At 54.1% G+C, this 91,254-nt stretch carries 97 protein-coding genes and 1 pseudogene; 79 read left to right on the top strand and 19 right to left on the bottom strand.

The window, feature by feature from the left end:
- From H8F22_RS32825 to H8F22_RS32040, 3 genes are all read right to left on the bottom strand, one after another.
- Positions 1-103, bottom strand: a 103-nt coding sequence (locus H8F22_RS32825; RefSeq protein ID WP_442966349.1) for a hypothetical protein, incomplete at its 3' end; no start/stop codon positions are given.
- Positions 104-154: 51 nt separating this feature from the next.
- On the bottom strand, positions 155-430 hold the full coding sequence (locus H8F22_RS32045; RefSeq protein ID WP_016969247.1) for a metal-sensing transcriptional repressor: 276 nt from the start codon (positions 428-430) through the stop codon (positions 155-157).
- A gap of 567 nt (positions 431-997) precedes the next feature.
- The gene (locus H8F22_RS32040) at positions 998-3,271 is read right to left on the bottom strand and encodes an FdhF/YdeP family oxidoreductase (protein WP_016975662.1); all 2,274 of its coding nucleotides are present in this window, start codon (positions 3,269-3,271) and stop codon (positions 998-1,000) included.
- Between the two features lie 329 nt (positions 3,272-3,600).
- Between H8F22_RS32040 and H8F22_RS32035 the strand changes: the two genes are divergently transcribed.
- The 7 genes from H8F22_RS32035 to H8F22_RS33265 all read left to right on the top strand — a co-directional run bounded on the left by H8F22_RS32035 (position 3,601) and on the right by H8F22_RS33265 (position 7,692).
- Entirely contained in the window at positions 3,601-5,007 is a 1,407-nt protein-coding gene (locus H8F22_RS32035) for a cytochrome ubiquinol oxidase subunit I (protein ID WP_050439964.1), read from the top strand.
- Between the two features lie 38 nt (positions 5,008-5,045).
- The gene (cydB, locus tag H8F22_RS32030; protein ID WP_016969245.1) at positions 5,046-6,053 is read left to right on the top strand and encodes a cytochrome d ubiquinol oxidase subunit II; all 1,008 of its coding nucleotides are present in this window, start codon (positions 5,046-5,048) and stop codon (positions 6,051-6,053) included.
- Positions 6,054-6,385: 332 nt separating this feature from the next.
- Entirely contained in the window at positions 6,386-6,664 is a 279-nt protein-coding gene (locus H8F22_RS33000) for a zinc-binding dehydrogenase (RefSeq protein ID WP_025999688.1), read from the top strand.
- On the top strand, positions 6,651-6,932 hold the full coding sequence (locus tag H8F22_RS32815; protein ID WP_025999689.1) for an MDR/zinc-dependent alcohol dehydrogenase-like family protein: 282 nt from the start codon (positions 6,651-6,653) through the stop codon (positions 6,930-6,932). The genes H8F22_RS33000 and H8F22_RS32815 overlap by 14 nt, the downstream gene beginning before the upstream one ends.
- Complete coding sequence (locus H8F22_RS33270; protein ID WP_354668546.1) at positions 6,902-6,982, top strand: hypothetical protein; 81 nt, start codon at positions 6,902-6,904, stop codon at positions 6,980-6,982. Before H8F22_RS32815 ends, H8F22_RS33270 begins: the two co-directional genes overlap by 31 nt.
- Positions 6,979-7,296 carry an SDR family NAD(P)-dependent oxidoreductase gene (locus H8F22_RS32810; RefSeq protein WP_228759039.1) on the top strand — a complete coding sequence of 106 codons (318 nt, stop codon included), beginning with the start codon at positions 6,979-6,981 and terminating at the stop codon, positions 7,294-7,296. Before H8F22_RS33270 ends, H8F22_RS32810 begins: the two co-directional genes overlap by 4 nt.
- 294 nt (positions 7,297-7,590) lie before the next feature.
- A complete protein-coding gene (locus tag H8F22_RS33265; RefSeq protein WP_354668545.1) occupies positions 7,591-7,692 on the top strand; it encodes a hypothetical protein in 102 nt (33 codons plus the stop codon).
- A gap of 161 nt (positions 7,693-7,853) precedes the next feature.
- Here the strand turns inward: H8F22_RS33265 and H8F22_RS32010 are convergent, their stop codons facing one another.
- Both H8F22_RS32010 and H8F22_RS32005 read right to left on the bottom strand, forming a co-directional pair.
- Positions 7,854-8,786, bottom strand: coding sequence for an AraC family transcriptional regulator (locus H8F22_RS32010; protein WP_025999690.1), 933 nt, complete (start codon positions 8,784-8,786; stop codon positions 7,854-7,856).
- Positions 8,787-8,908: 122 nt separating this feature from the next.
- Positions 8,909-9,592, bottom strand: coding sequence for a hypothetical protein (locus H8F22_RS32005; protein ID WP_065761552.1), 684 nt, complete (start codon positions 9,590-9,592; stop codon positions 8,909-8,911).
- Positions 9,593-10,469: 877 nt separating this feature from the next.
- Between H8F22_RS32005 and H8F22_RS32000 the strand changes: the two are divergent.
- Both H8F22_RS32000 and ltrA read left to right on the top strand, forming a co-directional pair.
- Positions 10,470-10,583, top strand: a pseudogene (locus H8F22_RS32000) (IS66 family transposase); the annotation flags it as partial.
- A gap of 576 nt (positions 10,584-11,159) precedes the next feature.
- Entirely contained in the window at positions 11,160-12,833 is a 1,674-nt protein-coding gene (gene ltrA, locus H8F22_RS31995; protein ID WP_194941122.1) for a group II intron reverse transcriptase/maturase, read from the top strand.
- A 137-nt stretch (positions 12,834-12,970) separates the two neighbouring features.
- Here ltrA and H8F22_RS31990 read toward each other — a convergent pair whose 3' ends face one another.
- The 3 genes from H8F22_RS31990 to H8F22_RS31980 all read right to left on the bottom strand — a co-directional run bounded on the left by H8F22_RS31990 (position 12,971) and on the right by H8F22_RS31980 (position 14,751).
- Positions 12,971-13,324: a hypothetical protein gene (locus tag H8F22_RS31990; RefSeq protein ID WP_078466134.1), complete on the bottom strand. Its 354-nt coding sequence runs from the start codon at positions 13,322-13,324 to the stop codon at positions 12,971-12,973.
- Positions 13,325-13,395: 71 nt separating this feature from the next.
- On the bottom strand, positions 13,396-14,247 hold the full coding sequence (locus tag H8F22_RS31985; protein WP_078466133.1) for a glyoxalase superfamily protein: 852 nt from the start codon (positions 14,245-14,247) through the stop codon (positions 13,396-13,398).
- 237 nt (positions 14,248-14,484) lie between these two features.
- The gene (locus tag H8F22_RS31980; protein ID WP_153045998.1) at positions 14,485-14,751 is read right to left on the bottom strand and encodes a hypothetical protein; all 267 of its coding nucleotides are present in this window, start codon (positions 14,749-14,751) and stop codon (positions 14,485-14,487) included.
- A 1,111-nt stretch (positions 14,752-15,862) separates the two neighbouring features.
- Between H8F22_RS31980 and H8F22_RS31975 the strand changes: the two genes are divergently transcribed.
- The 5 genes from H8F22_RS31975 to H8F22_RS31955 all read left to right on the top strand — a co-directional run bounded on the left by H8F22_RS31975 (position 15,863) and on the right by H8F22_RS31955 (position 19,772).
- Positions 15,863-16,525 (top strand): vWA domain-containing protein, encoded by a 663-nt coding sequence (locus H8F22_RS31975; RefSeq protein ID WP_078466131.1) that lies wholly within the window; start codon positions 15,863-15,865, stop codon positions 16,523-16,525.
- Between the two features lie 20 nt (positions 16,526-16,545).
- Positions 16,546-17,280, top strand: a complete 735-nt coding sequence (locus H8F22_RS31970) for a PP2C family serine/threonine-protein phosphatase (RefSeq protein WP_161952153.1) — start codon at positions 16,546-16,548, stop codon at positions 17,278-17,280.
- A gap of 1 nt (position 17,281) precedes the next feature.
- Positions 17,282-18,931 (top strand): helix-hairpin-helix domain-containing protein, encoded by a 1,650-nt coding sequence (locus H8F22_RS31965; RefSeq protein ID WP_194941121.1) that lies wholly within the window; start codon positions 17,282-17,284, stop codon positions 18,929-18,931.
- A complete protein-coding gene (locus H8F22_RS31960) occupies positions 18,871-19,221 on the top strand; it encodes a hypothetical protein (protein ID WP_194941120.1) in 351 nt (116 codons plus the stop codon). The genes H8F22_RS31965 and H8F22_RS31960 overlap by 61 nt, the downstream gene beginning before the upstream one ends.
- Positions 19,222-19,310: 89 nt before the next feature.
- Complete coding sequence (locus tag H8F22_RS31955; protein WP_078466128.1) at positions 19,311-19,772, top strand: hypothetical protein; 462 nt, start codon at positions 19,311-19,313, stop codon at positions 19,770-19,772.
- 242 nt (positions 19,773-20,014) lie between these two features.
- Here H8F22_RS31955 and rnhB read toward each other — a convergent pair whose 3' ends face one another.
- The 4 genes from rnhB to H8F22_RS31935 form a co-directional block, all read right to left on the bottom strand.
- The gene (gene rnhB, locus H8F22_RS31950; RefSeq protein WP_011922979.1) at positions 20,015-20,641 is read right to left on the bottom strand and encodes a ribonuclease HII; all 627 of its coding nucleotides are present in this window, start codon (positions 20,639-20,641) and stop codon (positions 20,015-20,017) included.
- A 26-nt stretch (positions 20,642-20,667) separates the two neighbouring features.
- Complete coding sequence (locus H8F22_RS31945) at positions 20,668-21,324, bottom strand: SMI1/KNR4 family protein (protein ID WP_078466127.1); 657 nt, start codon at positions 21,322-21,324, stop codon at positions 20,668-20,670.
- 688 nt (positions 21,325-22,012) lie between these two features.
- Positions 22,013-22,501 (bottom strand): hypothetical protein, encoded by a 489-nt coding sequence (locus tag H8F22_RS31940; protein ID WP_078466126.1) that lies wholly within the window; start codon positions 22,499-22,501, stop codon positions 22,013-22,015.
- Between the two features lie 177 nt (positions 22,502-22,678).
- On the bottom strand, positions 22,679-23,095 hold the full coding sequence (locus H8F22_RS31935) for a TraR/DksA family transcriptional regulator (RefSeq protein WP_078466125.1): 417 nt from the start codon (positions 23,093-23,095) through the stop codon (positions 22,679-22,681).
- 148 nt (positions 23,096-23,243) lie between these two features.
- On the opposite strand from H8F22_RS31935, the gene H8F22_RS31930 reads away from it, so the two are divergent.
- The 26 genes from H8F22_RS31930 to H8F22_RS31805 all read left to right on the top strand — a co-directional run bounded on the left by H8F22_RS31930 (position 23,244) and on the right by H8F22_RS31805 (position 48,539).
- On the top strand, positions 23,244-23,600 hold the full coding sequence (locus H8F22_RS31930; protein WP_078466124.1) for a hypothetical protein: 357 nt from the start codon (positions 23,244-23,246) through the stop codon (positions 23,598-23,600).
- Between the two features lie 33 nt (positions 23,601-23,633).
- Positions 23,634-23,963: a hypothetical protein gene (locus H8F22_RS31925; RefSeq protein ID WP_011922985.1), complete on the top strand. Its 330-nt coding sequence runs from the start codon at positions 23,634-23,636 to the stop codon at positions 23,961-23,963.
- An 86-nt stretch (positions 23,964-24,049) separates the two neighbouring features.
- Complete coding sequence (locus H8F22_RS31920) at positions 24,050-24,322, top strand: HU family DNA-binding protein (RefSeq protein ID WP_078466164.1); 273 nt, start codon at positions 24,050-24,052, stop codon at positions 24,320-24,322.
- Between the two features lie 1,003 nt (positions 24,323-25,325).
- On the top strand, positions 25,326-25,820 hold the full coding sequence (locus H8F22_RS31915; protein ID WP_078466122.1) for a hypothetical protein: 495 nt from the start codon (positions 25,326-25,328) through the stop codon (positions 25,818-25,820).
- Between the two features lie 2 nt (positions 25,821-25,822).
- Entirely contained in the window at positions 25,823-28,039 is a 2,217-nt protein-coding gene (locus tag H8F22_RS31910) for a helix-hairpin-helix domain-containing protein (protein WP_228759038.1), read from the top strand.
- Positions 28,040-28,139: 100 nt separating this feature from the next.
- A complete protein-coding gene (locus H8F22_RS31905) occupies positions 28,140-29,942 on the top strand; it encodes a type IV secretory system conjugative DNA transfer family protein (RefSeq protein ID WP_078466120.1) in 1,803 nt (600 codons plus the stop codon).
- 39 nt (positions 29,943-29,981) lie between these two features.
- Positions 29,982-30,323, top strand: a complete 342-nt coding sequence (locus H8F22_RS31900; protein ID WP_011922991.1) for a hypothetical protein — start codon at positions 29,982-29,984, stop codon at positions 30,321-30,323.
- A gap of 91 nt (positions 30,324-30,414) precedes the next feature.
- Positions 30,415-30,765 carry a hypothetical protein gene (locus tag H8F22_RS31895; RefSeq protein WP_078466119.1) on the top strand — a complete coding sequence of 117 codons (351 nt, stop codon included), beginning with the start codon at positions 30,415-30,417 and terminating at the stop codon, positions 30,763-30,765.
- 58 nt (positions 30,766-30,823) lie between these two features.
- On the top strand, positions 30,824-31,153 hold the full coding sequence (locus H8F22_RS31890) for a hypothetical protein (protein ID WP_153045996.1): 330 nt from the start codon (positions 30,824-30,826) through the stop codon (positions 31,151-31,153).
- Between the two features lie 401 nt (positions 31,154-31,554).
- On the top strand, positions 31,555-32,187 hold the full coding sequence (locus tag H8F22_RS31885) for a hypothetical protein (RefSeq protein ID WP_011922994.1): 633 nt from the start codon (positions 31,555-31,557) through the stop codon (positions 32,185-32,187).
- Entirely contained in the window at positions 32,184-32,978 is a 795-nt protein-coding gene (locus tag H8F22_RS31880) for a hypothetical protein (protein ID WP_078466116.1), read from the top strand. Before H8F22_RS31885 ends, H8F22_RS31880 begins: the two co-directional genes overlap by 4 nt.
- Positions 32,975-34,555, top strand: coding sequence for a conjugal transfer protein TraB (locus tag H8F22_RS31875; protein ID WP_078466115.1), 1,581 nt, complete (start codon positions 32,975-32,977; stop codon positions 34,553-34,555). Before H8F22_RS31880 ends, H8F22_RS31875 begins: the two co-directional genes overlap by 4 nt.
- 88 nt (positions 34,556-34,643) lie before the next feature.
- Positions 34,644-34,967, top strand: coding sequence for a TraV family lipoprotein (locus H8F22_RS31870; protein ID WP_078466163.1), 324 nt, complete (start codon positions 34,644-34,646; stop codon positions 34,965-34,967).
- Positions 34,955-35,431: a hypothetical protein gene (locus tag H8F22_RS31865; protein WP_078466114.1), complete on the top strand. Its 477-nt coding sequence runs from the start codon at positions 34,955-34,957 to the stop codon at positions 35,429-35,431. Before H8F22_RS31870 ends, H8F22_RS31865 begins: the two co-directional genes overlap by 13 nt.
- A complete protein-coding gene (locus H8F22_RS31860) occupies positions 35,424-38,306 on the top strand; it encodes a VirB4 family type IV secretion system protein (RefSeq protein ID WP_078466113.1) in 2,883 nt (960 codons plus the stop codon). Before H8F22_RS31865 ends, H8F22_RS31860 begins: the two co-directional genes overlap by 8 nt.
- The gene (locus H8F22_RS31855) at positions 38,290-38,667 is read left to right on the top strand and encodes a hypothetical protein (RefSeq protein ID WP_078466112.1); all 378 of its coding nucleotides are present in this window, start codon (positions 38,290-38,292) and stop codon (positions 38,665-38,667) included. Before H8F22_RS31860 ends, H8F22_RS31855 begins: the two co-directional genes overlap by 17 nt.
- On the top strand, positions 38,664-39,986 hold the full coding sequence (locus H8F22_RS31850; RefSeq protein ID WP_153045995.1) for a hypothetical protein: 1,323 nt from the start codon (positions 38,664-38,666) through the stop codon (positions 39,984-39,986). The genes H8F22_RS31855 and H8F22_RS31850 overlap by 4 nt, the downstream gene beginning before the upstream one ends.
- On the top strand, positions 39,967-40,626 hold the full coding sequence (locus tag H8F22_RS31845) for a hypothetical protein (protein ID WP_011923001.1): 660 nt from the start codon (positions 39,967-39,969) through the stop codon (positions 40,624-40,626). The genes H8F22_RS31850 and H8F22_RS31845 overlap by 20 nt, the downstream gene beginning before the upstream one ends.
- Positions 40,623-41,312, top strand: a complete 690-nt coding sequence (locus H8F22_RS31840) for a transglycosylase SLT domain-containing protein (RefSeq protein WP_078466110.1) — start codon at positions 40,623-40,625, stop codon at positions 41,310-41,312. The genes H8F22_RS31845 and H8F22_RS31840 overlap by 4 nt, the downstream gene beginning before the upstream one ends.
- Positions 41,281-42,078 carry an SEL1-like repeat protein gene (locus tag H8F22_RS31835; protein ID WP_078466109.1) on the top strand — a complete coding sequence of 266 codons (798 nt, stop codon included), beginning with the start codon at positions 41,281-41,283 and terminating at the stop codon, positions 42,076-42,078. Before H8F22_RS31840 ends, H8F22_RS31835 begins: the two co-directional genes overlap by 32 nt.
- Positions 42,079-42,085: 7 nt before the next feature.
- Positions 42,086-42,967: a conjugal transfer protein TraF gene (gene traF, locus H8F22_RS31830; RefSeq protein ID WP_078466108.1), complete on the top strand. Its 882-nt coding sequence runs from the start codon at positions 42,086-42,088 to the stop codon at positions 42,965-42,967.
- Positions 42,964-44,367 carry a hypothetical protein gene (locus H8F22_RS31825; protein ID WP_228759037.1) on the top strand — a complete coding sequence of 468 codons (1,404 nt, stop codon included), beginning with the start codon at positions 42,964-42,966 and terminating at the stop codon, positions 44,365-44,367. The genes traF and H8F22_RS31825 overlap by 4 nt, the downstream gene beginning before the upstream one ends.
- A complete protein-coding gene (locus tag H8F22_RS31820) occupies positions 44,367-46,397 on the top strand; it encodes a hypothetical protein (RefSeq protein ID WP_078466106.1) in 2,031 nt (676 codons plus the stop codon). Before H8F22_RS31825 ends, H8F22_RS31820 begins: the two co-directional genes overlap by 1 nt.
- Before the next feature lie 160 nt (positions 46,398-46,557).
- Entirely contained in the window at positions 46,558-47,508 is a 951-nt protein-coding gene (locus tag H8F22_RS31815) for a hypothetical protein (RefSeq protein ID WP_078466105.1), read from the top strand.
- An 8-nt stretch (positions 47,509-47,516) separates the two neighbouring features.
- Positions 47,517-48,053, top strand: a complete 537-nt coding sequence (locus tag H8F22_RS31810; protein ID WP_153045994.1) for a hypothetical protein — start codon at positions 47,517-47,519, stop codon at positions 48,051-48,053.
- 42 nt (positions 48,054-48,095) lie between these two features.
- On the top strand, positions 48,096-48,539 hold the full coding sequence (locus tag H8F22_RS31805; RefSeq protein WP_078466103.1) for a hypothetical protein: 444 nt from the start codon (positions 48,096-48,098) through the stop codon (positions 48,537-48,539).
- Positions 48,540-48,795: 256 nt separating this feature from the next.
- Here H8F22_RS31805 and H8F22_RS31800 read toward each other — a convergent pair whose 3' ends face one another.
- The gene (locus tag H8F22_RS31800; RefSeq protein ID WP_078466101.1) at positions 48,796-49,404 is read right to left on the bottom strand and encodes a hypothetical protein; all 609 of its coding nucleotides are present in this window, start codon (positions 49,402-49,404) and stop codon (positions 48,796-48,798) included.
- Positions 49,397-50,467 carry a ParM/StbA family protein gene (locus tag H8F22_RS31795; RefSeq protein WP_011923011.1) on the bottom strand — a complete coding sequence of 357 codons (1,071 nt, stop codon included), beginning with the start codon at positions 50,465-50,467 and terminating at the stop codon, positions 49,397-49,399. The genes H8F22_RS31800 and H8F22_RS31795 overlap by 8 nt, the downstream gene beginning before the upstream one ends.
- 1,536 nt (positions 50,468-52,003) lie before the next feature.
- Between H8F22_RS31795 and H8F22_RS33260 the strand changes: the two genes are divergently transcribed.
- On the top strand, positions 52,004-52,486 hold the full coding sequence (locus tag H8F22_RS33260; protein ID WP_352231495.1) for a helix-turn-helix domain-containing protein: 483 nt from the start codon (positions 52,004-52,006) through the stop codon (positions 52,484-52,486).
- A 1,022-nt stretch (positions 52,487-53,508) separates the two neighbouring features.
- Here H8F22_RS33260 and H8F22_RS31790 read toward each other — a convergent pair.
- Entirely contained in the window at positions 53,509-53,841 is a 333-nt protein-coding gene (locus tag H8F22_RS31790) for a hypothetical protein (RefSeq protein ID WP_078466099.1), read from the bottom strand.
- A gap of 465 nt (positions 53,842-54,306) precedes the next feature.
- Between H8F22_RS31790 and H8F22_RS31785 the strand changes: the two genes are divergently transcribed.
- From H8F22_RS31785 to H8F22_RS31770, 4 genes are all read left to right on the top strand, one after another.
- A complete protein-coding gene (locus tag H8F22_RS31785; protein WP_011923016.1) occupies positions 54,307-55,038 on the top strand; it encodes a helix-turn-helix domain-containing protein in 732 nt (243 codons plus the stop codon).
- Positions 55,035-56,423, top strand: coding sequence for a hypothetical protein (locus H8F22_RS31780; RefSeq protein ID WP_078466098.1), 1,389 nt, complete (start codon positions 55,035-55,037; stop codon positions 56,421-56,423). Before H8F22_RS31785 ends, H8F22_RS31780 begins: the two co-directional genes overlap by 4 nt.
- A gap of 400 nt (positions 56,424-56,823) precedes the next feature.
- Complete coding sequence (locus H8F22_RS31775) at positions 56,824-57,336, top strand: hypothetical protein (protein ID WP_169904012.1); 513 nt, start codon at positions 56,824-56,826, stop codon at positions 57,334-57,336.
- Between the two features lie 12 nt (positions 57,337-57,348).
- Complete coding sequence (locus tag H8F22_RS31770) at positions 57,349-58,581, top strand: hypothetical protein (protein ID WP_078466096.1); 1,233 nt, start codon at positions 57,349-57,351, stop codon at positions 58,579-58,581.
- A gap of 60 nt (positions 58,582-58,641) precedes the next feature.
- Here H8F22_RS31770 and H8F22_RS31765 read toward each other — a convergent pair whose 3' ends face one another.
- Positions 58,642-60,195 (bottom strand): GGDEF domain-containing response regulator, encoded by a 1,554-nt coding sequence (locus H8F22_RS31765; protein WP_078466095.1) that lies wholly within the window; start codon positions 60,193-60,195, stop codon positions 58,642-58,644.
- A gap of 213 nt (positions 60,196-60,408) precedes the next feature.
- Here H8F22_RS31765 and H8F22_RS31760 point away from each other — a divergent pair, with 213 nt between their 5' ends.
- The 9 genes from H8F22_RS31760 (at position 60,409) to H8F22_RS31720 (ending at position 70,854) form a co-directional block, all read left to right on the top strand.
- Positions 60,409-61,548: a hypothetical protein gene (locus H8F22_RS31760; RefSeq protein WP_194941119.1), complete on the top strand. Its 1,140-nt coding sequence runs from the start codon at positions 60,409-60,411 to the stop codon at positions 61,546-61,548.
- Positions 61,549-61,770: 222 nt separating this feature from the next.
- Complete coding sequence (locus H8F22_RS31755) at positions 61,771-62,322, top strand: hypothetical protein (RefSeq protein ID WP_153045993.1); 552 nt, start codon at positions 61,771-61,773, stop codon at positions 62,320-62,322.
- Between the two features lie 93 nt (positions 62,323-62,415).
- On the top strand, positions 62,416-62,949 hold the full coding sequence (locus H8F22_RS31750; RefSeq protein WP_169904013.1) for a hypothetical protein: 534 nt from the start codon (positions 62,416-62,418) through the stop codon (positions 62,947-62,949).
- 102 nt (positions 62,950-63,051) lie between these two features.
- Positions 63,052-63,426 carry a hypothetical protein gene (locus H8F22_RS31745; RefSeq protein ID WP_078466091.1) on the top strand — a complete coding sequence of 125 codons (375 nt, stop codon included), beginning with the start codon at positions 63,052-63,054 and terminating at the stop codon, positions 63,424-63,426.
- A gap of 91 nt (positions 63,427-63,517) precedes the next feature.
- Complete coding sequence (locus H8F22_RS31740) at positions 63,518-64,075, top strand: hypothetical protein (RefSeq protein ID WP_078466090.1); 558 nt, start codon at positions 63,518-63,520, stop codon at positions 64,073-64,075.
- A 195-nt stretch (positions 64,076-64,270) separates the two neighbouring features.
- Positions 64,271-66,151 carry a hypothetical protein gene (locus H8F22_RS31735; RefSeq protein WP_153045992.1) on the top strand — a complete coding sequence of 627 codons (1,881 nt, stop codon included), beginning with the start codon at positions 64,271-64,273 and terminating at the stop codon, positions 66,149-66,151.
- Positions 66,152-66,349: 198 nt separating this feature from the next.
- The gene (locus H8F22_RS31730) at positions 66,350-66,706 is read left to right on the top strand and encodes a hypothetical protein (protein ID WP_194941118.1); all 357 of its coding nucleotides are present in this window, start codon (positions 66,350-66,352) and stop codon (positions 66,704-66,706) included.
- Positions 66,707-66,821: 115 nt separating this feature from the next.
- A complete protein-coding gene (locus H8F22_RS31725) occupies positions 66,822-67,532 on the top strand; it encodes a hypothetical protein (protein WP_194941117.1) in 711 nt (236 codons plus the stop codon).
- Between the two features lie 1,252 nt (positions 67,533-68,784).
- Positions 68,785-70,854: a hypothetical protein gene (locus H8F22_RS31720; RefSeq protein ID WP_194941116.1), complete on the top strand. Its 2,070-nt coding sequence runs from the start codon at positions 68,785-68,787 to the stop codon at positions 70,852-70,854.
- A gap of 493 nt (positions 70,855-71,347) precedes the next feature.
- Here the strand turns inward: H8F22_RS31720 and H8F22_RS31715 are convergent, their stop codons facing one another.
- Positions 71,348-71,791 carry a hypothetical protein gene (locus H8F22_RS31715; protein WP_078466084.1) on the bottom strand — a complete coding sequence of 148 codons (444 nt, stop codon included), beginning with the start codon at positions 71,789-71,791 and terminating at the stop codon, positions 71,348-71,350.
- Positions 71,792-72,027: 236 nt separating this feature from the next.
- On the opposite strand from H8F22_RS31715, the gene H8F22_RS31710 reads away from it, so the two are divergent.
- The 12 genes from H8F22_RS31710 to H8F22_RS31655 all read left to right on the top strand — a co-directional run bounded on the left by H8F22_RS31710 (position 72,028) and on the right by H8F22_RS31655 (position 80,638).
- Positions 72,028-72,516 carry a hypothetical protein gene (locus H8F22_RS31710; RefSeq protein WP_194941115.1) on the top strand — a complete coding sequence of 163 codons (489 nt, stop codon included), beginning with the start codon at positions 72,028-72,030 and terminating at the stop codon, positions 72,514-72,516.
- A 405-nt stretch (positions 72,517-72,921) separates the two neighbouring features.
- Positions 72,922-73,299, top strand: coding sequence for a hypothetical protein (locus H8F22_RS31705; RefSeq protein WP_194941114.1), 378 nt, complete (start codon positions 72,922-72,924; stop codon positions 73,297-73,299).
- Between the two features lie 163 nt (positions 73,300-73,462).
- Positions 73,463-74,629, top strand: a complete 1,167-nt coding sequence (locus tag H8F22_RS31700; RefSeq protein ID WP_194941123.1) for an ATP-binding protein — start codon at positions 73,463-73,465, stop codon at positions 74,627-74,629.
- A 249-nt stretch (positions 74,630-74,878) separates the two neighbouring features.
- Complete coding sequence (locus H8F22_RS31695) at positions 74,879-75,112, top strand: hypothetical protein (RefSeq protein WP_069553527.1); 234 nt, start codon at positions 74,879-74,881, stop codon at positions 75,110-75,112.
- 40 nt (positions 75,113-75,152) lie between these two features.
- Positions 75,153-75,359: a hypothetical protein gene (locus tag H8F22_RS31690; protein WP_078466079.1), complete on the top strand. Its 207-nt coding sequence runs from the start codon at positions 75,153-75,155 to the stop codon at positions 75,357-75,359.
- A gap of 22 nt (positions 75,360-75,381) precedes the next feature.
- Positions 75,382-75,612, top strand: a complete 231-nt coding sequence (locus H8F22_RS31685; RefSeq protein ID WP_078466078.1) for a hypothetical protein — start codon at positions 75,382-75,384, stop codon at positions 75,610-75,612.
- A gap of 78 nt (positions 75,613-75,690) precedes the next feature.
- Entirely contained in the window at positions 75,691-76,872 is a 1,182-nt protein-coding gene (locus H8F22_RS31680) for a hypothetical protein (protein WP_078466077.1), read from the top strand.
- Positions 76,873-77,684: 812 nt separating this feature from the next.
- The gene (locus H8F22_RS31675) at positions 77,685-78,311 is read left to right on the top strand and encodes a hypothetical protein (protein WP_078466075.1); all 627 of its coding nucleotides are present in this window, start codon (positions 77,685-77,687) and stop codon (positions 78,309-78,311) included.
- 203 nt (positions 78,312-78,514) lie between these two features.
- A complete protein-coding gene (locus H8F22_RS31670) occupies positions 78,515-79,048 on the top strand; it encodes an N-acetyltransferase (protein WP_011923042.1) in 534 nt (177 codons plus the stop codon).
- Between the two features lie 365 nt (positions 79,049-79,413).
- Complete coding sequence (locus H8F22_RS31665) at positions 79,414-79,551, top strand: hypothetical protein (RefSeq protein ID WP_169904023.1); 138 nt, start codon at positions 79,414-79,416, stop codon at positions 79,549-79,551.
- A gap of 354 nt (positions 79,552-79,905) precedes the next feature.
- Positions 79,906-80,208: a hypothetical protein gene (locus tag H8F22_RS31660; RefSeq protein ID WP_169904024.1), complete on the top strand. Its 303-nt coding sequence runs from the start codon at positions 79,906-79,908 to the stop codon at positions 80,206-80,208.
- A gap of 55 nt (positions 80,209-80,263) precedes the next feature.
- Complete coding sequence (locus H8F22_RS31655) at positions 80,264-80,638, top strand: hypothetical protein (RefSeq protein WP_169904025.1); 375 nt, start codon at positions 80,264-80,266, stop codon at positions 80,636-80,638.
- A gap of 57 nt (positions 80,639-80,695) precedes the next feature.
- Here the strand turns inward: H8F22_RS31655 and H8F22_RS31650 are convergent, their stop codons facing one another.
- On the bottom strand, positions 80,696-81,379 hold the full coding sequence (locus tag H8F22_RS31650) for a hypothetical protein (protein ID WP_169904026.1): 684 nt from the start codon (positions 81,377-81,379) through the stop codon (positions 80,696-80,698).
- Positions 81,380-81,633: 254 nt separating this feature from the next.
- Here H8F22_RS31650 and H8F22_RS31645 point away from each other — a divergent pair, with 254 nt between their 5' ends.
- From H8F22_RS31645 to H8F22_RS31615, 7 genes are all read left to right on the top strand, one after another.
- Positions 81,634-82,269, top strand: coding sequence for a hypothetical protein (locus H8F22_RS31645; protein ID WP_194941113.1), 636 nt, complete (start codon positions 81,634-81,636; stop codon positions 82,267-82,269).
- Between the two features lie 206 nt (positions 82,270-82,475).
- Positions 82,476-82,880, top strand: coding sequence for a hypothetical protein (locus H8F22_RS31640; RefSeq protein WP_169904028.1), 405 nt, complete (start codon positions 82,476-82,478; stop codon positions 82,878-82,880).
- 72 nt (positions 82,881-82,952) lie between these two features.
- The gene (locus H8F22_RS31635) at positions 82,953-83,540 is read left to right on the top strand and encodes a DUF262 domain-containing protein (protein WP_194941112.1); all 588 of its coding nucleotides are present in this window, start codon (positions 82,953-82,955) and stop codon (positions 83,538-83,540) included.
- Between the two features lie 110 nt (positions 83,541-83,650).
- Positions 83,651-84,142: a phage protein NinX family protein gene (locus tag H8F22_RS31630; protein WP_169904030.1), complete on the top strand. Its 492-nt coding sequence runs from the start codon at positions 83,651-83,653 to the stop codon at positions 84,140-84,142.
- A gap of 97 nt (positions 84,143-84,239) precedes the next feature.
- The gene (locus tag H8F22_RS31625) at positions 84,240-84,683 is read left to right on the top strand and encodes a hypothetical protein (RefSeq protein ID WP_181082269.1); all 444 of its coding nucleotides are present in this window, start codon (positions 84,240-84,242) and stop codon (positions 84,681-84,683) included.
- Positions 84,684-84,886: 203 nt separating this feature from the next.
- Positions 84,887-85,942, top strand: a complete 1,056-nt coding sequence (locus H8F22_RS31620) for a hypothetical protein (protein ID WP_181082270.1) — start codon at positions 84,887-84,889, stop codon at positions 85,940-85,942.
- Between the two features lie 73 nt (positions 85,943-86,015).
- Positions 86,016-86,363: a hypothetical protein gene (locus tag H8F22_RS31615; protein WP_169904034.1), complete on the top strand. Its 348-nt coding sequence runs from the start codon at positions 86,016-86,018 to the stop codon at positions 86,361-86,363.
- 395 nt (positions 86,364-86,758) lie between these two features.
- Here H8F22_RS31615 and H8F22_RS31610 read toward each other — a convergent pair whose 3' ends face one another.
- Positions 86,759-87,316: a hypothetical protein gene (locus H8F22_RS31610; protein ID WP_169904035.1), complete on the bottom strand. Its 558-nt coding sequence runs from the start codon at positions 87,314-87,316 to the stop codon at positions 86,759-86,761.
- Positions 87,317-87,502: 186 nt separating this feature from the next.
- Between H8F22_RS31610 and H8F22_RS31605 the strand changes: the two genes are divergently transcribed.
- The 6 genes from H8F22_RS31605 to H8F22_RS31580 all read left to right on the top strand — a co-directional run bounded on the left by H8F22_RS31605 (position 87,503) and on the right by H8F22_RS31580 (position 91,168).
- A complete protein-coding gene (locus tag H8F22_RS31605) occupies positions 87,503-88,207 on the top strand; it encodes a hypothetical protein (protein WP_169904036.1) in 705 nt (234 codons plus the stop codon).
- Between the two features lie 118 nt (positions 88,208-88,325).
- A complete protein-coding gene (locus H8F22_RS31600; RefSeq protein ID WP_116827117.1) occupies positions 88,326-88,505 on the top strand; it encodes a hypothetical protein in 180 nt (59 codons plus the stop codon).
- A gap of 95 nt (positions 88,506-88,600) precedes the next feature.
- On the top strand, positions 88,601-89,101 hold the full coding sequence (locus H8F22_RS31595) for a hypothetical protein (RefSeq protein ID WP_169904037.1): 501 nt from the start codon (positions 88,601-88,603) through the stop codon (positions 89,099-89,101).
- Between the two features lie 94 nt (positions 89,102-89,195).
- Positions 89,196-89,894, top strand: coding sequence for a hypothetical protein (locus tag H8F22_RS31590; protein WP_169904038.1), 699 nt, complete (start codon positions 89,196-89,198; stop codon positions 89,892-89,894).
- 98 nt (positions 89,895-89,992) lie between these two features.
- Positions 89,993-90,394, top strand: a complete 402-nt coding sequence (locus H8F22_RS31585) for a hypothetical protein (RefSeq protein WP_169904039.1) — start codon at positions 89,993-89,995, stop codon at positions 90,392-90,394.
- 144 nt (positions 90,395-90,538) lie between these two features.
- Entirely contained in the window at positions 90,539-91,168 is a 630-nt protein-coding gene (locus H8F22_RS31580) for a hypothetical protein (protein ID WP_194941111.1), read from the top strand.
- The last annotated feature ends 86 nt before the right edge of the window (positions 91,169-91,254 follow it).

Below are 91,254 nucleotides of genomic sequence, written 5' to 3'. Positions count from 1 at the left end.
TCTTGACGAGCACTTCACCCTTGCGTGGCGGCTCAACGTCGATCTCAACGATTTCCAGCGGTTTACCTGGCCCAAAGGCCACTGCTGCACGTGATTTCATGATGTCACTTCCTTTTTTGAGTTGGTCCCCGTCACCAAAACCACCTGGAATTGGTTACCGGAGATACGACCGAACGATGGAGATGGTTTCGTTAATAGACTGTTGCTGCGAGTCGCTCCTCGCCCCTCCGTCAGGAAACTCCTCCCGTAGATGGCTCTCCAGAACGGCCGCCATCAGGCCGTTGATTGCACCGCGTACTGCTGCCAACTGCTGCAGAACCGCGACACATGTCGGATCAGCCTCCAGGTCATGCTCTAGAGCCGTGACCTGCTCGCTAATACCTCTAGCGTGACCGAGAGCTTTCTCCTTCTCTTTGGGGCACTGGGGCATTGCCATCCTCCCTTGCCGTTGATGTGGTCATACTATACCCCCCCACAGTATAAAACAACAACCAAAATTTTTTTGCCCGGCGCTTTCCCCTCTCGCGGACCCGCTTGATCGATCGCCTGCGACGACGACATCCAGCTATCGGGCGACCTTTCACCTACCGTCTACTCTGAAATTCCGCGATCTGGGAGGGTCGTCCATTTCACTGAAATGACTGAGCAGAACGTCCCATAAGGTTTCGTAGCGAATGAGCCAGGCACGGGAGATGAGTGACGGATGGAGGGTGCCCAAAGCTCGGTTGAACGAGTCGCGGATTCGCCGAGCTGCGATCATCGAAAGGACAGATACCGAGTCAACGTTCCTTGGATCGCCTCAAAATTGACCCAATAGGTCTTTTGGCCCATTGGCCTCTGCCAACGCACTACTGTCCTTGCAGTCTGGATGAGATGTTCGGCACTGGATTACACAATCCTCTTCACAATTGACTAAATGCACGAACGTAATTGCATGAGGCTTGATGCCCATCCCTTCAAATCTCATTTCAGAGGGATGGGCATCTTTCTAATCGAATCAACCTAACTCTGAACGCATCACCCTAACCGGCACCGACTTGTACGACGGCGTTCCGCTGTCCACGTCAATGTAGTCCAGCGGCACCAGCTGGTTGGCCTCGGGATAATAGGCCCCCACCGACCCAGGCGAGATCTTGTACTCGATGGCAGTTATGCGTTCATAGCGCATCTTGCGACCATGGGTGACCGTCTCGATGTCCACCAAGTCGCCGTGGGCTAAGCCGCGCGCCTGCAGGTCGGCAGGGTTCATGAACAGCACGTCGCGGCGGCCGAACACGCCGCGGTAGCGATCGTCCATCGCATAGATGGTGGTGTTGTACTGGTCGTGGCTACGCAGGGTGATCAGGCGCAGTACATCGTCACCCTCGACTTCCTTGTCCTCGTGTAGGCCCGGGAAGACGAAGAACTCGGCCTTGCCCGAGGGGGTCATCCAGATGCGTTCGGTGGCCGGTAGCGGCATGCGAAAACCGCCCGGCACGCGAATGCGCGCATTGAAGTTCTCGAAGCCCGGAAGAGTCTTCTCGATCAGGTCGCGGATTTTGTCGTAGTCGGCCCCCAGTTCCAGCCAAGGCACGGGGCTGTCCGGCATCGTCGCGTTGGCCATGCCTGCAATGATCGCCGGTTCAGAGCGCAAGAACTCCGATGCGGGCAGCAGTTTTCCAGCCGAAGCATGCACCATCGACATCGAGTCCTCGACGGTAATCGACTGCCGCTCTCCGTTCTGCACGTCCAACTCGGTGCGCCCCAGGCAGGGGAACAGGTAGGTTTCCTTGCCCACCAGCAGATGCGTGCGGTTGAGCTTGGTGCCGATGTGCACGCTCAGATCCAGCTTGCCCATGGCCGGGAAGCACTGGGCCGGATCGGGCAACGCCACGGCGAAGTTGCCGCCCAGGCAGATGAGCGCCTTCGACGTACCAGCGATCATTGCCTGCATGGCCTGCACCGAGTCATGCCCGTGTTCGGCCGGCGGCTTGAAGCCCAGTACTTGCTCGATCTTCTGCAGGAAATCGGCGGACGGTTTCTCGGTGATGCCCACGGTGCGGTTGCCCTGCACATTGGAGTGGCCGCGCAGCGGACAGATACCGGCGCCGGGTTTTCCGAGGTTGCCACGCAGCATCAGCAGGTCGCAGATCAGCCGCACGTTCGCGGTGCCCTCGTTGTGCTGGGTGATGCCCATGCCATAGGTGACGATAGTGGCGTTGGACTTAGCGTAGGCTGCAGCAACTTTTTCCATCTCGGCCTTGGTCAGACCACTAGCGTGCTCGATATCGGGCCATGCAGTGGCCAGCAGATCGGCCTTGAGCGCCTCGAAGCCATTGGTGTGCTGGGCGATGAATTCGAAGTCGAGCACCTGGCCGAGCGAGTCCTCCATCTCCAGCAGCGACTTCATCACCCCCTTAATTGCCGCCGCGTCGCCACCGGCCTTGACCTGCAGGTAGGTCGAGGCGATCCGGGTCGAGCCGTAGGTGGCCATCTCGATCATGTCCTGCGGGTCAGCGAATCGTTCCAGCGCCCGCTCGCGCAGTGGGTTCATGACCATGATCGGCACCTTGCGCCGGGATACCTCATGCAGTGTGCCCATCATCCGCGGGTGGTTGGTACCGGGGTTATGGCCGATCGAAATCACCAACTCGCACGATTCGAAATCGTCCAGCGACACCGAGCCCTTGCCCATGCCAATGGAGCGAGGCAGTCCCACGCTGGTGGGTTCATGGCACATGTTCGAGCAGTCGGGGAAATTGTTGGTACCCAATGCCCGCGCGAACAACTGGTACAGGTAGGCTGCCTCATTGGAGGCGCGGCCGGAGGTGTAGAACTCGACCTGGTTGGGTTCCAGTCCACGAAGGATTTCACCGATCCGGGCGAAGGCGTGCTCCCACTCGACCGGTTTGTATGTGTCGCTGCCGTGGTCGTAGACCAGCGGATGGGTCAGCCGCCCGAGGTCTTCCAGCTCGTAATCGCTGCGGTGCAGCAGCGTGGCCACCGGGTGGTTGGCGAAAAACTCAGGTGTGACGCGCTTGTTGGTCGCTTCCCAGGTCACCGCCTTAGCGCCGTTCTCGCAGAACTGAAAGGTCGACTTATGTTCCTTATCGGGCCAGGCGCACCCGGGACAATCGAAACCATCCGGCTGGTTGGTGCGCATCAGCGTAATGGGCGCTTTGAGCGTATCCATCTGCTCTCGCACCGCTGTCGCAGTCGCCTTCAACGCCCCCCAGCCACCAGCTGGGCCATCGTAGTTACGTACACCGGGTACCTTGCGTCGAGTCGTCATGGTCGCTCCTTAAACGCTTTATATTTTTTCGATATAAACCGATAGTTGCGTAATAAACCGCTCTTCTAGCGGACTTGAGGAATTGGGTTTGGTTGTGACAGTTCAGGAGGAAAGCGTACAGCCTTGTCAAATAAAGACAACCAGCAAAGCTGGATCCAACCTACCGGTGATCTGGAATCAAAAGTTTGGTCGACAAGGGAAAATCGTGTTCTAGAATCAAGCCACACTCTTTCGACATGTCAAGGCAACGAATCGATGAGCTACTCATCTACTTGTTGCGTCTCATTCGCATTGCGGTACTGAAGCCGCGCCCTGTGAGGCCGAGAACCATGGAAACATTCAGCTCTACGGCGCTTGATTTGGCTCGTTTTCAGTTCGCGTTTACAGTGGCCATGCATATTCTTTTTCCGGCAATCACCATAGGCCTCGCGAGTTATCTCGCCGTGCTGGAAGGTCTGTATCTGAAGACCGGTAGGGAGGTGTATCGCGATCTTTACATGTTCTGGATAAAGATCTTCGCGCTTAACTTCGGCATGGGAGTGGTTTCTGGCCTGGTGATGGCATATCAGTTCGGCACTAACTGGTCGCAGTTCTCTTATTTTGCCGGCGGCATTACCGGGCCACTACTGACTTACGAAGTGCTCACGGCATTCTTTCTCGAAGCTGGTTTTCTAGGTGTGATGCTGTTCGGCTGGGATCGGGTAGGCCGAGGCCTGCACATGTTCGCCACCTGCATGGTGGCGTTGGGCACGCTGATCTCGACCTTCTGGATCCTCTCCTCCAACAGCTGGATGCACACGCCCCAGGGCCACGAAATCATCGACGGCCGCGCGGTGCCGGTGGACTGGCTGGCGGTGATCTTCAACCCGTCGTTCCCCTACCGCCTGGCGCACATGGCGATCGCCGCGTTCCTCAGCACCGCGTTCTTCGTTGGCGCCTCGGGGGCCTGGCATTTGTTGCGCCGCCAGCACATCGAGCCGGCCCGCACCATGCTGTCGATGGCCTGCTGGATGGCCCTGGTGGTGGCGCCGATCCAGGCGGTGGTCGGTGATGCCCACGGCCTGAACACCCTGGAGCACCAGCCGGCGAAGATCGCCGCCATCGAAGGGCATTGGGAGAACGTCCCGGGCGAGCCGTCGCCGCTAATCCTGGCCGGCTGGCCGGACATGAAGGCCGAGAAGACCCACTTCGCCATCGAGATTCCCTATCTGGGCAGCCTGATCCTGACTCACAGCCTCGACCGCCAGATTCCGGCGCTGAAGTCATTCCCCCCCGAGGACCGGCCCAACTCCACGGTGATCTTCTGGACCTTCCGGCTCATGGTGTGCATGGGCCTGCTGATGATCCTCGCCGGGGTGTGGAGCCTGTGGCTGCGCCGTGGCGACCGCCTGCACACCACGCCGTTGTTCCTCCGGTTCATGCTGTGCATGGGCCCGGCGGGGCTGATCGCCCTGTTGGCCGGCTGGGTGACCACAGAGATGGGCCGCCAGCCCTGGGTGGTCTACGGGCTGATGCGCACCGAGCATGCGGTATCACCGCTGAGCACCGCGCAGATGAGCGTCAGCCTCGCGGCATTCGTGGTGGTGTACTTCGTGCTGTTCGGCACCGGTATCGCCTACATGCTCAAGCTGGTGCACAAGGGGCCGCAGCGCCACGAAGGCGAGCACCCGATCGAAGGTGGCGCGGGCCAGTCCAAGACCCCCGCGCGCCCCCTGTCCGCAGCGGACGATCACTGACCCTGTCGAAGGCGACGGCAACCTGAGGAGCGATGGCCATGGGCGTGGATATCACTTTGATCTGGGCATTGATCATCATCTTTGGCGTGATGATGTACGTCATCATGGACGGCTTCGACTTGGGCATCGGTATCCTCTTCCTGGCGATCAAGGACAAGGAAGAGCGCGATGTGATGATGAACACCGTCGCCCCGGTGTGGGACGGCAACGAGACCTGGCTGGTGCTGGGCGGCGCCGGCCTGTTCGGCGCCTTCCCGTTGGCCTACTCGGTGATCCTCAGCGCCCTGTACCTGCCACTGGTGCTAATGCTGCTGGGCCTGATCTTCCGCGGCGTGGCCTTCGAGTTCCGCTTCAAGGCCAGCGAGCGCAACCGCCACTGGTGGGACAAGGCGTTCATCGGCGGCTCGATCATCGCCACCTTCACCCAGGGCGTCGCCCTGGGGGCGTTCCTCGATGGCATCCCGGTGGCAAACAACATGTACGCCGGCGGCGCCCTCGACTGGCTGCGTCCGTTCCCGCTGTTCTGTGGCTTCGCACTGCTGCTGGCCTACGCCCAGCTGGGCAGCACCTGGCTGATCATGAAGACCGAGGGGCGTCTGCAGGAAGAGATGTACCGCTACTCCTCGTACTTCATCTGGGGCCTGCTGATCGCCATCGCAGTGATCAGCGTGTGGACGCCGCTGGCCCACCCCGAGATTGCCCAGCGTTGGTTCAGCCTGCCCAACCTGTTCTATTTCCTGCCGGTGCCTCTGCTGCTGCTGTTCTGCTTCTTAGGCACCCTGACCACCCTGGCGCACCGGGCCACCGCCGCACCGTTCCTATTCACCCTGCTGGTAATCTTCCTCGGCTACAGCGGCCTGGGCATAAGCATCTGGCCGAACATCATCCCGCCGTCGGTTACGCTGTGGCAGGCGGCCTCGCCGGTGGCGAGCCAGCTGTTCGCGCTGATCGGCGCGCTGTTCATCCTGCCGTTCATCTTGGTGTACACGGCCTGGAGCTACTACGTGTTCCGCGGCAAAGTTAAGATTGGTGATGGTTATCATTAGCCAGACAATGCTGTTGATCGCCCCCCCAATTGGCAACGCTGACTGATGCATGTAACCGAGGTAGGTATCTACACTCCGGCCGCCGACGAAGTGCTGATCCGGGTCGCCTATACCGGTGTGAACCGCCCGGATGAATTGCAGCGCTCGGGTAGCTATCCGCCGCCAGCCGATGCTTCACTCTACCTCAGCCTCACCCTACCTCGGCCTGGAAGTCTCGGGCGAAGTGGTGGCCGTGGGTGCGGCCGTGCAGGGATTGCAGGTCGGTGCGTAGGTGTGCGCACTCACGCCAGGTGGCGACTACGCTGAATACTGCAGCCGGAAACTAATTCACCGTGTGGACCAATCTATTCGAGCACGACCGCCTGTTACCCGGCGAAACCGTGCTGGTGCATGGCGGGTCTAGCGGAATCGGATTGACCGCCATCCAGCTGGCCAATCAGTTCGGCGCGCGGGTGTTGGCAACGGCAGGCAGCGAGGCCAAGCTGGAGACATGTAGCAGCGCAGGTACCAGCCGGGCCATCAATTACCGAGAAGAAGATTTCGCCGAGGTGGTCTGGGCCGAGACCGAGGGCAAGGGTGTGAACCTGATCCTCAATCATGGTCGGGGGTAGCTACCTGCAGCGCAATATCGACACCCTGCCGGTGGAAGGTAAGTTGGTGCAGATCACCTTTCTCGAAGGCAGTACGGCCGAGTCGAACGTCATGCCGATCATACTCAAGCGCCTGGCCTTTATCAGCTCGACCCTCCGCGCCCGATCCAAAGCGGAAAAAGCCAACATCGCTGCAGCCCTGCAGGCCGATGTCTGGCCGTTGCTTGGCGCAGGTCAATGCCTTCCTGCACTTTCCCGCTGCATGAAGCCTCCCAGGCACATGCACTGATGGAAAGCAGTCGTCACATTGGCAAGATAATGCTGGAGATCAATCCATGATTGCAGGTCGTCACAGTGGTAGGAATGTGCTCGTTTCTGGTGCTGCGAGCGGCATCGGTCCGGCGGTTGCGCAGCGCTATTGCGAAGAAGGCGCTACCGTCGCACTGCTCGACCTCAACCCTCAACCCTCAACCCTCAACCCTCAAGCGCTACAAGCTCAGGGCGAGAGATTGCGCGCCCAAGGCTTCGTGGTTACATGGCACGCTGTGGCCTCCCACTACAGTGCCACCCAAGGCAGCCATCATCGGGTTCACTCGACACCTGCCAGGAAAACTTGGGGCCTATGGCATTACGGCCAATGCCCTGGCCCCTAGGCGCATCGAAACACCCCTGCTGAAACCGTCACGTCGGCGGCCGATGAGACGCTTATCGCCAACACCCCACTGCCCAGGCTAGGCCAGCCCTGGGAGATAGCCGATGCGCCCGCTACCTGCGTGCTCCAGACAGCGCCTCATCACAGGCCAGGTACTCGATGTAGCTTACGTCGTCGTCAGGACAACTTGCAGGCGATTTTGTTTACAGTCTCCTCGTTTATAGTGCGAGAAACCATCCTCGCCCTAGCCATGCCTCTATTCCTGTTCGCCTAGATCACCGATGTCGTCGATGGTTTGATGAGTCGGCATCTGCGCAAATTCGAGGCACGTTGCGAGAGCAGCTTTATATACTATCCCGCGAAACGGACATTGCTGCCATTACTCGAAAGCTCATAGGCAGCCTATCTTTTTCTGCCCAGGCCACTCAAGTCAAACTGGGTGCTGATACCCTGCGTCGTTCTACTTGTTCTCATGATCACTATCATCGCCGCGACTTTCAAGAACCACCTAAGACGTCAAAGAGCTCCTTTCTCTCAGATACTCCATAGAAGATGGACTTAGCCTGACCGACGAAGGCGAGCGCGATCTCGTAAGGGAGAGGTTCCAAAAAGCCGACTATACTCGCGACTGAATTGTGACTGACTCTCATAACCTACTTGAGAGGCTACTGTTGCAATATCGGTTGACTGACTGAGCACTAACCTTCGAGCCTCGTGCAATCGCAGTTGTTTCTGATACTGGAGCGGACTCATAGAAGTAACAGCTTTAAAACGATGATGGAGAGTCGAAACCCCGAGATTTACATATTTTGCTAATTCATCGATCCGCATAGGTTCAGCAAAATTATTATTTAGCCATTCGATTGCTCGCGTTACTCTATATGATTGACTGTCGACCACTGCAATTTCGTAGAGCCTCTGGCCTTGCTGACCTCGCAGCAATCGATAAAATATTTCTCGCAAGGCCATAGGTGCGAGCTGAGAGATATCTTCGGGGCTATCAAGCAAGCTCAGCAAGCGAAACAAAGCATCCAGCAACGGGCCATCAGTACTTCCAAGATACAGCCCTCTTACATCGCCATTACTAGGGACACCGACAGGACTACTATCAGCAATCAATTGACTAATCTGAGCAGGATCAATGTCTAAAAGCGCACCTAAATAGGGCACATCCGGGGATGCCTCAATAACTTTACCCGCGAGCGGAAGAGTAACAGAAATCACCAAATAGTTCAGAGGATCATATACATACCGCTCGCCAAATAGACGAACCTCCTTTCGACCTTGCACCACCAAGCACAGTGTAGGCTTATAAACACTATACAGCGTATCCGTAGGTGTATCGTTTCGAACTAAATTGAGACCCTCAATAGCGGTTTGGTATATTCCGGAACCTGTCGTAAAACGGCGAATAATCGACGAAATTACCGCCCGCTTAAATGAAAGCGGATCGTCAAAGGTTGGGAAGAGTTGCGGACTTGATTCTGACATGTCGAGGCCCCTGAACATCGTCTAATCCTGAGAATAGCGCAAACAGGGACGCGTAAGATACCCCACTAGCTCGGTATGACAAAAGGCCCGGCAAAGCCGGGCCGAGAATTAGTGAAACTATCTTACGACCGTTTAGCTCGTGCTTTCAGTTGATCGGAACCACCTTCAGCTACGCGCTGGAAGCCTGGGGTGCGATCGGAACCACCTTCAGCTACACGCTGGAAACCTAGAGTGCGATCGGAACCACCTTCAGCTACACGCTGGAAACCTGGGGTACGATCGGAACCACCTTCAGCTACACGCTGGGAACCTGGGGTGCGATCGGAACCACCTTCAGCTACACGCTGGGAACCTGGGGTGCGATCGGAACCACCTTCAGCTACACGCTGGGAACCTGGGGTGCGATCGGAACCACCTTCAGCTACACGCTGGAAACCTGGAGTGCGATCGGAACCACCTTCAGCTACTCGCTGGAAACCTGGAGTGCGATCGGAACCACCTTCAGCTACACGCTGGAAGCCTGGGGTACGATCGGAACCACCTTCAGCTACACGCTGGAAGCCTGGGGTACGATCGGAACCACCTTCAGCTACACGCTGGAAGCCTGGGGTACGATCGGAACCACCTTCAGCTACACGCTGGAAACCTGGAGTGCGATCAGAACCGTTTTTCGAGATGGGGGTGATCACAACGCCACTACCCGACTCGCTAATCAGAGTCTGTTCTTTTTGGCTGTAGGCCGCAAAGGTGTTCGCACTGAATGCAACGATAGCGACGCTGATAACTACTGATTTGATGGATTTCATGGCGGCAACTCCAGAGACTATGTGAGTTGTGGGTGCCGCAGCTACGATGTGCTGCCGACCCCGCAGAAGGACCTCCTTGCTGCATGGGGTTAGATTAATTTTTCGTATGAGAAAGCGTTACATGATACGTGCCGCCTTTTTGCCTATTCCTCTCGCAGTATCGAATCCCGCCCCTCACCGCTTACAAGCTGCCGGTCTTTCTCATGCTATCCAGGAGCAAAAGCTCGAATCTAGACGACCAGAACATGGACTCGTGGGAGTCGCCTCCAGTCCTATATCGACCAAACCGTCGTTTCACTATCGAGTTTCGCCCAGTGTGATTACTAACAAGTTGCGGGCGCAGTCGGTCGGCGGCACAGTGTGCCTACCGTGCATCGGAAGCTATTCCTACCCGACTGCAGCTGAAGTCGGTGAAGTCAGGGGACATTATCGTAGTCGACATCAAAGCTCTCGAAAGTAGCAAGTCGCTGGGCTAGTTAGGATTGTTGCCCAGGCGCCGGCATCGAACGTCGAAACAAAGCAGGGGTTAGCACCTGTCGCGTAACCGTACGGCGAGCTCACCGTCCGAACTCCATCATTAAGGGCGATGCTATTCGCGTATTTTTAGGCGAACGCGATCACCCCCGATCGTAAAGATTTCCGTACGCCAACGAAGCTCTTATCCGAAACTGTTCAAAGCCTAGGTCGCTCAGGAATGCCTGCAACCTGGGCAACAGAGTCCAGAGTCGCCATCAGCCACGGCATCGTCATCCGTAAATGGATGCCGCTCTATCGAGACCAGCCCGCACCGACCTCGCTGCCAGCATTTGTCCCGCTGAAGGCTGTACCTAAACGGCCAGCCGAAGCGTCAGTGAAAATCGAGTTGCCCGTGGCTGGGGTGCCGAACGGATCAGCGACGGCCAAAACCCTCGATTACAGCCTGAAATGCTGGGTAGCGCTGAAGCGCTATCTGGACGACGCAGCTGTGCCCATCGACAACAACCAAGTTGAAGTGCGACACGAAGTCGCTTAATGAAGTTGTTCCCCCTTGGTGGGAACCACCCGTGTCACCGGGTGAATCTAGAAGGCTGAATCAAGAGCGCCTTCGACAATGTAACGAGGCACCGCAAGGTGCGGGGTATCAATCGCGAGAGGCGTACCCTTCTGGCAGCCATGGCCGGTCAAGTGCTAGATAGTTGGTATGGTGAACACACGTGAATCTGCGCAACGATCGTTAAGTTGAACGAGCGGAAATGGCTTATACGCTCGAACCAAAAGGTAACGGAGGTGGGAATAGCGTCTTTCGACTACGCGTTCGTGACCCACATGCCTCCCGGTCGATAGCAGGCACCTAACCCGACGTACTTCAGTAAGCGGAACGTGGAAATCCTGTATCGCTCCCATTGGGAAAGCAGTTTGCAAAAACTGCCCATGGCGGTGCGGGCGAAGGAACGAGGAAAAAGCGAACGCCGTCCTGTAATGGGTTGGATAGAGGTTGAAATATCACTTCACGCGAAAGCGGGCAGACGTCCTCATGGTCTCTCTTCACACGAGAGTAGGTAGAACCCTTTCAACGGAAGGAGAGCAAATGAACGCAGCAGTATTGGCGTGTGCACCTTCCGGCACGTCGTGGGACGGCATCGATTGGATCGCCGTACAACGTCGTGTCAGAGGGCTGCAAGCGCGTATTGTGAAGGCTGTACAAGATGGCAGACATAACAAGGTGAAAGCCCTGCAATGGCTGCTGACTCACTCGTTCAGCGGCAAGGCATTTGCCGTGAAACGGGTGTCTGAAAACAAAGGCAAAAATACCCCCGGCGTGGACAAGGTTACTTGGAATACGCCTAGGGCCAAGCTCGGCGCGATAGAGTCGTTGACGCGGCGAGGTTACTCGCCGCTCCCGCTTCGGAGAGTCCTCATTCCGAAGAAAAACGGCAAGACTAGACCTCTCGGAATTCCCGCGATGAAATGCCGGGCCATGCAGGCGCTTCATTTGCTGGCTCTGGAACCAGTAGCGGAAACCACCGCCGATCCGAACTCTTATGGATTCAGGCCGGAACGTTCAACTGCGGATGCCGCCGCACAGTGCTTTGGTGTGCTGTCACGAAAAGCAAACGCGGAGTGGGTGTTAGAGGGCGACATTCAAGGCTGTTTCGACAATATCAGCCATGACTGGTTGATCGCCAACATCCCCATGGATAAGGCGATTTTGCAGAAATGGCTCCGGGCTGGTTATGTCTACCAAAAGCAGCTATTCCCCAGCCACGCCGGAACCCCGCAGGGAGGCATCATATCCCCGGTGTTGGCGAACATGACGCTGGATGGGTTGGAAGCGATGCTGGCGAAGAGATTTCCCAACGCGAAGTGGACAGCCCGAAAAATGCGCGTGGTGCGTTATGCAGATGATTTCATCATCACTGGTTGTTCGAAAGAATGGCTGGAGAATGAAGTCAGGCCCGCCGTGGTTGAATTTCTGGCGGAGCGCGGTCTCGTGCTCTCTCCGGAAAAAACCAAGATAACGCACATAGGGGACGGGTTCGACTTCCTCGGATGGAACTTGCGCAAGTACAACGGCAAGCTCCTGATCAAGCCGTCCAAGGCGAACATCGGGGCTCTCCTTGCCAAGCTGCGAGAGTTGATCAAGACCAACAAAACGATACGACAGGCTAACTTGATAGGTTTGCTCAACCCGGTTCTACGGGGCTGGGCGAACTATCACAGTCATGTCGTCGCCAAGAAGGTCTTCAACCAGGTGGACAGCGCAGTGTGGGAAATGCTCTGGCGATGGGCGGTACGTCGCCACCCTCGCAAGACACGCCGATGGGTGAAGGATCGGTATTTCAAAGTACAAGGGGCGCGCCGTTGGGTGTTCTCGTGTACTGAAAAATCCGCCGATGGTCGGAAGCGTCAGTACACGCTAGTAGACGCCTCAGACACACCGATTGTGCGACATATTAAGATTAAGGCCGCTGCCAACCCTCACGACCCTACATGGGATGAGTACTTCGAATCCCGCTGGGGCAAGAGGATGCTCACTTCCGTAAAAGGTCGAGCCAAGCTGTATCGGATATGGGTGCAACAGGGCGGCAGGTGCTGCGCCTGCTTCAAGCCGGTGACCAAAGACACACCGTGGCACAGTCGCCATATTGTGAAGCTAGGTCATGGCGGGACGGACGCAGCCGCTAATCTTGAGATCTACCACCTGCGCTGCCCTAGGGATGTGCAATTTGCCTATGCCGATGATGTACAACCGGGTGCCTAGGGGTGCCTTAGCAGAGGCTTGAGCCGTGTGCTGGGAAACTCGCATGCACGGTTCTTAGGGGGTTGGACGCGGGCAACCGCGTCTGACTACCCGACAATAATCAAAAAACGAAAACTCACGGCGTTCTTTCCCTTAACTCATCCTTGACCATTGGCACGGCGTATAACCGTCCCGTCACAGAGTGTGATTTGGCCCGTACTTACGAGCGCCAGTCGAGCAGAGCGAGCAACCTTTCGCTCGACCTGCCGTGGCAGAAAAGCGACCTTGCGAGCCTTGCGCTCGGCAGATACAGCCATGGAAGAAATTAGGTTGGCGCTACCCTGACCAGCGACCTCCCAGCTTCCATCTGGCTGGCGAACAGCATCAGCAGTATTGGAGCCCACATCCAACAGCATCTTCGTCGAGTCGAAAGTCGGAATCTGGGAACCGGCGAGATACTTCGTAAGCTTGTCGAAAAACTCAGTTTTACCTTTTGCAATTTCATGTTTCATGGCGATTTCCGTGACCAATTACATATTTAGAAAGGGGAGCGTTAAGCCTTCTCCCCTAATACGTTTAGATCCTAGTTCTGACTAGGCTCACCCTTTGGGAGAATGGCGTCTAAAACAGCCTGCGGCCCCTTATCGACCAAACTCTTGACATTGGACTCATCAAAACCATGCTGACGCAATATCAGCTCATGGCGCTCCCTGTTTGATTGAATCTGCATGGCCACATCAGGCCAAACGAGTTCTTGATCAATCGACAAGATCTGACCTTCGGCAATCAGCCCATCAAGAAACACTTCACCTATCCCAAACTGACGTAAGAGCACGCGAAGACGATCTATCCCCGGTTTCCCATGCAATGTTGCCACAACCTTTACGCCTGCTTTCGCCAGTGCCACAACCTCAAATGCAAGCCGTGCAGAACGAATTTCGTCAACCAACACCAGCCTTTGACCTAAAGGGGAATCAAGACAGGTTTCGCTGCCGAGCCCCACATCGACAATCAATGTGGGGTCGTTTGTGTTGATATTTGCACGCAGTAGGTCGTTGATCACAACATTGGCTGTGGTTGATTTCCCCTGTCCCGTGGCTCCGCAAACAAGAACCAGCGCCCCTCGGTTATCCGATTGATCCAACAAACGATGTAATTCCAGAGGGATCGTTTCGCTTTCTTCAAAGATGGTGGCCATGCTTCGCGTTTGATCGCGACGGGCGTTTACCTTGATATTTTGTGTCGGGTAAAGGGTGCGGGGGGATTGGATTTTGTCCGACTGCCCATAGGACACACACGCGGCGTCCCAAGTGGGAAAATTTTCTGCCTTCGCCACAAGCTCCAGGGCCTGAGAGTGCGTGACCGAAACCTTGAACATTTCGGCGACTGCCGGACGCAGTTGTTTGGCGCGAGCTTTAAGAGTTTCTGAAGTCATTGTCGATGGTTTCCATGTGAGCCAGGTTGACGCATAGCGTTGTCGGAGTCCTCGTTCTCGATGCCTGGTAATGGTTGCCAACAAGCTTCGTCTACTCCCCCATTCACCGTACCGTTTCCGGCGAGGACGACAGGCTGGGGTGGCCTTGTTGAAATGATATTTGGAATGGCATCACCATGCCGAATAGCACTTCTTCCGTCGAAGGCCCCTTGAACGGGGCCAGCATAATTTCCGTGATTACTGGGCGTCTTCTTCGCAGCCGGTAGTTTCAGGTTCTGGATACCAACCGAGGGTGACAGCGGCTGCATTTTGCAGCCCTGGTTCATTGGCATCACCCAACACAACACGCACCGACCATTCTTCTAGTTCGGCGAGGGGTACATCGCAAAGGTCTGCAATCTCCACGATCCAGTTCTGATCGTTGAGGGCTTGAGCCGCGATCATCACTAACCGCGCTAAGCCCGCGTCATCGAGAGCTAGTAGTTGTTCACGTAGCGGTTTCATCTGACTTTTCGTGTCAATCCGGCCTCACTGACTGCTACGAGAGCTTCCAAGCGAAAAACCCGCCCCAGCTCAAAGCCATAACTATTACGAAAAAACGATACGTTCCATGCTACTTCTCCCTATTTACCCTATGCATTTGTTGTAGGTTCGGCGTCTACGGGGTGGCGCGCTACCAGGCCGACAGTTCAGTTTCTTGTATTCAAGATAACCACCGCTCTGCGAATTCCAACTCGTTGGGGAATTCTCCCACAAATCTGGAGAATGCAACCCAAGTCAGGGGGCCTAAAAGTCGTTTAACTCAGTAAAGGGCAAGCTCATAAGCTTTTCGAATGGTGGCCTGATCGACGATTAAGTAGGGGTTGCTGCGATCCAGATTTTGACCCGGGATGGTCTGCACCGTCTCCACCTCACCGGTCGCTGCCAGTAAGTGGCGGACTAGGTTGCGCCGGACACTATGCGAGACATCGTGAAGCTGGCCTCCCGGTAGAGTCGGCAGATCGTTTGCTGGAGCGAATCGCACGCCAATCCAATGCTCGATGGCGGCCAGGCACTTTGGGTTGGTCGGGTAGATGTTGCGAGGCCGGCAGCCCTTGGTACTCTCGGTCTAGGTCTCTGGGCGGATGGCGCTGCCGGGCTAAAGCACGTCGCCAGCCTCGAGCAAAGCCAACTCTTTGACATGGATGCTGGTGGTGTTGGTGAGATACAGCAGCATCACGCCACGCTCGGGCATGCTTCCTGACGGATGCGAAGCGGCTCAGGTGGCTACTTTGGCGTGGACGAAGACATGCTGCGCGCCGGGAGGCTGTGGCTATTGTTTCTCGCTGTCAGGATTGAACGGGGATCGAGGCCGATCCTGAGAGAGCTGGCGCGGACCCTCCTAATCAGCATACCAACAGGCCAGGCCAAGCGCGGTGTACACGGAAAACTTCATTGCTGCGGATTGTGTGGACTCGACGGCCATTGATGCCGATACCCTTTTGAAACGCGCCAGAGAACGACATGTAGATAAGCGCTTGCAGATACTTGAACGGAAAACGACGTATCGTTTTGGGATGTGTTTGGAATATTCCAACAGTAACCTTACGCTCTTCATGACGCCGGACTATTCCCAATGACAGACCAGATCGACTTCGCAGAGGTGGATTCATTCGCCGATAACCCCGAGCCCCGTTGCCCATGCCTACTCCTCCTGGACGTATCGCGGAGCATGGACGGCCCGGCACTCGATGCCCTAAACGATGGACTCGTACAATTCAAAGACGAGCTGGCAGCGGACGCATTGGCTTTACAACGCGTTGAAATCGGTATCGTTACGTTCGGCCCAGTTGAGATCCACACTCCGTTTATTGAAGCTGGCGCATTTATGCCACCTGTCCTCTTAGCTCGTGGGGATACGCCTCTGGGCGAAGCCATCACCACCGGCCTCAAGATGCTTGAAGACCGTAAGGCGATCATCCGGGAGAACGGGGTAGCACTTTTTCGACCGTGGATTCTGGTAATCACTGACGGGGGTCCGACTGATGCTTGGAAGCACGCTGCTGCATTGGTTCGTGATGGCGAGCAGAACAAGCGTTTCGCCCTCTTCACCGTAGGGGTCGAAGGAGCCAATATGGAGGTGCTCTCCCAGATCAGCGTACGCGCTCCATTGAAACTTGATGGACTGAAGTTCCGCGAGTTGTTCCAGTGGCTTTCCGCCTCAATGAAGGCGGTTTCGCAGTCTTCACCAGGAACCGAGGTTCAACTCGCTCCGCCAACCGGGTGGGCAAGTGTGTGATGTGGGAATGCGCTAGCGCGGTGTCGATTGGAACCGCGCACACTGAGCGTGGCGGCCGATGCGAAGATCGCTGTTCCTCTCAGGTTTTTGACCAAGCCGGCTCGCCATGGGTCGCTCTATTTGTTTCCGACGGCGCCGGCAGTGCCGAGTGTGGAGAGCAAGGCGCAGATATTGCCGTGCGTACAGCAAACGAGACCGTCGCACAGCTGATGGAACTAGCCGAGCTACCGCTTGATGAAAGCCTAGCTCTTCAGATCGTAAATGAAATCCGTCAGGCCATCTCGCAAGCTGCTGATCAAAGCCAACTGCCGATCCGAGCGTATTCCTGCACCTTTCTCGGCGCACTCACCTCTTCCGCAGGAACACTAGTATTCCAGATTGGTGACGGCGGAATCGTTCTCGACGGGCAGCATGGACTTGAATTAGCGATTGAGCCCATGAACGGGCACTACGCAAACGAAACTTTATTTATCTGTCAAAAAGACGCAATCGAGAAGTTGGCCGTTCGTGTATACCCAGCGGGCGTAACAGCCCTGGCGCTCTTCTCTGATGGGTTACAGCATCTTGCTCTGGACATGGCCAAGCGCGAACCTCACGGGCCTTTTTTCGAACCAATTTTTCGGAAGATGCAATTCCTCACGGATGTAAGTCGACCACAGATAGGTGCTGCGCTGGAAGGCTTCCTCGGAAGCTCCAGGATCAACGAAAGGACTGATGACGACAAGTCCCTTGCCATTGCCGTATTGAGGGTCTGAGATGGCACGCAGGCTCTATACAGCGGACGGTAACCCGTGTGAACTTGTTGAGGTACTTGGCAAAGGTGGCGAAGGCTCGGTATTCACCCTTCAAGGAACGCGAGATGTTGTAGCCAAGGTGTACCACGCCCCCCTCGATCGAGATAAACAAACCAAGCTCAGTTACATGGTGGGTGTCCACGATGAAAAACTACTGAAGTACGCAGCTTGGCCTCAAGCGACGCTCCATGAATCCCGCGGCGGGCCCGTGGTTGGTTTTACGATGCAAAAGGTCGGCGGGATGAAGCCGATCCAGTCCCTCTATAGCCCGGCACAGCGAAAGCAGGAGTTTCCGCAAAGGGGCTGGGACTTCCTCGTGTACGCTGCTCGAAACACCGCAGCTGCTTTTTCCGTCCTGCACGATCGCGGATTTGTAGCCGGCGATGTAAACCATGGAAATCTCTATGTAGGACAGTCCGCCGTGGTCAAGTTGATTGACTGCGACTCGTACCAGTTAAGCGACGGCGTTAACCAGCACCTCTGCGAAGTCGGCGTCGGGACCTACACACCCCCTGAGCTTCAGGGCAAAAGTTTCCGCGGAGTAGTGCGAACGCCAAACCATGATAACTTCGGTCTTGGTCTGCTCATCTGGCACCTCTTGATGGGCGGTCGGCACCCTTTCGCCGGCGTGCCTCAGAAGGAAGGTGTCGGCGAAACGATTGAAGACAACATCTCAGAATTCAGGTTTGCGTATAGCGCCAGCCAATCCCTTCTACTTCCGCCCCCCAACGCACTACCTCTATCGACGGTGCCAGGCTCAATTGCCGGGATGTTTGAGAATACATTCACGGTGGCAGGCCAACAGGCAGGTCGACCAACTGCCCATCAATGGATGGTCGCACTGGACGAACTCCGGTCCTCGCTCCGGCCATGTGCGAAATCAAAGCTCCACACCTTTCCGTCACATCTGAGCACTTGCCCTTGGTGTTTGATGGATGGCAAGGGTGTCTCCTACTTCACTGTCACACCCATCTACGCACCAGGGGAGGCAAATAACGGTACCCCAGTCAGGATTGGTGAAGTATGGGCAGCGATAACCAAAGTACCAGTTCTTGCCCCAGTGCTAATCCCACAAGCGAGAAATCCTAGCCCGCAGCCAGATCCTTTGCCGCTTGGAGTATTCAGCACAACCGCCAAGCACATCATGAGCTTATCGCTGACGGCTATTACGATCGCGATATGGTCGGCCGTGGGTGGGTATCCGCTCATATACCTAGTGATCGTTGCTATGACCTGGCTGTTCGTGGGGCAATTTGGCACAAAAGCTAAGACGGAAGAGAAGCAGCGTCGAACCCTTGTGAGGGAAGCTGCTCGTAAACGACACGAAGATGCAGTGAAGGAACTGAAGGCAGACTCCGGTGTTGATCAGGTAGCAGCCAAGCGCGAGTTGCTAAACAGGCTCAAGCTTGAGTTTGACACCTTGGCTATCAGGGAGCAGAAAGATCTCGCAGGCCTTCGCAGTAAAGCTGAGCAACGCCAACGCACAGCGTACCTAGAGCGATTTTTCAGAAGGCCGTCCTGCCAGGCGTTGGGCCCGCTAAGCGAGCAGCTTTGCAAGCGTTCGGCATTGAAACCGCCGCAGAGATCAATGCGCGCAAGATCATGCAGATAAGAGGATTTGGAGAGCGAATTATCCAGGTACTGTTGGATTGGCGAGACTCTCATGAGCGCAATTTTCGGTTTAACCCTGCAACCGCCATCACGCCTGCGGACACGCAATTAGTTAAGAGTGCTGTGCGGAAGCGTGCAGTCGAGATTTCTGCTCTGATGGTGCAGGGCCTAAAAGATATCAGGCAGGGTCCGGAGGTGCGCGAAGGGGCGCTACACCGACATCTAAAAACGGTGCAACAGGCTGCTGATGAGCTTGCACAAGCTGAGGCTGATTGCAAAGCACTCAACTGATCAGGTTACCAAAAAACGGAGCCCTATTTTGGCTGGTGAATGGATAGGCGAGGACTGATCATAACTTCTCATTCGCTGGCGAGGTCATTATGCAGTTAACTCAAATTCGAGATTTTCTGTTGCAACACCAGTACGAGTCAAAGCTCGTTTTTGTCTCACGATCTATCCGTACTGTGTTCAAAGTCGCAGTCGTCTACCCTGCGATTCTTTCGGCTTGCATGGTCGCGCTGATAGGGATGCAAGGCCGAGGCTTTGCTGAAATTCCATATATGATGTTGTCGACCATGGAGATGTCCCAGCGGCTCGTAGGAACCAACAAGGTCATCCCGGGGCAGGTGCTCATCGAGAGTTGCGATGACAAGCCAATCGAACCAGCGCGCATGCCGGACCATCTTAAGGTATGCGGGTCTCATTCAGTGGAGTCCGTCAGCATCGATCAACTCGCGGCACACCAGGGGGCACTGATTAAGGTGACGTACTTAATTGTCGTTGGCACCTTTGCTTTCTTTGAGCTGTACCGATCATTCAGGAAGTTCAGGCGTCGAGTTTAATCCATAAGCATCAGCGGTCGGAGGGTGGGCACTACTACTCTCCTGCTTGCCCATCCATATAAAACCTTTGGGCTCTTCAGAAGCAGCACAAACTATTGTCCCAATAGCCCCACAAACTATTCCTAGCAATAAGACAGCGGGCACATCGGCCTTATCAAAGGCCGGCAGCAATAGCACGCCCATCAAGAGCGCCACTACACTGCTGAGAAATTAGAACAAGCCTGCACGGTCAGCCACCTGCCTCAACTAACTGCGCTCCCACCAACATAATTCAGGCTTGCTAGAATCTTTCGCACGGGAGCAAATGTCTTCCGGTGTATCGGGGTTACTCCCAATCGGGTAAGGGCCTCCAAGTGTTCCGGGGATGGATAGCCTTTATGCCCTGCGAGCCCATACCCTGGGTAAAGCAGATCTGCCGATTGCATCTCCCTGTCACGGACGACTTTGGCAAGCACTGATGCAGCTGAGATTTCGGCAATCAGCCCGTCCCCTTTGATGATGGCCTCTGCTCGCATCGGTAGGATTGGGCATCGATTACCATCAATCAGCACCAAAGTAGGAGTAACATTCAGGCCGTAGACAGCTCGCTGCATGGCCAGCATGGTGGCTTGCAATATGTTTAGCTGATCGATTTCTTCAACGCTTGCCCGGCCGATCGACCACGCTAGAGCCTTTTCACAAATTTCGTCGTACAGAAGATCACGTTTCTTCTCACTGAGTTTTTTTGAGTCATTCAATCCTTGGATTGGCCGTGATGGATCTAAAATGACTGCAGCCGTAACCACATCCCCACATAAAGGCCCCCGGCCTACCTCATCAACACCCGCAACGACTTCACTGCCGGCGAACTCAAAACTAAATTGAGACATCGTTCTTTCCTGATATCGGGTTGATTTCAGTCTTCCCACTCCGGGAGTACGTCAAACTCAAGCGGGTTTTCAAAAGCCAGGGATTGGATTAGGGTTTCTGCTTGGTCTTGTCCCAACAGAGAAGGCACTTCGAGCAAAGCGGATCTAGGGCCGGCACGGAATGGGCGGACCACTACATCGGCACTTAACAACCCCAAAAGAAGCTCTAGGTGTTCGGGCAGTAGGATGCGCTCCAAGAGACCTAGCTCGCTCTGCAGGCGCTCGCCCCCATCTGCACCAAAGCATCCAATTTCGGCAAGATTGGTGAACGCTCTTATGTATTCGCTCGCAATCCAGTGCGAAATTGATGGGTACTCAAGCTCTGAGGTCTCTTCATCGTGCTTTACTCGAGCGATGCCTTCGTCACCCTCTTCAAACAGGACGTAGCAATAAGCATCCACTCCGCATGACATCGCAAATGGGAGCAATGTGAATCCTGCACCACGCTGCTTGTCACGGCCAAGCCAGTCACCGAGCAGTCGCTCCACATCACCGCAGTCGATGAGTTCTATATCGTGAAGGCTGGCGAACAGCGTGGGTACTCCGCGCTTGAAAGGCTGGGCGCCTAGTTCGATCAGCTGTGCGAGCGCAGCGGGGATTGTCAGGCCAATCTCCTCTGCGATGTCCTCAAAATCCGCAAGCATTATTGCTTCCTGTATGTGTTCATCACTCAGACAGGTTACGGATTTATTGACCATCACCAAGTGAAAAGCAGGGTGGCAAATTCTGGCGTAGGATTCGCAAAATTCCGCATGCGAAAACAACCAGCCCCCACCCTAGGTTCCGGGAAGAAGGATTTAGCGACCCCGTTTCGGGGTGCGCGCGGATGAGATCTCAGTAAAATTATCGGCAACATAGGTGAAGAAATTCCTAACCGCCATAACGCCGGGCATGGCATCTCTTAGCTGTGATCATATTTAAGAAGGTACGAACATGAAGGTACTTCGTTGGGCAGCATTAACCGCTGCTGTGATGATTGCGTCAGGAACTGTGAGCGCCAGCGAGCCACAAGAACATCGCCCTCCTCCGAAGCTGCCGCCGGATGTGGCGTATCAGGCCTGTGACGGCCTTCAGCCTGGCGAAATCGTAGAGTTTTCCCAAGAAGGTGGAAAAGAGTTCGTCGGGGTTTGCCAGCTACTCGATGGGCGCTTAGTAGCAATCCCCGGCCACCCCCAGGGCCGGCCTGGCGGCGAGGGTGCGCCTCCGCCACGTCCAGATGCACCACGAAGCTAACCGAGCCTTTTGAATCGAAAATGCCGCCCTTCGAGGCCGCGGCATTTCTTTTCAGAAGTTGGAGTCGGTTTGGTTAAGCGCTGCGTTCAGCACGGTTAATTAGCCAGCCCGGAGAGCGGTGATCTGAGCTTCAGCAATCAATGCTTGAACTGCGTTCCGCTGCTGGTGGACATACTGATCCACAAGGTGAGTATCAGAGAGGCAAGAAGCTCCACTACGGCTAGTCCAGAGACCTTCTGGAACTTCTACCTCGACGGATGCCAATCGCCTGAGAGCCTGCCAAGCGGTATCACGCTCAATGGAAGATTTGGATTCTGCTACCGCTCGCATATCAGCTTCTGCGAAGTGGAACCAGGCGCCCTCCTCACTCTCGGCCTTTTGGAAGTAACTCCCAACAGGAAAGGCATCCAAGGGTGTTGGACAGGCGACAACTGGTATATTGAGGATCGACACAGCCACACGAACAATCAGGCTCGAATCAGCACTGACTTCGTAGACCTCGCACTCATGCTTTGCAGACTCGATGGCGCTGTAGAGGGATGAAAGGTAATCGCCACAATCTACGTAAGAAGCACCGGTCTCCAACACACGGCCACCGTGCTCAAAAACAACTTGAGCGGTAGCCTCGCGTAGCCAGACAACAGGCTGTTCAAAGCGTATCCATTGAGATGGGCCAACACCAGATAGACTTCCTAGCCTAGCTAGATCGAGGACCTGTCTACGCACAATCGGAAGAGAGCTGCAAAACGGCGCCGGCCTCATAGCTCACACTGCCTCTGCTCGGACATGCTTGCCCAGACGCTCGAAACGAGTCTGAGCTTCAGTGGTACGAGATGCGGTCGGGTTGTTGAGTAGGCGTTTAAGCCCGATAGGCTCTCCAGAGTCATCGCACCAACCGTAAGCATCTTCTTCGATGCGAACCAGCGCAGCCTTGATAGCCATAGCTTCGGCGCGCTCCCCCTTCAGGATGCGCATCAGAAGCCCGCGGTTCTCTTCGATAGTGCCCGCATCTGATGAGTCAGCGACTTTTTCAGTTACAGAAACCGCTTCCTCATGCCCTACGATCCGCGCGGTCAGCTCGCTTTGTTTCGAAAGCAAAAGCTGCTTGAAGAACTGAAGCTGGACAGCGTCCATGTAGTTGTCGGTGGGCTGGGCTAGCAATGCAGCTGCGTCTATAACCATAAGAGGACTCCAATTGTATCGAATTAAAGGAATATCTCAGGGTAACGCCGGGCAACCGGTTTGCAACCCGGAACGCTAGCAGGAAATTCCTCCCTTGTTAGAACCCTCATCAACGTTATGTTGGCATCCACTACCACAGGAGATCACCATGGCAATTGAATCCCGCAAATCCGGATCGGACCACTTCGATGCCACATACGGAGCTGCTTCACACAACCTCAAAGACAAGATGAGCTTCCTGCTCCAGAGCCGGAGTGGTGCTCAAGTCCAAGGCTGGGATACCACTGTTCACGTTGATGGCTTGGTAAGCCTGCTGCCGATAGCAGCGTCGTGCGATGAGCAAGCGATGCTGGACTTGGTTGATTCGATCAGTGCATTCGCCTCGGCCGCGGAACAGGCTTTTGAGGCATTCTCGGTAGATTGCGACCTGGAGGACGCTGGCGCCCTACCAGCACTCCTTCTCAAGTCAGCTGAGTCAGCCCGCCAGTTGGCAGGATCAATGTAATCTGCTTATCTATGCTGAATCTGGAGGTTTTCCATGGCAAACAACACCAAGAATCCAACCGGCGACATTCAGCTTGGACGATTCAGCTACACACACAATCGGTTCTTGCTCACGCTTGCCAGCCTGGCGCTTGCTGCCTTTATTTTTGCAGACATCATCGGCTCGAATGTAGCCCAGGGCTCCAACTGGCTTGAAAAAATGGCTTCCCCTCAGATGTTATGGGCGCTGTTGCTACTGCCGATTGCAACTTTCGGCAGCCTCATGCTTAAGCGCTCAGGCCACCCTGATACGGCCCTGAAGTGCCTGATAGTTGCTGCAGGATTTATCACTGGAGCAGTCGCCAAGATTATTTTCACCCCATGATTTTGGGATGGTGCTTTTGAATTCGTCATGTGCAAGCCCCTCGTTATACTCGTGCTTTCACTGACAACCCACGCTGGAGAATGAAATTGAATAAAAGTGAATTTGTAGACGCCGTCGCTGAGAAGTCGGGTCTTACCAAAGCTGACACTCAGCGCGCCGTTGACGCAGTCCTGGAAACCATCACTGACACGTTGCGCAAGGGTGACGCCGTATCGTTCGTGGGCTTTGGCAATTTCAGCGTCAAACAGACTGCTGAACGTCAAGGTCGTAACCCGTCGACTGGTGCTCCCATTACAATCGCGGCCGCAAAAAAACCTCACTTCGCTGCCGGCAAATCGCTGAAAGACGCGATTGCCTAAATCGAACCCGATGTGAGCAAACGCCCCGTACCCCACGGGGCGTTTTGCTTTCTCAGCCCCGAAATGTGAAGCGATGAAATGTACACAATAGACACCCTTCGAAATGGGTCTATCGATCCGAACTCGCATCTTGCTGACACCAGCCCTGAGGGCAAAGACTGGATGTTAGGGCAGGCAGCTCTTGCAGCGGAATACATGGAGCAGCAGGGTCTAAAAAGCATCGACTATATAGGGCCTTTCCTTCGGCACCCGGTACCCATACTGGAGAAAGAGGGCCCACTTAGCCTGCTTGTCCTACCTAAGGGATCAATCATCCATCGGGTTGACCTGCGCCCAGTTCGGGGATTTCCAGCGGTACCATTTGCAATGTTCATGGTCACATCAGTTGGTCAAACATTCGAGCTTCAAGCTGATCTCCTGGTCCAGTGCAATGACGTAAGGCCTGGGCGAATCTTTAAGGACGGTTCACCACGTCTGTCTTTGGTCGAGACACGAATTGCAATCGTGAACCCGTCACATGACTACGCCTTCTACGTGTCCCTGGACAGCTGGGCCGAACTCAACGGCGCAGAGCTCAGTGCGCGGCTCCAGGCTGCATGGCGCCGATCAGAAGGCAAGTCCTCATCGCGCAAGATGTCTGTAACAGATGTCATCCTCTCCGCCGGCGTAGACACTGCTGGCTTGGATTACGACGAGAAGGTAGAGGACGCATGTCGCCACCCATTTTTCGGGCCGCCTGATTCCTATAGTCGAGTGGTACACATCAGCGACAAAATCCTAAATGAGTTCCCTGACGAAACCGACCCGACACAGTTTCGAGCGTGCAGCTGTTCGATTACTCGACCTTGCGTGTGCGGGAAGCGAAGTGGGAATTAGCCATAGGAAGAGCTAGTTCAGGCCTCGGAATCGTATGCGTGGCGATTAGATTTAAGATTTTTTGCATTGAAAGGCCGAAAATGGAGCACTCCATTGCCACTATTGGTTTAAGACCTTGAGGCCTTCAATGCAACCAATTCATACCCAAGAAGCTAAATCCCTGATTTCCGAGACGTACCCGGTTGTATACGGCACTCTCAAGCGGGGAACGCTCCGCAAATTTCTCCACGACGGATCGAGCACTGTTTTCTCGTGCAAATCGATTCGACAACGTAAGTCGGCAGCCACACTGTTCACCAGTGGTGTCGATGCCGCCCTCAAGAAAGTACAGGCGATCGCTGATAAATACGCCGGCTTGCCCACTGACGGGCTTTTTGACGGGTATGAACCTGAGCCCGCTTACCCGGACGGGATGATCTACTGGGACGACTTATTGCGAGCAGTCGATCTTGTTGCCCTCTATGACCATCTGGTCGCCCTCACCTATAAATATCCAAGCCATCTCGACGAGTCGCCAAAAGCCATCCGAAAGGCAGCAATGATTGTGACCATGCGGCCCTTATGTCGTGTCCGTCGCGCCTCTCGCATCGCTAACAGCGGCCGGGCTTTCGAACAGGGATGAATATGGAACGTGTACCCGAAGCAGTCGAAGGGCTGGTGCGTGAGCAAGCAATTCTAAGTTCAATTCAATATCGTGACCCACACGGCCCTTGGGGGATCGGTACCTTCCGCAGAGAGGACGGGACGACCTTCCAGGCGACAGGAAGCTTCGGGCAACCCATCCTGTATGAGGAGTTCATCCTCTACGGGAAATGGAGCCCAGACATTCCGGGCGGGGATTTCGATACTGCATCGTTTTCGTCTATGCCACCGAAAGCTCTAGAAACCCTTCCGCGGTACTTGACGAGCCTGACTCAGAACAGGGTTGCTATTGCTGCAACTAACAAGGCTGTTCAGCACTTCGGCGAGAATCTCATCGACATTCTCGAGCGAGCACCCTCTCGGCTGACGGAAGCGGGCGTTTCAGAAAGCGATGCTGAGCTTCTCGGGACGACGTGGGCAACAGAGCGTTCCCATCAGTTAGCTTTGGCGCAGATAGACCTTGAAGGCATTCCTCCAGAGAAGCTGGCCACCCTGCAGCGCCGCCTGGGGTACATGACTGACTTGAACCTTGTGCTGCGTGAAGACCCATACCTCCTGTATGTCCACTTTGACGACATGCTGTTCTCGACAGCCCAATCTCTCGCTAAGCGCTTCCGAGTCACTAACGACACTGTGTCCGCAGTCAAGGGCGCAATCGTTGCCGTGCTTCGCAAGGAAGCTTGGTTGGGCCATAGCTACATCGAGGGCGTCCCCCTAGTCGACGCCGTGTCCAAATTACTCAAGCTCGACCGCGCAGTGCTCTATCCACTAATCAAAGAGGGTGTGACCGAATTGAGGCGGGCAAAGGTAGCTCGCGCAGAAGAACGCAGACTACAGCTGTACAACCTATATGAGATCGAAAAGTCTCTAGTTGAAAAGGCGATCGGCTGGACAAGGCTGACCGCGGCCGAGCTAGAGGATCTGGTTCCGAGCGAGGAAATGGGCATCAAACTGCTCCGCCCTCTGAAACTTGGTGCCCCCGCCACGAAGACTCTTTCAATGGGTCTATGCCACTTGATGGCTGAGCGCTTAGCTCTTGTCCAGTGCGAGACCCTTCACGATCAATTGACCATCGTCCAGGGCATACAGCTATTCCTGAATGCTTTCGGAACAGACGCACTCATCACTGCATCTTCCAAGGAAATGGTGACCGAGCTTCAACTGACTCTGGGGGATGAGGCCCCGGTAGTCAGCTATGCGGAGTTGATTGGGCTCGACCCGGTGACAGGTGTCCCACAACAGAACCGGGCCAGCCCTATACCAACCGACGTGGTCGTAGTGGTTGGCACTGATTCTATGGGGGTAGAAGAAATTCACTATCTGCTCGAAGCCATGCCTGAAGCTGGCCGAGTTTTCATGCTTGGGGCCCCCAAGGATCTCCCGTCGCAAACAATCGGCCAACCCTTTGATGAGATGGCCAAAGTGCCAGAAATTCGAACATTCATCGCCAGTTTCTGGCTGCCGGCCCGTACTGAACAGCGAAAAGCAGCAAAGGACGTGTGGTCGGGATCGATTAAGCCTGATGACAGTTTTGATCCTAGCAAGCCCATCAGTTGGCTCAATACGCCACGAGAGAGCATTCCTGATGTGGTGAATGTGCTGCTCCGTGAGCTGTCTGGCTCATGCCAAATATCCCCATTGCACGACATCAAACCTGTCGTGGCGCGCCAGCACGCAGAGGTCCCAGGTACTGATGCAGTTTCCTGGCTTACTCGTTCGATCGCCCATGAATTCGTTGGTAAGGATGACCCGGTCGACTTTCATGGACGAGCATTGTTTAAGGGCATGCCTGTGTTAGTGCACCAGGCTCTCTCTTTGGAACACCCTGCCTTCTCTATTTTCGAGGCCACTGAACTTTCTGGCGAAAGAATGCTTGCCACGCCCCGCTCGGGAAACTCAGCGGTGATCGACCTCAAGCGGAATCTCAACATCTTTCACGGCGGTGTACTGACACCAAAATTTGCGCGCGGTCGAGTTTACGAGTTTGTAATCCTGATCGTGCTCAAGGAGCACATGGGGCTGTTCAATGCCGAACTTCTCTCGACCCTCCTGAACAGTGCAAAAAGATCATTGATTTTGGTAGGCGAGCTAGACGGTATTGCAGATTCATTTCCTGGCGATGAGCCCACACGGGTGAGGTCATCACTCTCGAAATGGATGGCCACCGATGGCGATCAAATTGACCCGCCGCAGAAGTAATGCGACCTCCTACTGGCCGGGTCCCCTCATGCATGGGGTGAGTACAACTCAGCCTGAGCTCATTCCACAATTCACACTCCAGCACGCGGGATAACAGTACATGGCGATCAGATCTGCACGACTCGAGGCACAGGAACGGGCGAAGCTGAAAACACAGCAGGCCCGCAATGTTGCGTTGAGTCTCCCGCTTGTAGGAGCTGCAATCCCTTTTGTGCCTCTGCCACTCGCAATCGGCATTGCTGTGGGCTGTGCTGTATGGACTCTGTACCTTGATCGGAAGGACAAGGAGGCAGTGACTCCGTTGGTTTGGGACCGTAGCTACACACAGACTGACATACCCGATTGCGACTTCCAGCGCTCAACCTTCTTAGGCAAAACCATGCCATGGGTGGAATGGAAGGAACGTGTAGATGCGGTCTCAAACGCGAAGGGTATCGCAAGCGCCGACGATGTGCGTCAGTCGCTAATCGAGGCATACCCCGGAATGATCCCCTTCATGCTGTCAGACGACATCATGACAAGGCATATGGCGCTGCTCGCCGCGACCGGGACCGGGAAGACCGAACTCATCCTCGCAATCGCCCAACAACAAATCAAAAAAGGGGCAGGCCTACTGCTGGTCGAGGCCAAGGCTGATTCTGATTTGTCGGGTGCAATCTACGCAATGATGGAAGCCGCTGGCAGGCTGGACCAGTTCAAGCTCATATCCTTCGAGTTCCCAGAGATCAGCCACACTTACAACCCATTCTTCGCCGGCGGCGTTCGCGCCACCCTATCGACAGCGATGAAGATGCAAGCCGCGTCAAAAGAGGAGTTCTGGACTGACGTAAACCGCTACTCACTGTCTGCAGCAATCCTATGCATGAAGCTTCAACCTGGTGAGCCTGCATTCCACATTAAGGATCTAATCGCAGTCCTCTCTGATTTCAATATCCTCCTGCGATACGTGAAATCGATTCGAGAGTCTGACTCAGATGCTCACAAGGACGGGAAAGAGTTCCTATTTTCCTACCTCCGCTACTGGTACGACGAAGAAAAACAGGAGTGGAATCGTAAAAGCTTCAAGACCATGCTGCAGGGCGCTATCTCAAAACTTTCTGCCTTCGCGCATTCAGAATACTCACGCATTGTTAACACCTATAGCCCTGATGTTGACCTGAAAGACGCCATCCTCAATGGCGAGGTGGTTGTGCTGTCCATGTCGGCTCTCGCCGACAAAGACGGTGTTGAGCTGATGGGCAAGCTATTCATCTCCGACCTGGCCCGTGCTATCGGTGAGATCCAGCTTCTTAAGCTGAAACCTTTAATGATCTGCCCAGCGATCTTTGACGAATATGGTTCGTTCGCGGAGGAAGGTCAGATCACCCTTTTCCAGCTTGCTCGAAGTGCAAACGTACCAATCATCATTGCTTTCCAGGGTGTCGGCTTCCTTCAGCAAAAATCTGCACCATTCGTGGAGATGGTGCTGGGTAACTGTTGGACTCACGTCTACTGCGACATCAGGGATGCTGAAACAAGAGCCTTCGCTTGCAAACTTGCCGGCACAACCCTCAGGAAATTTGAGCAGGAGACTTCCGCCACTAGCTCCGGTGCCAGCCATAGCACAGAGCAGTCAGGCCTCATCTCAAATGAAAACACGGGAGCGAGTTCCAGTGTAGGTGCTAAGGCGACCCGTGAAGACCTACTTCAGCCTGATGACTTCCAAACCCTCGACCAGGGCGACGGAATTATCATCGCAAAATCTGGTACCTACAGGGTTCGAATGCCAATGGTCCGCAGCAGTTTCCCGAACGTACATTTCCGAGATATGAAACTGACGCGACGACATTCCCGCGGGCGGGCAGGCATCAATGCCTGGAAAGACTTTACCGATTTCAACCGCAGGCTTCTGGGCGACGTCTGACAAAACATTTCGCATGCAGAATCTTTTAAGGGGGTTTCTATGACATGGCTTGAACGGATCAAGAACTGGGACTACAGCCTGGAGGGGATTGTAGAGTGGGTCTTGAACCTTATGGAATTCCACATCCAGCGCGCAGGGATCTGGGGCTACATCGGAATTGTGCTGTTCATTATCGGGCTGGGTCTTGCCTTCCCGGCGACACGAGGAGTGACAAGCCTGGTTGTGAGTGGTGTTTTCCGCATGGTGTTCACCTTTGTACAGAACGTCCTGACGTTGCTCACAGCCGACCTCTTCAAATTCTTCGGCAGACTCCTGCTAGCGATGTTTCACCGTTCTCGCCGCTGGATCATTGCCCTTGCCGGCCGTACACGTCGCGACTGATTGAAAAAACCCGGGCAATCCGGGTTTTTTTTTGGAAAACATCCCGAAATGGGGCACTCCCTTTCCACTATTTAGTGAAAGGAGAACCCTCATGAAAGCCGTCTTTCTAGCCATCTGCATTTCAGTCTCTGCGTTTAACGCTGTGGCTTCTGAGTATGCGAGCGATTCATACGTCATCGACCAGCGCGATCCGAAGTATCAGATCGCAATTGAGCACCTCGCGAGCGCTGCTCAGGCACTGCGCCTTGCTCAAGATGAACTGAAAAAAGCCGAGGCCTCCCACCCCCTTCCTGGACTGGATCTGGTTCGAATGTTGAGCCAGGTCAGGCCCGTGGAAGAAACCATCAACGTTGTCCTGCGCCCGGAGAAGAAACGCCTTCGGTATCAGGAGCTAACACCTGATGGGCAGTTCTTTACTACCCCACCTCGACTCGGAGATTGAGACGATGACCGTCACTGGAATCACCCATAACGTACGCATGGAGGAAATGAGGCGGTTCATGGCCAGCTTGTTTCTGCTGCTCGCTGTTGCTGCTCTATTTCTGATACCTGAGATGGCTCATGCAGCCGACGGTACAGCCTGGAACGGTCAATTTGGCCCAGATGCGTCCCTGACAAAAAACACGAACACCAGCCTTCAAGGCTGGTGGAAATCCGCAGCAGGGTGGGGGCTGTGGCTCTCAATCGGCTGCCTATTGTTCTCCATCTTTTTCCTTGGTGGTAAGTGGTGGTGGATCCCTGTCTGCGTGTTCCTCATTTGCCTATTCGGCGAAAAAGCGATCACCCAAGTAGCTACATGGGCTGGTTTCACCAACTTCGCTACGACCTAGGTAACGAGATAAGCCATGCACCTTAGAACCACAACAGAAAGCGACACTTACGCGTACGCAACTTCCCCGCTGAATTTTGGCGGAGTAGAGAAAGAGGACCTCTTGTTTTGGATGATCCCGATGGCGATCGCGAACAACATCATGGACGACCCCTTTTATGCGTTTGCTGTGGGTTGCTTCTGTTTGTGGCTCTACAAACGGCTTACTGCAAATACACCTCCAGGTCACATGGTTTTGCGACTGAGCATTGTTATGGGTCAACTTGAAAGCGGCGACCTGGCGACGATGTACCCAGCTGTCAGAAAGGTTGCTCGGGCACTCAACAGATTCCTAACCAACCTTTGGTTAGAGGTTGGCCTGCTCCCCTCCCCTACCTATTGCAACCGATACGAGCCTTAAGAATGAGCGACAAATACGGCGTACCGCTTGGATACTTCAACCTGCTCGGTCGGGGTGAGTTGAGGGCAAGCAGAATCAACGTTGCATTCATTGCAGTCACTGTGATCCTGACAGGGGTCATTGTGTACCTTATTAACTGGAACAATCATCTTCAGGATGTGAACGTTGAACTACAGGGCCAGCGGGTCATGTACGGATACCCGAACGCAGAGGGTGTATTCGTAAGCGAAAATGAAGTTCCTGAGCGGCACATCATCGCTTTTACTTCTGTCTTTCTTGACAATTTTTATAACTTCACGCCGGACTCTTCGTTTAGCAATGCAAATGAAGCCTTGCGTCTAATGTCGCCTCGGTTCCGCGCTGTTCAGGAAGAGACTCTTAAGTTGGTTGCAAAGCAATCATCTGAGCAACAGATTACCCAGGTTTTTGTTCGAACTTCGCCGTATAAAATTGAAACTACACCCCAAGGTTATATTGTGACCTTCCAGGCGCTGCGCTACCGCGCGACGCTAAATACTGTCTTCGGCAAGGCCAAGTTCAACGTCCGAATTCTGATGAAACCTGTCAAACAGTCGAAATACTTCGAGTGGGCCATCGTCGCTGACGATCTGCAAACTCAGGAGATTGCTCAGTGAAAAAAACAATTCTGGCTGCGATGGTTGCCGTAGCCTTTGCTTCACCCGTTTTTGCTGATGAGGAATGCAACCGTTCCCCACGTTCAGTTATTTATGAAAATTCACCAATTGATGTTTATATTTCGAACGACAACCAACGGGCCGAGGTAGTTTTTCCCGAAACATATCTTTTGGGTGTGAACCGTGAACAACCTGTTGGCCTTGAGCTGTTCCCAACGCCGATAAAAAACAAATTAGCCTTCAATACTACAGACGGGCAATACGTTGGCCTAGTAACTGTAGATGGTCCTTCTGGTCAATCCTATCAAGTCAATTTGATAGCCCGCCCTGGCTGCGCAGATAGCTTGGTGACGATTTCGCATCAAGCACCAGTTGATCGCTCCCAGCTGGCAAAGGATGGTAAAGGTCGCGTCAAGGGACTAATGAACTACCTGTTCGATGGAACAGTTCCAAATGGGTACCGTAAAAATAACTTTTCAAAGCTCACTAAAGAGCAACGTGTTGTTTTCCGCCAGGGTTCTGTCGAGTTTTCACTCCAATCCCAAGTTATCGGACCAACATATGTCGGCACCACCTACGAGGTGGTTAATCGTGGCCGCACTGCATTCAAGCTTGCAATCGACCAGATCGACTACTCAAACAAGGCAGTGGTGGACTCAATCGGAACGGCTCGCCAGGTAGCGATGCTACCGACTTCTCACATTTTAGGTCCATCCCCCGAATATATATCTGAAGTCTACGGTGATTCACATCGTGGATTGCTCTTCATCGTATCGGAGAAGAGCAAATGAGTGATTCGAATCCGAGACCATCAGGACCTAACAAAAAGCTTCTTTGGATCTTCGCTGCCGTTGGTGGCGCCATGTTCCTCTTCGGCAAGTGGTCGGACAGTTCAAGCACTGCGCCTGTTACTGGTAAGTCGACGCCGGTAGCAATTGAGGCGGGCCCTGCAGGCGTCAATCAAATCACTGCCCAAGACAAAGATGCGGCACTCACACAGTTCCGCAAGCAACTTGAGGCCATGCAAGCCGACGCTAATCGCGGGGAAGCTGAGCGGATCAAAGCGGATAAAGTCCGCGATCAGCAATTGCGTGAGATGCAACAGCAAAACAATGCCCAAACGAGGGCGTTGAGCGAGAAGATCGCCGACCTTCAAAAGAAAGGCGTTGACGACCTGTACGCCGCTATTAATGCAAAGGACAAAACCACAAATACGATTCCTGACATGCCGGGTGTTCAGGGTCTAAAAGTTCCATCGGGTGGCTTATCGTTCGACGGAGACCTTGATTTGGGTCCTGCCGCACTGCCGTCGACAATGACAACACCGGTAACAAGCCAATACGGTCCTAACTACATTCTGCTTGCCCCGCCAGTTCAAACTCAGGCGCAGACTCAATCGAGCTTCCAGGGTAAGAGTGGTGGTGGCCCAGGCACGCAGTCAGAAACATCCCTTTTCAATGACATGTCTGCGCCGACCCCAAGCAACCAAACAGGACAGACCAACAACGAAAACCTGAACGCTCAGTTCAATGACGTATATGGCAAACCCAACACTGCCCAGCAGAACAACCAAGCGTTTCAAAGCTCAGGCCAACCTGCTGCTCAGCCAGCCGGGTTAACTGCGGAAGAGGCTGCCGCGAAGAAGAAAGCTCAAGATACCTACACCGTCGAGGCTTTTTCCTTTGTTGAGGTCACAACTTTGCACGGCGTCAGCTGCCCTATCGGCGCTAACGCCCCGGGCGCTTCAGACTCTTCAAAGATCCCAGCCCGCCCAGTTGTTCTTCCAGTTCACGGGATATTTCACGGACCGAATGGCGTAGAGCGCGACATTGGTACTGCCCACCTTATGGGTCTTTGCTCGGGCCGGAGAACCTCTTCGTCTTCTACTGGCCGAGCACTTATCCGCATTGAGCAATTGAGCTACTGGGATGCTTCGGGCGGAGCGCAGATGGTAGCGGCAACTGGGTACGTCGTAGACATGCGGGACAACGAACAAGACGTGTATGGACGGCTCGACAAAGCTTCAGGTCGAACCCTGGCTCTGCAAGCCGCATCCGCAGCCGCAGCCGCTTATGCAACAACTTTGAGTTCAGCGGAATTCACCAACACCAGCTCTACACAAAACGGCACTTCGAGTGCTACGAGCCAACTGACAGGCGACGCAACAAAAGCAGCAGTTGCCCAGGGTATTGGTTCGATGTTCCAGAAGATCAGCGAGCGATTTGAAGCTGAAGCAGATGCTGCTGTCGACACCATTCAAGTCGAGCCGGGCATCAGACTGCGCTTTGTGACTGACCAGCCAATCCGTGTTGTGAAACCCCTCGAACCATTCGACATCGACGCCTCGATGTACGACACCCTGATCTAAGGCGGCCAGCACTATGACTTCAATCCAAATCCGCCTTCCAACTACACGGCGTGCAAATCTCGTACGTGACAAGAGTGAGCCAAAGACCATGCAGAAGCTGATTCTTCTTTCCTTCTTGGCAATGGCCCTCACCGGCTGCGCAACTGATGAAGAACCGTTCCGGAACAGTGCAACCATGGATCAGATCTACGACACGGTTAACTCCTCTGGTGGCGCTGACACTGTCCGGTTGCTGCGTGAAGGGTTGCGCGCCAGGCCTGAACTTGGTTCAAGCGATCCCTACTATCCAATCCGAAATCCAGATGTCGTTGCACCTGTATGGGTAGTGCCATATGCCGACAAGCGCACAGGCGTGAAGCATGGCGGTCGCTGGGACTACGTGATCATGGAGGAAGCGGGATGGGCAAACTAATCCTGAGCCTACTGTTTTTACTTGCCCCAATTGCTCAAGCCGAAGGGATCACGCAATACCACAAAGATGCCATTCGTGAGTATTACGAGAAGCAGATCCTAGGGAGAGGCCAGGACCTCACCGTTCGCCAACCCGACGTTGATCTTTATCGAAGAATCTTTACGAAACCCAACGAAGTTGACACCCGGCCGCTACCCCCACCGGATCAAATTCCTTGGCCTCAGATCTTCAAAAAACAAAATCTGACTCTAGGTGAAATTCTTAACTTGGCCTCGGCCGCAAGTGGTTATGAAACGGAATTTGACCCGGCGATAAACCAGAACGAAATCGTGCTGATCAACACATCACCGAATTCGCTTCGTGACATTGCTGAATACGTTTCCCGGGTCAGTTCAGCACGCATCACTGTTTACCCCGAATCGCGACTGATTACTGCAACACAGAAGGTATCAACGAATGGCTAAAAAGTCTGATCTGCACCTATACGACTCTGAGCTAGCTGGCCTGGGTCGTCGCAACTATCAAGGCGGCATGCCAATTCAACTGCTGTCCGATGCCTTCCTATACGAGCAGCAAGGTCGCTATTTCCATACGCTGGATGGTCGGTTCGCAAAGATTTGGAAGATTTCCGGTGTGGATGCGTCCATGTTCAACAACGACATGTTGTTTGATGTGACCGGCAGTTTCTCGGACGTTCTGAACAAGTATCCAGCGGGAAGCACCGGGCAGTTTCTGCGACATACACATCGCGACATCCGCCAGATCATGGGGCTCTATCAAGATCAGATTGACCCTGAAGCCGGTGAGTTCGCCGCCGCAATCGCCCACTCCATAATGGACCGGCAGTTTTCGGCTGCGACATCGGCCAATGGATTCTTCGGCGATGCCACTGCGGCCACTCTGAAAAAGATGCAGGACGATGCTCTTGCGGATCTTGAGCAGGACGAGACTGATGAAGATGTCCGGGCAACTGCGTCTGAAGCAATCAAGCGCGAGGTACGGGAAGGCCGCTTCCCCTTCGTAAACGATTTCTACATCGTGTTCATGTGGCAGCCTGAATACATTTTCGGGAAGTTTTTTGACACTACCGTCAAAGCAGCGCTAGCTTCGGTAGGGCTAGCAGACGCAAACAAAATGGCTGAGCGTGCCTATAACGGGCACGCTAAGATTTTTGGTCAGTATTGCACTGAGATCGAACAAGCACTGGCTACCTATGGCTTCCAACCTGAGGTTTTGACTGGTCAAGGCTACATCAACCTTCACTATGGGCTGATGAACCCTGTCCGGAGCTTTGAAATCGAGCCACCGAAGTACAGGGCTGACATACCAATACTTGATGCGCTGGATAATCCAGACATCGTTGAAACCCGGGATAACCTTGCTGCGACAGCTACCTTTGCGCATGTAGAAACGGAGCCTAACGGCTGGACAATTCACGACCGCGGCGTCCCGTACTACATCCGTCCTGTGTCCGTTATGGGCAAGCCGATTCGCAGCGCACCTGGCATGCTCCAGGTAGCCATGGCTGGGATTGAATCCGAAAGTCTAATCACAATGAACTGGAGCGTTCCACGCGCTGTTGTCGTGACCAGCCGGCTAGCTATCCGCGGTCGAATGATCGCGGCTAAGGAGTCGATGCGCGTAGGGGACAAAGAAACCCGTGAACGGCAGCGTAGCGACCTTGATGCTGTAAGGAGCAAGGTGTCCTCAGAGAACGCGAGCAACCGGGAGCAGTTTTTCGACCTGTCTGTTCACATCAATCTGATGGGATTCAACAAAGAGATCATTGACGACCAAGCCATGTCGCTTGAGCGTCGGCTGTGGCGTATCGGTCACAAAGAAGTATTGCGTGGGGATGCTGTGGTCCGTAACAGCATGCCATTTAATTTCCGCCAGACCAGCATGAAACTGCTGAAGCGAAGCATTCCTCACCTGACGGAGAGCGTTTCGCACATGGCCCCAATGTTTGTTGAGTACCAAGGAGTACCCGACCCTGCGATCCTGATGAACAATCGTGCTGGTCAGCCGATCTTCTTGGACCTTTGGGGTAACAGCGTCAACACAGCTCACTCGTTGATCTGCGGGACCACAGGCTCAGGTAAGTCATTTACTTTCAACAATTTGTTGATGGCCCTGAGGGTGAAATACAGACCGAAGGTCTGGATCATTGACAAAGGTGATTCGTACGAAAGCCTTTGTCTGGTGTTGAATGGTAATTACGTCCGCCTCACGACCGAGCGGTTTGTTGAGCCCGTCTCCGGCCGCACAATTGACCCAATCTGTATTAATCCATTTGCCCTCAAGCGTGATGAGAATAATCGCAATGTGAAGCCCGAGCTTGACGAGATTTTCTTCGTCGCACGGATGCTGATCATGATGATGGAGGCCGGGGACGGCTCAGGGTCCACCAAGTCCAATCTAACCAAGGTGACTTCATCTCTCCTATACCAAGCACTTGAGGAGTTTTATCGTGACTGGGTTGAGACGCGGCCTATGGATGAGCCGCGCTTCAGGGACTTCATCCCTCACCTGATCAAGACAAATTTCCATGAGCAGAAAGGTGAGGTTCTCGCACAGAACCTGACGCTGTACTACGGCACTGGTCCGTTCGCCGCCATTTTCGATGGCTACTTGGATGTTGATTGGGAAAACGATTTTACGGTACTTGAAACACAGCGCATGTCGAAGTCCCCTGCGCTTGGCATTGTGACATTGGCTCTATTCCGCCAAATCGACTTGTACTGCAAGTTCAAGCTCGATCGCAGCCGTAAAAAGGTGGTTGCTGTCGATGAGGCCTGGGCAACACTGTCCGATCCGAACGCCGCAAAAGCCTTGTCCAGTTTTTATCGTGAGTTGCGCCGTTATGGTGCTGGTTGCTTGCTGATAAGCCAGACGGTTAAAGACTTTGTGAACCTGATCAAAGCAGAGACGAGCGGTGGTGGCGACTCGCAAGACGGAATTCTCGAGAACACAAGTCATTACTTTTTCCTTGCCTGCTCGGAGTCTGACTACAGAGTTGCCAAAGAAGAACTCGCATTCACCGACGAAGAAATCGATCTGTGGCGCTCTCTAGCCTCGCTGCCTCCGATGTATTCAGAGGTGTTCTACAGGATGCGGACCAGCCAGAGCCTCTATTACTCAGGTGTATTTAGACTCTTTTCAGCCCCGATGACTTTGTGGATTGCAAGCTCGCACCCTGATGATTACCGGATGCGAGAGCTTAGGACTGAAGCAATCGTAAACGAGCAAAGAATTGAATCGTCGGTCGCCCGCCAGCAAGCAATCATCGACCTATCAAAAACTCACCCATACGGAGCACGTTATGGCCAAGTTGTTTAAGGCTGCCGCCCTTCTATGCATCGCCGTCACGGCTGGGTGCACTGATAAATACGAACCTCGCGAAACGATCGTTGACACCGAAACCAAGCCAGTCAAAGAAATGTACGCACCGAATACTGAACTCGAGCGCCGCGCTTACTCCGAAGGAGTGAGCCAGGTACTAACGGACATGAAAGGAAAGATGCGGGCTCGCGAGCGCTTCACTTGGGATGCCCCACTAGTTCAATGCGGAGTGAAAATCCCCGCACGTGTCGTCAATGGGATGTTGTCACCCGAACACGAAGAATGCGTACAAATTGCCCCAGGCCGCTTCTCCGAAGAGGCGCCTACTTACCTTCCCCTGCTCGGATCAGAAAAATGAGTGAACAAAACAAACCAGGCGGTCTCGGCGATCTGATCGGCAAGATCAAAAGCGGTGCAGCAACTATTGCGGCAAGCACGAAGAAGCCTCGACGAGACGCAGGCACCGACGCAGACGCTGATAACGTTGAGGTCATTGAATCTCAGGACGCCCCACGCCCGCACATCGACGATTACAACGATCCGCTCCTCATTGACCCACAGGACCAGGCTGTACCAGCAAAGCCAGATCCAAAGAAGATGTCGTTAAAGAAAAAGCTCGTGCTTGGGGCCGTGGTTGTCGCCCTTGGTGTTATGGCTAAAAACGGTATTTTCACACCGGTTGCGATTCATCAATCACCTCCAGAAACACATCCGTCCACGGCCGATGCGAGTGCGCATGAAGACAAGCCATCGCTGCCACAAATGCATGATGGTGGTTTGACTGCCGGGTTACCTACCGCACTTGGCGAGCAAGCAGTTGTTGATCCGGCGATTGGAAAAACACTGGACGAATTGCAGCTGGACGGACAATTGCAGAAGCCGTTGGTTGCTAGCGGCAAGACTGTTTCAGCGCAAGATTCAGGGTCAATACCTGCTGACGGTTTTGGCTTTCCTGCCCAGCTAGCCAATGAGCCACCACCTCTTGAAATTGGAGCAACAGCCTCACAGCCGAAGGAACAGCTTCCTTTGCCAAGCGGAGCAAACAGCCCATTCGCCGCTGCTCCAGAGGTAGCGCCGGAACCAATCACTGCTGGTTCGGGCTCACCATTTGGTGAGATGCCTGTGGGGGGAGAAACACCCCCTAAACTAGCCTCACTTTCAGCTGAAAAACATGACCCTGTTTTGGGTAGCACTTCACTCCAAAACCCGGATAGTAGTCAGAAACCGAGTCTGCAGAAAGACGCGGCTGATGTGACGAAGATGAAAGCTCAGCTTGCTCAGAAGGACAATGAAATCAAGTCCCTCAAAGATCAATTGGCAAAGAAACCAGGTAGCAACATCAAGCCTGCCCAAGCCAAACCTGCTGTAGCTCACAACCCTAAGCACTCGGCCCGCGTTGCACAACGATCGCCCACCAAGGCTGTACCGCCAGTGGCGAAGGTTGTCTCGAGACCAAAACTCTGCGTGAAAGCAGTAGCACCACCAGCGCGTAATTGCACCACGTGCGTAGCTCATGCGTTCGTAGTCGATGCCGGCGCGGAGAATATGGTGGGCCAAGGCGATTTCCTCGATGGATATCGCGTTGCAATCACCGGTGATCGTCTCGATTTGCAGAACTCGGATGGCCAAGTAGTCCATAAGTTCTGGAGTTCTCCAAATGGGTGCCCGTCGATTTAACATTCATGAGCAGATCAGCAGCGCTGACGAGCTGTTTTTGGCGCGACTAGCTGCTGAGGTCTCAGAGTGTCATTTCCGTGCACCTAACCATGTCCCCGTGCGCTGGGGAATTCCCAGCGCAAGCGAGGCAGACGAACCCAAGCTACATCCAGGCGATCTAACTCAGGCCCAGCTATGTGCCCTGGAGGCCGCAGTAGTTCTGTTCGTAAAGCAGGACTATGTAGCTGCCAAGAGCGCGCTTGAGCCGTTCGTTGCTATAAATCATGAAGAAGCATCCAAGCTCTACATCAAGGTCCTTCAAAAGCTACGTGTAGCTGACTGGGACAAAATTGCCCGACGCATCAACCGCGTTAGCACCGACACTCTGTTCGTACCAGCCGGAAGTACGGAAGTGATTGATGGCCAGAAGGTCATCCTGATTCATCAAGGCTTGAGTAAGTCCTTAGGTCATGATGCCCCCAGGTGCGTTGTCAAATATGTGACCCATCACGAAATGCTCCACGAGCAATTGGGTACAAGCCCTGAAGACCCCCATCCTCCCCTTTTCAGGCGTCTTGATCGAAGCTTTCCGGAGCGCGCCAGAACCATCGCTTGGTTGCAGAAACACAGTTTCCATACCATCGACGGAGTACGGGTGTGATTCGATCCATTGTCGCGCTTGCACTGGCACTTAACGCTGCTAATGCAATCTGCTCACCTTATGACTCGATGATTGATCGTGCAGCTCGAAACCACGGCGTTGATCCAATCGTGCTGCGTGCGATAGCAGCGCATGAGTCAAACAAAAACCCATGGACTTTCAACGCTGATGGAGAACCTTTCCGCTACCAAGATAAAGAAACCGCAGTAAGAGTGCTCTGGTCACTAACCAAAGCACCTTGGATGGTCAAAGCCATCTCCTTGAAAGGAGAGCGGTTCCGCCGGTTCTTCACCTCTCAGGCTAGTGCGAATTCTTATGCGAAAAGCATTCGAGATTCAGGTCGACTGATTTTGCGGGTAGATGACAGCAAAGTGGTCAACAAAGGAGAGGTGCGGGTTCGAGCACTAAGACTAATAAATACAGATATAGGGATTGCTCAAGTTAATTACCGTTGGAACGGTCAAGGAATTGCGACTGTTCAGACATGGTTTGATCCGCATTACAACCTTGAATTCGCAGCGACTCGTATTGCAGAACTTAAAAAGAAGCACAAGAACGAGATCGAGGCCGTTGGCTATTACCACTCAGCAACCCCGGTTTACCGCAAGAAATATCTCGAATATTTCATACCAAAGTACAACGAGGAGAAACGACTTGCGACCGTATCTATGGCTGCTGCTCGCTAGCTTCATTTCAACCAATGTAATGGCCAGCGTTATTGAGCCCACTACCGACCAAAGAGTCGGCGAAGGCATCATGGCTATTCTAAAAGGCGAAAAACAGAAAGCATGGGACATCCTTTTTCCTGAGGCCAAGAAAGGCAACATTATTGCCATGTATCACCTTGGTGATCTAATGCTGAGATCTCCCGAATATCCGAATAATCTGGAGCGAGCAGCTACTTTTTTTAAAGCTGCAGCTGATCGAGGACATAAGGGTAGTGCTGCAATGCTATCTCAGGTCCAGGGAATGCTTGGCCAGCGTGGTCAAACACCAACAATTGGCGGTGCAAGCGGTGTTCCAGTACCGAAAGATATTGAGGGCGCAAAACAAGCATACGCGCGCATGCAGTCACAAATCGGTCGGTTTGTTGGCGACCAACGATTGGTTGAACCGGTTGCAACCATAAAGATGTTCATCACCGAAAATGCAAGCAATGTTGCAGAGTTAGTGAAGATATCAAACGATGCTAAAGCCCGATTTGGGGAAAAGGTTGACTTTCAATATTATGTATTAATTGATCAAGCTAACTGGAATCCTCGACGTGTTTTTACTCCAGCATCGGGAAATCTTCCGTTGACCGGATTCCGACCTGATATGAACGGCTCTGAAGCACTGAAATATGGTGTCCGCTCAACTCCAGCTATCGTGCTAGTCCCTCAAAATGGACAACCAAAAATATTGAGCAATGCTCAGTCTGTAATCACCGAACTGTCTGCTGTTCTTAGGTAAGGAAAGTATGAAAACTTCAATTAAGATCTCTCTCGCCTTTCTGGTTGGATGTTTTGTCTCCAATGCACCTTTCGTACTTTCCGACGCATCAAGTCCAAATGAAGCGTTGTCAAACGCTATCGCAGTAGCGATGGCAAAAGTTGACAAGTACAACGATGATCGTCAGAACGCTGAAATCGACAAGCTTCCAAATATTCTCGACTGCCAGAATATGGACTGGATGAAAAATTGCTCTGAGTTGAACCGGAACGCGAAGAAGAACCCACAAGCGCCTATGCGAATGATTGGCAAAAATGGTGTGGAGTTTAACTTTCAACCGGGAACGCCAAGCGCCGTAATCAACCTTCAGCTCAACCAAACCCCTGAGGCGGCATCAGAGCTTGTCTCTTATATGGATAAAACCTGGGGTGAGTACCACAAGTCCGCCGAACTCTACAAAATGGCAATGTGGCAAAACGGAGACCTGAAAAACATTAAAGGACTTGATGCTGCTACTGAGAAGGCTAAGGAAGTAAAATACATAGATACCGACAACGTGAGTATGTCTGTGTTCGTAGAGTCAACCTGCCCTGTCTGTGAAAAACAGCTACAAATCCTTTCCACTGTCCAACAAAAATATCCAAAGCTTAAAATAAAGATATTTCAACTTGACGGTGATCGTGATGCCTTCACAAAGCATGTAACTCAACGAGGATTGTCTGGACGCGTACTTTCTCGCGAAGAACGTATTAGTTTGCAAAAGCTGGGAGTGACGTCATGGCCAATTTCATGGATCGACAACACTAAGGTCAACAGACGCAAAAGTATTGTCGGTAACAGAACACTTCGCCAGCTTGAAGATCACTTTCAGGCTATGACATATATCCAGCCAGAGAAGAAAGGCGCATGAAAATGAAATCACGCTATATCAAATCGATCCTCGCGCTGACAGTCTCTGCTGTGATGTCAACAAATACTTTCGCAGCGTCAATTGATTTTGGGGCTGACGGGTCGGACTCTCCCTGGACACGCCGCATGGACGACGTTACAGGCCTGTTTGGTGAATCCGTGAAAGGGAGCGCGGTGAACGACGCGAACAAAGGAGGCAGCTTTTCCTTCGATACCTTCACCCCATTCCAAGACCAGCGGACTTCAGTAGTAAATGGCTACGGCGCTACTGAAGTTGGCGTGGGTTGTAATGGGCTCAATCTTAGCACTGTACTAGATGGTCAACTGGGCCAGTACCAGGAGATGGTTGAACAGTTCATCCAAAATGCTCCGGCGCTTGCCATCATGTATTTAGCCTACAGCCAGCCGACCATCAAGTCTGTGATCGACCAGCTTAATAGCGTTGGTCAGTTTGGCTTGGACCTCTCAAACATGACCTGCTCGGGCGTACGGTCTCTGGCCGACAAGGCATATGACGAGAAAAAGCAAACCCTAGCTGAAGCCGACTGTACTGTGGACGAGGGCTATAAAAGCTCAAAATGCATGGCAGGTGAGGGTTTAACCGGATCTCTTCTCAACCAAATGGGGGAGTTCAAGCAGAAAACCTCCGATCGCGCCAACGCAATGATGGGAAAGGTGTCGAGCGCTACTGGCGGGCTGGTTGGTTGGAATTCCTCTGTCTCGGGCGGAACAAATAAAGGCGCTGGCACTGGGTCTGGAACAGGAACCGGCGGCACTGGCTCAGTTAAAGCTTCTGTTAGCGGTAAATCATGCAGCAATGACCCACAAGATGGTAGCGCCGGCCTGGTGCTCGCGGCATCGGAACTTGGTTGTGATGACATCAAGAAATATGGTGGCCTCGTACCTTCGTATGGTTTCAACAATGATGCTGCCTCGGTAACCCCGCGCACTGAAAACATTGAGAACCTTTCGAAAACCCTGACCACTGAATACATGGACCTGTACAAAGCTGTTTACTCTGCAGATGCCGCATCCTTCAAAAATACACAGGCATATAAAGATCTGATCTCTCGAGCTGACATCGTTGTCAGCGAGAACGAACATCAATACATGCGAAACCTTGCCAGATCGAGCCCGGCCATGTTCATTTCAACAGAGCGCCAATTATCAACGCTCGGAATGATGAAAGAGCTGGACGACGTAATTTCCAAGATTGAAATTGGCGTTTCAAGCGGTATCGCCAATCAACCTGATAACGTAATCCTGAGTGATGAGGTTATCAGCCGCACTAAAACCTCTGTTGCGGGCCTTCGCCAACAATACATCGCCCTTCAGGCACGAATCAAACACGATCAAGAACGCAACAAAGTATTCGCGAGTGTCCAACAGGTAACGAACTAATGTCAGACTCGACTGATATTGAAAATTTTGACTACCTACAGATCGTCAATTCCAATTTTGGCGATCTTGTTAGTCATTACATCAACATGTGGCAGGCTTATAACCAGTCCTTCACTGTGGCGGCGATGAACCTCTGTCTGTGGGGAGGACTTGCCTGGGTAAGTATTTTGACCCTGAAAGCACCTGCAGATAAGCTCAAGACAGCTGCGAGCGCTATAGGTGTTGTACTTTTGGTTGCCATGCTCCTACAGCCAGGTAACTATAAAATTGGGCCCGCTGGTGGAAGCGTAGGACTATCGGCGGGTGCTGGCTGGTCAGTTTCAATTATTGGCAATATTTATCAGCTTTTCAAATCAGCTCTGGATAATGTAAATAAAGAAACGGCAATGAGCCTGGCATTTGAAAATGCTTATCATGTGACAAACGAGGGGACACTCAAGAAATTCGCCAATAGCCCTGTAAAGGATATGTACCAAGACTATATAGATAAATGTCAAGGTGCGCTGTCTGCTACGGCTGGTAGCACCCCAGATACCCGGCTCGTAGGACAATCAGTTGGTCTCTACGGTTCAACAATGATAAACCCTGTTGAAGTGAGTCAACTTAGCAAGGAGCAGTATGAAGAAATGGAGGCTGGCAACAAGGTTGGAAGTGCATCGCCGATGAACGTTCTTGGCCTTGGGTTATCAATCAATTCATGGAGAAGGTATTTCGCAGACAGCGAGGTAGCCGATAAGGTGGACGCCGGCAGAACCGCACTACTCAATATACCTGAAGATCAGAATCCGTTCCGAGGCAATAATGTCAAACCCGGGGGCTATCTTTTACCTTCAAAAGAGTATTGGGTAAGACAGTATTTCCCATCCAAAGCAAATGAAGGCGCCTCGGAGTTCGATAAAACTACTGACAATGCCGATAGCTCAATGTATAGCAACCCACAGCTAACTGAGGGCTCATCGGTCGCCGCGGGACAAGAAGTTAGGTTCTACCCTAAAAACTGCCTCCAAATGTATGGCATGGTGACAAAGGCCGTTCAGAATTGGACTGATGCAATCAGAGAAGAGGTTCCAATGGCTCAAAGATCCTCATATATGAGAGATCAGACTGAAGCCCAGACCCTCATGATCAAAAACATAAACAATATGATTGAGCAGCGAGATAAGTTTTCAGATAGTTCGCTTCCTATTATTGGCTCTGAACGCCGTAATGGTCAGGACATGAACTGGGGGATCAGCGATGCAGCTGACAGCATAATGACCAAGATCCAGGACGTCGGCAAAGCATTTAAAGAATGGATGCTTACCTTCAAGGTACCTGCAATGATCAATGGCTGCGCCATGCTCGCAGGGATGATGGTTGTGCTCTTCCCGGTGATATGTGTATTTGCGGTTTTTGTTAATCCGAGCATTCTGATTAGCTTTGTTAAAATTCTTAGCTTTGCTTTCATGATCCCATTCGTCAACAACCTTTGTTTAACAATGGCTGCTACATTGCTTGCAATGAATGGGGAGCTGATGACAGGGCTAACTTCGGGCAACATTTATGAGAACTATCCCCTGCTCATTTCAGCAGGCTCTGCACAATATATTATCTTCATGGCTTTGACTGCTGTAGAGATAGTTATTGCTAAAATGCTGATTTGGGATGATGTCAAAGGTCTTTCAGGATTTAACCCAGCCGGCGCAGCTTCTGGAATGGCCGCAACCGGTGGTGCTGTGATTGGTGCAGCAGTCAAACTCGGCAGTGCTGCATTGAGTCTCGTTGGTGGACCGGCCAAGCTTGCTGGCGCCCTCGGGCGAGTTGTCTCGGGAGCAGGTTCGGCAGCTAACGGTGCAGCAGGCGCAACAACTGGGGCTTACCGAGCTACAAATATTGTCCAATCGCTCCCGAAAGCTTCTGCTGGATCAGCCTCCCAAGCCAGCAAAAGGCTCGCTAAGCCAAGCTCACCGCCTCCAAAACCTAATCTCCCCGCGTTGCCGCCCCCGACCCCACCGGGTCCAGATACTCCAAAGGGGCCAAACAAGCCCTAATCAAAGCCCGCGCGAGCGGGCTTTTCTTTGCCCGAGCCGTTCACGTTTGGTACTGATCAAGGAAGCCCTTCATAATCCCATCCCATTAAACCTGCGCTGAGACTTGGAATCCTGGGCTGACCTGTTAAAACAGTTCGTGTCCAGATCACGGAGATGAATTATGAAAAAATTAATGGTTGTGGCACTGATTGCAGTGGCGATCGCAGGTTGCGGGGACTCATCGAATCCGACCTCCACGAAATGGATCGGCGGAAGCGTCGTCGACCAACCAGAATTCCGGTTGCCAGGCTCGACCTTCGGTTTGAAGAGCGTACAGGATTCCAACGCTCAATCCGGACAAGCTTGGTTTTTCGAGAAAGCCAATTGGAAACCGAAGGGTTGGTCACTGTGGGTCGCTTCCAACGTGTATTCGGACTACAAGGCGCCGAAAAATGATTTGAGCATGCTGCAACATGGGTTTGCTCGAGCAGATTCGGCAGCCGAGCGGTCTAAGAAGGAAAGCTTTTTTATCGGTGGGGTGAGCAAGTGGCTCAAGGAAAATCACGTAGACGTTGAGCTCAACTTCCTGGGCTACGATGGTCTCCCGCAATCCCTGATGCAGAGCAACGATGCATACAGAGGTTTTTGGTTGACCTGGAACAACGAGCCCTGTGAAAAAGCTTTTCGTATGTGCGTGGACAATTACTTTGTCTCGCCTGTATCCCGCCTGTCTGGAGGTGAGCGCTTGGGCTACAAGGACTGGATCAAGCCATACCTGAACCTTGGGGAAGGCGACACGGCTGTAGGCCGCAAGTTTGTGATCGATTCGTGGGGCGGGATGGAAGACGAAAAAAGTCCCTTTTATGACATCTGGCCTACTATGGTCTTCCTAGTGAATCCTGAAGGTGTTGTTACACGTGCCTGGCTTCCTCAAAAAAATGACGCGGCCACGGTTCAGCGCGTTCAGGCTGCCATTGTTGCTGATGTTGGTGGGCCTTACGCCAAGGTGGCCGTCAGTGAGAAAGCGGACTCAGCACGACCACCAACCCAAGGCTACTATGGACAGCACTACATCGAGACCGGCGTGGGCAAGGTCCTAGAAACCTTCCAAGAGATTATGAACTCGAAATGATAGGCGCAGTGATTTTCACGGTTAATGACAATGTGTATCCCTCTTACTGCCTAGACTCACTTGGGAATTTGATTCGCTGTGACGAATCTGGACCAGAGCTGGGTCTGGTCCCATTCGGCGTTCAACTAGTTTCCACCGCTGACGAGTTAGTGAATCCTTTTCCATGGACAATCACAATAGGTGCCGTGCTTGAACGTCTGACCTTTGTAGCGCGCATCCAGGGTGAAGTTAAACGCGCGTACCGAGATTTCGAATTGGTCTCGGCCACAGCCCCCTTCGTACCACACATACCTGTCTCAGAGGGCGAAGATGTTGTGATCCAGGCTATCGACTTGCTGCCAAGTCTTTCAGCTGCTGACGCAGTGGCGGTCCGTGAGCAACTAGCTGCAAACGGGATTTTCGAAATTCCGTTTATCTCGAATTTCGATGCTGGATTCCATGAGGCAGCAGGCGCTGGGCTGAGCGTTCCGCCTATTGAGTATGTGACAGCTGGTTGGATGTCGAGCATGAAGGTATACCGTAAAGCTCTAGTTCGATCTGCCTAATTTGCCCCGATCCAGACCGTGCCACCACCTAGAAATCAAAATATGTTGATCCAGATTCGGAGCAAGAAAGAGATGCAAACCTATAACGTTGATGTCGGCTATCTTCAGGAGGCGGACGCATTCGATGTCAACCATCTGCTGCCTAACTGGCTCCCAAGTGCGAATATCTTTCTCGCGCGCTCGGCTTCACAGGCGAAGGTCGGTGTATTCGGGTCGCTGTCGCAGCTGGACTTCAATCTCTGGCTTTCAGATCTCGCACTGAGCCTTCCCGAGCATACAGGCGTTTCTCTTGATCTCGTTCTGTCCGAATCTCAGGGTGTGGCTCACGTTAACTACAGCCTGGTTGACCGTATCCCCAACATAGACCCCCCTATCGAAGCTGATAATCCAGGCTTTCTCAACTATGCGCTGACCTGGTTCAGATCTCGGCGTCCGAATGTTCGAATCTATGCAACTGAAGGTCTATTTTGGGTGGAAGGGTTTTGATGATGTCTACTGCAGCAGCTCCAATTCACACTATGGTGACCACCCTGCTCAACAACTTTGTAGAGGGCGTGACCGTTTTATCGGTCACCCAGGAGGCGGTCAAGGTTCTCCCCCATACTCAAGCATTACCACCACTTCTCACATGCGACGGTACACCGCGACAGTTGGCCCGTGTTCTTGATTGTTTCGTTCGTTGGGATGGCGAGGTGAGAGTTGCAGCCCTCCTGGACGAAGGGCTGCTGGACGTATGGGTTATCTAGGAGAAATCCATAGGTGGCAAATCAGCCAATGGATCATCCACTTCCACCTGAATTACCAACGCTTCAACCGGTGGCTTCGTTCCAGTTGTGAAGTTGCCCGGAGCAGGTTCAATGCTGGCCTGATCTACGCTGGACACGACCATAGCAACTGGTCTCGCCACAACCTCCCTTTCGATTTCTGCACTTACACCCATCTTCGTGTTGGCCAGGTCGGTCGATGATCCGTCTGTGACCTTTCTACCGAGCAGCGCCTCATTCAGAGCATCGTTAACCTTACCCGGATCAGCTTGCCTAAATAGTTGATGACGGTTCAGTAAGTTGATGATCGCTTGCCCCTTGACCCCCCTCGGAAGTGCCCGATACAACGCATATAACTTCGGATACTTCTCTGCCGACAGTGTAAATTTTACGTTCTGAAATTCACCGCCGTCGGCTACGTTGTAGTCGGCCTCAGAAATGGGGCAAAAGCTCAAGCACGCTTCTGACATAGCCAGCACAACCTGATTACCAGCTTGTCGGGGGTATTTTGCTAGGACCTCGACAAGGGCTTCATGCATCTCTGGATAAAGCCTTTCCCGGATCACAACGCTCTGGGTCTCAGCCACGCTGAGCTACCTTCATCCGGGCCTGCTCCTTGAAGTTCTGCGTTACGTAAAAACGATGATAGCCACGCACGATCGAGTTCTCAGGATCCTTGGCCATGTAGATCACCGTGTTGATATACGTTTGGAGGAGTTTCCTCCCCAGAACAATTGCACCACCACCAGCCACCACCATACCGGCCATGAAGTCAGTCTTCCCCCAGACGGTGTTGATACACCGTACGACCACGTCATCTGCGAACTCTTGCCGTGCAGGTAGGCTGATGGGATCAATATCGATCCTGGATCCGCGCCACGGGATGAAGCCTTTCCTCAGCCAGGTATCCATCGTGTACTCAGTAGTCTGAGCGTCGAGAGAGAAATCCTTAGGCAGTCGGGACTTTGCCGGCAGGATAGTATTTAGTGCATCCACCTGCTTTAGCTGTGTAAACAGTTTCTTGTGGATGTCAGAAACCCCGCTAGATTCACCCCAACGTAGCTTATCGTCAGAACTCACCTTGCCGTCGACGAATTGTCCGGCATCTGTGGTGCCCTGGCCGATATCAATAATTCCAAGTTTCCCCTCCATCACAACACGGGGATCAATGACTTTCCCTTCCGGATCCAACAGTTCAGGGTCGAACCATGGGCCAACGTATTGTGGTAGCACATTGACGCTTGCTGGTTGGTAACCTTCTTCGATAGCCCATTTTTTGAGATCGGAGGCAAACTCGTTGCGGCGAAGCTTGAAAAACTCAGTCGGCAGCCCCGTCACGATGATCGGATTTTTCTGACCAACCTCTTTCAAGACCTTGAGGAACAGAACCTTAATGCTTTCTGAACTGTAATAGCTCGAGTCAGTGCTACGGGGGGCAGCACCATCTTCCCGGCAGTCATCGCCGATGTAGAAAGATCCGAACTTTGTCTTGAAAGACTCACGGGTGAAGCCACCACCCAGGCCTTGGTTCGATTGAGCAGGTGCAACAAGTGACGCAAAAGACCCTCGAATTTCGCCAGCACCTGCGATGTAACTGGTGGTGCCGTTACCAAGGTCGATCGCAATCAGCTGTTCGATAGAATGAGACATTATTTTTCCTTCTACTCAGAGTAGCGCTCGGATAAGGACTCTCAACGAGCCCCACTCTTCCAGAATCGCCACCATATTTTTTTGGTGTCTGTTGATGCTTCCCGAATGCTTGCCTAGATGACAGTGAGAAATCAGCTCGGCTGTCAGCCATGGCGTTGGCTTTCGGCTTGGTCTAGTTGATATGACAGCAGACAAATCGGCCTCAGTTGGAGGGCGACCCAGTGAGAGCGCAAGACGCTCTCGTACCTTCTGCTGGTTTAGCCTTTGCTTGTAGCTGCTGACATCTCGGCTACTTCGCTTACCTGTCCGGCGGTCGAAGTATTCAACCACCCTGTATCGCGGCTCCGCAGGGGACAGCGGATCGAGAGCAGGGCATTCACGCCTGCAAATGATCGACCTGAATCTTACCGGTTGTCGCGCTTCATTGAACTCAAAAGCTAGCTGATTTAATTCACTATCCAACTCAAGGTACTTCTCGATCAAACCGGCAGCCTTAGCGCTTCGGGTCTCGCAGGACACTGCCAATGCCGAGATCCACTCATCTAGCCCGGAAGCCTTTGATTTCGGAACAAGGATCCCGAGATCATTACCAGGAAATGCATTCACCCAACGTACCGCTCGCCTCGCTGCATTGAGGAACAATTCAAGGTCTCTGGAAAACGATTTAGTCCTTTTGGCACCGAGGATCGGAGTCATGTGAGCAAGACGTGCCTCCACTGTCCTCAATGAAACGCGGTGGAAATCGCCATCTTTCTTTGTTCCCTTCGACAGGTACACCTCTACACACGAAACCCGCCCAACCTTCTCGCTTGCTCGCCACATCCACATTAATGACCAGCCATCCTGAGAGCGTCTCTGTGCCCAGCCTCCTTCGTAGGACCTAACCTTGTCAGCAAGTTGCTGAAGTGTAGTTTGGACAAAAGCCATCTGGTCGACGATCCCCATCAAGAGGTGCTCTCGCCTCTCTGTCATCTCGGCGAGCTTTTGAAGGAACGGACCTGCCAGCTCAACATCACGAACATTTCTACGCACAGATCAACCTCAAAACTGTGGTTATTGCTGTTTACGACCAATACGGTGTCTTAGAGAGCACTGCAAAATCCCTTTAGGCACTCGTAGCGCACCTCCAAAGCCCGGCAGCACCTTCTGACACACCTAAGCAACACTACTGACTGCCCACTGATGCCCCAATCACATAGGTATAAGCATTCGAACGCAAACGTCATACGCCCTCGTAACGCCTGACTAAAACCCACTGGCACACGACAATTATCCCCTTATTGCCCAGCAACGCACCTCAAAAGCACCATACGAAATCCATTAGTCAATTCCGGTTGTTTTTGGACTCATTTAGTGTCGGAATGCACATTACGGATATGCCGATGGTGCTCCCGGCCGGCTGCATCCGACAACATAGAGTAGGCGGGAAATTAGTTAAATCCCCGTCTAATGTAATAATACGGGCCCTTCTGCGATTCTGATAAATCCGATTCTATTTCAACGGGTTATCACAAATGTTCGAAAATGAGTTCTTGAATGCCAAAACGCTCTAGCCAAAAGCACCACGCTCCACAACCAACTGATCAGCTGAGGGGGTCTGAGGTCAGCTCAATCCTCGGAATCCACCGCAACACACTCCAACGCATGGTTGCTCTAAAAACTCTTGAACATGACGGAGAGACAGGGGGTGGTCGGCGGTATTGGCTTAGGTCCTCTGTTGATGCTTACCGCCTCGGAACTCTGACGACTGCAACTGTGTGGTACATCCAAAGCAGTCTTCTACAGGAGCTCGTGGTTAAGGTTCAGGCAGGTCACCGAATCCTCGGTCAGACGGCAGCTAGCATTCCGCTTGCCGCGACGAGCCGAGCTGGATGCCTATCTCTGCTTCTTACGTTCATTGAGAAGAGCGAACCTCATGCCATTGCGCTTCCCGCAAATGCTGCCGGCCTACCAACTGCAGCAGTAATCACTGAGATATGTCGCACTCACGGCGTGCCCGTCATTTTGTTCCCTTGTTAGGCGGCAGCACTTCGATTGCAAGCAAGAGGTTTGGAGAACAACGATCCCATAAGAGGCGGGGGGCGCACTCAAGGGGTCTTAACTGATTGGGTCGATGGGGTGCACATCATTGCTACTGGTGGTTACAGCCCTGCTTTTCTCGCTGGAGAGCCCGTGATCATTGCTAAGGGCTGTAACGGTAAAGACATGAGCATCGTGCATTGCCTGAACTCCCTGAAGACAGGGGAGGCAAAACGCTTTCTTTGCCGCCAGGGTAGGGCCGGGCGTTGGAATACCCTTGAGCGCGTTTACGACCTTACGTACCAAGGTAGACCCAGCCGGCCTGCGGCACTCCTCCGTTCCCAGCAGACAAAAGATGTCAGTGATGCTCTACACGATGGAAAATCGCATCAGCCAAGAATGACCTTAGCTCGCCAACCGACACCTCATAGAGTCAGTACCAGACAGCCAGGTTTCATCATCACAACGCTCACACTAGGTGATGCATGGGTCTTTAGCTTTTAGCTCGCGCTCGGCGAAAGAAGGCCCATTTCACGAATGACCTAATAGGGCAACCTGTTCAGCGGCTGTGACCATCTACCGATCACTCAGTATCAGCCACCATAAGATTTGGCTCATGGCATAGGCTGCGCCGTAGGGCTCGAGCCCTCCCCCATAACTAGATCGGTCTGCGACCCCTCAAAGAAGGCAGGCTGCGGCGCGCACTCAGTTGGTGTTAGGAATATTCGGGATTCGTCAGATCCGATTAGTGACAACCGTGACCTGCAAGAAAGATCCAGCAGCCCGTGACAAGCTCCAAACCCTCAAGCTGAGATCCCTGGCTATCCAGGTAGGCTATTAAGTTCGGAAATCGGAACACACTAGAGAGGCAACTCAAGCACCTTGAGCCGATACGGCCACTCTCGGACTACTCGCACCCACCAAATGGCCAGAGACAGCCGAGCCGGTGTCGGTATAAGTCCCCGCAGCCCACGTCACTTGTTTGCGCTGTGGAATCAGGCCGCCGGCTGATATCGGAGCCGCTAGTGAAGAACGGCACCTTTGGGACATGGCTTCATCGGGAGGAGCGTATCGCTGTCACCACTTGCCCGATAAACATCAATCAACATTTGAACGAGTTCGCTCCCAGCACCAGCCTGGCCATTGAGGTGATGCGCTACCAGGTCCATCGAGTCGCGCGGATCGGGCCCACTCCAAACAATCTGAGCACTGACCTGGCCGCCTTCGATATAGAAGAAGCTAACGAGAACAGTATCAATGCCCTCTTTGATAGCTGCCCAGCCATGCAGTCGATTCTGCAAAGCAAATCCCGCTTGACGAGCCGAGCTAATGGCTTGGTGATACGCGTTGATCATGGTTACTCCTACAGGTGATGAGCGCACCTTAACGTCACGTTCGTGAATTCCAAGAGCAGCGACGAACGGTAGTACATTGCCACCATTGAGCATCTTGTGGCCATTGGTGTGCCATCAACGCCGGGTTTCAGGCGTCAACTTCCTTACGGGACAGGGTCTGTAGCGATTTACAAGCTGAACGTCATTGCACACAGTTGGGTACCTGATGTCTCACTTTGCCTCCAGCTCAACGCTTTTGACTGAAAAATCACGCCCTTTTTAGAGTTGCCTGTCCCATCCGCGCCCAATAGAATCGCGCTCAATTACTTCGGTACACACCTACGGGGCGTCCGAGGAGCCAAGCGGTTGAGCATTGCTCACCGTATGTAGAAGGGGGTCGGTGGCTGTCGTGGCTACCGGACAAAGCAAATTCCAGGGGACTGGATTTGCGCTTAGGAGCCGATCGTATGATCGGAGGAGGGAGGCATGCGCCTCGTTAGGAGCAACTGGCTCGCCGGGCTTACCAGCGACCAGTTCTTAAGTCTTGACCCGTGGGAGTTCGTCATTCATGTCGAATCCCAACAACAGTGGGTAGCTGAAATCCGCTCGAAGCTTTCTGTTCGTCTAACGGACGAGGAGCTTCTTCAGATTCTGTACCCGGGCATCTATGACGCCACAAAGAGCGCCATCAGAAACTACGCTGCCGGCTCCCCTGACGGACGCGGGTTGTGCTTGATCGGCTACGCCCTCTCTTACATACGTAAGTACGGTTATGCCCGCGTCATCGATGAGGTTCCAGGTTCTGGCGCATTCAACTTTGCGGATCTCGACGGCTTAGACTATGCGCCGCGCGCTCATGGTCTAGAACCTGATTACCTCAACACTGCGTCCAACTACACTGACAGCCTGTCGGCACTACCCCAGTTCCTGTCCGACGGCATCGTGCTCAGTGATGAAGGACTGCAGAAGCGCCATGCTCACGTTGAGACGCTGCGCAGGTTTCTGACACATCGTGAACACCAGATCCTCCGCCTGGCTGTTCTTGAGCAACATTGCTCCGTAGACATGAGCTCGATGCTTGGGCTTAGTGAAAAGCAGGTATGGAAGGTACGTCGCCAACTCAAGGTCAAACTCGGTGAAATTGCGATTGACCAGGGCATCTGCCCTCGCGTCGTCGCAAGCCTGAGAGGGAAAGAGACGGCGGCGGCCGGCGAATGAAGCAATCAATCACAGACTTCATCAAAGACGCCGTATACCCGAAGCTAGATGCAGTGGATCGTGGCCTTCTTAATCACCTGCACCCCAAAAAGCTATCAGCCAATGGCTCCTATGTCCTCGACTGTCCAGCCTGTGGTAAAGACCGCGCTTTCTACTACCCATTCAGGTCCGGGATTCAGTGCAATCGTAAGGACAACTGCCCAAGCCCATACACGCCTTTGTGGGACGCCCTCGCCCAGAACGGCATGAGCAACGGCGATATCGTCAAAACCCTTTGTGAGTCCGCAGGTGTTGAACCCCCTGACAACCGGGACAACGAAGCCAAGCAGCAGTCACGCGCAGCCAATGGTGGTCGCCCTCCCCTCACGACGGGCCAGGCAATCATTCTGGTGACTCAGCAACTGGCTCAACGCAACAAGGGGATTCTTGACGAATTCCAGCAATCCCGAGGGTATACAAACGAGGTCATGGCTACGCTGCGCCTCGGCGTATTCACTAACAATGATGAAGTGCTTTCGCTTCTTCAGGCTCACGGTGTTACCCGGGAGCAAGCCCGTTCTATTGGGATCGTCAGCTTTGAGGATGAAACCCCTTCATCTGTCTGGTCGGGGATGGAAGGTCGAGTTATCGGTTACTGGCCTCACCCAGACGGCGAGGCCCGTATCTGGGGCAGGATCCCATCAGGACAAGGTGAAGCCAGGTCTAATCCGAAATACCGTTTTTCACCAAAATCGTCCAAAGATATCCCTTACCTTTTCAAGCAGCGGCAGAAGTCCATCCTGGTTTGCGTGGAAGGGACGTTGGATGCTTGGGCTCTGCAGCTCATCAAGGTTTGGGGATGCGCCATTGGGCAAGCATCAATTAACTCAGCCCAGGCCGCATACCTAGCCAGCCAAGGAATTACAGAGGCCGCTCATATGGTCGATGGCGATCATGCCGGCTATGAAGGTGCACTATCGTCGATCCGTGAGGCTGAAGCCGTTGGCATAACCTTGAGCATCATAGCGCTTGGCCGTGGCATGGATGATGCCGATGCCATGCGAACAGCTGGTCGTGAAGACGCACTCAAAGCCCTGATCAACTCAAGGATGAATGCAGGTGAGTATATGGCCAGATATTGTGCCTCTTTACTCGACCAGCCCCTTCCTGACCTACGGCGCGTAGCCAAGATACGAGCCATTGCCAATGGGCTTACCACTGCCTCCAAGCGTAAATGGCTGGATTTCAGCCAGAGCCTAGGCATCGCCGCCGATGAAGAATCTGATGCCCTACGGGCACTGAGCCATCTGGTCTCGGGTGGTCTCACTTTTGAAGAAGCCTCTGGTGTTATTCGCCGCAGGACCGGATACCAAATCACCATCACCAAGGATGCCGCTCATGGCTGAGTCGAGCTCACAGGGGTCGTCATCCGGCCCGATAGTGAAATCTCTCAAGATCGTGCTCTTTGTCTTTCTCGTTATCTTCGTTGCGAAGATATACCTGAGAGCTCCTGAGTATCGATACGTCGAGGTTTGTTACTTCCCGCAAAAAATATTCCAACTCGCTTGGATTGATGCTTGGGGTTTGTTCGTCCCTGACGACAGCGCCAGCTACCTGAGTCACGCAAGTGACGTCAGCGACTTTTTTCGCTCATGCACCCAACAAGCTGCTGGTTGGGAATGGCTGAGATCAATTGGCACTCACCAGTAAGGTAACCCCATGGCTAACGAAACTACCCAAGTCCGCAACACCGCGCCTCAACTTCCAGAGCGCACCCTACGCATTGACGGCGAGCGTACCGCGGCGATGTACACCCTGGCGATCCGTGTTGCACGGCTCGACTCGCGTTTTCGTGAGCTTGCAGGCAACCCCTCCGTGGAAGGTCGCAAGCAATATCGTTCGGGCAACGAAGGCTTTGCTCGGGCGCTCGGTGAGTTCGAAGACGCTCTCATGCAGATCGAGAAGGACGTGGATATGAATTCACGCCGCAGCGGTCGCCAGAGTAAAGGGCAGCCACAACGACGCGAGCCTCAGGCGCGCCCACAGACTGCTCCACAAAAGAATTCAGCTGCGCCGGCGGCCACTACTACGCCCACAGCCGAATCTAAGCCTGCGCAAGGTCCCAAGCCTGAGGCTAATGGTTCGACTGCCCCTGCCGGCGAAGCACCCAAAACCCAGGCCAAACAACCGCAGAAGCCAACTCAAAAACCTGCTCAGCAGAATGGTCAGCCACCTAAAGGCCAGCAAGCAAAACCGCAGGCCAAAAACCCGCAGCAGCAGGCTAAGCAAAAGCCTGATGTAGCAACCGTCACCTTATAAGGGAGCTGGACAATGAGCAGCTGGAACAATATTAAAGACGCGAGCCGGATGCTTCCGGCCTGGTTCACCCCATTTGTTCTTGCGGGGGCAACAATTGGTTTGTACGTGATTGCCCGCTACATGACTGCGGAAAAGCCTGACGAACTGGTTGGTTTCGCAACAATGTCTGCCATTGTCCTGTCGCTTCTTGTCGGGTTTGTATTCATGGTAAGTGCCATCGCAAAAGCGAAAGCTGGCAATGTCGTGTCAGCGATCGGCGAAGGCTTTCAACGTGGCCTAACATTCGTATGGGTCACTTCGGCCGTTTGCCTCTGCGTTTACGTCTGTGCCACCCCGGCATACCGCTTGGTCACACAGAACATTTTCTATACCGTCACTACCATCGGAGTTGCTTGCCTTCTTGGTGTCGGTTACTGGGCATCAGGACTTCGGCCAAAGGCCCAGGCTCATCAAGATCAACTTGGTGGCGCAATGAGCAGCGCAGTCGCTCTACCACTTTCATTTGCCCCAACACCAGAGCAACGGCCGGCATTTCAGGTGACAATGGCAGACCAAACCCGGCTCATGATTCATCAAGCGGCTCGGATCATTGCCTACAAAGGCAGTAACTGCTTGATTGCAGACTCATTCAGCGCTCACCTTGACATCAACACTCGGACTGCAAAGATCTTCACAGATCTTAACCTCCTCTCTACTTCAGACATGGTTTTCTGGCGAATGCACATGCTGATGATCGGCAGTGCCGCAGAACAGCGCATCATGAATACGTCTTCTGACGCAGCGCTTGATGATCTTCAGAATTTCGACGAGCTTTGTCTGCGCTACCTGCAAATGACAAACAAGGGGAATTTCTTCAAACCAGTGTCGGACCACGAAGTAGTGATGAAGGCTAACCGTTTGAATCTGTTGCGGGGGAACGTATCGCAACGTTGCCACGCAGCAGTGGTACAGAACGAGCGCCTCATCCTTGAGCTGGTCAAACTGATGCGTGGCCGCCCTACCCTGATGTACATGGACCTCAAGCACATTCTTGATCGCGTTGAAATGCCTGCAGACTTCCCTTCTGCTGAGTTCGACTCGAACGAAGCAATGGAGCGCGTGCTGATGCAGCTTACCTTCGACGAGCCAGATGACATCCAGGGCATAACAGAGCACAGCGACATTTCAGAGGGTAATTTCTCTGAACCTGTGAAGGACAATGTCCATCACTTCGCCCCCCCGGCCGAGAAAACCTTTCGAGCCTGATCTCAGTAAATTAAAAGCCCCAGATGCTGGGGCTTTTTTATATCCGCAGATCGGAACTGGTTAGTCAGCAGCCTCTACACGGTTTCGACCGCCATGCTTTGCCTTGTACAACGCGTGGTCTGCAGCCTTCATTGAAACCGCTGCGGACCCATCCAGCAGAGCCACGCCGGCGCTGAAGGTGCAGGCAAACCATTTCCCACTTTCACCCTGATCCTGCAGGCCGGTTTCAAACTGAAGATTGCTGAAGAGTTCGCGAATTCTGTCGATTACATTCCTGGCATCTGACATCGGTGCGCCAACCATCAGCACGGCGAACTCCTCGCCCCCCATCCTGCCTATGAAATCGGTGGAGCGAAGGTTGTCTGATAGCACCTCAGCAAGCCCAACAAGCACCTTGTCACCTACAGGATGACCAAACGTATCGTTTACCTGCTTGAAGTGATCAATGTCGATCATCACCATGGTGTTGGGCACGCTGCCTGAAGCACTGACACGTGATGCTGATGCCATCAACTGCCCGTGGTTCAGAAGCCCTGTGAGAGGGTCGCGCCGCATTCGCGAGTCAAACGCCTTAGACCTCGATATGAGCGCCTTGAGGGCTTTGATGAAGGCTCCCCGCTTCAATGGTTTCTGGACAAAAGCGTCTGCCCCCTTCGAAAGCGCGATCAGCTGGGTTTCTGTGTTCCGCTCACTGCTCAGAAAAATGATAGGCATCACTGCATCGCTATCTTGGCGAATAACACTGGCAACTTGGGCGCCATTGGCTCCCGGCATATGGAAGTCAGTTACGACCACGTCAGGCCTGAAGTCCTCAATAGCCTTCAAAACCCCAGCTGGAGAAAGGATATGGAGTACCTCAATCCCTTCCTCACGCATGAATTTAATTGCCGGGTATGCATCCGTTTTGGAGTCATCGAGCAGCAAAACCTTGTACCCATTGATCTGCGAGTCTCTGGCTCTGCTACGGATCAGCGATCGAAGCGTTTTGACGTCGGCCTCAACCCCTAGTAACCGCACTACACCAAAGGTCGCGGCAACCAAGCGCTGCTCGAATGTCATTGGTGTATCTTCTGCAATGACCACCAGCAAATCACTGTCATGATGAGCAGCCAGAGCTTCGAGCGCACGACATGCTTCTGGGTGGTCCACAACAGCGCTACCCACGAGCACCAAACCTGAGGTCGGCATTCGTTCCCTCAGGTCGGCTACAAGATCCGAGCTGGAATCCAGACTGAGTGACAGGATCTTAAGCCCCATAGAGCTTAAGCCTGAGGCAAAGAATGCTCCACGGTTTCCGAACCCGGGGATGTAGATGGCTGATGGTCCTTGATCACTGGCTCGTGCGTCGCTTTCCCGCCGGCTTGCCGCCTGTAGCGTGTCCATCTGCAGATCAATTCCTTCTAATAATCTTGCTGTCAGTGATTGGTTGCTGCTGATGAGGGATGAAAGCGAACCGAGCTCCGTCGCGAATTCCCCGGATAGGGAACTGATGGTGCTTGATCGAACCTTGGCAACTACGGCTTTGAAGGCTTCAAGGGTGTACTCGCTTGGCCTTGGCAAGACCTGTGAGCGCCAAGCTGACTGCAGGACCCGGTTGATGGTTTCGTGATTCATAAGCAGAGGCCTCCACTAGTAATAGTGGCCATCTAGTGCCCCATATTTGCAGGTTCCAACTAAAATATTTGCCTTCCGGCCTGAGGCAGCGAGCCATTCAGACCTGCGCCCGTGGACGAATGTCGGGAAGGCTAAAACCTGAAGGTTCGCAATGTGGTGGTGGTGGCACAGTCCGGCACTAGCGAGGATGGGTCACCGACAGATGGAGTAACCATGGACACGACATTAATAGCCGCGCTCACCAACCGTGGCGCTATGCCATTTGCGAGAAAAGTCGCCCGCGATATGCGACAGGGTGCAAGCTTAGACGACGCCATTGCGTCCCGAAGCGTCCCAGCAGGGGTATTGGTGGATGTCCGATTGATCATGTTTGCCGTCCAGGCTGGATGGTTTGAGGTTCCCGCGGGCCCAGACCTGACTTTCAGCAAGGCCCAACACAGCAGGCTCACAGCCCTCAGCAGCAGAGCCCCGTGGCTTGGTGAGCTAGTCGATGAGGCGGCAGCATTCGAGGCAATGCGTGCAGACCGAGCTCATGGTCGGGCGCGCGCATTCGGTGCCAAGGCATTACCGAACTTCCACTCATCCGCCACAGCGGCGATGACCCGCCTCTCGAGACTCCCACGAGATCATGTAGCAGGTGAAATCACACTCGAGCTCTGGGTCCAAATCCTTTTAGATACCCAGTCCGTGGCTAAATACATCAGGGCACAGATGGATTGCTTCCGTCCAGCCTGGATGTGGGAGTCGGCTTATTCCCTAACAGAGCAAATCGAACGGCTTCGTGAGCACGACTGCATGCATCTCTTGCTCGACTACGTGTCTGCAACGAGGAATCGGTACATCGACAGCTTTGAGCGCAAGCTGCTTGAGGACGTTCAGTATCGTGGTATGAACCCTTCGGAGTACGAGCAGTGCTGGGCGGCTGAGGAGATGCGAAGGGTCAATGAGCAGCAAGCCCACTGGAAGGAGGTGTTTGGTCTCGTTAGGCGTCTCGCAGCTGTCCTTGATGGTGTGAAGACCTACCACCAGGGCACGCTAACAAAAAGGCTCAGGAAGGAATCGAATGGCGCATTCCGGCTCCAACGTTCAGATCTGGATAGAGAGGCCCTCGTCGTAGAGGTCAAGCTCAACTACTGTGTCGGGCAAAGCGCAAACCTTCAGACCGGCTTTGAATTAGTGAATTACTGCCTAGCGCTGGCGGACGAGATACAGGTGGAACCCCCGACCTTCTCTGGCTACCTGTCTGCATGCGATAGGGCCAAGGCCCGCGTGGCAAACCTGGTAACGCCACCACTCGACACAGCGTGCTCCACCCGTCGGCCACCAGACGACTTTGACGAAGCTGCTGCCTAACTACCCGAGCCGCTCTAAGAAGCGGCTTTATCATGTCAAGGCTCGCATTCATTCCCTCAGTCTGGGTAGGTGTCTTGCCTTGAGTTTGGACGGGGTGCAGATCCTGAGCTCGGGTCTAGCCTGCCTTTGAGGCTCCCCATCCACACTGAGACACTAGGGTTTCTTGAGGATGATGAATTTCCAGTCACCAGGTGCTTCTGGCACTGGGATACAGGGTTGACCATGGAAATCATCAACCTCTCAAGGTCAATTCAGATGTCTCTACACGACACCATCCACACCACCCTCCGCTCAACCGGCTACGTCACCAATGGCCAGGCCAGCGACCTCGCAGAATCGGTTGAGAACCTCATCTACTTGCGCGAGGCTCAACTCAACAGGCAGATCGAAGCCTTGAAGGCTCAGCTTGATAGCCTGCACGCCCTGATTTCAACTGCACAGGAAGGCACGGACAAGATGAACGCCGAGGCGTACAACGCCCGAGCGGTAGCGATATTCAAAGCCATCTCAGCGCCCGGCCTGCTTCTGCCCGTAGACGTGGAATCCTTGGCAGCTGCGGGGCCTAAGACAGGTCGTGTGGTTATCGACTGTACCGGCCCAATTACCATCAGCGATGCCTACTCCGATCACCCCTTGGATATCGTAGTGATCGTTCGGCCCCTCAGCCAGGAAAGCGATGCTAAGAAGCATGATTACCTCGAGCGCTACTGCCACGGCGTGGGCAAAGAGGATGCTATTGCGGATGCGTTTGAGGAGGCAGAGGCCGCCATCTAGGTTGGAGAGAATTTCCAATCAGGGGTGGTTCTGGCACACCAGCATCGCCCCCAACATGGTCCCCATCAACTGATCGCCAACTAGGTTACGAACATGCCCGAAGCCAATTCCCCTCAAGCCATCAAGTTCACCAGCTTTTCCGTAGCCCCATGCATTCGGGTTAACTACGACAATGATGTGGTCTACCGCACCATCCACCCGCAGCAGGAGCCGTCCGCGCTTGCATCTGTGGCCTCGCTCAACTGCTTTGATGACCACGAGATGGGGCTGACCCTCGTGAGCGTTGAGGCTGAAGGTGTGGATGGGCTAGTGGTCGCCCCGGAGGGCTCTGAGATCTACGACATCGCTCATGGAGCAGACCGCACCGAGATCAGCTTGTGCAGCGGGGAGTACGGGGGTCTGTACTGGCGCATCCTGGCATTTGTAAATGGCAGCACCAATCCCGAGGACGCATACCAGATGATGGTAGGTGACTGCGAGTCGACGGTGCGCTCGGCCTGTGCTGGCCTTCAAGGACTGGTATCCCTCCCCCAGGCTATCCGCATGCACAACGACAAGCTGGACGCTGATGAAAAATGCCCTGATGGTGATGACTACAACGATCTTCTGAAACTCGCCGGCGTTTAATGCCGCTACTTCCCCCGGCCCGGCACACACCGGGCCTTTTTGTTGGTCAGCGCTATCCCAGTGATAATGTGCCATAACGGTTACCAAACTGAGGCTTCCTACGTGCCCGATATCGACCCTGATGTTGCTTCGCTGAATGCGCGCCTACGTCTCTCCACCCTCGCCCCTCACCGGCTAACGCTCGCCCAGTTTCTTGAGCACGGAGACGCTTTGCCTGTTGTGGGCAATCCCCGCAGCTGGGAGGTCAGTCACGGTCGTTTTCTGACCTGGGCAGAGGCAGACAGTGCTGAAGCCGCGCTGAGGCAGATACACCGGCGTGAAGTGGAAAGCTCGCTGAACTGGAACAGCGCAGGAACAAGTGAGAGAGGCTATCTACCGTCGATGCCAACACAAGACGTACTGGACGACTACCCGGATCTGAAGGTGACCTTCGCAGAAATCCTGACTGGGGCGGTGAATCTGCCCGAGGGCCGATAACCGTCACTGGCAAAGTATGACTCACCCGCTTCTGGCACACCCTTCAGGGCATGACACTGGCTCTATCAACACAGAGCCGGGAGGCCATACCATGCAGAACGTCGAAACCAACACTCATGCTAATACCCAAGCAGCGGCCATCGCCCCTCACCTGCTTACTCAAGCTCAGTTCATCGCCACCGCCCAGGCAGTACCCCTGCTCAATCATGGGCGCAAGTGGGATGTGCGCATGGGGAACTACAACTCCTTCTCGGATGCTGACACAGCTCAGGCTGCGCTGATCGATGCCCACCACGGCGCCGTTAACAACGCCCTGTTCCTTAACGAGGCGGACGCACCAGAGATCCCAAACAAGCCGTCGGTACCCTCGGCCGAGGTTCTGGCCAGCTATCCGGACCTCATCGAGCAATACGCTGACGTGATTGCGTATTCTCAAGGCGAACGGAGCATCGCGCTGCCGGCGGTGAACAAAGCTGAATTCGATGCCGTACTGGCTGCCCTACGGCTGCTTGGTGCATCCATGACGGGTGGCCTTGTTCGCCCATGTGATGGCGACATCGGAGAAATCCTCACGGACAACGGCACCCACGAAGGCCTTACTGCCGAGGGTGTTGATGCACTCTGCGAACGTATTCAGTTCGACTCCTAACGGAGGGTAATCCCCCTATTTTCAGATCCACTCTCTTTCGCCCAGCACTGCTGGGCATTCACGCGCGTGATTGTTTCATCAGTCCTCTAACTCAGCGGTTTGAGGGTGCCCAATTGGGTGCCTGAGCAGGTGCAGTGATGGCAAAATGGCTCGCAACTGGGAAATTCACTTCAGATCTAGGATCTAGGATCGGCAATGGCAGCACCAAATGGATTCAAAGCAGGTGACATCGCGCATTCGCTCAAGTCAAAAGCTGAGCATGCCTTTGGCTTAGCAGTTACAGATCCATTCGCGATCAAGGAAATTGAGAATCACAGGGCAGACGTCACTTATACGGTCACCGCTTCGTATACAAGCGAACCCGAGAGCCGTCAGGTTCAGTACGCGTCCGGCCCGGCTTACAAACGTGAGTACATCGGTGAGGTCCTGGCGCAGCGCCACAAACAAATATTCAGTGATGCTACCTACACCCGCAACCTCATGCAGGGGCAACTAAAGGGCAATCCCAACCTGTACCGCAGCCCCGTCTCGAAGCATTTGATCCTTCGTGATGACTCATATTGCTACAGCGTGGAGGACTGCCGGGGTTGCGGCGGATCAGGCAAGAATGATTGCTCCACCTGTAACGGCACGATGTACCACACCTGCCGCGAATGTAATGGCCAGTGCCGGATGCATTGCACAAACTGCAGCGGCACCGGGAACACCTCACACAGTCGTTATTGCCCAGGATGCGGTGGCTCTGGTGCGAGAATGGGCGACCGCTGCAACCAGTGCTACGGTACCGGCAAATCAGGTAGTCCGTGCTATCGCTGCCACGCTACAGGCACCATGACCTGCAACGGGTGCAATGGCGGTGGCAGACAGAACTGCCGGCAATGCAACCTGGGCGAGGTTCAATGCAGCAGTTGCAGGGGCGCATGTCAGCTTACGTACGAATACAACCTGAACGTCTATGCCCAGACTAAGGTGTCATACGGCTGGAAAAATCTCACTGCGCCTTGGCTTGCGCCAGCCTTAAAGGAGATGATGAACGCACCCGAGTGCAGCACCATCTTCAGTGTCGACCGCTACGAGCTTGCCAATGAGAACCCGAACGTGTTCGTCGGTACCGGCCACGTCCTAGCTGCGCAAGCAAAGGTCGGATTCCAAGGCATGAGCGGCACCTGCCAGTTCATTGGCCCGACGCTGGTCCCGGTGTTCCTGGACAATATTCTCAGCGGGGGTTTCAAGACAGCATTGGAGGGTGTGAAGGATCATAAGAACCTCAAGGCGGTATTCCAAGCATCGAGCAGCAAGATCGCTCGCGAGCTAATCACCGAGCAAGCCAAAGGCAAAGATATCAATGATTGTTCGCCAGTTCGTAAGGGAATCATCACACCGAACGACGCAACGACGTTCTCCATGGCCCGCCACCTCTCCACGCTCCATATCATGACTACCTTCAAGCAGTTCCGCTGGAGCGCCGTATTTGGTTTGGCCAACTCGATGTTCGCGGTGCTCTTCGCCTTATACGCGCTAATGAGCATCCTTCATTTGGATGCAACCAATGAGCACAGCAAAGGCGAGTGGTGTCTTGGGCTTTTTGCGATTCTCGTTGACCCCAAAGGTGTAATGGAGGCATTCATGAGCCCAATGGAATATTTCATTGACCAGTTCAGGTACGGCATCGACTACCTGCTTATCACGTGCTGGATGCTCACAGCGCTGGTCTTCAATCGTTTCACCCTGCCCCTGCTCGCACCGAGGGTGTGGGGGTGGACTTCTGGTTCATTCCTGAGGATGGGAATTCTAGCCGTGCCGAGCATGGTGGTTGTCCAGATGCTCATGGCTTTGCATCCATCCCAATTCGTGCCACTGCAGTTCTCATCGCTGATTCCGACCTTTCACGTGAATATCGGTCAGGTGTTCGTGTGGGTAGTGGTGATCACTCCGCAGATCTACCTGCTCTCCCTAACGATTTCCATCATTCGGTACAAGGCTGCCGGAATTCACTGGGGAGAGAAGATGATGAGGCTGATGCTCCAAGAGGAAAATACGAAGGGCATTCGACGGGTGTTCTTGGAGAAATCCTAAGCACGCTATCGGCACCTACGAGCACAACACAGAACACCTGAGGCCCAGCTTATGCTGGGCCTTTGGCATTCTTGGGATGAATCGCTCCCCATCAGCGGATTCGGCCGATTTTCGAAGGGCGCCGAGGTTCTGGCACACCCAAACCGCCCCGACAATGGATCCCATCAAAAACGAACTCGCCCTCTACTGGAGCCACACATGCCAACCCTCCTCGAAAACCAGCAGGCACTGACTGGTGCAGGTTTCGCCCTCTCCGATTTCAAATCGATTGCTGGTGCTGATGGGTCTCTCAAATTCACGGGGCTGGATGGGTTTGAGGTCGTTGAGACTGGCGGGGGCTGCTTGGCTATGCGTCGCAACGCAGGCGAGTTCTACATGCTTCTTACGTCGGAGTGTGGCTCAGATGTGCCCGATGAACAGGACTGGGATGAAAACCTGATCGGCATTTACCGTGAGGACGATGATTCCGAGGTCATGTGCATGTCAGCCCGCGATTTACTGGACTTGATCAACAAAGATACAAAGCCCATCGACATCGAATCTCTGGATTCATAAGCCCGATTGACGGCCTGTAGGCTGAGTACACCCCGCCTGCCCCATTCGCTATCTCGCTGGTTCTGGCACGCAGGAGCTCGAGGCATCCTGGTACCAACTTCAAAGGGAGCTCCCCATGCAACTCACCGTCAAATACACCTACGTCGAAAACATCATCCCGCCACGCTGTCGCAATCCCCGCCGCGCTCGGTTCGACGATGGACTTGAGGTTGTAAACCTCCGCGAGATCCCGCGCGAGGCCGCGCCGGTTGCAATCATCAGCGCCAGCAATAGCAGCGAGCCGCCAATCGAGTACCGCTGGTTTGACGGTCAACTCTGGACCTCCTGCAGCGTGTACGGTTGTTCGCGCCAGGCGCGCACATCGGGCGGTACTGACTACGACTACGCTGCTCCGGGGACAGAACTCTCGCTAGTGACCGACAGCGTCAGCATGAGCCGCCTCGATTTAGGCATCTTCGTTTCTGTGAGTGAGGGGAAGGTGGCCATCGCTGACTACCTTCACGGCTGGGCTAAAACCCTCATCCTCATCGATGGTCAGGTCTACCGCCCCGCAGGCGAGCCGCGCTACGTGGTGATGACCTTTGGCCTAAGCAACAACCACGGCGGTACCGCAGTGCTGTGTACTGACATCTCGAACACCAACATTAAAGAGCAATCCTATTTCTCAGTCCTGCAATTCGAACAGGCAAAGGACTATGCAAGCCGAATCGCAACAGCGCGCGGAGACACCACCAAATTCAGTGCAGATCCAGGTTATACGTTTGAGGTGCTGATCCCTGAGGCGGTTCGGATCAGAAATGACTACAAACAAGAGGCTGCGGCGTGATCGAGGGTGCGGGTACGCTCAAACGCGTAGAAAAGCCTGTTACCGATCACGTCTACATCAATCATCCGGCTGGGTTTGCTTGCCCGTGGTGTGCATCATCTAACGTGACCTTGTCCGGTACCGACTTCACATTCGGCGGGGACTTCATCGGTCAACAGACTTCGTGCGATGACTGCGCTGAGAAATGGGAGACCATCTACACACTGTCTGGCTACGGTTCCTGAACACGAGCCTTGCCGACTATCCACCGGTGGGAACCGATAGGGTGGGGATCTCGAATCCCCATCTCTGGCATGGGGCCTGTGTCTGGCTTCGACGCAAGATGGGAAATCCCCCATTCACGTTCACTATGAAAATCACAGCCCTGACCTTGGAATCGGCCCGCTGTAACGGCTAGGCATATCGGCCTCAACTAGCTCCTCCGGCAAGCCGGGGATTTTCATAGACCCGGTTTGGCTAGCCCCCTGCAAAATCGGCGTTAAACTTTGCCTATCCACTTAGACTTGGATCCAAGATGGCAAACGACAATGACGCAAGGAACGCGGATTCCATTTGGACGCCAGCAGCCGTAGCCCTGCTTGGCAGACTAACCGACAAGGAAGTGGCGGCCCAACTTCGGATCACAAAATCGGCAGTATTCCAGGCGCGCAAAGCCCGGGGCATCAAGACGAGGTCGGGGAATAAAGTGTGGACGGAAGAGCACTTAGCCTTACTGGGTAAGATGTGCGACCAATCACTCGCCTACAAACTCGGCATCCCCAAATCCACAGTTACCTCAAGAAGAACTCGAAGCTCGATCCCGCCCCTCAATGTGCCTACCGAAGCTTTCGAGCTCCCTGCAGAATATCTGACGCGTCTTGGAAAGGTCTCTGACGCAAAGATCGCTAAGGCTGTGGGTGTATCAGCCCCGACTATCAGTGCATACAGGCGAAGGCTCGGGATCGGCGCAACCGTTGAGTTTGGTCACCCCAGTGAGGAACTCAATGATCTGCTGGGTAAGGACACAGATTCTAATCTGGCCAGGCGCTTTGGGGTCACTACCGCCTGCGTTTGGCTCAGGCGCAAAAAGGCAGGCATCCCACCTTACACAGAAAGCATTAACGCTACGCGCCCAAGGGAGGTCCAGAACATATCTCACCTCGCAGAGTAACGCCGATAACGCATTAGGTTCTGGCACGCCAGCTATAACATCAGACTGGACTCATTGTAGAAGCCCCTCGAGGGCACACCCAACGATCCAGCGAGTCCATGCATGAGCCAATACACCCTGCCCCAGCGACCCGGCGAAACAGCACTTGTGCTGTGGGAACGCCTGACCGGTAAGCCAGTTGAGAGCCTCAGTTTTGGTTCGGACTTAGATGGCTTTAGCCTCTACTACGCCAACAAAGAAATCAACGCGGCGATCAAGACAGGGGACGAAGCCATCGTCACCCTGCTCATACGCTCACAGATGCCCCTCTATGCCAGAGCGGCGACCTTTCCCCTCAGTGAGTACCGGAGCGGCTCAGAACGCATATCAACCATGCTGGAGGCTATGAGCGAACTGGATGCACTGTTCGCAGATTCAGCCATAGGCAGGCTACATGATGAGTACCTGGACTATGCTCAAGGCTCACTGGCCTTCTACCGAAATCTGGACAGATCAGCACTCTCCGCTGAGACACTGGAGTTTGTCGCTACACAGGCCGGAGGTGTTGGCCTCGACGCGCTTCACAGCATCGACCGGCTGACACGCCTAATGATCAAGGACGGTGTTCCGGCCCCAGCAGGGGAAGCGAAGCTTGGACGAAACATCTACGACATCGGACGTATCGAAGACCTGCTGGTTCATGCCCACCAAATACCCACGGGGTTCTCCCTGTGTGTCATCCGAGGCAAAAGCATCGCTAGTAGTTACTTCGTCATGGTGGTGCGCACCGGCTCACGCATCCTGGCGCTGACCGACAAAGGCAAGTTCGAGCACCCTCTCCAAGAAGAACGCATGCAGGCACGCAACGATCGGTTCAACGCCCAGCTTATCGATGGCAGTCACTTTCCCTATTCCCTGCTCAAGATTCAGTGGATGGACCGGGGCCGGACAGCCCTGGAGAGTGAGCCGCGCGCAACCAACCTACCCGCCGCGGCCGGACTGCCGGTCCTGGCGGACATCAGCGAGCTGGATGACCGCGAGTTGCTCTGGCTTCAGCTGTTTATCGACCAATGCCGCGCACGCTACTTCGACCAAGGCAAGTCCGAGCCATTGCTCGCAACAGGTTCAATGTTGAGCCTCGGGCACAAACTTGCAGAGAGTGGTGATCAGCTCCCAGCGCTTGCTGGCCGAAAGCTGGATCTGGTTACACGCGCCAGCAAGGATCTGACGGCCGCATGGTTCTATCAAACTGAGCCACAGTGGGAAACGTGCGCCAATCCGAACCTCTGGATGGAAGATCGATTCGCCGCCGCAGTGCCCGCGGAATGCCTGTACATCCCTGAGACAGTGATACAGGCCGGCCAGCTCCAGATTGGCATGGATGGGCAAGGCGAACTGACCATGAACCACGGCGAGCCGGGCAAGGGGCTGTTCGTGGCTGAATTGAAGTCGATTGCGATGAACACCCTGGACACCCCGGAGCGCATCATCGCTGACGCCCACTACACGGCACGTCACAACCAGGTCGAAATTATCCGGGGCCTTGCAGCTGCAGACTACGCTCACCGGCAGATTCAAGTGCAGGAATGGTTCTACAAGGCCGTGGCCAAGAATCTGCCCGCGATCCTGGATGACCTACTGCTAGCCAACCATGCACGATTCCGTCTGCCTCGTACGGAGAGTGGCCGCCCAATGATGGGCGTGAACGGCACCAACATGCGACACATTGGGTATATCTACGAGCCACCCAGCAAGCAGCACGCCCCCGACCGCCGCGACAAGGTGCGCCTGGAGCACTTCATTGGTGTCACTAACAGAGCGGCATTTCAGTGGGATTGCTACCTTCAGCCTGGGGAGCACGTGCAGGCCAATCTGTTCATCACCGTGAGTACCGACACCATCCACGACATCAAGGTCCTTACCGGCCTTTCTCTTGCAGACATCCCGGCTGAACTTCATTCCCGAGGATTGGATATCTACACGGGGAACCACATCCTCACCCGACTGGATCCTCTAAGTAGGATTCGGAACCCATGGGCAGGTCTGACACTGAGGTTCCGCTTGCCCGTCAGCTTCAAAGCATTCAAGGCCTACCGCGCGGCGCACGGGCTTACCACGCCCACTCCCGGGGCACTTGTACAATGGGGATTGGAGGGCGGCCTAGCTTCGCACACCGAAGGGCTGACGTGCTGAGTGGTCCTGCGCAGCAGCTTCACAATCAAGCGGAAAGGAGAGGCACCCCTAACCGTTTCCGCTTCAAATAAACGGTGCTTACGCTACACCCGAGGCGCTCAGCTAGAAGCCGATCGGAGCAAGTGCCGAGTTGATTTATAGCGTCCTCAGTCCAGTCAAAGAACTTTTGATGTCGCAACAGCGGCACTTTCTTCTTTTCACGCATCCGGGCTACCGCGTTTTTAGTAAGTCCAAATCGGAAGGCGATAACTAAATCCGACTCCTTCCCGAGTAGAGCAATTCGCTCCGGTGTCCAGAAAACCCCGGCGCTATACCTCCAAGCAGGAATGCCAAGTGCGATTCGTTTGTACCTGACAGCGTGACGCGAAATACCAAGCTGTTCAGCCAGTGCGCTATCGGAAACCCCACCCAACAGTGCGATTGCCTCTGCCCCCCATTCAAATCTGTTCTCAGGCACTCAGTCCCCGATTTACTTTTAGTGTGTGTGAGCTATTTACTGGCGGATATGGGCAGCTGTGGTGATAACGAAGAATCCTTTCTCGCCAACCTCACCTTTCTTTAGTCCTAGAATCCCATCTTTGTCCCAGATGAGGCCTGGCATCTCTGTCACTATCAAGGAACCGTCAGCCTGCGCACAGGCGAGGTTTGCAACCCCCTCCTGAGCTTTTAACCGGCCATTTGTTCCTCTGGAGACCCGGATATTAAACGCACATTTACTCTCCTGTAGCTGATCCGCGACTTGGCTTGCAAGCTTAGTCATCGGGCCTTTCTCATCGCCCAAGGAACCCCAGTTCTTCACGACGCCGAAGAGTAGGTCTCCGGGAGTGCTGACGATGAAAGGGATAGGGGTGAGTGCCGGAATCGCGATCTCGTTGGTAGACGCAAATGCCGGCGCTGCGAGAACCAGCAGTGCCATTCCCCAAAATGCTTTCTTCATTGGTGATCCTTCAAACATAGGCTTTTAGAGGATGTAGCTCAGTACGGCAGTTTAACGCCCGGGCCAGCGTCATCAAGGCAAACCCCACCCTTGAAATTCCACCTGAGGAATCGATGACTGAGGCAGCGCGAGCAAGACGGACTTTATGTGCGGGCGGAAGTCCAAATGGCTCCCCGGCCGCCGTCACTTAGCGCCTTATCAGCCCAAGGTAAAGCCTGAAGCATCAAGAGCGTTTGATGGAATGTAGCGAAAGCTGGGTGCGAAAAAGGAAGCCCCCAGTTGGGTTGCAAGGCGTAGTGCCCGACTGCAACATCACCGAATTGCTTTCTACCTGGAATGGTCCAATGAGTGTGCAGGACAGCGTAACCGCCCCTAAAAGCCGGAAGGCGTTGCGGAAGGTTTTCAACACCATCGGCTTTGCCTCCGCAAGCTGGGCTGCCTACGTTGGGGGCTTTGTGGTGTGCTATGTAGCGTTAGAGCCTGTCACTGACCACATGTCGGTGATGATGCGATTCACTACGTACATGGCTGTTACGGCAGCGATTGCATTGGCTGAGCACCTGTACCTGCAACCCTGGCACGGCTCACGAATGCTGAAGAACATCGCTGAGAAACATGGACCTAAAACTAGCGCTCACATCTACGGCCTGTTTGTGAACGAAGACCCTAATAGACCCCGCATCAATATCCCCGAAATCGCCAAGCAGTACGGCGAGCGTCCATAACCTAGCCTGGGATGGTGAAGTGAATGGAGCCTGCTAAACCCGCGCTTGCGCCTTGAAAGGAATGATTGGACATGGAATGCACCTGCTGCAACCACAAGACATCGATCGTCAAATACTTCCCCGATACTGGAATCGTGGCCTGCAGGGTCTGTCAGGATCTTGGCATCGACACCCCTAAACCCACCCTCCGCGGGCTGGGATTCTTGCTGCGGTCAAAATGCGAGACCTGGCCAGAGGGGCGTCTCAAGTCGAAAGCTGCTGCACTGATCGAGCACGACCGTGCCCTGCGAAACGGTTGAAAACCTGGTCTCGTTAAGGCTTCAAAAGCAAAGCACCTAAGATCATCTTGCGAGCAGTGCACGTTTCAGAACGGGCATACCCCGCACCACGGAGTTAAACCCACCAATGCGCACCCCTTCACAAGACTTTATCGTATGGATGAACGCTGAGTTTTATTCGATGTATCGCGTCGACAAGAACCAAGCCATTTCAGCGGCTAAAAATAAGGTTAACCAGGTGCGGCCTGAAGAGCAGGCGCAATTGAGATCGACCCTTGAAGCAATGGCCCGAAAGAACAAAGGTTTTGCCAACATTTTCAACAGGCGTGAGGCATATTTCGTTGTAGGGATGGTGTTGGCTGCAATTGGCACCTACGTCGCTGGAGGGTGGGCAGCCTGCTGCGCCGTCGTGGTCGCCACCGTGGCACCTGTTGCAATGTCGTGTATCCACAGCTCCCGTAAAGCAACCGCGACAATTCAACTGATCGCAGCGCTAAAGCGATGATCGAGCGCGGCTGTTAATGTCGACGCGGTCTATCCGCCATACCGAGGCTTGACCAGAGTCTCATCCGTAGCCTGGTGACTTTGGACGCTGACTCTGAATATCTCGAAATATCCGCTACACTATAGATTATAGTCTGTCGGATATTTGAGGATATAGCATGAGCATCAGTCAGAAACGCCCTATCTTCCAACGCCCTGCGCTTGCAGAATCTCTGGCGCGAGATGTCGCCGGCGAGTCGTTTGTCGATTATAGCTCAGGCCTGTTCCTGGCCGCGCCTCGGCGCACTGGCAAGAGCACTTTCCTCAGAAACGATTTCATCCCCGAATGTGAAAAGCGGGGCTGGCTGGCAGTGTATGTCGACCTTTGGGCCAACCGCGAAACTGACCCGGCCGAACTGATAGCTGGAGTGATAGGGTCTGCCTTGGGGGAATTCGACAGCCCTGTGAGTAAGGCTGCCAAGAAGATCGGCATTGAGAAGATCAACCTGTTACGGACCCTCAGCTGGGATTTCTCAAAGCCCCACTTGCCGGCCGGTACCACCCTAGCAAAGGCGCTGGACGTACTCCACAAGGTTTCAGGCCAATTGATCGTACTCATCATTGACGAAGCTCAGCATGCCCTAAACAGCGAGAGTGGGTTGAACACCATGTTCGCTCTCAAGGCAGCGCGTGATCACCTCAACAGCGGCGTGGGGGACGACGGGCTGCGCCTAGTCTTCACCGGCTCGAGTAGAGACAAGCTGGCCAACCTGGTGCTCAAGAGCAAGCAGCCCTTCTACGGTGCCAACATCACTCCATTCCCATTGCTGGGAAAAGACTTTGTCGCGTTCGCAACGGAAATCTGGAATGCCCGCCTCGCATCCAGCAATCAGTTTAGCGTTGAGGATTTAGCTGACGCATTCGACCTTGTTGGACACCGGCCTGAGATGTTGAATCAACTCCTCACTGAGGTAAGCGTCGGTTTAGGCGAGGCAAGCAACCTGGGTGAGTTACTGCGCACAGGCGCGCTGAACCACCAAGCAGGAGTCTGGAGTGACTACGAGAGCGCCTTTAACGGGCTTTCCCCTATCCAACAAGCGGTTCTTGAGGTCATGGCTGAGCGTGCTATCAGCAAGCAGCCATTCGTGCCCTTTTCAGATCAAACATTTCAGGCCGTGAACCGTAAACTCGAATTCGCACAAGTCGACGCCAACGCCTCAACCCCGAACGTTCAGAAGGCCTTAGACGTGCTGCGGGACAAAGAGCTGGTCTGGAAGGCAAACCGCGGTGAATACGCCCTTGAGGATATCTCTATGGCTACCTGGCTTACCCGCAACTCCGTTAAGTCATAACTGAACCGCCTGTTGGGGAAATGTTAAATATTGCCCTGACAGGCTTTCGGTAGCGCTGCACCACCATCAGACACCCCAAAGCTGACTGTTCGGTTGGTGGATCTCATCTCATCAGGACAGATCCAAGATAATGAACCGGGCGTAAATCGCCGCACCCTCACAGCGGGAATGGAAATTATCGTCATTGGTAGCTTCTGGCACACATCAGTCGCTGACAACATAGGCACATCAGCTTATGGAGTGCTCGCAATGTCCGTCTACCTTTGGCCCCTCGTAACTCTTCCGGCAGTCATCACCGAACCAGGTGCGTACATCACTCGGGGCGGCGAACGCGTCACGGTAGTCCGTGCAACCCAGCGCCACAGCTTCGACTGCAACGGCTTCTATGGTGAGGATAGTGCGGCGATCGCTGAAAGCTGGCATCGCAGCGGGCGCCTCTATTCGAATGTCGAATGCATAAACGACATCGTTCGGCGGGTGTGAACCAACAAGAAACCAGTCAAACAGCCTACAAGGAAAAGGAATGGCCACCCTGACATTTTGTGACTTCGATGAGGCCCTTGAGGCCGTAGAGAGCGCACCAACAGAGGAGGCTCTTTCCGCACTAATCGACACCATCAACCAGCTGTTTGAAAGCGACTGCCTCGAGGTCACACCTCGGGACTGGGCACACCTCGCATCTGCAACTATGTTCCGCACCACACAACTTCGGGATACGGCACCGCAATAACCAGCCGCGGACAGGACAAATCATGACCAACAATATGCAAAAATGCTGGGAGTGGTTGCATGAGCGGAGTCGATTCGCTTCCGTTCAAATCGACTTCAACCGCGACCACACCTACAAACAACACCGCGCCGTTTGGCACGTTGAAGGCTTCGGCTGGTGCAACGCGAAGGGCCAAAGCTTTGAAGAGGCGGTAATGAACGCTATCAACACTCGCTTTGATACAGAAACTCTGGAATATTTCCCGGCTGAATAACAGGCCAGCCGCAGCAGCCCCTACCTGGCACCTCAGTGACCGTGTCAACTTTCCCATCAACTTCATCGCAGGTGCTTTTTGACAACGATCACATGGGATCTGAAAACCCTCAGCGCCGACACTTTGGTGAGTGACAGCGCAGCGATGGTGCAGACCGGCTACATCGCCCAACGGGATTGGTCACTGAAATCCAAGCTTTGGGTCCCAGTTAAACCCCTCACGTTTGAGCTCTCGCCTATCGTCGCCGTGGGCGCATCCGGAAACGTTCTAGTAAGCAACCTGATTGTTGACTACCTGCTTGACCGGAACCTGCCTGCTGGTACCACTAGGCCTTCAACTCCGCTGGAGGCCGATCTCGCGGCCCACGCAACGGCTATTCTTGGAATCCATAATCAGGACGCATCGTTTCTAATCCTGACTGAAAGTCACTGCTGGCGCCTCAAGGTGTTCCCCGGAAAACCCGTCGATATCAGCGACGTCACTGCCCACCCGACTGCGATCGGTGCAGGTGCCCAAGTTGCGCAGCCGTGCCTGGACGCAGGCCAAAACGGGATCAAGAGCATTATTGAAGCGGCTCGGCACACAGATTCGGAAACCAATTTCTCCATCGACTATGTTGATCGGACGTCCAGTCCCACAATAAAACGCGCGCGGCAGTCATGCACAACCCTCAGAGACCCACAGCGTCTGAATCGGGTGATTACTCGATCCATCGCACTCATCGGTGGGGGGCTCACCGCAGTGGGTGGCATTGCCTTCCAGACTGGCGGGTTTACAGGGGGCGCTCAGATGCTGTTAGTCGCGCTCAGCATGGCTGGGATCGTGGCCACAGTATCCTCGATACTCACATCTCTCTGGGACACCAAAGGAGCCAAATATCACCTGGTGCCTATTGGGGTGATGGCGTTACTGCTAGTTTGGAGTGTGAGTCAGAGCTTTCTTGAGGCACACCGGTTGACACCCCTAATCCTGCTCTACTTCCTCACAGTTTTCGCTCTGATTATGCTGCGCATAAAGTGGCCTTGGGTAAGCCGCCCGCGAAATGCGGTACATCTAGGGGCCAGCTTAACGCTGGGTAGCTTGCTCGCCGCGCTGACACTCTTTTCTCAAGCCCCCTACGACTGGCCCTTGCTTATTGCAGGCACGATCGGCGTTAGTCTTGGGTACACGGCAACTCTGCTGACGGTCAACTACATGATCCGAAACTTCTCCCGCCACCAGGTAATCATTGAGCGAATTCAAGAGAGTCAGAATCCTTAGTCAGGAATTTAATACCCCCGCTCAGGCAAGATCCTCGGACGTGCACAGCACAAGGGCTATTCGAGCAAATGAATTCAGGAAAGATATTGGCTGTGGGATGTTTCGGCGTGATTCTGATTGCCCTCGGCTTTGATATTGCAGTCACCCGCCCCTTCGCAACGATGTATTTCGTCGGTTCAAACCCCGCCTGGGGCTTTGGTCCGAGGGAGCTTGCACACTGCGTGGGGTTCGCAGGCTGCACCCTGGTAGGGTGGGCTTTGATCCGGTCGTTTTCCACGCAACGAGGCCGTCGCGCCAACCTTATGGTCGCATTGGCGGGCCTGTGTGGATTTCCTCTGTTCCTGTCATGGCCCACTTGGATGCCTTTCCAGATGGAGCATGGCTTGCGAAAGTTCATCTGCACCATCGTCATCCCTTTCTACCTCATAGGCTCAGTCATGTTGCGGCAGTATGTGAGGGACTGGCCTTCACTTACCCGGCCGACGCAAGCGGCGCTCATGAGTGCAGGAATGATGTGGATTTGGTCACTCACATGGGAGGTGGGGATCCAGCCTCACGAATATGTTTATGAAGGTCCTCCTCGGGGATACATCCAGTGGGCACAGCTGCTTTCCGACTTCGTAGGCATATGGGTCCCAGCATTGGGGTTGATTGGCCTGCGCCACCACATAGCAAACGACACCCCATCTGCGGTTTCGAAGAGCGCAGCCTTGTAGATTCCCTAGCGATCCAGAAGTGGTGCCTGCTTCTGGCACACGCAAAGGCCACCCATGATTGCTCCATTGAACAACTCAAGTCTCTGGAGACAAATTATGAACGCAGCATTCCGTGAAGCCCTCGCCGCCCGCTTCCTGTGGACGGACTACCTCGTTCTCGAAGCCATTGGAGCATCGGAACCTCAGGTCGATACCGCGTACCAGGCCGCTTGCAACGCAGTAGATGAGCTCGCTTCGAACGACGTGCTTTCCCACCGCCACTACGGCCCTGTTGCCCCTCTCCTGCTGCAGGATGTTCCCTTGCTGGAGGACCATTACAATCTCGCGTACGAGATGTATTCAGAGCTCTACTACAAGAACTATCACGACGGATCTATCGAGGTGATGCAGTCGCACTGGCTACCACCAGTCAAACCGCTGGACCTTCCCTATTCCCAATGGATGGCCGCAGTTACTCGCGCGATTGCCGATCTGATGCAAATGACCTGTGCCGAAGCCGCGGTTGCTACGTATTCCTTTGATGAGGACTTTTTCCATTCATGGAGAAACCAGGACCTGCCAGCTGTTGCAGCTGAAAAGATCCATGAGTCTTACAAGCGCCATATCGGTGGGCTGGGTGAAATCGAGCTCGAAGAGTTCATGCATGAAGTTGCCCGGGATCTTGAAGATGTCCGCCAGCAAGAAGACCACCACTTACGTTGCGATTGCACCGACCATTCTTAAGTCAGAGTCGCCGGCTAACTCCGATTCAATTCCTATGTGAGCGGCTGAATAGCTGGGGGCGGACTTAGGAAGGAAAACGGACATCCAGCAGCAGGAAATGTCCGTTCCCGCCACATCCCCAGTCAGGCACGTCGCGCAACCCCTGTGAAAGTATAGAAAAGCCGTTATCCTAGCCACGATCCGAATCCCGCTGCTGGTTACCAATGTCCAAGAATCGTGGCAACGAATACCGCTACCAGATCCTGAGGTCTGAAGCACGCAAGGCAGCCCAGGCGCTGGCGCACTCAAACGAGAACCTTAAGGCCCGGGGAATAGACACTACTCAAATCCGCTTCGATAGCATCACGCCAGTGGAGATCGAAGCCTCGGATCTTTGGGGTGATGAGGCTACCCTCTATCCTTGGTACGATGTGCATCATTGGAAGCAGGACGACACGCGCGGCTTCGATCTTTCGCTATGGTTTGGTCAGGAGCTCTGTGGGCTCTGCTACGCCACACCTAGAAAGAGCAAGATCTGCATCAAGATCGTGATTCTCGAGGGCAAGCCAGACAAGTCGCACCCCCTACGAGGTGCCGTGGCTGCGCTGGCGCTGACCGCAATCGAGAACTACGCCCTTATGATCGGTTGTACGGAGATCGAGGTCCAGGAGCCTGCAGCAGGTGCTATCCCGGTCTATGAGAGCCTGGGGTTCGCCTTCGATCCGACGGACCGGCTTGTCATCTCTATTGAGCAGTAATACTATCCACCTAAATCCCGATACCCGAGAGGTGTCTATGCAGAAGCCAAAGCACGAACCGAAACCAATGATGGCAGCACGCTTCCAAGCAGAAGCTCGTGCGGTCCTTGCTAATCGTTCCGTGAAAGCCAGCCGTTTTCTGGACGTAGCAATGTCCAAAGGCCGTGATTTCGAGCCCGTTGGCCGCCTCGCTGGCTGACAAGCATCATTGATTTCCAAAGAGCTGCCCTGACGGGCGGCTTTTTTTGTGCCTGCAATTCACAATACCCCCGGCCGGGTTCGTGGATCCTCCATAAGCATGCTTCTGGCACGCTTGCGAACGCCTCAATATTGCCCTCATTAACTTCCAAGAGTGTGGAGAGATCATGAGCAAGGCTGAAGAAAGAACAATGAAATCACTGCGAAACTGGTGGGCTCAGGGCAAGGCGACGGCCAAGCAGGTCCGCCAGTGCATGGACCTGGAACAAAAGGCTCGGGTTGAGCAGCTGAAATCCCCACTCTGAATCCCAACCAACTGGCTGTACTGGCCGGCCCCGGCTATTCAAGGTAGGAATTATGAGTAAGTTAGCAGCGCTTTTGGGCCCCGCGGACGAGAAGACGCCGTATCAGCGTGGACGTGAAGCAGGCCAGAAGGGAGACCCGGGGCCAGCCTTCCCCAATCCGGATTCGACCTGGGAAGACCGATTGTACGCCCGCGGTTGGTCACGAGGCGCAGATGATCGGGCTGGCCAACGGAGTTAGTTGCCGTCCAACAAAAAAGGGGCCCATGCGGCTCTTTTTTCGTAAAGAGGGTTCTGGCACAGGGTAAGTGGCAACAAGATGGCCATATCAAATTCATCTCATGCAAGGAATTCAATATGGCTACCGCCCACACCATCACACTCGCTTCGGGACTGGCGGTGCCTGTCGTGCAGTACAACTCGACCATCAACGGTAAAGGGTTCTACGTCAGCTTCAACGACCACGACATGTGGATCTATGGCTGCGACACCACTGCGCTAGTGCGTGATCAAATGGATGGGTTCTACATCCTCAATGGTGATCACCGTGCAGCCTACGCATCGCTTATCTCGCAAGGCTTTGAAGCGTGCATGGATTACTTCAAATCCAACATCGGGATCGCAAACAAACGTAGCGACCTTCCGCCGCAAGCCGCCTGAGCCTGATCACCCCACCCTCACGCCCGGGCTCGCCTGGGTCTCAAGGATTCAAATCATGAACCCTGGTCAGACCATGAGTATTCAATCTCTCAAAAGCAACTTGATCGGTGTTATGCCGGTCCTCGATGCGAACCTAGCCGCTGCGCACAGTGAGTACATGGCCGGCGACATACCTGCCGGTGCTTTTCACTATGTACGTTCACGTCATCTGACTGCCTGCGCAGTAGTCTCCCGCGATGACCTTGAGGCCGTAGACGCTTACAAGGCATGCGCGTTCTTAGCGATAGATCTGCGCAATGGAATCAAGGAGCTGACCGAGAGTGTGAAGGACCAGGTAGATGCTTGGTGGCAGTGTTATCGAGATGCGGGTTTTACGGAGCTTCACCCGTTTTTTGAAGCACCTATGCTGCCTTCTACGCCTATCAATTGAGCCATCTCATCAAATTCCAACCCGGTGCCAATGAGACCCGGGTTGAGTTCTTTGAAATCAGTTAGGTCTGAGTGCCGGCACCAACCTGACCAAGTCCAGCCTCCCCATCAACCTCGCGTAATCCTCTGACCACTGGCAGTAGTTCTGTGCGTCACCGTCACCCTCCCCTATCAGCACCAACTGGTGATACACAAGCCCGGTCATCATCGGCATGTGCCGGACTACTGGAGTGTGCTGCTTGCCGGAAAAATAGACCGACTCAGCAAAACTCAGAAGCTCAGATGGGTTTTGGCTTTTGCGATGCTGAGAAGGAAGGATAGTGGTGTCAATGACACACCCATTTTCCAAGGTGATCCAGGCATGAGCATTTATCGGCCGGCCTACAGGACGCCCATCCTGAAAGTCCAACCCATAGCCCCCGGCGACGTCGCGCTGCAGCTGCTCTAGGTCAAGGCCCACATAGAGGCCATCAACCAGCTCGATGTCTCCAACAGTGACGGTATGCCGGACACCCAACTCAAGCAGGATGTATGACAGCTCACGGGCGACTCTGAAGCATTTCCCTGGCAGCACGTCGGTATGCGGGAGAAACTCCGAGAAGTCACGAGCGATCGCATCAACAATCTGAGGTATGTCGATCTTCAACCCTGGAGTGATCCTCAGCGGGTAGTTCGACAATCCACCTGCAATCGCATCGGTCCGCACCATGGCTACCTTGAAAGCGTCTATGTACTCGTGCATTGGTACTTGCTCCGGCGAATCAGTGTCAATGGGCGATGACGATACAGATCGACCAAGGATCAAGCGACCCCAGCACACCATTCCCTGGGCTGGATAACGACCGCATTGGTACCCCACCTGAGGTATTGGAGGTTCGATTAGGCGTGCATTCCAAACGTTGGGGCGGCAGCCTTATTTTCCCCTTGGGAGGTTCTGGCACACTTAGTACGCCCTGATGATGGTTCCACTGTCCAAACAGACTCGGAGCCTCAACCATGAACCCAGCATTTCAAGAAGCCCTCGCCGCCCGCTTGCTCTGGATCAATGTCGCTGCTTTTGCTGGCATCGAAGGGTGCGAGGCTCAAACCGAAGCCGCCTTGGAGGCTGCCGACAACGCGGTGCACGATCTTGCGTCGAATGATGTTCTGACCTACCGCCACTATGGCCCCTGCGTGCCAGTCTTGCTTCAAGACATCCCTGAGCTGGCAGACCAATACAGCCTTGCTCACGAGCTCTATACAGAACTGCATGAAACCAACGTTAAGAGCGGATCGATTGGCAGGCTCTCAGCCAGTTGGTTGCAACCTGAGCCACATGAACACTTCTCTTACACAAGCTGGCTTGCTGCGGTCGATATGGCTATCGCTCAACTCATGGACGCTCGTGTCGGTACGGTTGCACACATTCGCCAAGGGCATTACCGCACAGTGATGCACCAATGGTCACATGGAGAGTCGCCGGTCGACACGGCAGAGGAATGCATTGATGCCTACGAGTGCAACCAGGAAATGTTGGAGGAGGAAGCCCACCGCGCGTACTGCCAGGACATTCACGACACCTATGCGTCGATTGAAGCAGATCTCTGGGCGGGATGGCGTGAGGAGTGTGAAGACCTGGGGCTTGCGGCCTAACACCGGTGGCTAGCGATTCAGTTCGTCAGACCCAATTTGCGAAACCGAATACCCAGTTCTCAGCTCATAGCTCATAGCTCATAGCTCATAGCTGGGATTCGGGCCATGCCAATCCGTCATTTTCAACGAGATGGGGGCTTCTGGCACACCGAATCCTCTACGAATATGAGGCCAATCAAATGCGACCCTTCAGAAAGGAAATATCCATGAGCGCCCACATCCCGGACTATCGCCCATCCGTTGGCCAGACTTTGTTTATGGGATACATGAACGACCAGCCCTACCTTGTGTCTGTAACCGGCTACCACCAAGACGCCCGCTTTACGAAAGAGCAGATCGAATTCACTGTCTGCAAAGACGGCAAGGCGCACAGCTCGAGCATCGATCTCTTCAAGTTCTACCCGGACGCCCCGATCGATAGTCAATTCGTCTTCTGCGTGGTGCAGACGTCATTCGATGGGCGGGAGCTTCTTGAGGTAGAAGAAGCCTACTTCTTCGATGCGACAACCGCGTTTGCGCACAAGACCAGCCTGGAATCTGGCGTGATCAAATCCCGACTGGATCTGCATGACAAAGACCGGACCTTCCGCGTACAGGTTGAGATGGTGTAAGCCTGGATACCACCGACATACTGGCCCCACAAAAGTACGGACACTGGTTGTCCCTGAATACGGATTACAGCAATGGCACGTCAGATCAGCGAATTCGAGCAGCAACTGAATAAACTCATCAATCCACTGCGCACCGCACGCTGGTCAGCGGACTACCGCTGGGATGGCTTGGAGCGCGCATTGAGTGGTCTCGGTGAAGATTATGGTGGATTGGAGTTGATCCCGGACTTCCAGCGCGGGCATGTTTGGACACACGATCAGCAAGCCCACTACATCGAAAACTGTCTGCGCGGCGTTGTACCTGTCAGCGGTTTGCTGATCCAGTTCAATAGCGCTAGCTGGAACGAAATCGCCAAAGCAGATACCGATCTCCCGCCTGGACTGCAATGCGTTGACGGACTGCAACGCTTTACTGCAATCACCGAGTTCGTCAAAGGCAACGTGAAGCCATTCGGGTTCACTGCTAAGGAGTTGATGGGCACGGCGTACAGCGCACGGAAGTTCTACGTGAAGGTCGCTGTCTATGACTTCACCAGCCGCGAGCAACTGCTAACGCAATACCTCGACTTGAACGCGGGCGGCACGCCGCATAGCGCCAAAGAAATTCAGCGCGTGCGTGAGCTGCTGGAACAAGCCAAGAAAGTCGTCGACCCCAACTAACCGGGCGAACCCTAAACCTGGAACGATGGAAATGTCGGCGATGTTTCGGCTTCTGGCACACCGCCAATCAAGGCAGCATAGAGGTATTGATTCCAGCCGAGGACACCGAAATGACCGCCCACGCTCCCATCCTGCCCGACCAGTCCCAAGCACTTTCGGGTTTCGTACGAATCTATCTTGAGGAACTGGACGGTCCAGCCCTGGACTGGGCGGTTGCTCAAGCGGCCGGGATCAAGGTTCAGATAGAGTGCCCCCAATACCAGAACCTCACACGAGCCTATCGCGTTACCTCGCGGGGCTTGAGCCTGTTCAAGCCGAGCGCAGACTGGGCTCATGCCGGCCCGTTGCTGCGCGAATACCAGGTGGCGCTCAATCCAGAGGCTCACTACGGGGCCGAAGGCACTGAGAACTCCGAGCGCTGGATTGCAAACATCTACTACAGCGGCGGCGAACAATACACCACTGAGCCTGCGCGCAATGAACTCGTAGCGCTTTGCCGTGCCGTCGTTGTCACAAAGTTCGGGGACTGGGTCAGTGTGCCAGTTGAATTGAGTGTGGCACCGGAAGCGGCGTACCCAAGCACAGACGTTGTCATGCCATAAGGCATATACCCATAAAAACCCGCAAGGGGGTTTTCAATGAGGACCCGTTGTTCTGAGGTAAATTGATAGCTTGTCCTGGGCAATATCTGGAAGAGACATGACTGAATATTCACCTACGCTTGGTACCCCGAAGCCTCCTCCACGACGCCAGCTCATCGTGGCAGCCTTCACTGGCTTTAACATGTATTTGATCGGAGGCATGGTTACTCTCGTGCATGTCCTGCCAGAAACAATTGGTCAATATCTCCTGGGGATGACCCTGCTCGTATGGGTTTTCCAATGCTCGGGCGGGCTTGTTTATGAGCTGTACTACCGCAAAGCAGCAGATCGAGCCTTTTGTGCCGCGCTGGTAGTCGTTTATGGGCTGGGCTACGTCTTGTGCATTCAGGGATCGAATCCCCAGCTCCCCACCCCGCCTCAGGGCATTTCTACTAACTTTGTGATCAGCGCACTTATCATCGTTGCACTAGGTGCGATCGCTTCGTTCCTTACTCGATGGACAGTGTGGGGAGACTTTCGCCTCCGACTCATGGGGCTTTAACACACAGAGTCCTTCACAAGGCCCGGCATATGCCGGGCTTTTTGTTGTCCGGCACGAGCAGGTGCATTCGACTCCTCAGAGCAGGTTCCAAGTAGTGCTGTTGAACCCGAACGTCGCTGCTTGGGCGGTTCTGGCACACGCAAAGCACCCTGATACTGACCCTATCGAAACACAGGTTCTAAACACATTCAGGAGTATCAAACATGAGTTCAACCGTTACCACCGGCAAACTGATTGGCGCATTCCGCGGTCAAGACGGCCAGCCTTGCTATGTCATGTTTGAGCAAACCTACGAATCGAACTGCTACCCCCACACCCCTCGCTGGAGCGCCCGGGCAATTGGATCGTCATCGCAGATGATTCGCGCGATCTTTCGTTCTGCCTCGGCCTGCGAAGGCCAATCGCTGGTAGGTGCTGGCGGACGGACAATCACGCCTGAGAGCTATATCGCGGGCTGGCTAGCAGAGATGGCCAACCCTGTCGCGATGGCCAACCTGGACATCATCCTTAAAGCTGGAAAAGAGTGGAATTCTCCGCTGACCATGAGCGCGTTCAACGACTCCAAGCCCGCGATGCAAGCACAGGGCTATGGGACACAGGTCGCGGCGCTTGAGGCCGGCGAATCCGTAGAGCTTTCCCTGTACGCGGACAGCAACCTCTTGGGCACCTTGTATGACGGCATGACTCTAGGCGCACACCGGGTTATTCAGAGCTACAACATCCCACTGAGCAACCCGCGTGACGAAAGCCTGGGCTACAAGCCTCAGAAGGCCAAGGCATACGACGTTACATCGCCGCGCTGCATGCAGGTCCGGGACAATGACAACGTCCTGATGATGGGCAGTGACGGACAGTGGCGCTGTGAGGGCTGGGCATACAGCATCGTTGCCCAGTTCGTAGCCTCGCTTTGGGAAGCAGAGGTTAAGGAGCCAGGCAGCTACCGCAAACGCATTCAGGCACTCCGAGCCTCGGTGGAAAACGCAGAGCCGATGCCTGCCACCGGCGTAAGGGTTATCGTCGACACGACCGTGAAGGTCGAAGACTACAAGCAGCGGACCATTGAGCGCTTGTTGGCGAAGGTTGAACACAGCTCTGTTGGTAAAGAAATCCACTTCGCTATGCCGCAAGGTCAGGACGAGATCTACTCCCTCACCCAGTTCCCTGCCGCAAACACGACTTGGGTCATCGACGCCAAGCCCGCGGCAAAGCCTACCCCGCAGCAAGCACCCATGGAGCAATTGAGTTTCCTGGCAGGCTGAATTCAGGTCGATCGTGCGGTGGCCAGTTACAATGCCGATCATGGCCACCGCGCATAAACTTCGGAGTGTATTCGTGAACAATCCCGCAACCACTGAACGCCCAGGTTTGAAGCTCCTCGCAATCGAAGCCAGGCCCGAGTCATTCGCTTTCCACTACAGCCGCGACGGCCGTGAGTGGGCGGTTGAACTGGGTGCGGTAGCGAGCGAGAAACTGCAAGACCTGATCAACGGCGCGTCCGACCTGGATCAAGCAACGCTCAGCGAGCTCCGCAAGTTTGGCCTCGTGGTGTTGAATCCGGATGGCGGAATTAAATACCCGGTCTCAGTGACCGAGATCGGATTCAGAACTGCCAAAGGTCTGGCCGAAATTCAAACCGCGCCAGCGGTGCCAGGCCGGATGCTCATCACAGACCCTGAGTGAGTTTATGATTACGACACAGCAACGCGAATACACCGTGGCCATGGCTTCATCCGGCAATAGCTATCTGATTCACCGTTTCTTCCACGAGGTGCTTTCAGGCGGGACGGGACAGGAATCGCATATTTACAGCTCAAAGTGCGGCAGCGTAGCTGTTCCAGGGATAGATCGGGATCCTGAGTTGGTAAAAACGTCAAAGCGCTGCAAGCGTTGCTTCAAATGAGTGAGCCCGGCACTGTCCGGGCTTTTTGTGACCTGCACTTGGACTCGCCTTTAAATCCTCAGTGAGGAATTCGCCCTAAGCTGAGGGATTGGTAGAGACGGGCGAGTTTATTCAGACCCACCCCAGACTCAGGGATGTTCGGGGGAACTCAAGCTTGCGAATACTCAGATGAAGATTAGATAAATGCCGTTGGGCACGACTGTTCAATTGGATGCTGGACGGGACTTTTCCCGGGCGTTTGAAACTCATCACCGGCCAACACTCTCTCGCAAAGCTGCTTCACAAATGCAATATGAGCTGCTTGTTTGGCCCCTTTCTCCGTCGAGTCTTTGACTCTGACCCTTACAGACCCATGCAGAAAAGCGGCCTGCATGAATATCGAATGGGTATAGACATTTTTTATCAGGCAGCGGCGCTTGATTTCAGTAAGAAAGGTGATCGCATCTGGAGCGCGGGGTAACGTGTTGATGACGTGGGAGCAGACCTCCGCATGGGTTGCTAGATCCGGCACCACATCTGCGATGTAATCCAAAGCTACTGAACTGCGCGTCATCAAGGCATGACGCAAAGCGGTTTCACTCACAATCTCACATGATTCAAAGTCGAAGACCTCAGCATTGGTCGGAGCTATACGGCCACTACGATTCCCGCGCCTGGTGTTTGAAGCCGAGCCTTCTGGTGAACCATCAAGCCCGATTTCGTACATGGATCTACTTTCTAAAAGATTGCTCACTCAAATCTACCTTCTGAATCGAACAGCCTTGTAGCACGGCGTTTTTGACCCAGGCAATCCAATAACTGCAAGGATAAATCCGAGCCCAACAATTTAGTTCATTTGCGGTGAAAGCCTGAGGTTCTGCCACAACGAAAATGGCATCAGCATGTGATCATCTAGTCCAATGACTCATGAGTACAACCAATGAAATCCACCCTGACTTCGGCCGCAGGCCTGCGCTTCGTCAAGTTCGACATCGAGCGCTGCATTCGTATCGTGACTGAGGACGGCGAACATTGCCTGCCGATTGACCCTCGGCAGTGTGAAGACATTCTAGCGCCGATTGCCCTGGATGGATCGTTGAGCATCGGAGACCACCAGCGTTTGAATCTCATCACCATTGAAATTGGTGGCGCTTCCTACGCGGCTATGGACACCATCGATGGGGAGCTCTACCAGCGGGCTGCCAATGCAGAATCCGACGATTACTCGCACATCTTCTCAGAAGGTTCGTATGGAGGCGTCGTGTGGCGCGTTGTGGGCTACCTCTCCAACCGTCCTGGCGATGCCTTGCAGCTGAACAGCGGTAATGACGAAGCAGGCGTGCGGGCAGCCCTGGGCGCTTTCCAGTCGCTTCTTTCGCCAGCACCTGCACCCTCCCCAACTCGTGTGGTAGTGGAACTCTCCGATGGCGGCTTGGTGGGCATACATAGCCAACAACCTGTCGAGGCCATCGTTGTGTGCTTCGACCACGAGGATGAAAGCAATGGAAGTGTCAGCGAACAGGCACAGTGGTTCAAGGACAATGCCGGCAAGACTGCGGCGATCTGGCATCACCGCGACAATGCAACAGAGGAGATGCAGGCCTTCTTCGCCAAGGCAGCAGAGCGCTCCACCGCCCCAAGTTGAAACTCTGACCGCTGGCCCACCAGCGCCGGTATTCGGCAACTATTGTTATCGTCGAATTCCGAGATGTCGAGCGCGGTACCGGGCTAGAATCCACTTAACGCGTACTGAGGAGAACCCAATGCAAATTCAACCCGAAACAACGTATCGGTTCACTAAGAGCGGCAACCTTGTCCGCACCAAATCACCCACTGACTACGGCGGACGTGGCAACTGGGTTGTTGCCCGCATCGACACCGGAAAAGAAATGATTGTGCCGGGACGTGCTCTGATCGATCCCGACCATCCGGATTGGTCTTAGGGAGCGCTGGAAATACAGAGTGTGCCGTAGGTTCTGGCACACTCAGAGCGACCTCACAATGTGTCCATCATCCAGCGGACACCATCGAGGTCATCATGCAAGGTAACATCAGCTACCGCCCTTCCCCTTTCCCAATTGCCACTAAAGCCACCAACGGTTTCCGAACGCTGGCTGAACTCTGCACCTTGTGGAATGTGCTCAGCGCCGTATGCCTGACTGATGATGGTGCTGAACTGGACAATTCCTTTCTGCACTTCGACAAGGGAGACGACGTCGCCGATGTCTGGCACTGGTTTGAGCAGCAGAACCCCTTGTTCGTAGCAGCGAGTGCTGGGCAGCACATCGGCGATGACCATCCATTCCGCACCTTGGGATTGGTCGAACAGGCCCTGGCCCACGTCGCAAGCATTCACCCTTCCGTCACGCAAGTCGTCTACGGCGATGATCTGCGCTGGCGCTACTCGGCGAGCGGGGGCGCACCGGTAGCTTTCAATCGCACTGAAAACATCAGCCTTCTCGAAGACGCTGCTGATGAAGCATTCGACCGTGCACTGCAGAACGTGGTCCTCACCTTGGGCAAGGTTAGCAGTAGCTGACTGCCGGCACCTCCTCGCGGTGTACGTGCTTCTGGCACATGATAGTTGCCCTCACGATGAGAACTCATAACCGAGCTCACAAGAGGGCCACTAGATGAACACCCCACGAACTATTCCCGCAGCGGGTCTGCGATTCACGAAGTTCGCCATGGAGCGTTGCCTGCACGTTATCTACGACAGCGGCGAGCACTACATGCCCTTGGACGCCCGCCAGCGCGAAGAGATCCTTGCCCTGGTTGCCAATGCGACCAGGCTGACTGATGAAGACGCCGCCCGCCTGGCGCTCATTCACTGCGAACTTAACGAGACCATCAGTATCGTGCTGGATACCCTGGACAGCCCCCTGTACGCGCTGGCCAGCGACCCCAACGATCTTGAGCACATGCTATCAACTGGTCATTACGCCGGTGTCGTATGGCGCGTGGTGGGCTTCCTGTCTGATACCCCGGACGAAGCCATTCAACTCAACGTCGGGACCTGTGAGGCGAGCGTGCGTCAGGTGCTGGAAGCATTCGAATCCTTGGTTGAGGCAGCAACTGCCCCAGTCCGCCTTGTGGCAGATGTCACTGGTGGCGCACTGCACGGCATCTATGCCGAGCGACCGGCGGAAGTGGCATTCATCAGCCATCACCGTGACGACCTGGACGAGGAGCAGGTCCGGGAAGGCTACACCGCCACCAATGGCCAGCCAGTGGCTATGTGGCTGCAAGACTCTACTGGCGGCGAGAAAATCGTGGTTGACCACTACTTCACCGAGCTCAAGAAATCCGCGCAACGGAGCGCGGCGGCTTAAACTGGGCATTCGTCGCGCCGGCGTCATGCTGGCTATCTCCGGTGCCGCTGGATCAACTGGATGCAGTGGCACCCAATTCTGAATTATGAGGGGGCATCTTGGCTGGGGAAATTTCTGTAACGTTCGGCTTCTACTTCTGCGTAGAGCCACAAACGGTTGAGGGCAAGCAAACTTCCAGCCTTTACGACCTGGTCGAACCAATTGATGAGACGTTGGCTGGACGCTTCTTTCAAGCGGAAGATGAAAATACGAGTCGTTATGCATACGGTTGTGCCAGCGGGTGGTTCGGGCAGGAGATGACAGGCACAGGTAATCTGCCTGCCGGGGACCGCTGGGCAGACTTCAAAGTCCGCAACGGGGATTTCGAAGCGCTCAAGAAGGAGTACCAGCGCTTCATTGAAGACGACAACGTTATTCAATTGAAAGCGTTGATGGATGAGCACTATGGACCGGACTCCTACGAGATCCGCCTGGGATCATTTGCCGGTCAATCGTTCTAAGCCACTTCCTCACTTGATATGCACCCCGGGCTGGTATGGCCGGGGCTCTGTCGCCGGCTATCCAATCCCAGGGTTATCACCGATACTCGTGGCCATCTGCCCTACAGCACTTGTAGCGCGCATCTAACGAGTGACGGATCACCCATGACCACGCTGGCCCGGGGGCGCAAAACCACCCCGACTTCCAAAGCCAAGCCAAAGAAACCAACGGGACGGTTGAGCCGCGCCCAATACGCTGGTTACGAGGCATGGCTTCAATTCAAAGTGGCTTACGTTCTCTATCTGGATGAAAGCACCAGTACAGCAGACCACTCAGAATACGCTCAGTGGTTCGACGGGGGCGTACTGGGCTCGCGTGCGTTTCACCACGACGCTCAAACCCTCACCTCGACAATCAACTTCTCCAGCCTCATCACTTCCCGGCCCGACACCGTCATCGAGGAGGATTTATCAACGCTTCCTACGCACCTGTACGCCCTGGACGTTGAAGACATAGCCGACTTTACGGGTGATGACGTCGTGCAGGCCTGGGAGAGCCGTGCCCACTCTTGTGGCTCACAAGAAGCTGCGGCCGAGATGTTTGCCCTCTACAGGGTGTTGATCGGGGACGATGAGTTTTATGCCGGCGCAACCACCTACCTTTACCACCCAGACGTATTGGCCATCTTCACCCCGATCGCCGAGGCAGAAGCGACAATTCAGAAAGTGTTGGTCGATCTGGAAGCGGCACACGTGAATCGCCCCTGGTTTCGTAGACACCTCCAAGCCTCATAATGAGGCCCAAATAGGAGGTGCCATGAGTCGTCAGCGTTACCCCGAAGAATTCAAGATCGAAGCGGTCAAGCAAGTGACCGAGAAAG

Source organism: Pseudomonas mucoides, from assembly GCF_015461845.1.
In the GTDB taxonomy this organism is placed as follows: Bacteria; Pseudomonadota; Gammaproteobacteria; order Pseudomonadales; family Pseudomonadaceae; genus Aquipseudomonas; species Aquipseudomonas mucoides.
This window is presented reverse-complemented; position numbering and strand designations above follow the sequence as displayed.

Bases quoted from the DNA above. Each gene is read 5' to 3' on its own strand.
- H8F22_RS32045 (WP_016969247.1), bottom strand. From the start codon at position 430: ATGCCCCAGTGCCCCAAAGAGAAGGAGAAAGCTCTCGGTCACGCTAGA.
- H8F22_RS32040 (WP_016975662.1), bottom strand. From the start codon at position 3,271: ATGACGACTCGACGCAAGGTACCCGGTGTACGTAACTACGATGGCCCA.
- H8F22_RS32035 (WP_050439964.1), top strand. From the start codon at position 3,601: ATGGAAACATTCAGCTCTACGGCGCTTGATTTGGCTCGTTTTCAGTTC.
- cydB (WP_016969245.1), top strand. From the start codon at position 5,046: ATGGGCGTGGATATCACTTTGATCTGGGCATTGATCATCATCTTTGGC.
- H8F22_RS32815 (WP_025999689.1), top strand. From the start codon at position 6,651: ATGGTCGGGGGTAGCTACCTGCAGCGCAATATCGACACCCTGCCGGTG.
- H8F22_RS32810 (WP_228759039.1), top strand. From the start codon at position 6,979: ATGATTGCAGGTCGTCACAGTGGTAGGAATGTGCTCGTTTCTGGTGCT.
- H8F22_RS32010 (WP_025999690.1), bottom strand. From the start codon at position 8,786: ATGTCAGAATCAAGTCCGCAACTCTTCCCAACCTTTGACGATCCGCTT.
- H8F22_RS32005 (WP_065761552.1), bottom strand. From the start codon at position 9,592: ATGAAATCCATCAAATCAGTAGTTATCAGCGTCGCTATCGTTGCATTC.
- ltrA (WP_194941122.1), top strand. From the start codon at position 11,160: ATGAACGCAGCAGTATTGGCGTGTGCACCTTCCGGCACGTCGTGGGAC.
- H8F22_RS31990 (WP_078466134.1), bottom strand. From the start codon at position 13,324: ATGAAACATGAAATTGCAAAAGGTAAAACTGAGTTTTTCGACAAGCTT.
- H8F22_RS31985 (WP_078466133.1), bottom strand. From the start codon at position 14,247: ATGACTTCAGAAACTCTTAAAGCTCGCGCCAAACAACTGCGTCCGGCA.
- H8F22_RS31980 (WP_153045998.1), bottom strand. From the start codon at position 14,751: ATGAAACCGCTACGTGAACAACTACTAGCTCTCGATGACGCGGGCTTA.
- H8F22_RS31975 (WP_078466131.1), top strand. From the start codon at position 15,863: ATGACAGACCAGATCGACTTCGCAGAGGTGGATTCATTCGCCGATAAC.
- H8F22_RS31965 (WP_194941121.1), top strand. From the start codon at position 17,282: ATGGCACGCAGGCTCTATACAGCGGACGGTAACCCGTGTGAACTTGTT.
- H8F22_RS31955 (WP_078466128.1), top strand. From the start codon at position 19,311: ATGCAGTTAACTCAAATTCGAGATTTTCTGTTGCAACACCAGTACGAG.
- rnhB (WP_011922979.1), bottom strand. From the start codon at position 20,641: ATGTCTCAATTTAGTTTTGAGTTCGCCGGCAGTGAAGTCGTTGCGGGT.
- H8F22_RS31945 (WP_078466127.1), bottom strand. From the start codon at position 21,324: ATGCTTGCGGATTTTGAGGACATCGCAGAGGAGATTGGCCTGACAATC.
- H8F22_RS31935 (WP_078466125.1), bottom strand. From the start codon at position 23,095: ATGGTTATAGACGCAGCTGCATTGCTAGCCCAGCCCACCGACAACTAC.
- H8F22_RS31930 (WP_078466124.1), top strand. From the start codon at position 23,244: ATGGCAATTGAATCCCGCAAATCCGGATCGGACCACTTCGATGCCACA.
- H8F22_RS31925 (WP_011922985.1), top strand. From the start codon at position 23,634: ATGGCAAACAACACCAAGAATCCAACCGGCGACATTCAGCTTGGACGA.
- H8F22_RS31915 (WP_078466122.1), top strand. From the start codon at position 25,326: ATGCAACCAATTCATACCCAAGAAGCTAAATCCCTGATTTCCGAGACG.
- H8F22_RS31910 (WP_228759038.1), top strand. From the start codon at position 25,823: ATGGAACGTGTACCCGAAGCAGTCGAAGGGCTGGTGCGTGAGCAAGCA.
- H8F22_RS31905 (WP_078466120.1), top strand. From the start codon at position 28,140: ATGGCGATCAGATCTGCACGACTCGAGGCACAGGAACGGGCGAAGCTG.
- H8F22_RS31900 (WP_011922991.1), top strand. From the start codon at position 29,982: ATGACATGGCTTGAACGGATCAAGAACTGGGACTACAGCCTGGAGGGG.
- H8F22_RS31895 (WP_078466119.1), top strand. From the start codon at position 30,415: ATGAAAGCCGTCTTTCTAGCCATCTGCATTTCAGTCTCTGCGTTTAAC.
- H8F22_RS31890 (WP_153045996.1), top strand. From the start codon at position 30,824: ATGGCCAGCTTGTTTCTGCTGCTCGCTGTTGCTGCTCTATTTCTGATA.
- H8F22_RS31885 (WP_011922994.1), top strand. From the start codon at position 31,555: ATGAGCGACAAATACGGCGTACCGCTTGGATACTTCAACCTGCTCGGT.
- H8F22_RS31875 (WP_078466115.1), top strand. From the start codon at position 32,975: ATGAGTGATTCGAATCCGAGACCATCAGGACCTAACAAAAAGCTTCTT.
- H8F22_RS31870 (WP_078466163.1), top strand. From the start codon at position 34,644: ATGCAGAAGCTGATTCTTCTTTCCTTCTTGGCAATGGCCCTCACCGGC.
- H8F22_RS31865 (WP_078466114.1), top strand. From the start codon at position 34,955: ATGGGCAAACTAATCCTGAGCCTACTGTTTTTACTTGCCCCAATTGCT.
- H8F22_RS31860 (WP_078466113.1), top strand. From the start codon at position 35,424: ATGGCTAAAAAGTCTGATCTGCACCTATACGACTCTGAGCTAGCTGGC.
- H8F22_RS31855 (WP_078466112.1), top strand. From the start codon at position 38,290: ATGGCCAAGTTGTTTAAGGCTGCCGCCCTTCTATGCATCGCCGTCACG.
- H8F22_RS31850 (WP_153045995.1), top strand. From the start codon at position 38,664: ATGAGTGAACAAAACAAACCAGGCGGTCTCGGCGATCTGATCGGCAAG.
- H8F22_RS31845 (WP_011923001.1), top strand. From the start codon at position 39,967: ATGGGTGCCCGTCGATTTAACATTCATGAGCAGATCAGCAGCGCTGAC.
- traF (WP_078466108.1), top strand. From the start codon at position 42,086: ATGAAAACTTCAATTAAGATCTCTCTCGCCTTTCTGGTTGGATGTTTT.
- H8F22_RS31825 (WP_228759037.1), top strand. From the start codon at position 42,964: ATGAAAATGAAATCACGCTATATCAAATCGATCCTCGCGCTGACAGTC.
- H8F22_RS31820 (WP_078466106.1), top strand. From the start codon at position 44,367: ATGTCAGACTCGACTGATATTGAAAATTTTGACTACCTACAGATCGTC.
- H8F22_RS31815 (WP_078466105.1), top strand. From the start codon at position 46,558: ATGAAAAAATTAATGGTTGTGGCACTGATTGCAGTGGCGATCGCAGGT.
- H8F22_RS31805 (WP_078466103.1), top strand. From the start codon at position 48,096: ATGTTGATCCAGATTCGGAGCAAGAAAGAGATGCAAACCTATAACGTT.
- H8F22_RS31795 (WP_011923011.1), bottom strand. From the start codon at position 50,467: ATGTCTCATTCTATCGAACAGCTGATTGCGATCGACCTTGGTAACGGC.
- H8F22_RS33260 (WP_352231495.1), top strand. From the start codon at position 52,004: ATGCCAAAACGCTCTAGCCAAAAGCACCACGCTCCACAACCAACTGAT.
- H8F22_RS31790 (WP_078466099.1), bottom strand. From the start codon at position 53,841: ATGATCAACGCGTATCACCAAGCCATTAGCTCGGCTCGTCAAGCGGGA.
- H8F22_RS31785 (WP_011923016.1), top strand. From the start codon at position 54,307: ATGCGCCTCGTTAGGAGCAACTGGCTCGCCGGGCTTACCAGCGACCAG.
- H8F22_RS31780 (WP_078466098.1), top strand. From the start codon at position 55,035: ATGAAGCAATCAATCACAGACTTCATCAAAGACGCCGTATACCCGAAG.
- H8F22_RS31775 (WP_169904012.1), top strand. From the start codon at position 56,824: ATGTACACCCTGGCGATCCGTGTTGCACGGCTCGACTCGCGTTTTCGT.
- H8F22_RS31770 (WP_078466096.1), top strand. From the start codon at position 57,349: ATGAGCAGCTGGAACAATATTAAAGACGCGAGCCGGATGCTTCCGGCC.
- H8F22_RS31765 (WP_078466095.1), bottom strand. From the start codon at position 60,195: ATGAATCACGAAACCATCAACCGGGTCCTGCAGTCAGCTTGGCGCTCA.
- H8F22_RS31760 (WP_194941119.1), top strand. From the start codon at position 60,409: ATGGACACGACATTAATAGCCGCGCTCACCAACCGTGGCGCTATGCCA.
- H8F22_RS31755 (WP_153045993.1), top strand. From the start codon at position 61,771: ATGGAAATCATCAACCTCTCAAGGTCAATTCAGATGTCTCTACACGAC.
- H8F22_RS31750 (WP_169904013.1), top strand. From the start codon at position 62,416: ATGCCCGAAGCCAATTCCCCTCAAGCCATCAAGTTCACCAGCTTTTCC.
- H8F22_RS31740 (WP_078466090.1), top strand. From the start codon at position 63,518: ATGCAGAACGTCGAAACCAACACTCATGCTAATACCCAAGCAGCGGCC.
- H8F22_RS31735 (WP_153045992.1), top strand. From the start codon at position 64,271: ATGGCAGCACCAAATGGATTCAAAGCAGGTGACATCGCGCATTCGCTC.
- H8F22_RS31730 (WP_194941118.1), top strand. From the start codon at position 66,350: ATGCCAACCCTCCTCGAAAACCAGCAGGCACTGACTGGTGCAGGTTTC.
- H8F22_RS31725 (WP_194941117.1), top strand. From the start codon at position 66,822: ATGCAACTCACCGTCAAATACACCTACGTCGAAAACATCATCCCGCCA.
- H8F22_RS31720 (WP_194941116.1), top strand. From the start codon at position 68,785: ATGAGCCAATACACCCTGCCCCAGCGACCCGGCGAAACAGCACTTGTG.
- H8F22_RS31715 (WP_078466084.1), bottom strand. From the start codon at position 71,791: ATGAAGAAAGCATTTTGGGGAATGGCACTGCTGGTTCTCGCAGCGCCG.
- H8F22_RS31710 (WP_194941115.1), top strand. From the start codon at position 72,028: ATGGAATGTAGCGAAAGCTGGGTGCGAAAAAGGAAGCCCCCAGTTGGG.
- H8F22_RS31705 (WP_194941114.1), top strand. From the start codon at position 72,922: ATGCGCACCCCTTCACAAGACTTTATCGTATGGATGAACGCTGAGTTT.
- H8F22_RS31695 (WP_069553527.1), top strand. From the start codon at position 74,879: ATGTCCGTCTACCTTTGGCCCCTCGTAACTCTTCCGGCAGTCATCACC.
- H8F22_RS31690 (WP_078466079.1), top strand. From the start codon at position 75,153: ATGGCCACCCTGACATTTTGTGACTTCGATGAGGCCCTTGAGGCCGTA.
- H8F22_RS31685 (WP_078466078.1), top strand. From the start codon at position 75,382: ATGACCAACAATATGCAAAAATGCTGGGAGTGGTTGCATGAGCGGAGT.
- H8F22_RS31675 (WP_078466075.1), top strand. From the start codon at position 77,685: ATGAACGCAGCATTCCGTGAAGCCCTCGCCGCCCGCTTCCTGTGGACG.
- H8F22_RS31670 (WP_011923042.1), top strand. From the start codon at position 78,515: ATGTCCAAGAATCGTGGCAACGAATACCGCTACCAGATCCTGAGGTCT.
- H8F22_RS31665 (WP_169904023.1), top strand. From the start codon at position 79,414: ATGAGCAAGGCTGAAGAAAGAACAATGAAATCACTGCGAAACTGGTGG.
- H8F22_RS31660 (WP_169904024.1), top strand. From the start codon at position 79,906: ATGGCTACCGCCCACACCATCACACTCGCTTCGGGACTGGCGGTGCCT.
- H8F22_RS31655 (WP_169904025.1), top strand. From the start codon at position 80,264: ATGAACCCTGGTCAGACCATGAGTATTCAATCTCTCAAAAGCAACTTG.
- H8F22_RS31650 (WP_169904026.1), bottom strand. From the start codon at position 81,379: ATGCACGAGTACATAGACGCTTTCAAGGTAGCCATGGTGCGGACCGAT.
- H8F22_RS31645 (WP_194941113.1), top strand. From the start codon at position 81,634: ATGAACCCAGCATTTCAAGAAGCCCTCGCCGCCCGCTTGCTCTGGATC.
- H8F22_RS31640 (WP_169904028.1), top strand. From the start codon at position 82,476: ATGAGCGCCCACATCCCGGACTATCGCCCATCCGTTGGCCAGACTTTG.
- H8F22_RS31635 (WP_194941112.1), top strand. From the start codon at position 82,953: ATGGCACGTCAGATCAGCGAATTCGAGCAGCAACTGAATAAACTCATC.
- H8F22_RS31630 (WP_169904030.1), top strand. From the start codon at position 83,651: ATGACCGCCCACGCTCCCATCCTGCCCGACCAGTCCCAAGCACTTTCG.
- H8F22_RS31625 (WP_181082269.1), top strand. From the start codon at position 84,240: ATGACTGAATATTCACCTACGCTTGGTACCCCGAAGCCTCCTCCACGA.
- H8F22_RS31620 (WP_181082270.1), top strand. From the start codon at position 84,887: ATGAGTTCAACCGTTACCACCGGCAAACTGATTGGCGCATTCCGCGGT.
- H8F22_RS31605 (WP_169904036.1), top strand. From the start codon at position 87,503: ATGAAATCCACCCTGACTTCGGCCGCAGGCCTGCGCTTCGTCAAGTTC.
- H8F22_RS31600 (WP_116827117.1), top strand. From the start codon at position 88,326: ATGCAAATTCAACCCGAAACAACGTATCGGTTCACTAAGAGCGGCAAC.
- H8F22_RS31595 (WP_169904037.1), top strand. From the start codon at position 88,601: ATGCAAGGTAACATCAGCTACCGCCCTTCCCCTTTCCCAATTGCCACT.
- H8F22_RS31590 (WP_169904038.1), top strand. From the start codon at position 89,196: ATGAACACCCCACGAACTATTCCCGCAGCGGGTCTGCGATTCACGAAG.
- H8F22_RS31580 (WP_194941111.1), top strand. From the start codon at position 90,539: ATGACCACGCTGGCCCGGGGGCGCAAAACCACCCCGACTTCCAAAGCC.